The following is a 115,343-nucleotide window of genomic DNA, read 5'->3' as shown; positions in this document are numbered from 1 at the left end:
AATTAACGCGGCAATATAGAGTATTAAGCAAAAAAGATAATGATTTGATTAATCAAGCTATATAATCTAGAGGAAAGCGCTAAAGGCATAACATAATCTTTAGAACTTTATATGTTAAAACTATTAAAACAGATGCTAATTGAAAATTCTATGTTAAAATCCGTTAGTTTACTTTTGATTTTGTCACTTTTGAATTTTGCAACAATTTGCTACGCAGATTCCAATAATTCTGCTTCTACAAAGCAAAGCATTGCTAAAGAAGAAAAATTGCCGACTAAGGATGAGGTACTTGCGATAGATGAAAATGACATCATAATTGGTGATGTTGATGCTCCTGTTACTGTATTTGAGTATTCTTCTTTAGCCTGTCCGCATTGCGCTACTTTTCATAAAGAAAATTTTGAAAAATTAAAAGCTGAGTATATAGACAAAAAAATAGTGCGTTATGTGCATAGAGACTTTCCAAATACAAGGCCAGCACTAATGGGCTCTGTGCTTGCAAGATGTAGCGGGCAATACGAAAAATATATCAATATTCTATTTAACTCACAAATGCACTGGGCATACTCTCAAGACTATCAAGAAAGGCTGCGTGGCATAGCTAAACTCGGCGGGATGGATAATAAGCAAATTGATAATTGCTTATCAGATAATCAGATATCAGAAAGAATTCTTCGCAGTAACTTATATGCCTCTAGAGTGTTGAACATCAATGGAACGCCCGCTTTCGTTATAAATGGCGAAGTATTAGAGGGTTCTAAATATAGTAAGATCAAAGCGGCTATTGATAAAGCTTTTGATGCTTCTAAAGCAAGTCCAGCAAGTCAGCCATAGAATGGTAAAAGTTTTAGGGATAGACCCTGGTCTTAGAAGAACTGGATGGGGCGTAATTGAAATACCACAAAAAGGACAGTTATGTTTTGCTGGAATGGGAGTAGTTAATACTTCAACTTGCGACACACTTCCAAAAAGATTGACGCAAATCTTTCATGGCATCCAAAAAATAATTACTGAGCACTCGCCATTACATGTGGCAATTGAAGAGACATATGTCAACACAAATTATCAAACGTCACTACAACTTGCTCATGCAAGGGCTGCCGCTATTGTTGCTGCATCTCAACTTGAGCTGACTCCTATATGCTATAAGGCAACCGTAGTTAAAAAAGCAATAACACATAGCGGCAACGCTAATAAAGAACAAATATTCAAAATGTTAAAGCTTTGGCTCAAAGATTTTGATGATAATAACAAACATTTTGATGCATCTGACGCTTTAGCTATTTGTGTATGCCATGCAAGAAGCATAGGTCTTTAAGCTGAAACTACGAGAATATTGCAAAGCTTATAAGTCTATCCGCAAAATTTTATTTCCTCAGCAAATCAATTTTTGATGGATAGACTGGTGAATAGAGCTTACGCAAAATTAAACAATTCCCTTCAGTATTTCAGGAGAAACACCTAGTTTTTTCATTTCTTCTGACATAAAGATATCAGCATTTTGTTTTGCGCTATTAAAAGCTGCAACGATTAAATCTTCTAAAATCTCAACTTCATCCTGTACAATTAAGCTTTTATCTATCTTCACTCTCTTTACATCACCTTTGCCTGATGTAGTTATGCTTACAAGACCACCGCCTGCTACTCCAACTACTTCCGATTCAGCTAGTTTTTGCTGAATTTCAGTCATCTTTTTCTGTAAATCCTGTGCTTGCTTCATTACTTGTTGAATATTCATCATTCACACTACCTAATATTTTTATAATCTATAAAGCGCGTACTAGCGCAAGTAACACAAACCTCAAGAAACTCTACAAAGCAGAAATTAGACAAATGAGCTCAAAAAGTAAAACTTGCACCTTATTAAAGCAGCACACCACTCCTTATCTTGAACTAGCTCTCAAATTTTCTAAATAACAAACTCACATTTGCACCACCAAAACCGAAAGAGTTAGAAAGAACAATTCTAACATCACATTTTTTTGCACTATGCGGAACAAGAGAAAATCCGTAACTTTCTTCAGGGTCATCCAAATTCAGAGTAGGAGGCACTACAGAGTTTCCAATTGCAAGCACAGAAAATATAGCTTCAATACCACCAGCCGCACCTAATGTATGCCCTGTGGATGACTTAGTAGATGAAATTGAAACTCGACTCTTATCTATGCCAGTGAATAATCTATCTATAGCTTGAAGCTCAACCATATCACCTATAGGAGTTGATGTGCCATGCGCATTGATGTAATCTAACTCTCCAGCTGAAATTCCAGCTTTATCAAGCGCGATTTGCATTGCTCTATAACCTCCATCACCACCTGGTTCAGGAGCTGTTATGTGATATGCATCACCGGTTGCTCCATAACCTATCAGTTCAGCGTATATCTTAGCTCCTCTATTTATAGCATGAGACAACTCTTCAAGCACAACAACACCGGCTCCTTCAGCTATAACAAATCCGTCTCTACTTTTATCCCATGGTCTAGATGCCTTTTCTGGAAAATCATTAAAACCTGTAGAAAGTGCTCTAGCAGCTGCAAAACCAGCGATACCAAGTGGAGAGATAGGAGCTTCAGCACCGCCACATACCATAACATCTGCGTCTCCACTACTTATTATTCTGGCACCATCTGCTATCGAGTGTGCTCCTGTTGCACATGCAGAAACAACAGAATAATTAGGACCTTTAAAGCCATATTTTATAGCAACATGGCCAGGTATTAAATTAATCAAGCTTGCTGGAACAAAAAATGGACTGATCTTCTTTGCACCATGATTACTTAATATTAGAGCATTCTGCTCTATAGTAGTCAAACCACCTATACCAGACCCAACCAAGATGCCAGTCCTACACTTCGCTAATTCATCTTCTGGCAACCAACCTGAATCTTCAATCGCTTGCACAGATGCAGCAATACCTAGATGGATAAATCTATCCATTCTTTTTGCCTCTTTCTGTGGAATATATGAAGCAATGCAAAAACCTAGAGGGTCATTGGGCAATTCAGAATCTGGAATGAAGCCACATACTTTACTTGGTAACTGACTCGTATCCACTAAAGAGTCAGGTATAAGCTTGATCCCTGATTTTCCGTCGATCAAGTTTCTCCATGATGACTCTATACTAGAGCCTAGTGGAGATACAACACCTACCCCTGTTACTACAACACGCTTCATATGAACAGCAATGATTGATTATTTTTTTAGAACACCGGTATTAACCGTTACGAAGAGCAGCTTTAATATAATGCATAACATCACCAACAGTTTTCATTTTTGCAGCATCTTCATCAGGAATCTCAACATTAAACTCCTCTTCCAGAGACATTACAAGTTCAACAGAATCAAGGCTATCAAAACCTAAATCACTGCCAAGCCCAGATTCTGGCTTAATTACTTTTGCTGCATCATCTACGTGTTTAGCAATTACTCCAGCAACTCTCTTTTCTACATCAGCGCTCTCAGCAATTTCTACAGATGCTTCGTTCTCCGCAACTCTAATTTCTTTCTTTAGATTGAGATCTGTCATAATAATCCTTAAGTTGTTAATCAGTACTACGATATGAAGAGACTAAATATCATAATTATAACCTTTGTCAAAGAATTTCTTTGCAAAGCTACACATTGTAACTTCGAAATTCCTGGATTTTACGCCGCCTATATCAATATACGATATAAGTAAAGTACGTATACTTAATATATAACTTGGTTAAATAATTATAATACTTACCTCTTAACTATCGCACTATCAAACCAAATTTTTGATTTGATTTGTAAAACAGAATATTCGAAAAGAACAGCACATTGCTATAAAGCATAGCAATGAAAAACTTACTGTTTTCTGCACTGCACTTCAAAACCTGATAAATATGCATAACTCTACTTTTGCATAAGTACCTAATGCATATTTTTAAAACATATTTACAGGTCTGAGATAGTAACAGACAACAGCGCACAGAGTCAAGCTAATGGTACTTGATTCATAAGCATTATTGACCAAATTATACTTCTTGCATCATCTGCTGTCAGCTTTTAATTGGTATAAACTCAACACAATTTGTTAAAAATTAATATACAAATCTTTAACACTAGAATAATTACTAAATCAGCAGCTTTAAATGAATATAGAGATAAAGGAAGAGCAGATAACTCGAGTGTATAGCAGGGTTTTCCGACGATACAAAGAGGTATGCGCTGAACACACACACTCAAAACCCTTTCTCGCAGTTAATTTATAAGAGGCTGCGGCATATAGTAAATCAAGTTGAAGTTTGCGCATATATAGATGTGTGTTACACTCAAAGGAAAATGCCATCCTCATACAGCAAAGATTTTCGGAAAAAGTAATAACATATGTATGCTTTGGTTCAATTCTTTAATGCACAAACCTCAACTTAATTTACCATACTATTATATACTAAGGCAGTATAAAAGAGTTATGCTAAACTTTGTCTTTTTGATAAATTTCAAGCCAGCCTCTCGCCTAAAATAGAGTGATATTGCCGATTCCAAGTGAATAAAAATTTATTCTAAATACTAGTTTTCCATGCCTATTTTATAGAGCTTTAGCTATCACTAGTCGCCTACGTCATAACTATAAGAAGTGCAGGATTTATTTTGGCTGTAAGTCATTATGATGCACCGAAAGTCCAGTAGAAAAAGTGGTAAAATTGCCTCAAACTTTATAGATTTTGTATAATATTAGAGAATTGGCACAGGACTGCACTTAAAAGCTAATTTTTGTATATTGAACTTTACGCAAAAATTGCTTTGCGTAAGCAAATAAATTTTTGACTGATAGACTATAAAACAAAGTATCTGCTCACAAATTTCAATAGCTCCAAATATGTATCCCAAGTATGTTAGACTACTGGTAAATATACATTTGAAAATTCATTATTTAGCAATCACACCTGAATTATTAGATAAAATCGCTGCAAGTGATTATTCTTGGCTTACATCTGGTTGAGAATTATATCGATTGCTATATTCACTCTTCTTTAAATATATCTGGAGTGCAACTACAGCAGCAGGCGTAATGCCTTGCACTCTCCTTGCTTCTGCGATAGTAGTAGGCCTAACGTTTGATAATTTAAGACGCACCTCATTTGAAAGTGCTTTTATCATGCTGTAATCTATATTACCAGGAATCTTTATAGCAGATTCCTCTGATAATATCTCGATATCTTTATTTTGGCGATCTTGATATGATGCATAAAGCGCCTCTATTTTTAAAATACCAACCAATTTTTGATCATAAAGCCGAATTTTATCATAAAGGCCGCAAATGATGTTATAGTCTATATTCTGCATGCCAATTATCTCTAAAAGCGTTCTTCTAACGCCATCTTTAGAAATATTTAATCCGAATTTCGCTAGTTGATTAGGCGTAAAAGTAACATTTGATAATTCAGCTTTTAGTCTTTTTAAATTAGCCTGTCTTACCTCATAATCGTTCAACCTATCAATTCCAATTACACCTATTTTAGCAGCATTCTGAGTAAGCCTTGAATCAGCATTATCAGGTCTCAGTAATATTCTAAACTCAGCGCGAGACGTCATCATCCTATACGGCTCAACTGTTCCAAATGTAATTAGATCACTCACCATAACACCTATATATGCATCCGCTCTACCTACTATATATTGCTCATTACAAAGTGAAAGTGCGGCGTTTATACCAGCTAGCACTCCTTGCCCAGCTGCTTCTTCATAGCCTGTTGTCCCATTAATCTGCCCAGCTAAAAATAGTCCACTTATTTTCTTTACCTCAAGTGTTGGTTTTAACTCCCTTGGATCTATATAATCGTATTCTATTGCGTATCCATACCTTGCGATTTTGACATCTTCAAGTCCATGAATAAAACGCAGCATCTTATCTTGCACCTCTTCAGGAAGTGATGTGGAAATTCCATTTGGATATATTAACTCATTATCCAAACCTTCTGGCTCTAAAAAGATTTGATGCCTCTCTTTATCAGCAAAACGTGTAATTTTATCTTCTATTGAAGGGCAGTATCTTGGACCACTACCTGTGATTTGCCCTGAATATATTGAAGAAAGATGTAAATTCTCTCTAATGGTTTCGTGCATATTGTGATTTGTATATGTAATATAGCAATCTATCTGCGGATTTTTCACTTCACTATTTAAATATGAAAATGGAACTGGTGGATTATCACCAGGTTGTTTTTCAAGTAAATCCCACTTTATAGAATCTTTAAACAACCTTGGTGGAGTTCCAGTTTTTAATCTACCAATATTTAGTCCATATGCTTTAAGTCTTTCAGCAAGCATAATTGATGCATTTTCTTGAAAACGCCCAGCGTTTTTTGTTTTATTCCCAACATGAATAACACCACCTAAAAATGTACCAGTAGTCAGCACTACAGACGTTGCTAATATACGCTCAGAGCCACAAACTACGCCTTGTACTTTTCCAGACTCCAATATCAAATCTGTTACTTCCATCTCAAGTATTGTAAGATTTTTATAACAGGATAAAATACTCTGCATAGCAGCTTTATAAAGCTTTCTATCTGCTTGAGCACGCGGGCCCCATACTGCTGGTCCTTTACTACTGTTTAACATTTTATAATGGATGCCAGCCATATCTATAGCAACTCCCATAAGTCCATCTAGAGCATCAACTTCTCTTACGATTATTCCCTTTGCCACACCTCCAATTGAAGGATTACAAGACATTTCTCCTATATTATTGAAACTATATGTAATTAAACAAGTTTTTGCTCCAATTCTTGCGGATGCAGCTGCAGCTTCAACACCAGCATGCCCAGCACCGACTACAACAACGTCAAAATTCATCATAATTGTAATTTTAGCTTAGTTTATATTCGATTCAATTATCAAAACTTAAAGTCTTTCTATAATGCGAGTCGCCAATTATTTTATCTGTCAGTCAAAACTCGATTTTCTGCGCAAATAAATTTTTGCCGCAAGTTAAATGTACAAAAATTAGCTTAAAAACGAGGCTCTGCGCTAATTTTCGGATATATAATTTATCACAGATACTGGCAAATACTACTTTAGGCATTGCCAGCAAAGTATTTATAACCGATATAAATCCAGCACTCCTTAGAGTTATGATGCAACTACTATTTTATAATTGGCGATGCGTCCTGATTATAGCCCTATTAACCAAGTTATTGTATCAGACTTTTTCTGGCCTGATTTTTAAAGTATTACTTCGTTAATTTCCTCGCAAATATATAGTATTGAACTCAGAAATTAACTTGTACTCTAAAAAATCATGACCTTAAAAGCCACGCGCATGCACTGACCTTAAGGCAGCGCCTAATCAGCAACTTAAGATTTATAATACTAAAAGGTCGTTTTATAAGCTAATTTTGCGAAGGAATAAATAGGAAAATACGATGTAATAAATGCACTAACAAATTCTTACATTGATAACTAGTTTTTATTGCCTAAATGACTGTACTGAAAACATTATTTATACCATGCACTTATTACTTTTTATACATGTATATAATCGCCATACTTTTCAAAATTGGTGCCTTTAAAATGCTCTTCATGTATTTTGTGTTGCATTGCCGGTAAAATAGCATTCTAGAAAAAGGTAAATAAAGTGCTAAATCACCATTTAGAGGTATCACTTATGTTGAATGAATTCTATGCTAGCAGTCTGCTTAATAGTATCTGAGATATTTGAATTAAAACTATCAGAAGAACCGACGCGCGATTCATCTAAAAGATCCTTATTCTCTTGCTCTTGAATAACGTCTTCTTGCTCTATTTTAGACTCCTCTTCCACTTTTGATTGCGTACCTGAAGACATACTGTTAAACATCATCTTCCCTATCAAATTTTCAATATTTACTGAGGACTGAGTAAACGTTATATTATTACCATCTTGTAACATTTCATCTTCTCCACCCGGGACCAGAGACACATATTTATCTCCAATCAATCCACTAGATACAATCTCAGCAGAAGTATCTTTTGGGAGAGAAACACTTTCATATATATCCATAGTAATACGAGCTGCATAACTAACTCTATCCAACGACTGCCCAGATACTCTACCAACTTTTATACCGCTAACTCTAACTAAACTACCAACCTCTATACAATCTATCCTATCGAAGTCTGCAGTGATCTTATAAAACTTTTCATTCACCTTATCGATGCTACCTGTGTTATAAGCTTTATAAAGGAATAGCGCTGCTACTACCAGTACCACAGCTCCAACTATTGTTTCAGTCAAGTTCTTATTCATAGTCTATCTACAAATGTTTTATCACATAAATAATAACAGCGCGCTTGTTAGATCCTTTGAAAACTACTAAATCTCACCTTTTGATATTCCATTTTTTATAAAATCAATTTAAATATATCACAACACAAGCACACTAAAATCTTCTAATCTCTCTCAGTCACAACAACATGAAACTTACCATCTGACATCTCAACTCTTAATTTCTTCCCAACTGTAACAGCGTTGCAAGAAGTTAGCAAATTCCCCACATCATCATAAACCAAAGCCAAACCACGCTTTAACAAGCGATCAGTGCCATTACGCTTAATAGCTATATCAATTGTTTCAAGAGCAGCACGCATTTTTTTGAAGTATAACATTAAAGCATCTTCTAGCCTATAATTTAAATACACCAAATCTTTATCAGCACTCTGTATTTTTTGGTCTAATATTGCAATGATATGTCTTATGTGTAAAATACTCTGGACTTCACTGCGTTTTTTGTGAATCAAACTTTGCGCAATATAACTGAATCTTTGATATATCGAAACACGTTTTAGTTTGTTAATATTACAAAAATACTCAAAATTCTTACAAATTGAAATATATAGCTTCTGTAGATTCGTTAAATTCATGCACAAAAGGTCTTCTGTCTCGATGAATGCTCTTGATATAAGAGCTGCTATTCTCTTAATTAGATCATCTCGTACTGGTAAAGCCATCTCAATTGCAGCAGTAGGCGTTGGAGCTCTTAAATCCGCCACTAAGTCACATAGTGTTACATCTGTTTGATGACCAACTGCTGACACTATTGGTATATTCGAAGCATATATAGCACGCACTAATACTTCTTCATTGAAAGGCCAGAGATCTTCTATAGAGCCTCCACCCCTTGCAACAATGACCACATCTATTTTTTTCCCTGCTGTCAAATCGTTCAAATTGTGTATTGCATCAGCAATTTGTGATGCAGCACCCTTACCTTGAACAGCTACATCATAGACCAATACTTCAATTGGAAATCTATCTCTTATTCTATGTAGCATGTCATGCAACACAGCACCCTTTTCCGATGTAACAAGCGCTATAACTTTTGGCAGTAAAGGTAACTTTTTTTTGTGCGCTAGATCAAACAATCCTTCTTCAGTTAGCATCTGCTTGCGCTTTTCAAATAATGCAAGCAGAGCACCTCTACCTGCCATTTCAAGCTTTGACAATATAAGCTGATATGATGATCTGCCGGGATATGCAGTAATGCTTCCTGAACAGACTACCTCCATTCCATCCTCTATATCCATAGGGAAAACGCAAGTGTTCCCCCGCCAACAAACAATATTAAGCAACGAATCATTATCTTTCAGATTAAAATATACATGTCCAGAAGAGGCAACCTTATACCCAGATACCTCACCCTGAACACGCACATAAAAGAAGCTATTTTCTATACATTCCTTAATCAAGCCAGAAAGCGCAGAAACAGTATAAACCAAATCTTCTTTCAAGACATCAACCAGCTTATCATTACTAGCATCTGGAACCATTAGATCAATGTATCCTTGCTTTAAGTCGCTTTTGTTCAAAACCTTCGACATCCTTACTTTAGCATTTCTGCCATAGAAGTTATGGTATCTTGTACACCTTTTACAGAAGCATCAAACATTGCTTTTTCATCACTTGTGAGAGGAATTTCTATAACTTTCTCAACGCCACCTGCTCCTATCACAACTGGTACACCAGTATAAACATCTTTAAAACCATATTCGCCATTTAGATAAGCGGCACAAGGTAATATCCTTTTTCTATTCAACAAGTAAGCTTCCGCCATTTCCATTGCAGATGCCGCTGGAGCATAAAAAGCAGAACCTTTCTGTAATAACTGTACTATTTCTCCACCACCATTCTTGGTCCGCGTTACTATATCATTAACTTTTGCTTCAGTAATCAGGCCCATCTTGATTATATCTGATAGTGCAATGCCCCAAACCGTAGTATATCTAATAAGTGGCACCATAGAGTCTCCATGCCCACCAAGTACAAACGCTGAGACATCCTGAACTGATACATTTAGCTCTCTTGCCAGGAACAACCTAAAGCGCGCAGTATCAAGTACACCAGCCATTCCAACAACCTTTTTACTGGAAAGTTCGCTAAACTTCTTAAACGCATAAACCATGGAATCCAGAGGATTCGTCACGATTATGACAAAAGCATTCGGAGCATAACGCTTTACTCCATCAGCTGCTATTTTCATTACCTCAACATTTGTAGAAAGTAAATCATCTCTACTCATACCAGGCTTGCGCGCAACACCTGCAGTTATTATAACTACATTTGCGCCTTCTAAGTCTTTATAATCTGCTGTACCAGTAATCGCAGCATCACAACTTTCAACAGTGAGACTTTGTGCTATATCAAGAGCTTTACCTTTTGCAAAATCTTCTGTCTTATCCAATATTACTATATCACCAAGACACTTCATGCTTGCAAGATGCGCAAGCGTTCCTCCTATATTACCGCCACCTATTAGCGCTATCTTGTTCACATTTTGCATAAGCAACCCCCCGTAATGGATAAATAATTTGATGTTAAATATTCTTCACGCTTTTATCAATCACTCTTTTTAGCAAAAACCTGAGATTTTCTAACTTTAATCTTTACTTGTGCAACGGCTTCGTAACCAAAATAGCTATTTACTCTTGAGATGATTGTCTGCTGGCAAGATTGCATCTCAAGAGCAAACCCTGGATTCGAAATTTCAATCGTTAATGTGCCACGAGCTCTACTTTCTCCGTTAAACGTGATATCACTTGGATAGCTAATACTCGCAAGACCTCGCCCAACTATATCTATCCAGTTTGCTCCTATCTTTTGTGCAACTGCATCACAACTACTGAGAATATTGCCAAGCACAGTATTTGTTACAATATTGAGGCTTTTGAAGCCAGCTTTTAATCGACTATTCCTTAACATGTTATGTACCTATCTAAATGGTATCACAAGATCCATTTATACCCCCTATCAAATAACTTGGCAATTGAACAATAAGACATCGCTGTTTTTAATACATTGCTTATTTCGTTAACATTCTATATATAAAATAGCAATATTCATAAAAAGCCTTTATATACGACCGAAAACTAGATTTATCAATATCATCCCAATAACAGCACAAGTAATATCAATCTCATCAACAGAAATTACATATTGAATCAATCATTATGTTATTGCATTATAAAATTCACGACAATACATAACTCACAGCATTTGCTAACTTTATAGGTTTTGTTGCAATAAGTGTGCAAAGGTTAAGCAGCTTTGGTAAATCCAAAGAACCAACCAGTTGATGTTTTCCGCATTTTGCTATATCTTCTGTCTTCTTATGTGTATATTATGTCAAACTTCAAGTTCTGTTGAATAAATATACTATTTACCGGCCTTACTTCCAAATAGAACCACATGCATAATTATCAACGGCACCACAGCACGCTTCGTAAGCTTAACAAATCTATTATAACTTCCCAACTTCGGAAATTCTGATGTATAGTACATACTTAGACATTCTTGATAAAAATCTTTAAACATGCGATGATGATTCAAATGAAAAGCCACAAGTATTGTAATTATTTCTAATAAGCTCATCATATATCACATTCTCCTCAGCATTCTCTCGCTACATAACACACGTCTCTTCAGGTTCAATTCCAATAGCTTGCAAAGGTAATCTATATAATAGTATATCCATAATAATGGAATCATAGTATGTTCCTCAGAACGTAGTGGTTTTAGAGGAATTCTAATGACTCCCCCTTCTTCTTATTCCGATACTTTCATTCCTTAGGTCGAGCTGAGGTTAAATATTTATGCATCTGTAAGATTGGTTGCAGCAAAAGTCTCAAAATTCCGTCCAGAAGACTCAATTTCTTTTCGTACTGCTGCATTTCTTGCTTTAACAAACGCTGGATTGCTATAATCTACCATGTTCTCACCACTTCTTTTTTGATATTATAGAGGTGTGCAATATGCAACAGCTTCTTCGATATTGCACTCATAATTCCTTAATAAATTATAAAGCATTATATTGTAAATATGGTCGATTATTAAAATCACATTTGCATGATAAATAATTAGTGTGGAGTATAGTATCAAAATAAGCATGCAAATCTCTACTGCTATATACCTATTTGTATCGTTGAAAATCGCCATACACTCAGGTTATATACTTTACAATCTATGCTTTGAAGATATATAAGTTCATTAGACCTCTTGCATAACCATATAAATTGATTAAAATCCTTGATTTTATCAAGGATAACATGAAGTTTGAAAACATCAAAGATGAATACGCAGAAGAGTTTCGCAGGCTTACTGGCATTAAACGAGGAACGTTTGAAGTTATACTAAGTATATTAAAAGAAGCTGAAGCTATTTTAAAGTCTCAAGGTGGAAAACCCAATAAATTGGCTTTAGAAGATCGATTACTCATGACGCTTGAGTACTTGCGTGAATACAGGACATATTTTCATATTTCCCGCAGTTATGGAATAAGTGAAAGTGCCTGTTATCGTAATATACGTTGGATTGAAGATACTCTAATTAAAGATAAACGATTTTCACTACCTGGACGTAAAGCATTACTAAAAAGCGATTCTGAATACGAACTTGTGTTAATTGATGCTACTGAAACACCGATAGAACGACCTAAAAAAAACAGAAGCACTTTTATTCGGGAAAAAAGAGGCGACATACTCTAAAAACTCAGCTTATTGTGGATAAAAGGAAAAAAGAAATCATTTGCACTAATTTTTCTAATGGCAAGCGTCATGATTTCAGGTTATTTAAAGAATCCGGAGTTCACATCCACCCTGAGATTAAAGTTCTTACAGATACTGGTTATCAAGGCATTGATAAGTTGCATTATAATTCAGAGTTACCAAAGAAAAAGACAAAAAAGCGACCACTAAGCAGGAAAGATAAAAAGAAAAATCGTCAATTGTCTAGTGAACGTGTTTTAAATGAAAACGTCATAGGCATGATCAAACGATTTAAAATTATCGCTGATCGTTATAGGAACAGAAGAAAACGATTCGGTTTAAGGTTTAATTTACTTGCTGGTATCTATAACTTTGAGCTTTAAATAGGTTATGCAAGAGGTCTATTATATGAAGCAAATTGATATAAAAAAGGGTTTAGCAGCATTAGATAATGCTATATGCTCTGCGCCTGAAACACCTGGTGTTTATAAGATGCTGGATAGCGCAGGTGTTGTGATATATATAGGCAAAGCAAAAAATATCAGGAAGAGACTGTCTCAGTATAAGCGAATCGATAAAATGCCAAATAGACTGAGATTGATGATTACACTACTTCATGCAATTGATACTCTGGTGACGGATAATGAATCAGATGCACTGATTCTGGAAGCAAATCTTATCAAATCTTTTGATCCAAGATTCAATATCGCGCTCAGAGATGATAAATCATTTCCATATATTGCGATTTATTTCAATCATGAATTTCCTAGAATAGCTAAACATAGAGGTGCCAAAAACATACAAACAAGATATTACGGACCGTTCTCCAGTGTTGAAAACCTAGAAGCCACAATCAATGAGTTGCAAAAGATTTTTATGATTAGGTCATGTACAGATAATTATTTCACAGCCAGGCGATCCCAAATGAGGCCATGTTTACTATATCAAATAAAAAGATGCAGTGCCCCTTGTGTAAACAAAATTACACAAAAAGACTATGCACAATCAATAGATCAAGTCATCGACTTTCTTTCGGGTAATAGCAAAAATGTACAAAATGAATTGATAGATCTGATGAATACAGCAAGTACAAAGCTGGATTTTGAGAGAGCAGCTGTCTTGCGAGATAGAATTGCTTTACTAACACAAATGCAGAAAAAGCGAATAATGCTGGATTATAAGAATGATGCGGAAATCCACATTTTTGCTCATTATAGAAACGCATTGAATGCATGCTTACACTTAATTTTTATGCGTAATGGAAAGAATTATCAGAATCAACAATATTTCCTAAAAGATGTAGATACTCGTGACTATCATAATTCTATTAACATATTCATTTTGCAATTATATGAAGATATAGAGATGCCCCAGGAAATCTGGATTAACACAGAAGAGGCTGAGGCCACTATTTTACAAAATGCACTTATTTCACTAGCAAAGAGAAAAAATAAAGGAAATATATATTATCCAAAAGTTGTAATACCAAAGCTAGCATCTTTAGAACATAATATAATGGAATTTGCTACAAAGAATGCAAGACACGCTTTGATTAATCAAATGCAAAAGTACTCTAAACAACATGCTATGCTCCAAAGAATGCAAGAGGTATTTGTATTGCAAAGGATTCCAGAAAGGATTGAAGTGTATGATAACAGTCATATTTTTGGAAAATTTTCATTTGGATGTATGATTGTTGCAACTCCAGATGGCTTTGACAAAAGAGAGTATAGAAAATTTAAAATAGAGCATGACACTAATTCGGATGATTATTATATTTTAAACCAAACATTAAGCAGAAGATTAAAACATTTACAAAGTGCTGCTTGTCCTGATGTTATTTTGATAGATGGTGGTGCTGGACATTTAGCAGTTGCTATCAAAATACTGGAATTAAACAAGCTAGATCAAGAGATAGATGTTATATCTATAGCAAAAGGAGAAAAAAGAAATGCTGGTGAAGAATGGTTCTTTACTCCAAAGAAAGGCAAGTTTCAATTAGAAAAAAATGATCCGTTGTTATTCTATTTGCAAAATCTTAGAGATGAGGCTCATAGATTTGCAATCAGCACACATAGAAAGGCGAGAACCAAAGCAACGCTAAAATCTCTAATATCAGATGTCCCAGGCGTTGGAGAAAAAAGAATGAAGACTTTGCTGACTATATTTGGTTCATACGAGAGAATCACCAGCGCGTCAATAGAAGAACTATCGTGTATAAAAGCGATCGGCAAAAAGACTGCTGAAAAAATAGTAAATATTTGTAAGCAGCGTAATCTTTAGGCACTGCCTTCATAACTAGTACGCGCGTGGATTTGAAAGGCATGATTTTTAGAGGACCAGTTAGTCCATCCCTTAAACATCATTTCATGCTTCTTCTGAGACTCTTGGCGCGCGTACTAGCAAATCAATTTGCGGCTGATGGACTTACTATACCAGATTTAGTGTTTTGTTTTTTAATACGAAAGATCTGTCTGCAATTTTTGCAAGATCTGAATTGTGTGTTACAAGTACAACAGATGCTCCTCTTTCTTTAGCTTCATTAAAGAGCAAATCTGCTACAATCTTTGAATTAGTTTCATCGAGATTGCCTGTAGGTTCGTCAGCTAGAATAATTTTTGGGAAATTTACAAGTGCTCTTGCAACTGCTATTCTTTGTTGTTCCCCACCAGATAATCGTGAAGCCAAGGAATGTCGCCTATCCCAAAGCTGAAGTTTTTTTAGAAGCAGTTCGGCATTTTGTTTCGCACTGGATGACGAAGCGCCAGATATGAGTTGTGTTATAGTAAGATTTTCCAGTACAGTAAACTCAAGTAATAGATAATGAAATTGGTATACAAAACCTATAAGCTTCCTGCGAGCTTCTGCTTTTAGGCGATCAGACGCCTTTGAATAGCAATGCCCTGATATAAAAATATCGCCACATGACGGCGTATCAAGTAGCCCCATAATGTGCAATAATGTGCTCTTTCCAGAGCCTGAGCGCCCGATAATAGAGACAGAATCTCCATCAGCTAACTTGAGGTTGACATCCTCAAGAACTCGCGTGTTGGAGTTATATTCATTGTAATCCTTAGTAATGCTACTTAGTTCTATAGACATCAAACACGTCCTATACGTTGCATATAGTGCACGATATTAAAACAAAAGCTGTACACACTACTAATAAATCTAACTGCTGAGCTTCTTTTCTTCAAATAGTACATGCTTTCTAACAATCGGATCATACTTGCGAAAGCTCAATTTTTTTGTGAGTTTCTTCGGATTTTTTTTCTTTACTAGAAAGTAACCAGTTCCAGCGGAGCTAGCTAACTTTATTGACACAGTATTTTTCTTAGCCATTGATATTTTCCATCTATAAGTAATACGTAAAGTAACTACACTACACAAACCTTGAAAGTAGCAGCTCAAACCACAAAATTCAGGTCAAATAAAATGTGCAATTTAAAGTCGAAGTAACTAACCAAAAAAGCTTCACTCAAGTTAATTCACTGCAAGTAAGTCTTTGTATATACCTTCCAAGAATTTAAAGTAACAAGAGTGGTATGTCCCACACTGTAAAGAATATACAAAATCCAGAGCTAGAAGCAAGTAAACTAAAAAAACACAGCTAGAGCTTTTGCGCTATGATAAACAAAGCTGCTTTTCGAAATTTTTACACCTCTTATTCTTTTTATAAAAGATAATGTCAAAAATACCCAACTCCAATCAGCAAGTGAGTAGTATATCAGGCATGTGAGAGCCATCTTGGGGAATAACATAGAGCATCCTCATGCCATACCACTTAAACTGCACAGATTTTATTATCTATATTCAATGTTGTCAATTGTTATAGGTAATTTTGAAATACATAGTCTATCCATTCAAAAGCGATTTGCTTGTGCAAATAAATTTTTGGTGGAGAAGTTAAATGTATCAAAATTAGCTTTTAGGCGCGGCAATGCGCTAATTTTAGGATGTATAATTTATCCTGTACTTAGCAGGCGCTTTGCCTGTAGTACCTCATAAAATCCATAAGGTTTGAGGCAATTTTGTCACTTTCTCTGCCATACTTTCAGTGCTTCATAATCACTTATGACCAAGATAAATCCTGTCCTTCGAAAGTTATGACACATGCAACTTGATAAACTATATCATCAGGATTCTTGTGCTTTGAAGTTCTTTAGTGGATGCGTATACACAAATCTCTAACATCCAAGCCTGACTTAAAGGTCATATTGCTCAGTTATCTGTTGTTCTAGCATATCGTCAAGTAACATTTTCATTCCTATAATTTCTCCATTTTCGTCGAAGTCGACAAATGAGTGATAGTCTGCACATGTAATTTTCAATACATTACTTGTGTAATCTCCTACAACATGCTCAGGGTTTGATGCTTTGCATTCCATTTCTATTTGAGTTTTCGCAGAAATTCGCTTTACTCCTATCGCTTTGCAAAGATCAATCGTAGGGTTGGCAACTGCTCCAGGCGCATCATGCATATTCAGAACCCTGTATTCTCCTCCTATATCACATACAGTGATATCTTCTTGAAGAGACTTCATATCTATTTTGAGCCTTTCTATTATATCTTTCTTTAGAAAATTGATGCAAGGCTCCAGATCATTAATTTTTTGTTCATCACTTAGCATTTTGCACTGCAAAGTATCCTGCCCACGCAATAGGTAAGCTATAACACTTATATCTATATATTTTTTTCCATTCTTTGCTGTTTTAAATATTTTACCAGTAGAAACAGTATCTTTTTCTGTATTCACACTGAGCAAGCTAATTTTTTGATGATATGTTTCATATCCTGCTGTATAAGCCTTATAAACCCTTTTACTTGAGTCAATGTGATATATGTTATATAAAGATTTTGGTGAATTTATATCAATTATAGCTTCATATACGTTTGTAAAAACAAAACCCTCGATTTGCTGATGTATACCATTGTCTCTCTCAAATATCCCAACAAAACGAAAGTTACTGACGTCAAATGAGTGCTGAGCAGCTTTTTCTAATATATCATCATATGCAAGATAGTAACTTGGATTTATTGGATTCAAGAAATTGCTGCTCCAAGACATTAGAAATGCTAATATCTCATTAGATCCTAGTGTAGCCGATGTATTCGTGAGTTTTAAGCCACCAACATCACATAAACTGCAGTTGTAATATCTTATAATTTGCTCGTATTTCTGCACTGCTGGCGCAATGCGTTGATCTTGGGTATAACTTTGAAGTGTAGACAGCTTAATGTTGCAAATTACTTTGAACATATGAATAATTAGATTATTGTTCTACAAATGAAACATTGATCACAAATAATATTTAAAATGCATCTGCTATATAAAACCTCAAAAGATCAATTGTAATTGGCTTTGAATGCTCTGTACTTAGCATTTATTAGAATAATTTAGCATGTTAATATAGAGATCAAGATATGGCAATGCATAAATACCGATCGAAACGCTAAATCTTAACAAAAGATTCACAAATTAACTTATTTACGTCTATAATCTTGAATTTCTTCGATAAGCCGCTTTGCTCTATACTGTTTGTGATGATAATTATATCTATCTGTGAATTCTCAAGCCTTGCTACAGCTCCAGTTGAGAAAACGGCGTGTGTTGCAATCGCAATTACTTTTTTAGCTCCATTTTCTTTTAAGATATTGCATGCATGGCACATAGTCTTTCCTGTATCAATTATATCATCTATAATGATACAGTTTTTACCATGAACCTCTCCATTCATTCCTAATATCTCGCAATCGTTATCACGACTACGCATTTTATGCATTTTAACAATCGGTAAGTTAATTGCAGCAGCTATTTTATTTGCGTTTGAGGCCCCTCCTTGATCTGGCGCTACAATAGAATAGTTCTGTGCAAAAGGATGTATAGCCTCTAAGAAGAGAGGACTTGGATCTATATTATGAAATTTTATATTAAAAAAACGTATAGAATCAGGAGAATGTATATCCAAAGTCAATAGACCTCTTGCATAACCATATAAATTGATTAAAATCCTTGATTTTATCAAGGATAACATGAAGTTTGAAAACATCAAAGATGAATACGCAGAAGAGTTTCGCAGGCTTACTGGCATTAAACGAGGAACGTTTGAAGTTATACTAAGTATATTAAAAGAAGCTGAAGCTATTTTAAAGTCTCAAGGTGGAAAACCCAATAAATTGGCTTTAGAAGATCGATTACTCATGACGCTTGAGTACTTGCGTGAATACAGGACATATTTTCATATTTCCCGCAGTTATGGAATAAGTGAAAGTGCCTGTTATCGTAATATACGTTGGATTGAAGATACTCTAATTAAAGATAAACGATTTTCACTACCTGGACGTAAAGCATTACTAAAAAGCGATTCTGAATACGAACTTGTGTTAATTGATGCTACTGAAACACCGATAGAACGACCTAAAAAAAACAGAAGCACTTTTATTCGGGAAAAAAGAGGCGACATACTCTAAAAACTCAGCTTATTGTGGATAAAAGGAAAAAAGAAATCATTTGCACTAATTTTTCTAATGGCAAGCGTCATGATTTCAGGTTATTTAAAGAATCCGGAGTTCACATCCACCCTGAGATTAAAGTTCTTACAGATACTGGTTATCAAGGCATTGATAAGTTGCATTATAATTCAGAGTTACCAAAGAAAAAGACAAAAAAGCGACCACTAAGCAGGAAAGATAAAAAGAAAAATCGTCAATTGTCTAGTGAACGTGTTTTAAATGAAAACGTCATAGGCATGATCAAACGATTTAAAATTATCGCTGATCGTTATAGGAACAGAAGAAAACGATTCGGTTTAAGGTTTAATTTACTTGCTGGTATCTATAACTTTGAGCTTTAAATAGGTTATGCAAGAGGTCTAATATATACTAGTCATACTTTGCAAAATTGGTGTGGTTAAAATGCTCTTTATGTATTTTGAATTATGCGCATACGAAGTTAAACTTCAAAAAGAGCTAGGAAGAGCGTGAGGAAGTGTATAATAAATACATAACGGTCGATCTGACGACGCAAATTTTTGAAGTATGATGAGTATATTTTAAATTCTCTAGAGGTTTTGATGCTGGTTTTATTAACTTAAGCTTGCAAAACCGCCTTTTATGATGTAATTAATTAGAACTCGTCATTAATTAATCATTAATTTGATTAATCTATTGTTGCTGTGAGCAATAGACTGATGAAAAATAATAAAATTTTTGCAAATAGATGTGAAGATAGCGCCGCTATTGCTATTTTTTTGCATATATTGGCTTGTCGCTCTTTTTGTCGCTATAATTGCGCAAAATTATAATAATTTACTCTGTAATGCATCTTGGAAAATGAATAAGAAAATACTCAGTATTATAACAATACTAATATGTGTTGCATCACTTCACTGCAATGCTTTTGCAACGCAAGCTACATCTAATACGGGGAATTTATGCTTTGATGGCTGTAATGCTGCGCTATTGTGGTATAGAACTTCTAGTGAAATGCGCGCTGTACATCACCAGATTTATCATTTTGCGACAATGCTGATAAAGCAAAAAGTGACAGATGAAGGTTTGAAACCTGGCACTTGGGGGATAGTTGCTGACCTGGATGCGACTATACTTGACACATCATGGCTAGAACTTAAACGTCATATAGGTGGTAAAAAAAGCCGCAGTACGCCAACTGAGCTTATGGATGCATTGCGCAGTGATAAAACAGAAACAACTGTCGTACCAGGCGCATTATCCTTTTTGAAGGAAGTAGAGAAACTAGGAGGGTATATATCATTTGTTACAAACCGTGATACTAGTGTTAAAATAAGGACAAAATATGCGTTAAAACGCCTAAACATCCCATACAACCAGGTAATGTTCTACCGTAAAGATAATAACAAGACTAAAGAAGAAACAGGTAAACCACGGCATGCTAAAACAAAAGAAGATCGCTTTTTTGCGATAGCAAATGGGGTAATTCCTTATACGCTGCCGCAGCATGACATTCTGATGTTTATAGGTGATAGTATAATAGATTTTCCTGGTATGGCCAAAGAAATCGAGTCAGATAACTTCAATGCTAAAGTCTGGGATAGCCAGATGCATGATAAATTTAGCAAATTCGGAACAGAGTTTATCATTCTCCCAAATCCAACATATGGTGCTTGGATGAAAAATTGCGAGTCAACACCAAACATAAATAATAGCACAAACAGTAAGTAATAATATGTAGCAGCACCAAATTGCCGGTTACAATCCGAAAGACCTCTGTATAATTGTCAACTCATCTGTTGGGTCAATAGATTTTACTTTATAGTAAAATAATACACTTTTTATTAAGTTTTAAATGTCTTGTCTATGCATTGCCAGCAAAATCGCTTGCGCTGACCTTTTTGGCCTGATTTTTAAAGTATTACTTCGTTAATTTCTTCGCATATATATAATATTTGACTCAGAAATTAAACTAGCACTCTAAAAAATCATGCCCTTCAAATCCTCAAAGCGTGCGCTTATAAAGGCAGCGCCATAGCCTCAGGTATTTGCAGTCACTAGCTTCTTAAATACAATGGATTATAGCTTATAACAAATTAGCTATTAATTTGATCGATATATTTCAATCTAAAATTAAAGATTCACTAAAGTAATAAAATGCTTGCAAATATATGTCAAGATGATATAGTCGCCATTATTTTCAATATATGCTAGCTTGCAACCCTTTTTATCGCCATGATGTCACAAAATTATCACAATAATCACATCTATCTCTCTAATACATCTCAAAAAATGAATAAAAAGATATCAAACATTATGATGATGCTAATCTGTATTGCATTACTCTATAGTCATGCTTTTGCAAAAAATACTTCAGAAAATTTGTGCTTTAATGGCTGCAATAGCGCACTCTTATGGTATAGAATTTCTAATGAAATGCGTGCTGTGCATCACCAGATTTATCATTTTGCAACAATGCTGATAAAGCAAAAAATTGCAGATGAAGGTTTGAAACCTGGCACTTGGGGGATAGTTGCGGACCTGGATGCGACTATACTTGACACATCATGGATAAAACTTAAGCGTTATTTGGAAGGGAAACAAGGCAGCGGTACACCAACTGAGCTTATGGATGCATTGCGCAATGATAAAACAGAGACAACTGTTATACCAGGAGCATTATCATTTTTGAAGGAAGTAGAGAAACTAGGAGGATATATATCGTTTGTTACAAATCGTGATACCAGCGTCGAAATAGAAACAAAGCATACGTTAAAACACCTAAGCATTCCATATAACCAGGTCATATTTTATCGCAAAGACAATAACAAAACTCAAGGTGCAACAGATAATCAACAACTTAAAACAAAAGAAGATCGCTTTTTTGCAATAGCAAATGGCATAGTTCCTTCTAAGCTATTACAGCATAATATTCTTATGTTTATAGGTGATAGTATAGTAGATTTTCCTGGTATGGCTCAAGCTGACTCAGATAATTTTAATGCTAGCGCAGTTGATAGCCAGGCGCATGATAAATTTAGCAAATTTGGAACGGAGTTTATCATCCTCCCGAATCCAACATATGGTGTTTGGCGGAAGAATTGTGACTCTGTTTCTAAGATTAGTGATAATACAAGCTGTAAGTAATCCTATGAAGTCGCTTGCGTCATAACTATGAGGAACATAGGATTTATCTTGGCTTGCAAACAATTATGATGCACTGAAAGCCCAGCAGAAAAAGCGGCAAGATTGTCCAAAACCTTATGGAGTCTATGGCATTGTTGCATAATGCGTAGAGCATATCCTTAAGTTTATCTGCTAAATAGCGCGAGTTGCCAATGAATTGATTGCTGTATGATAGATTTTTAGGGAGCTATATGTTGCTTTAGGGTTTTGCAAGTGAACAAAAATAATATGTGGAAAAGGTTTTTGCATCAATGTACTGTTTTTTGATGATTTTATGAAAGATCTATTTATCTGCATTACCTGCAATTAGTAGCTTAGATGCTTAATTTTTAATTGGCAACTCGCGCTAAATAGATAGCTAAATAAACTAACAAAGCTGGTATTTCAATGGCAGATAAACTTCTTGAAGTGAGAAGTTTTAGGATTTTTATGTACTGATAATGAAATACCCTCATTATGCAACAAAGCCAGTCTATCCGCCAAAAATTTATTTGCGCAAGCAAATCAATTTTTGTGGAGAAGTGAAATATGCAAAAATTGGCCCAGGATTCAGCCATGTGTAATTTTTGATATATTAATTGGTCCTGCACCTAAAAACACTACTTTCATACAATCCGTAAGGTTTTTGCATTTATTATAATATTTTCTTGCGGATTTAAAATACTATTTTGACACTATAAACAGCATTTCATGCGCGCTTCCGAGACTTTTGGCGTGCGTACCTTGAGAGAGTTGCAGGCGATATTATCTTCTAAACATCCAAGTTGCTCACTTTTAATGCATTATTCTGTATAAACTCTCTCCTTGGCTCAACTACATCGCCCATCAAAGTAGAAAAAGTATTTTCTGCCGCAGCGCAGTCTTCAACCTTTACCTGCAGCAACGTTCTTGTCTCTGGATTCAGAGTAGTATCCCATAATTGATCTGCATTCATCTCACCCAGCCCCTTAAATCTTTGTATATAAAGACCACGTCTTGCTGCATTGAAAGCATTTAAAATTAGCTCAGAAGGCATATGGCAGATAAACTTATTCTCTTTTACTAAGAGAGTGGATTGTTCTATAAATAGATCAGCAAAAGGCCTGAGTACTTCACAAAGACTAAGCAACACCTTTGAGGAAAATATATCAACTGGAATCTGAAATAAAGTTGTAATACTGCGTTCTAAACGCTCTAGAGTAAAATCATCTCTGAAACTCCAGGTAACTCCTTGAATTGGTTCCATACTAATCATTTTCTTTAATATAGCCTCACTAAGGATGGACCAAGAAGATTCATTGCACCCAAATTGGCAAAACACAATTGCAGCAACTTCCAGAATTTTTTTATCAAAAGATACAGGAGCTTTCTCCAATATTTGACAAAATTTGCTCATAGCTCTAATGACATAACATAATTTATCTGTAGTATATAATATCTCACCAGATTCAAGTTTTGAGTTATCAGATATAGAATTAATTAAATGTTCTTGTAGAGCCTCTTCATTTTTTAAATATACGCTGTGCTGCCCACGTTTTACCTTATAAAGTGGAGGTTGGGCTATATAAAGATAGCCTCTATCTATAAGATCTGGCATATATCTATAGAAAAAAGTAAGTAATAATGTTCTGATATGCGCGCCATCTATATCTGCATCGGCCATCAGAATCACTTTATGATATCTTAATTTTTCCATATCAAACTTTTTATCGCCAATGCCAGTTCCCATAGCTGTAATTAATGTTCCTATCTCTGCGGAACTTAGCATTTTGTCGAACCTTGCACGCTCAACATTTAAAATTTTACCCTTTAGTGGCAGTATAGCTTGAGTTTTTCTATCTCTCGCTTGTTTTGCAGTACCACCAGCTGAGTCTCCCTCAACCAAAAATAACTCACATAAAGCAGGATCTTTTTCCTGACAATTAGCAAGCTTACCTGGAAGATTAGAAATTTCTAAGTCACTTTTTTTCCTTGTGAGTTCTCTAGCTCTTCTGGCAGCATCTCTAGCAGCAGCTGCTTCAATTATCTTTGTAGCAATTATCTTTGCTTCATTCGGATTTTCTTCAAGCCAAGCCCCAACCTTAATAGCAACGACTGATTCCACAGCCGGCCTCACTTCGCTGCTCACAAGCTTATCTTTTGTTTGCGAAGAAAATTTTGGATCTGGAACCTTAACAGAAATAATACAAGTTAAACCTTCTCTTATATCATCTGGTGCTATTGCAACTTTTTGCTTCTTAGCAAGACCTGAGATCTCAAAATAATTATTTATACTTCTTGTAATTGCAGCTCTAAACCCTGCAAGGTGAGTGCCACCATCGATTTGCCTTATGTTATTTGTGAAGCATACGGTATTCTCATGATAACTATCATTCCACTGCAAAGCAATGTCAACTGCTATGCTATTATCCTCTCCACTTATTCTAAGCGGCTTATGGAGTGCTCTCTTTGATCTATCTAAATGCTCTAAAAACGATAGCACACCGCCTTCGTAATGAAATTCTGCTTTTTTCCCATGCTCTTCTCTCAAATCCTCAAGTAAAATTCTCACTCCAGAGTTTAAAAAAGCCAGTTCTCTCAGCCTATTTTCTAGTATCGAAAAATGAAACTGCGTTGATGAGAATATCTCATCAGATGGAAGAAATGTAACTTCTGTTCCATGCTTGCCGTCTGCGTCACCAACTACTTTTAAATGTTCAAGCGCGACTCCATCAACAAAACGCATCCCGTATTCTTTGTTATTTCTCCATATTTTCAACTCTAGCCATTTCGAAAGCGCATTCACTACAGAAACGCCGACGCCATGCAATCCACCAGAAACCTTATAGGAATTGTTATCAAATTTGCCACCAGCATGCAGCTGTGTCATTATAACCTCTGCAGCAGACACACCCTCTTCAGGATGTATATCAACTGGGATACCTCTCCCATTATCACGCACAACAACAGAACCATCTTTATTAATTGCAACATAAACAAGTGTACAGAACCCAGCAAGCGCCTCATCTATTGCATTATCCACCACTTCATTAACCATATGATGTAAGCCAGAACCATCATCTGTATCTCCTATATACATACCAGGGCGCTTCCTAACTGCATCAAGACCCTTTAATACTTTGATTGAAGAAGATCCGTAATTCTCAGCGGCTATTGCTGTTCTTGAGATTTTTTCCATTGATTTTTAATCAAATATTACTATTTCAATATGTTATACTAATTCCCGAATTTAACTTCTCAAATTTAAAGCGTATATAAATGTTGCCTCATCAATTACTGCAATAACTATTCTATCTATCGTTATTGTTATCAACATATTATGCTGCAAAACATCAATCGTACAAATAAATTCCCAATTTTAATTCAGGAATTAATATTATACTCAATTTATTTTACAATTCTTCTCCTCTAAGACGAATACCACATTACAAGGATTATGGGAAAGTACACTAATGTGTTGTCATATCTCATAGAAACTATCATTCTCTTGTGGATAAAAGAGCAAAGCTCATAAGTAGTTATCACTCATACATTAAGAGTCTGATATTGCATTATCAAATCATGAGTCAATATCGCACATAATCACTTTGTGATGTTCACCTTGTAGCACTAAATCTCTGATTTTACAAGTTACTTACGAAAGCTCAAAGCCCCAATTACAAGCTTATACCAGAAACTTGTACTTTTAGATTTCATTTTCTGCCGTGTATATTTGCATAGTTTTGCGATATTAAGCGCTGCCAACAACAACCAATTTAAAATATGGCGAGTATATACCGCATGGAAATGAAGAGTTAGGATTGAACTTTTAATATATACGAAGTTAGACTTCAAAAAGAGCTAGGAAGAGTGCTGTGGGCATGTATATAATCAATAGACCTCTTGCATAACCTATTTAAAGCTCAAAGTTATAGATACCAGCAAGTAAATTAAACCTTAAACCGAATCGTTTTCTTCTGTTCCTATAACGATCAGCGATAATTTTAAATCGTTTGATCATGCCTATGACGTTTTCATTTAAAACACGTTCACTAGACAATTGACGATTTTTCTTTTTATCTTTCCTGCTTAGTGGTCGCTTTTTTGTCTTTTTCTTTGGTAACTCTGAATTATAATGCAACTTATCAATGCCTTGATAACCAGTATCTGTAAGAACTTTAATCTCAGGGTGGATGTGAACTCCGGATTCTTTAAATAACCTGAAATCATGACGCTTGCCATTAGAAAAATTAGTGCAAATGATTTCTTTTTTCCTTTTATCCACAATAAGCTGAGTTTTTAGAGTATGTCGCCTCTTTTTTCCCGAATAAAAGTGCTTCTGTTTTTTTTAGGTCGTTCTATCGGTGTTTCAGTAGCATCAATTAACACAAGTTCGTATTCAGAATCGCTTTTTAGTAATGCTTTACGTCCAGGTAGTGAAAATCGTTTATCTTTAATTAGAGTATCTTCAATCCAACGTATATTACGATAACAGGCACTTTCACTTATTCCATAACTGCGGGAAATATGAAAATATGTCCTGTATTCACGCAAGTACTCAAGCGTCATGAGTAATCGATCTTCTAAAGCCAATTTATTGGGTTTTCCACCTTGAGACTTTAAAATAGCTTCAGCTTCTTTTAATATACTTAGTATAACTTCAAACGTTCCTCGTTTAATGCCAGTAAGCCTGCGAAACTCTTCTGCGTATTCATCTTTGATGTTTTCAAACTTCATGTTATCCTTGATAAAATCAAGGATTTTAATCAATTTATATGGTTATGCAAGAGGTCTAATGCATGTACAAGTCCATATCATATATTTTTCGTTTAAAATTCAGCATTTTGCAATTCAAAGCATCTTGTCCACGCAATAAGTACGCTATAATACTTGTATACACATATTTTCTTCCATCCTCCGTTGTTTGAAATATTGTATCAGCGAAAACAATATCTTTTCTTGCATCTGCGCTGATGAAGTGAGTCTTTTGATGATATGTTTCATATCCTGTTGTATAAGCCATATGAGCTCTTGGACTTGAGCTCGTGTTGTATACCTCATACATAGATTTCGGTGAATTTACATCTATTATGGCTTCATATATTTGCGTAAAAACAGTTTCACCAACTCGTTGATCTACAATTATGTCTTTCTCAAATATCCCAATAAATCGCAAGTTACTTACATCGAATGAGTGATTTGCAGCTTCTTCTAATATATCGTGATATGTAGAATGGTAATTTATGTTGGCTGGATTTAATAGACCTCTTGCATAACCTATTTAAAGCTCAAAGTTATAGATACCAGCAAGTAAATTAAACCTTAAACCGAATCGTTTTCTTCTGTTCCTATAACGATCAGCGATAATTTTAAATCGTTTGATCATGCCTATGACGTTTTCATTTAAAACACGTTCACTAGACAATTGACGATTTTTCTTTTTATCTTTCCTGCTTAGTGGTCGCTTTTTTGTCTTTTTCTTTGGTAACTCTGAATTATAATGCAACTTATCAATGCCTTGATAACCAGTATCTGTAAGAACTTTAATCTCAGGGTGGATGTGAACTCCGGATTCTTTAAATAACCTGAAATCATGACGCTTGCCATTAGAAAAATTAGTGCAAATGATTTCTTTTTTCCTTTTATCCACAATAAGCTGAGTTTTTAGAGTATGTCGCCTCTTTTTTCCCGAATAAAAGTGCTTCTGTTTTTTTTAGGTCGTTCTATCGGTGTTTCAGTAGCATCAATTAACACAAGTTCGTATTCAGAATCGCTTTTTAGTAATGCTTTACGTCCAGGTAGTGAAAATCGTTTATCTTTAATTAGAGTATCTTCAATCCAACGTATATTACGATAACAGGCACTTTCACTTATTCCATAACTGCGGGAAATATGAAAATATGTCCTGTATTCACGCAAGTACTCAAGCGTCATGAGTAATCGATCTTCTAAAGCCAATTTATTGGGTTTTCCACCTTGAGACTTTAAAATAGCTTCAGCTTCTTTTAATATACTTAGTATAACTTCAAACGTTCCTCGTTTAATGCCAGTAAGCCTGCGAAACTCTTCTGCGTATTCATCTTTGATGTTTTCAAACTTCATGTTATCCTTGATAAAATCAAGGATTTTAATCAATTTATATGGTTATGCAAGAGGTCTAATACATAATGAGCGCTTTGACGATGCCAATTTTGAAAAGTGTGAGGAGTATTCCACTATTCGTCCCTTGATATATTATTACTGCACTGAAAAGATATTAATAAACAAATGAGCGCCAAGAAGCTTTATTTACAATGCACTGGCTCTTATATTTATCTAGTACTTGCCATGCATCAATTAGACTTTCAGCCTATAAAAGGTCCAGATTTTGTTCCTTTTGCATAATCCAATAGCGCTTTATAATGCATTATATTATCTACTTGCTGCTTGACATATTCTGCCGCACTATTACTCTGCAAACAGCAACTTCTTATGTATTTCAGCGACGATACTACACTTTCTGCCAACCTCTTTTGCTCTTGAAAATGCTCAAGTATCTCGCGATAAATATCTTCAATCGCCTTATCATGCTCTTGTGTACTTGGTAGCAATGTATACTTCAAGAAAAATGCACCACCTTCAGGACTATTTGCAAATGCTCTAACTATCTGTGCCAAAGCAGCTTCAAGTTTTGCTGTATCAAAGCTCTGATTATTTCCCTTATTCATAATAGAATCTATATTGTGTTAGAAAGAATCTAATACTTATATCTTGCGACCTATAGGCTCCTGTTTTTCAGGCGCAACCTTAAAAAACTTCTCTGAGGCTGCATTCCCAAACTGCTTGCTTGCGGAATAGATATTTTTCACTGTCACCGCATACATCGACTCAATTGCTGAGAACACTTTATCAGCAACATTAACAGTCCTATTAAATCCAGCATTCAAGATAGCTCTTCTAAATCGCATATCACCAGCAGATTTTATAAGATCATACTTATCTCTTAGCAAATCTGATACACCACTTGCTTCGACTAATGACTTATTCATGTCACTGTATGCAGCCTTATAAGTGTTGTATGTTTCTGTTATCTCATTCCAAAATCCTAGTGCAACTTTATTATTTTCTCCACATTTAATTTCTATATTATTATTTGTTTTTTCTACTTCGAATTGTTCTACATTATCTTTTGAGCTGGAAATACCATCAAAAAACCCAATAGTAGCTGTTACCGCAACAGATAAAAATAACTTAGCACAAACATACGGAGCATAAATTACCTGTTTTGTTGCCCAAATAATATAGTGAAAAGATTGTTTTGCGACAGCATGCGCTGCAACAAAATAACCAACATCCTCTTTCTTGCTCATGCCTATAGCAGAACTAAGTATCGGCTGCATAAAGGTCCCTATAGTTTGCCCGATACACACAGCTTGTCTTATAATAGAGACTTTGCCAGTGGTGAAGAAAGCATCTGCCATGTTGGTATATTCAAGCAGTTTTTTTGCTCTTACATCCCCTTGCTCAAGAAGCTTTGCACGCAGTAAGTCTTCTGCACTTGCAATAGCAGCGCCTTTATTTTTGATGATTTCTTTCTCAACTGCCCCAATTTTTGAGAGTGCCTCATCATCTTGCATGAGTTTTTCAAACCTAGCATTGTATATATTTGTGAGATCTTCTTTTACCTTATTAAACACACCATGGTTTGAATTTTGCTGCACTTTACTCATCAACATACCAACTTCTTCTTTATTAAATACTTCATCTTTATTTGCTTTAGAGTCAGAATTTGATTGTGTAATCCCATCTATGATTCCTATATAAAGTGCATCAATAAATGTACTAATACTTGAAAGAGAGAAAACTACACCTTTATATCCTTGTATTGCTAAGTAAAGCGCAGCAAATGCACAAAGACATGTCATGTGTGGAGTTTGTTGTTCCTCTTTCGGCTGAGAATCTATTTTAATATCTTGGTGCTGTTCCATTATAGAGTTCATACAACGCAAAACATTTTCTCTTTTAAATGTTGTGTCGCTTGTATCTGTCATATAACACTCTCAAATCTGTTAAGTAGTAAATTTATCTTGTTTAATCATAAAAGTATTAGAATCATATAGCACGCTACATGGATATCACAGGTAAATAAAGAGTTTGTATTTAACTTACGTACATACGAAGTTAGACTTTAAAAAGAGCTAGAAAGAATGGCTACGCAAGTTTTAACAAAAACACATAAGGAGCATTCTGACAACAGCCAATTTTGAAAAGTATAATTAATAGATATCAATAGCATACCTTCATAAGACTATATCTAATATCTATTTCATCTAACTAAATATCTATGTATATCGTACCACACTAGACTTCTTCAAACGCTTGTTCTGGTAAGGCAAGTACATTGAGCATCACAATGAAGGCTAAAGGATGCGACAAAGCAATTGGCCGCTAAAGCAAACGTTCGAAGAAGAAGTCTACTTATATATTGCGATACACTGTAGCATTATTACTCAGATTTAGCACAAAAACTTCAAGTTAATTTCTGAGCTTATTATGATCACATAAAAATCGCACCCTCAAGGTACAGGTATATTTCCAATACCAACAAGCTATTTTTATATACTCATGCTTCTATTATGCATATGGCACTATTACGATTGCTAAAAACTTTGCACATCCACTAAAAAAGTATTGAAGCGGAGAAATTCTAAGCAATTTAGCCTCATATTAATACATGAACCATCTAACAAAACATCAACCAACTTAATTAATACTTTGTGAATTTCATTTCCACATAATATCTTTAGTAAAGCATTCGCAAATGAATTAGGTCAAGCCATTTTATTGCAAATATATTACACACATTGCGTAAATAATGAACGCATGTTCAACTAATACATAATACATTTTAAAATTACAAATTAGATAGCATAAAAACGCTAAAAAACAAGCAATAACCCAACAATAACTGCTTCTATATACGGTAGCAAATATATCATTTGAAGAAGATTTCTATATACTCATCATCTTTAACAAAAGTGTAAATAATATGATTATAAGTACATATGCATTATCATGCTATTATCATGCTATTATCATGCTATTATCAAGATATTTAAAAGAAATTATCTTGGCCATCAAAAATATAATAATAAGAAAATTTTTTATTTACTTGCCACTAGACTGTTTTCTCTTCATGCGCTATTGTCACATCGCAGTTTTATTTTTCAGCTATATATTTATAATAATAAGTCCAACATCTGTTTTGTTTGATACAAATGTCAATAGTATAGATAAATCAGAGATTATTCTTTTTGTTATTTATCAACAGCAGATTTTGCGAAGAATTCCTACATATTACATATAAATGTATAAATGCTCAAGAAATCGCAAAGCCGGAAAAATTCATGTGATCTTCCAGCACTTTATGCGCTATTCTTTAACTCAATAAAAACCAAGATCACTGAGTTAAAAATGCATGCTTTATATATAGAGAGATTTGACGCTTAGTAAATGTATGCCTGCTGTCTTATATCCACTAAACAGTAAGATTGTTTTATAAATTTTTTGTCTAAGTTTTTATATAACAATGGCACTGCCTTCATATTGCATGTTACGTTTTTAGCATTTTTTAAACTGCTTCGCTTTCAGTGAATGCTGATGTATAGAAATTTTTAAGAGACCAAAAGTGAATATTTTTGATGTATGTCATATATGTGAACTTAATATTCTATGCTTTCTTAATGAATTTGAAGCTACTTATAAACGCGTGTAAGTTTTTGTATGCACGTCAATTTTTATAGATATTACATTTTTTATAGAATTATGTGAAATTGTGCATTAACGTATGGAGGTGCAATGATGAATAGGAAGATAAAACATAACGAGGATTTTTCTTCATATTTTTGCAAAAACAAGAGAACAGCGCCAAATTTTCTAGGAACTATCCGCGCCTTCTGCGAAAAAATCGCAATTGTTGCTGCCATTTTCACTTCTTCCATAAGAATCTCCGCTGCGCTACTGGTATTTGGAGCGCTAACATGGCATATAATTGGCTGGATTGCAGGAATGATACTCATTGCGCAGATCATACACAAAATCCTACAGAATAAAATATCAAGAATAGTAATAAGGTTTATAATGACTCCTATATCTTTAATTCTGGATATTGTTGGTTATCTTATAGCAAAAAGTACCAGGAAAACACACTATTACAGACCAATAACACAGCAAATATGGAGACAATCTGTTATTAACAATATATATCAGCTGGAAGTAGAAGAACTATCATATATCATGCGATCCACAACAAGGCGTCTTTGTGGAAGCAATTGTTGTACTTATGACTATAATTGCAGCAGAGATCTAGATTTATATTTCTTAAATTTGCAAAATACAATCAATGAGATGTTACAACAAAGCATTAAAAATAAATCGCAGTAAAAATAAAAAAGATGAGTGAAAATGGAAAAACCTAATTCTTCAATAAAGTCTGCAATATATCCAGGCACTTTTGATCCAATTACATTTGGTCACATTGATATTATAAAACGAGCTTCTAATCTGTTTGATAGATTGATTGTTGCAGTAGCCTACGATGCCTGTAAGAACACGCTATTCTCGCTAGAGGAAAGAGTCTCAATAGCGAATGCAGAAATATTAGCACTAAACATTAAAAATGTAGAAGTAATGCAATTTCATGGCCTTTTGGTTGAGTTTGCCTCTTCACAAAATGCGACAGTCATAGTGCGTGGGCTCAGAGCACTTGCAGATTTTGAGTACGAATTTCGCATGTCATACATAAACCACAAACTTCACTCAAAGGTAGAAACCATATTCCTGCCAGCTACAGAGCAAGGACATTTTATTTCTGCCACTTTCGTAAAGGAAATAGCTAGATTGAAAGGAAATCTTACAGGTCTTGTATCAGATTATGTCGCTAAAAAACTCAGACGCCACTATGATCAAGTATAAATTAAACTTTTTAGACTTCTATGCAAATCTAACGACTTAAGAATAAATATGTTGCTACATAGTCTATTCGCCAAAAATTTATTTGCATAGCGAATCAATTTTTGCGGAGAAGTTAAATATGCAAAGATTAGCTCAGGACTTAGCCCTGTGTTATGTATTACTCATATGTATAAGCAAACACTGCTTTCGCAAAATCCGTAAGGTATTATAACATTTTCTTACGGATTTAAAGCGCTATTTTGACACTTCTGGCACCATTGCATGCTTGTTTCAAGATTTTTGGGCGCGCGTGCTATATAGTTGCTTCTTCTTTGCTAAGTAATCCAAACCTTAGCGATAAACTATGCATGACATATGCTATACAAAATGTAGTAGCACAAGCAAAAATTATATCACTCAAGAAATGTCTTCCTGATATTATGCGAATAAAGCCTATGCTAGATCCTAGTAATACACTGAGAAGTATCAAATATTTTTTGTACTTCCTATTGGTAATAAAAGCAAAAGCTATAAATGCAAACCCTACAGATGCGTGTCCCGAAACAAAAGAACAATTCGTTTTACATTGATGACTGACAATAAATGGTGCAGAAAAAACTTTGTTCCCACCAAAATTAGATATTTGATCTGGTCTTGCCCTTCCAAATAAATTATTCTTGAATAACGCATTGATTATAAGGACCACACCGATAAGAAATACAGCTATAATATAGATTATCTTTGTGTAGTATCGTATGTTTAACGATTTATTTTTTTTCCACTCTATAACAAACATAGTAAATAGAATAACAAATGTACAACATATCAGTATCAATGGACTATGCCTGTTAACAAATTCCACTATTGGCAAATTTTTTAGAGCAAAACCACTATCGCCATAATAAAACATAGAGGAGAATTTTATATCTATCCATGGAAATACCAAAAAAATGAATGCTAAAATTACTGTCATTATAGAAAACAGTAACGGCAATCTTGTAGTTATCATTATGTTAGTACCCTCTCTACTTCGTAATTTCTAGAACTGTTTTGACTATATCCGTAACTTGTGGCAACGCTAATTTCTCGAGGTTTGCTGCGTAGGGTAATGGCACATCTTTAGCAGATACTCTGTAGACTGGCGCATCTAAATAATCAAATGCTTTTTCCATTATTTGTGCGCTAATTTCTGCTCCAATGCCTGAAAACGGCCAACCCTCCTCAATCGTTAATACTCTATTCGTCTTTTGTACTGAGCTTAGTATAGTTTCTATATCAAGCGGTCTTATTGTCCTAAGGTCAATGACTTCTGCTGAGATATTATACTCTTTCTGTAAAATTTCTGCAGCGGCAAGAGCGTTTCCAACTTGTATTGAAAATGCTGTTAATGTTACATCATGCCCTTCTCGTACAATATGAGCTTTTCCTATTTCAACAATATGTTCAGAGTCAGGTACTTCTCCGCTCACTCCATACAATAGTTCATTCTCTAAAAATATAACTGGATTAGGATCTCTAATAGCGCTTTTTAACAATCCTTTATGATCTGCTGCGGAATATGGTGAAATTACCTTCAGCCCTGGTACGTTTGCATACCAGTTTGCGTAACACTGTGAGTGTTGCGCAGCAACTCTTGCAGCCGCTCCGTTTGGACCTCTAAAAACTATCTGACAGCGCATTTGTCCACCGGACATATATGGAGTTTTCGCGGCAGAATTGATAATCTGATCGATTGCTTGCATTGCAAAATTAAACGTCATAAACTCAACGATTGGCTTCAATCCAGCAAGTCCAGCACCAATTGCAACTCCAGTAAATCCATGTTCAGTGATTGGAGTATCTATTACACGTTTTTCTCCAAACTCCTGCAATAGCCCTTGAGTCACTTTGTATGCTCCTTGATACTCAGAAACTTCTTCTCCCATGATGAAAACATCTTGATCACGGTGCATCTCTTCTTTTATAGCATCACGCAACGCTTCTCTAATCGTAACTACCGGCATAAACGCTCCAACAAAAATAACCTTTTAAAATTTTGACAAATACCATAAATAGTATAGCACTCACGCAGATAATCGCATGAGAAACATTATGTCAATGTTAGTCAAGTCATTATTTACTTTGTTAATTTTATTGCAAATATGTAAAAGTATCTTATGCAAAAATTAACTGGTACTTTAGACCTCTTGCATAACCATATAAATTGATTAAAATCCTTGATTTTATCAAGGATAACATGAAGTTTGAAAACATCAAAGATGAATACGCAGAAGAGTTTCGCAGGCTTACTGGCATTAAACGAGGAACGTTTGAAGTTATACTAAGTATATTAAAAGAAGCTGAAGCTATTTTAAAGTCTCAAGGTGGAAAACCCAATAAATTGGCTTTAGAAGATCGATTACTCATGACGCTTGAGTACTTGCGTGAATACAGGACATATTTTCATATTTCCCGCAGTTATGGAATAAGTGAAAGTGCCTGTTATCGTAATATACGTTGGATTGAAGATACTCTAATTAAAGATAAACGATTTTCACTACCTGGACGTAAAGCATTACTAAAAAGCGATTCTGAATACGAACTTGTGTTAATTGATGCTACTGAAACACCGATAGAACGACCTAAAAAAAACAGAAGCACTTTTATTCGGGAAAAAAGAGGCGACATACTCTAAAAACTCAGCTTATTGTGGATAAAAGGAAAAAAGAAATCATTTGCACTAATTTTTCTAATGGCAAGCGTCATGATTTCAGGTTATTTAAAGAATCCGGAGTTCACATCCACCCTGAGATTAAAGTTCTTACAGATACTGGTTATCAAGGCATTGATAAGTTGCATTATAATTCAGAGTTACCAAAGAAAAAGACAAAAAAGCGACCACTAAGCAGGAAAGATAAAAAGAAAAATCGTCAATTGTCTAGTGAACGTGTTTTAAATGAAAACGTCATAGGCATGATCAAACGATTTAAAATTATCGCTGATCGTTATAGGAACAGAAGAAAACGATTCGGTTTAAGGTTTAATTTACTTGCTGGTATCTATAACTTTGAGCTTTAAATAGGTTATGCAAGAGGTCTTTTTAAAAAATCATGCTCAAAAACCTAGCACAGAGCACTTTACTAACAGTGCATACCAAATTTACAAGCATTTAGCTGCAAAATATCTGTCTCTTAACCAGAAAGAAACGTACGCATAAGGCATATATAACAGTTTCAAATCACCTTTGCAATTTTTGCTTATCAATTTTATTTCCATGATGAAGAGTGCATGTAACATTAATTAAGTTAAAGCAGCTCACTTGCTCTGAATGAGAAATGCTTATTTTTTGCGATGATCAAATGATCATGTAATAAGACATTAACGTGCATCAGTGCTGACATTATTGTTTTTGTAATTGCAATATCTTCTTCAGATGGTGATGGATCTCCGCTTGGGTGATTGTGCACCAAAATTACGGCAGCAGCGTTATAAAAAACAGATTTTTTTACTATCTCTCTTGGATATATTGCAATCTTATCTATAGTACCATGATCAAATAGCTCATCTGCAAGAAGAAGATTTTTTTTATTTAGAAAAAGTACTCTAAAATTCTCTGTCTGTTTAAAGCCCATAGTAAGGCTACAGTAGTTTATCACAGCATGCCAACTATTCAAAATGTTGACACTCATAGGTTTTGTGTCCAAGTGTAATCTTGAAAAAAGGTCATATAATAGTTTGATATAGATGATAGTGGAATGACCAATTTCGGGGATCGTTATAATATCCATTGGATCTGCAGAAATTACAGCACTGAGAGTGCCAAAACGTTCTAATAGTGCTTTTGCAATGGTTTTGGTATTTTTGCGTGGAATTGCATAATATAGCAAAATTTCGAGTATTTCGTAGTCTGGTAATGTTCTAATATCGCACTTTGCGAATCGCTGGCGCAGTCTCTGTCTGTGGCCGGCACCAAGCGAATGCTTTTTTTTCGTGTTTTGGTTTGCTGAATTTTGAAGCTGCAGTGCTAACTCTGTTTCTGAAGTCTTTGCAAGATCTTTTGTGTCATAATCCTGAGTTATAGTGTTGCAGCTTTGTTTTGTAATCAGAGTGTTTGCTGCAAGAGAAGTGTGTACTTCTACATTAACACCTTCAGCGATTAGATTATCAATCGCAACCTCTTCATTCTTTTTCACTTTCTGATTTTTTTACACTGTTTTTTTCTCTTTGGGTCTGCAGGCCTTTGACAAATATTTCAGCAGCTCCTTGTATCATATGCAAGAAATTTTCATTCTGTTGCTGAAAAAAATTCATGTTTTGCATCCAAAGATCCATTGAAGAGCTATTATTCATAGCAGCATTGATGAAATTTTCGATATACTGCTGATTTTTTTGAAAATAATCCATAGAAAGGGACAAGTATCCTGTAAGAACACTACCTAAAGAATTCCCCTGTAGTTTTATCACTTGTCTTAGGCAGTTAATAGGCAGAATCTGATCCGCATGTCCTTGGTATTCAAGTATCACATTTATCAGTGTGACATGAGTAATATCTCTGCCAGTTTTAGCATCAATAACTAAAATATCGCGATCTTCTCTTACTAAAGAAGCAAGATCATCTAAAGTAATATACGTACTACTAGTGGTATTGTATAGCCGTCTATTAGGATACTTTTTTATTGTCACAGTGGAATTATTATTCAATTTTATATACCTCTTAAGAAAGCTTGATTTTTAATCAAAAGCTATGATGTTTTAGTCTTGTTACTAAACATCAGATTGCTTCAAAGATTTTCTCTTTTAAAGATAGTTTATGTCTTTTAGCAAAAGTGTTACTTAAGACTTTATAGTTAAGTAGCTAAAGACAGTATTTCAGCTCTTATAAGAGATAGAAGAAGTCTGATATTTGCTGTAATGAATACTAAGTTGTTAGAAGATAATTTTGTAAAATATTCATCTTCATGTCCATTTAAGTCATATAGAAATTATAAGTAAATAATAGCACTGAGTTTGACATCACTAGTGGTTTCTAGAGCTCGTGCTAGAATTTGTGCCATTCTCTACGCTTTTCAAGATATATAACACATAACACACACTGTAAAAATCGATTTGTTAATAGTACACACCTGGTAGTTTACTTTAAAAATCATTATAATCAAATGAATGTATTTCAGTGCATATATTAACTCCAGTTACAAGGTGATAGTACGAGTGTATTGTAGATTTTTCGGCAATGTCTTTGATAAATGAAGAGTTGGGATTTAACTTGTATATATACGAAGTTAAACTTCAAAAATAGCTAGGCAGAATGCGAGCGGGCAAATACATAAGGAGCATTTTAAAGACACCAATTTTGAAAAGTATGACAAGTATACAGGTTCTTTGGTTTCACTTTCCATATTACTGCGTTAATTTCCTTGCAAATATGTAAAAGTATTAGGCGCAGAAATTAATACCCACTCATACAAAATAACGGCATATTATTTGCTGCCCTGCGGGGCTTTCGGTGCATTATCATAACACTTTGCTTCTTAGAGTTATGACGCAAGTGATTATATAAATTATCAGCTATACATAATACTGTTTTAAATATTGTATTGGTGCCTGCATAGACTTTGGTTCTATATCAGCTTTTATTTGTCCAGATTTAAGTAACACTATTCTATCTGCAATCTTTGTTAGGAAATCTAGGTCGTGTGATGCTATCACCATTGCAACTCCTGTACTGCTTACTGACATTAATAGATTTATAACATCTGAAATGGTTGCTACATCCAAGCCCGAAGTTGGTTCATCACACAATAAAATGTCAGGATTCATTATAAGACTTCTTGCAAGAGCTACTCTTTGTTTTTGCCCTCCAGATAACATAGAAATACTGTGGTTTGCCTTATCTAATATGCCTAAATTCTCCAGCAACTGCATTGCATCTTTCTTGTGATCTGCATTCTTATTATGAATTGACGGAGCATATATTATGTTTTGCAGCACACTCATGTGTGGGAATAACTGAAAATCTTGAAACATAAAACCTATTTTGCCGCCAAGCTTTATAAAACCAGATGTGATTGTTTCAAGACCCTGCATGCAGCGCAGCAGAGTTGACTTTCCACTTCCTGATGGCCCTGCAAGTCCTAAAACTATGGATTGTTTAATCTCTAAGCTTACATCACTTAGTACAGTTGCACCTGCATATTCTTTATGTACGTTTATAATTTTTAACATAAAAATCTGATATGATACTCTATTTTTTTAATTTTCCTAAAGTATTGGCATTGTAGCAGATGAAATAAAAACCATCTATTTATAATTCTTGCTTATGATTAATCTGTTATATCGCAGTGAAATGAAGAGTTGACATTTTAGATTTTGATATGAAGTTATAAAAAAGCGCTAGAAAGAAGTAAAGTGGCATGTGTATATTCAATAGACCTCTTGCATAACCATATAAATTGATTAAAATCCTTGATTTTATCAAGGATAACATGAAGTTTGAAAACATCAAAGATGAATACGCAGAAGAGTTTCGCAGGCTTACTGGCATTAAACGAGGAACGTTTGAAGTTATACTAAGTATATTAAAAGAAGCTGAAGCTATTTTAAAGTCTCAAGGTGGAAAACCCAATAAATTGGCTTTAGAAGATCGATTACTCATGACGCTTGAGTACTTGCGTGAATACAGGACATATTTTCATATTTCCCGCAGTTATGGAATAAGTGAAAGTGCCTGTTATCGTAATATACGTTGGATTGAAGATACTCTAATTAAAGATAAACGATTTTCACTACCTGGACGTAAAGCATTACTAAAAAGCGATTCTGAATACGAACTTGTGTTAATTGATGCTACTGAAACACCGATAGAACGACCTAAAAAAAACAGAAGCACTTTTATTCGGGAAAAAAGAGGCGACATACTCTAAAAACTCAGCTTATTGTGGATAAAAGGAAAAAAGAAATCATTTGCACTAATTTTTCTAATGGCAAGCGTCATGATTTCAGGTTATTTAAAGAATCCGGAGTTCACATCCACCCTGAGATTAAAGTTCTTACAGATACTGGTTATCAAGGCATTGATAAGTTGCATTATAATTCAGAGTTACCAAAGAAAAAGACAAAAAAGCGACCACTAAGCAGGAAAGATAAAAAGAAAAATCGTCAATTGTCTAGTGAACGTGTTTTAAATGAAAACGTCATAGGCATGATCAAACGATTTAAAATTATCGCTGATCGTTATAGGAACAGAAGAAAACGATTCGGTTTAAGGTTTAATTTACTTGCTGGTATCTATAACTTTGAGCTTTAAATAGGTTATGCAAGAGGTCTAATACATAATGAATGGTCTCACAAAAAATGTACCAAGTGTGCGCGCCAAAAGCCTCAGAAGAGGCATAAAATAGCGCTTAGAGCGCCAAAATGGTGTTAAATCCATAAGAAAATGTTATAATAAATGCAAAAAAACTTACGGATTTTGTGAAAGTAGCATTTGCAGCATAGGGCCAATTATATATCCGAAAATTAGCGCAGGGCCGAATCGGCATTGTTGCATGATGCGTAGAAAAGACAGAGATAACGCCACAAACATTAACTGGTTACCATTCTTGGTCTACCAGCATTTAAAGATTTCAACGAATCTATTAGCTATATGAAAAGGCATGATGACAAAAAAGAAGGCTTAAAGCTTTGGAAAAAAAGATACAGGCTATTTACAAGCGCTCAAGAATAGAGGCTTTTTAAGTGGGCTTTTGGCAGATATTTTGTTGCCAAATGCGATATTAAAAGGCAAATTGAGATGATTATTAAGGTAAACACTCTAAATCTCTTGAAAAAAGACTTCATTCTTATATCTTCTAAAGCTTCTTGAAGTGAGAAGCTTTAGGATTTTATATGTACTGATAATGAAATAGTCTCATTATGCAACAATGCCAGACGCTCCATAGATACTTTTTGCACATTTAACGTCTACACAAAAATTTATTTGCGTAGCAAATCGAGTTTTGACATACGAACAAGAAAATATATTATGCATGAGCTAACCTCTAGCTTTCAGATTCTAAATCCACAGCAGGATGATGAACATTAGAATCTATTAAAACTAAGTCACCCTTTTTTCCACACCCTTGTAGTAACAATGGGAGTAGTATTGCTACAAAAAAATATATTGGAACTTTCATTTGCATAATTTCTTAATAAAACTTCCAGTTTTTACTATAGAGCTAAGTTCTGCTCGCAAAAAACTAATAGTGTCTATATATTCAACAGATTCGTCATTCTGCCAAAATAAAATTGCATTCAGAGCCGCATAACTTAATAAGCAGCGTTTTGTATAAAAGTTGAAGTCCAATGATTCATCATTCAATAATTCATACCAAACATTATCTGTACAGCGCCAAAGTGTTTTTATACCAAATGCCGTATTCCAAGGGAGCATAAAAAATGATAACATTTTAGAGATAGCAAGTTTATTTGGGGCAAGTGTACGCAAACAGATTGTAAAGAACTCGACTATTATATCCTGTATACGGCTACTTCTGGCAGCAGAAGTAAAATACTCAGAATATGCTGCTTTATATACATTGTTTATAAAATACTCTATGACATTTCTTATATCGCCATTAAAAAGGAGAGCTCCCATTCCAGAATCAACCCCTGCTTTCGCGCTTGCTTTCTCAAGGATTTGATTATTCCATCCTTCTTTGCTTGCAAGTGTTAAAGCCAGTTTAGTAATTTCACGTTTTATTGCCTCAACTTCATTCATCTTGGATATCCTTGTCATCAATCTTACAGTACTGGCAGCGTCGTTAAACAGCACTTGTATGCAGATTAACCTATAAAAAGAATTATCGGAACATAAAATTGCATCCATAGCTTATACCAAACGCATATCAATTCAGTAATGTTTATACTTTTGCATCAATTTAATATGTACTGCGCTCAAGTAAGTGCACACTCGAAGATTTGAGTAGCATGATTTTTTAGAGTATTAGTGAATTTCTAAGTCAAATTATTACAGCTAAAACAGTATAAAAGAGTCGCGATATATGTTATGATGTTAGGTAATACTTAAAGGAATGAAGCATAGTATGTCCTATTCAATTTAGGAAAAAGATATTAAAAATGATAAGAAGTTGATGAAATATTTATAAAGTTGTCTGAACGATTTAAAAACTTGATATAACTCTTTTATACTGCTTTGGCCATGCATATTTGCGAAGAAGTTAACGAAGTAATACTTTAAAAATTAGGCAAAAAAGGTCTGCACAATTGACTTTGCCGGCGATGCCATGTAACAAACTTAAAAAAGCTACACAATATACAAATCAAAGTAGCTAATTTATGCCATTACCAAACTGTACATTTAGTGATATAATTTGGCCTATTATTTTGAAGATACAACAACACCTGGCACAGTTTATGCTTACTATTTACCTCTCTCTATATGTTTACTAGAGCATGATATATTAACATACAACATACTGGAGCATATGTTTGAAGTAATGCAAAGTATAAGTATACCATAGGTAAATAAGGAGTTTGTATTTGATTATAGCAATGATCACAAAGTGCACGCACGAGGATTGTTATGGCATGATTTTTTAATTTCTGTGCTTAATGCTTTTACATATTTGCGTAGAGATTAACAAAGTAATACTTAAAAATCAGGCCAAAAAGTCCTACATAATAACTTGATGAACATGGCCATGTACACACGGAGTTAGACTTCAAAAAGAGCTAGGAAGAATGCTGGTGCATGTGTATAACAAAATACATAAGGAGTATTCTAAAAAGCGCTAATTTAGAAAAGTATGACGAGTATATAGCTGATTTAAACATATTTAAGAAAAATACAGTGAAATCTGAAAAACAAAATATTATAATACACTCTAAAGAGGATTTTGAAGGCATGCGCAAAGCTGGAAAGCTAGCATCTCAAGTCCTAGATTATATAGCTGATTTTGTGGAACCTGGAGTAACTACAGACCATCTCAATACGTTGTGCCATGACATGATAATACAGAAAGGTGCTGTTCCAGCGCCTTTAAACTATAAAGGCTTCCCAAAATCAATTTGTACTTCTGTAAATCATGTTGTCTGTCACGGAATTCCTAGTAACAAGAAGCTGGAGAATGGTGATATCCTCAATATAGATGTGACTGTGATAGTTGATGGATGGCATGGTGATACCAGCAGAATGTATTCTGTTGGTGACAATGTTAGTATCAAAGCAAAACGCTTAATACAGATTACTTACGATGCTATGATGCTTGGAATAGAAGCTGTAAAACCTGGTGTAAAACTCAATACCATAGGCAAGGTAATACAAGAATATGCAGAGAAACATGGATATTCTGTAGTACGTGACTATTGTGGTCATGGTCTTGGTAAAATATTTCATGCACCGCCTCAAGTATTGCATTACTATGATGAGGAATTAGATGTTGTACTCACAGAAGGAATGTTTTTTACGATAGAGCCAATGGTTAATGTTGGTGGGTATAAGACTAAATTGCTGAGAGATGGTTGGACTGCCGTGACTCAGGATAGATCACTTTCTGCTCAATTTGAACATTCTTTAGGCGTAACAAGTAACGGCTTTGAGATTTTCACTGTATCAAAATAGATCTTTTATTTATGACAAAATATTTCTCATATAAAAAACTGGCAATTACATTTATAATTATCGCTACATTTCTAGGATTGTGTTTTATTCTACTTTTGGAAAAAAACAATCAACTCCCTAAAATAGCAATAGCAAGTTATGGACCTCATGCTTCGCTAGACGATACAATTAGAGGGATTGTAGATGGCTTGCAACAACATGGATTGCAAGATTCAAGAGATATAAAATTTGACAAAATGGATGTCAACTTCGATCAAAATATGATTATGCAGGTACTAACTAGACTTAGAGCTAGGCAACCTGATGTATTTGTAACACTTTCCACTCCTGTTTCACAGGCTGCTAAGAAAGCTATTATAGACGTTCCAATATTGTTCGTGAATGTTACAGACCCAGAAGCAGCAAACTTAGTACATCAAGGAGAATATAGTTCTGGAAACATCACTGGTCTATCTGATAGACAAAATTTAGCAGCATTCCTTGATTTTGTAACAAGTATTATGCCAGAAGCTAAAAAGATCGGAATGCTATATTCTACATCTGAAGTGAATGATATATCTTTACTTGATATGATGAAAGAAGCTGCTAAGGTCTATGATATGGAAGTAATTGCAGTACCGATAGATAGTCAGAGAGATATTCCGCTAAGAATGCAAAGATTTAGTAGCGATCCTGTGGATCTTATATATGTTGGGACGAGCGGATATATACAACCCTCACTTCCTGCAATTGTTGCGCAAGCAGACAGGTTAAAGATTCCAGTTTTTAATGCAGATGAGAACGCTGTTAAAGAGAATCTTGTTGTGGCTAGTTTTGGAGTATCGCATTACAAAATTGGTCTTGCCGCATCTAATATAATAGTTCAACTACTTGATGGTGTAAATCCAGCTTCCATACCGATTATATATCCTCAATTATCTGACCATGTTTGTTTTATAAACAAGAAAAAAGCTGCTGCTTTCAATATTAAAATTCCTGAGAATTTAGATAATGTGACGGTGGTTGATTAAGTGCTGCATATAAAAAATGTCTATAAATCCTTTCCTGGTGTATTTAAGACAGCACTTGATGATCTAAGTTTTAGTTTGAACAAAGGTGAGTTTTGTGTATGCATAGGTAGTAATGGTTCAGGTAAGTCAACTCTGATTAAGACTATAGTAGGTGAACATAAAATTGATAAAGGATCTATAGTAATAGATGAAGAAGACTTCACAAACCTTTCACTACAGCAAAGGTCAAAATCTATAACATATGTTACCCAGAATATTACGAATGGCACATTTCAAGAAATGACTTTGCTAGAAAACTTGGCACTTGCAAGAATGCGAGTAACCAGCCCAAAACTCAAGCACTATATGTATAATATTGATAGAATAAAAGAAGAAGTAATATCTTTGAACTTAGGACTCGATAAATTCTTTAACTCAAAAGTTGGTAATCTCTCAGGTGGACAACAACAAATGATAGCAGTCGTAATGGCCACTCTTTTCCATACAAAACTATTGTTGCTTGATGAACACTGCTGTGCACTTGATCCAAAGATGCAGCGACAACTTATGTACTATACTGCAGCCTGTATAGTGAAAAATGATATTACATCACTTATGGTGACACATAACATGCAAGACGCAATTATGTATGGCGATAGGATTATTATGTTATCAGAAGGACGTATTGTACTTGATATAAACAAAGAAAAGAAATCAAAAATGAAACTAGAAGAATTACTTCAGCTATTCCATCAACATGAGGATATAGAGCATTTTAACTAATGGACTGGCAAAAAATTGAGAATTGTGACGATGCTAATTTTGAAAAATATAGCAGAATTATATTGCACGCTAATGCTATAACATGGGTAATTCACAGAGAAATGCGTAGTTATCAATATAGAAAAAGAGAATATAAAAAAGTCTTCTAACAAGATTTTAGCCTACTTTAAGTTATGCGCACTGTTTATTTATCTTATTTGAAAGTGCAAAAATTTATATTATTCATTTGAATTTTTATGTACGATATCTTAGATGACAACAATACACATGAAGAGGTGTGTATGAGCAGGTTACTTGGTGGTTGGAGCATGTCTCTAACACGTTATCCATTTAATGAGTTTGATTACATAATGTATGGTATGGTCACCAATCTTGATGGACTCACAACAGGAGACATAAACACACCGGGCTGGAGTCCAGAAAATGAATCAAAGCCAGATATGAATCCTTGTTTTCAAGGGAAAGGACTTTGGGTGTATGGAGGAGGAGGTTGTGCTCCTGAAGGGAAGCCATCTAGTACGTATGAGGTATCAAGAATCATCTCGGCAACACTAAATAAAAATTGGGACGGTGTTGATTTTGATGATGAGTGCAATATGAATATCACACTCATTATTGAAGCAATGAAAAAACTCAAAGAAAATGGTAAAGAAACAAGCTTTGGTTTTATTGCAGGTTATTCTTATAACCACCCAAATACGGAAGCAGGAAAGAAGTTAATGGATAAAGTGAATATGATCATAAAATCAGAGCAATGTAATCGACTAGTTCATTATTGTTATGGTTCTGCAATGTGGAATAAAGATGATATTGTGAATAACGTTAAACAAGCATTAGAAAAAAGTATCTCTTATGGCATGGATAAAGATAAAATTATTTTAGCACTAACTACTAAAGGTCTTACAGACTGGAACCTCAATTATTTTCTTGATCAAATTATTAATTTGAATTTAGGTGGTTTGTTCATATGGAGATATGATGAAATCACTCCACGCCATCTTCAAATCATTAAGGAACGTTTAAATAAATAGCCCTGAAGATATATAAATTCTGATATAACATAATCTCATCCACCAAAAGCCTAAATCAGCGGCATTACTAATCACTCATGTATGGAATTTTTAGTATAGCTAAATTTTTGAATGGTTTGTATAAAATAGGCATTATACAGCTTGTCCACTCTTGAAAAAGTACTCAAACGCTTTTCAAATTGCAAGTGCATATTCAAAAACGTAAATGTAATGCTTGCTATAAAAATCCGTAAGTTTTTTGCGCTTATTATAACATTTTCTTACGGATTTAAAATAATATTTTAACACTCTAAACAGCATTTTATGCCGTTTCTGAGACCTCTGGCGTATATAAAAGAGTCAATCCGCCACAAATTGATTGGGTCTTTCTCATTGATTGTGTAAATTTTTTAGAGCCATTAAAATCTCCCATCAAATTTGATTATAAAATGAGCCATAGCTTCATTCCAGTTAGAGATAGGCATGGTCCATTTTTTGGTAATATAATCAATCGTTAGGTATAAAACCTTGAATACCGAATCATCATTTGGGAAAACACGCTTATTTCTTGTAACTTTTCTCAACTGACTATTCAGCGATTCTATAGCATTTGTAGTGTAAATTATCTTACGGATACTCTCTGGATATTGCAGAAATATTACAAGATTCTCCCAATTATTATACCAGGATTTTGCTATATGTGGATATCGTTTACTCCATTTCTTATCAAAAGATTCTAGGGCAAGATGCGCTTCATCTTCAGTAGCAGAGCTATAAATAAGCTTTAAATCTGATGCCAATAATTTTCTGTCTTTATATGATACATACTTCAGGCTATTTCTAATTTGATGTACTATACAAAGCTGATGCTCAGTTTTGGGATAACTTGCGCATATAGCTTCAGACATACCAGTCAGGTTATCACTACAGGCAATTAATATATCTTTTAATCCTCGATTCTTCAATTCAGTAAAATTACTAAGCCAGAATTTAGATCCTTCATTCTCACTTATCCATAATCCTAAAATATCTTTCCGGCCCTGTAAATCTATACCCAGCGCAACATATACTGATTTATTAATTATCTGTTTATCTTGCCTTACCTTAACTATTAAACAATCAAAATATACTATAGGATATAATGGTTCAAGAGGTCTACTCTGCCAAATTCTAACCTCATCAATTACATCATCTGTAACCCTACTAATTAAACTCTCACTAACTTCTGCTCCATATAATTCTTGTAATTGGATCTTGATATCAGACAAACTCATCCCCTTGGCATACAGAGATATTATCTTTTGATCTAAACCATCTATTCTTGTTTGATTCTTGGAGACAATTACAGGTGCAAATTTACCTTCTCTATCTCGCGGAATATTTAACTCGATACTGCCATTCTCAGTAATCAAATTCTTATTATAATGACCATTCCTGCAATTCTCAGTTTCAGACCTATCATATTTGTTATAACCTAAGTGTTCAGACATTTCTGCCTGCAAGGCTCTCTCCAAAATACTCTTCGTTAATTCCTTAATCAATCCATCCTGCTTCAGTACTGTCTTTAAATCCGCTCCTCCTTCTATCAGTAAATCTATCGCTTCATTTATTTTCTTATTCTTTTCTGTCTTCATTCTAATTACCTATATTCTTTATTAATTCCAAATATAGGCTCTACTATAATTTACACAATCTTTGATAAAGACTCAATTGATTTTTAACGAACAGACTACTAAATCTCCATAATTTTGCGCATCTCCTCTGCATTTGCTTCTCTTATAGCTCCTGTTTGTAGATCTCCAAGATTGAAAGGTCCATAGTGAGTTCTGATAAGTCTACTAACTTCCATGCCAAAATGCTCAAATATCTTGCGGATTTCTCTGTTTTTTCCTTCTGCTAGCGATATTTCAATCCATGAATTTGAAGTAGAATTCTTTGCTAAATGGTTGATGCTATTTTTAGCCTTTTTTTTAGGCCACATCAACTTACTCTTACTATCTGTATAAGTATGTTTTCTCTCAGGTATGCTTACTGCAATGCTCTTATATGATATTCCATCGATGGTAATGCCATCACTCAGAGCTTTCATTTGTGTATCGTTTATAGAGCCAAATATTCTGCATCTATATCTGCGTGTTAATTGATTCGCGGGAAGTTCAAGTTTTCTTGCTAGACTTCCGCTATTGGTGAGTAATAACAAACCTTCGGTGTTATAATCAAGCCTGCCTACTGAAATAACTCTTGGCAGATACTCTGGGAGAGATTCAAAAACTGTTTTTCTGCCCTTGGTATCTTTGTGTGAAGTAATGAGCCCTCTTGGCTTGTTATATAGCCATATTCTTGCTTTTGGAATTGCGCCTAGCTTTTTTCCATCAACTGTAATAGATTCCTGACCTGATACAAGAGTGGCAGGATGTAGTACAGGCTGACAGTTTAGCTTTACTTTTCCCTCTAATATTAATTTTTCTGCATCACGCCTAGAGCAGTAACCAGAGCTTGCTATAAATTTTGCTATGCGTTGATTTTTGTTTGTCATATTGGCTCACAATTAGCTTCTAGTAACTTTTTTAGTCCAAGTTTCTGAAATAGTATTTCATCAGCGCTCAGTGTATTATTCTCAGTAGTCAGCAATTTATCTCCAGCAAATATAGAATTAGCACCAGCAAACAAGCAAAGTGCTTGTAATTCTTCAGACATGCTTACTCTGCCAGCAGAAAGTCTTATGTAAGATCTTGGCATCATCACTCTTGCAAGCGCAACTAGCCTAACAAATTCAAATGGCTCAACGTCGAATTCAGCTTCAAGCGGTGTTCCTGGGATTTTTACAAGTAGATTAAGAGGTACAGATTCAGGTGGCTTGTCTAAATTAGCCAAAACCATTAGCATTTTTATTCTGTCGCTCAGTGATTCCCCCATTCCTATTATACCGCCGCAACAAACGCTCATACCAGCTTCTCGCACGCACTTTATAGTGTCGAGTCTATCCTGAAATGTTCTTGTAGTAATAACATTTGGATAAAAATCTTCAGACGTATCAATGTTATGATTATAATAATCAAGACCTGCTTCTTTAAGTAGCGAAGCTTGACTAGAATTTAGTAGACCAAATGTAGCGCATGTCTCCATACCAAGAGATTTGACGCCTTTTATCATCTCTATAGTTTGCATTAAGTCTTTCGAACTTGGAGAGCGCCATGCGGCCCCCATACAAAACCTTGTTGCTCCAGATTCCTTTGCAGATCTGGCTGCATTCATCACAGACTCCAAATCAGAAAGCGGTTCTTTCTTTAATTCGGTTTTATAATGTGCAGATTGTGAACAATACTTACAATTTTCAGGGCAGCCACCAGTCTTTATGTTAAGCAAGGTACTTACCTGTACAGTATTTTGGTCAAAATGTTCTTTAAGAACAGTATGAGCGCTATATATCAAGTCGAAAAATGGCTGATTGAACAAGGCATTCGCCTCTTCAAGTGACCAACGCTTTATCGAGTTCGTCATTAATTTATCAAAAATATACTATGAGAAATAACAGAATACATTAGACCTCTTGCATAACCTGTTCAAAACTATGATTTTATTGTCACCAATACATAAAAATACTCACGGAGATCATTGTTGCGACGTTTTGCAAAAAATTTCTAGCTCAGAATGAGGTTATGCAAGAGGTCTATTATATAAATGGTGCGGCCGAAAAGACTCGAACTTTCACCTCTCGCGAGACAACGCCCTCAACGTTGCGTGTCTACCAATTCCACCACGGCCGCACATAAGATAATTCTACGAATTACATGACAAGTATTGATTAGCTCAAAACCAGAACTATAGTTCAGCAGAATAACATAAACCTCAAATTCGATACAATGTTTTCTTTAGCTAAACTTTACGTAATATAGTTTTACTAAAATTACAAGAGAACAAGATCTAAAAAAAGAAAAGATGACTGATATAAGCAAATATCTACTTCTTGTAGATGAAGAATTGATATTTTACTTGCATACATATGAAGTTAGACTTCAAAAAGAGCTATGAAGAGTGCTGTGGGCATGTATATAATCAATAGACCTCTTGCATAACCTATTTAAAGCTCAAAGTTATAGATACCAGCAAGTAAATTAAACCTTAAACCGAATCGTTTTCTTCTGTTCCTATAACGATCAGCGATAATTTTAAATCGTTTGATCATGCCTATGACGTTTTCATTTAAAACACGTTCACTAGACAATTGACGATTTTTCTTTTTATCTTTCCTGCTTAGTGGTCGCTTTTTTGTCTTTTTCTTTGGTAACTCTGAATTATAATGCAACTTATCAATGCCTTGATAACCAGTATCTGTAAGAACTTTAATCTCAGGGTGGATGTGAACTCCGGATTCTTTAAATAACCTGAAATCATGACGCTTGCCATTAGAAAAATTAGTGCAAATGATTTCTTTTTTCCTTTTATCCACAATAAGCTGAGTTTTTAGAGTATGTCGCCTCTTTTTTCCCGAATAAAAGTGCTTCTGTTTTTTTTAGGTCGTTCTATCGGTGTTTCAGTAGCATCAATTAACACAAGTTCGTATTCAGAATCGCTTTTTAGTAATGCTTTACGTCCAGGTAGTGAAAATCGTTTATCTTTAATTAGAGTATCTTCAATCCAACGTATATTACGATAACAGGCACTTTCACTTATTCCATAACTGCGGGAAATATGAAAATATGTCCTGTATTCACGCAAGTACTCAAGCGTCATGAGTAATCGATCTTCTAAAGCCAATTTATTGGGTTTTCCACCTTGAGACTTTAAAATAGCTTCAGCTTCTTTTAATATACTTAGTATAACTTCAAACGTTCCTCGTTTAATGCCAGTAAGCCTGCGAAACTCTTCTGCGTATTCATCTTTGATGTTTTCAAACTTCATGTTATCCTTGATAAAATCAAGGATTTTAATCAATTTATATGGTTATGCAAGAGGTCTAATATATAACGAGCGATCTTTCAGGCGCCAACTTTTGAAGTGTGACGAGTATACTGCATCGAAATAATTAATACACAGCCGAACTCCTCTCTTCGGGACTAATGTATAGCATTTTATCTTCTATATTACAAGTCTCTGTATAAATAAGCAGTTCAAGTATCAATAAATATAGACATAGTGCAGAAAATCTATTTAGATACATTATCTAGAAAAGCGCAGAGTATCGCAAGATTTCAGGATTGCAGCTTATTTTTGAAGAGAGTAAATTTATGAAAAAGGTGTGTGCAATTAATTGTTTTTGCGTTATATTTAGTATATTGGCGACTATAAATCGCAAATACAATGCAAATTCTAAAAAATTAATGCAGAAAGCGGCAAAATCCATGTCATTTGCCACACATGCTTATGTAATATTTAAGCTTCGATATCTACATTTATTCTTAATACGTATGAATATATTAGCTATTATAACTACTAATAGTATAAAAGTTCATTTTGCAACGTAGTGATAATAAGTATAAAACATATAGAGCGGACATCAAATAAACAGAGTTAATTGATTATGAATGATAAGAGGAATATTGCTATCAATTTTGGGCCTCAACATCCTGCGGCACATGGTGTACTGCGCTTAATTCTTGAAATGGATGGGGAAGTTATAACTCGTGCTGATCCACATATTGGGCTGTTGCATAGAGGTACTGAAAAATTGATAGAATATAAAACATACCTACAAGCCGTACCTTATTTCGATAGGCTTGATTATGTCTCTCCAATGGCACAAGAACACTGTTTTGCTCTTGCGGTCGAAAAGCTACTTCAATGCGAAATACCAATACGTGCTAAGTATATAAGAGTTCTTTTTTGTGAAATTACCAGAATTTTGAATCATTTGCTTAGCATTACTACTCATGCTTTGGATATAGGAGCGATGACACCACTGCTTTGGATGTTTGAAGAACGCGAGAAGATGATGGAATTTTATGAGCGCGCTAGCGGAGCTAGAATGCATGCTTCTTATATTAGGCCAGGAGGAGTTGCAAGCGATCTGCCAAAAGGACTTCTGAAGGATATAGAGCACTTCATCAAATCATTCCATGATAAGATAGATGATATAGAGACTGTTTTAACGGAAAATAGGATATTCAAGCAGCGGTTAGTTGGAATAGGTGTAGTCACTCCAAAAGAAGCGCTGGACTATGGCTTTTCTGGCCCTATGATCCGTGCATCAGGTGTCGCTTGGGATTTGCGCCGTTCTCAGCCGTATGAAATATATAACGAATTAGACTTTAAAATTCCAGTTGGAAAAAACGGAGATTGTTATGATAGATATCTAGTGCGTATGGAGGAAATGAGACAGTCTATAAAGATTATAGAACAATGTTTAGATAAGATGCCAGAAGGTGAAATTAAAACTCAAGATCCTAAGATATCGCCACCTAAGCGCAGTGAAATGAAAAAGTCTATGGAGGCTTTAATTAATCATTTTAAGCTTTATACGGAGGGTTATACTGTACCAGCAGGAGAAACTTATGTTGCAGTCGAATCCCCAAAGGGAGAGTTTGGCGTCTATCTAGTATCGGATGGAAGTAATAGGCCATACAGATGTCATATTAGAGCGCCTGGTTTCGCTCATTTGCAAGGTTTGGATTTTATGAGTAGGGGGCATATGCTGGCTGATGTTGTGACGAATATTGGAACATTAGATATAGTCTTTGGTGAGGTAGATAGATAACTGATATGCATAATACAATAAAAAATTTCTCACAGCATGGAACTTTTAGCTTTACACCAGAAAATCTCAAGCGTGCTGAAGAAGTTCTGGCCAAATATCCAAAAGATAAAAAGCGCAGTGCTGTTATGCCATTGCTATATTTAGTACAAGAACAGCACGATAATTGGATATCGATAGATGCAATGGATTATATAGCAAAGATGCTTGAGATTCCATCTATGTATGTTTATGAAGTTGCACATTTCTATACGATGTATAACAAAGAACCAGTTGGTAAGTATTTATTTCAAGTATGCAGAACAACTCCTTGTTGGCTCAGAGGCTCAGATGAAATTCTTGTGAGTTGTAAAAAACATCTTGGAATAGGTGTTGGTCAAACATCAGAAGATGGAAAGTTTTCTCTAGTTGAGGTTGAATGTCTTGGGGCGTGTATTAATGCGCCGATTGTGCAGATAAACAATGATTATTATGAGCATCTAACTCCAGAAGCAACAATAGAGTTGATAGAATCGCTTAAGATAAAGAAATAAATGGTAAGATAATTACTATCTTGAGCAATATACTAGCCATATTTTTCAAAAATTAGCGTCCTCTAAGCAGTATATCCGTTAAAAATTGCTTTGCTATGCAAATAAATTTTTGTGGAGAAGTTAAATGTACAAAAAGTAGTACATGATTTGGCCCTGTGCTAATTTTTGGATACGTTATTACTCATGTGCCGCGCGCAAACACTGCTTTCACAAAATCAGTAAGGTTTTTGCGTTTATTGTAACATTTTCTTACGGATTTAAAGCGCTATTTTGACACTCAGAGCAGTATTTCATGCGCACTTTCGAGACTTTTGGTGCGCGTACTAATAACTCAATTTTTGGCGGATAGACTATTTATTATGTGATACAAGTGCATAGCAGAGTTTTTCAGCAATACAAAGAAGCGCATATATAAGTTTCGCCACTTTTTCTGCAGGACTTTCGGCGTCTCATCATTGCTTGCGTGCCAATGTAAACCTTTAGCTTCTTAAGAGTATGATGCAAGATGACTAGCAATTTTATTTAGTGCAGCTCATATGGATCTATTATACCCAACTTAATCAAAATTTTAATCTCTAATGCTTCCATAATCTCTCTATCAACATCAAGTATATGATCAAAGCCTAATAGATGTAGAATACCGTGCACAATGAGATGAGCAAAATGCGCCTGAAACTCTTTTCCTTGAGAAACAGCCTCTCTTTCAATAACACCAAATGCAAACGCTAAATCTCCTAAGAAAATATCCCGCTCTTTGAACTGACTACTCAATACATGTTCTTCATAAGGAAAAGATAGAACATTAGTAGGGAGATTTTTATTTCTATGCTTAAGATTCAGTTCTTGCATAGTATAATCGCTTGCCAAAAGTATAGATATTGTAATACTTTTTAATTCAGTAAACTGCTCAAAATGAGTCAAAGTGCATTTTGCGATACTTCTTATATATTGCTTGATTTGTCTTAAACTTCGCCAATCACTACAACAAAATCTAATCTCACAATTTATTTTCATATAGAATCTCTGGTTTTAGATGACTGAGCATTCCATAGAGTACGATATAAGCCATCTGTATCAATTAGCTGATCGTGTGAACCATCCTGCACTATAGAGCCAGATTGCAATACTATAATTCTATCCATAGAACGCAGTGTAGAAAGACGGTGTGCAATAACTATAGTAGTTGTCTTTCTTTGGCTAAGTACCTCATGTATAGATTCTTGTATCAATGTCTCTGTATGTGTATCTAGTGCAGAAGTCGCTTCATCCAAAATCAGTATAGGAGTATTTTTCAATATCGCTCTTGCAATTGCTATTCTCTGCCGTTGACCACCGCTTACTTTTATCCCCCTCTCTCCTACAATGGAATGATAACCATTTGGCATGTTTTTTATCTCATTATGTATACGTGCCTTCTTAGCAGCAGCATAAATCTCTTCTGTAGATGCTTCATATTTTGCAATCTGTAAATTTTCCAAAATACTTCTATGAAAAAGGGTAATATCCTGCGGTATCACAGCAATCTGTTTTCTAAGTACTTCTTGTGTTATATTTTTGATGTTATGTCCATCTATTAAAATACTGCCCTTAGAAATATCAAAGTACCTTAACAAAGATTTAATTAAGGTAGTTTTGCCAGCACCAGAAGCGCCAACAATCCCAACATGCTCTCCTGCTTTAATATGCAAGTTTAAATCACTAAATACCACTCGTCTAGCGTTGCTTTCTTTGTCATATATTACATCCCCAAATCTTTCAATATCGTCGTATGAAAATGTTACATTCTCAAATTTTATATCACCACTAACCCTTGGAATGAGTGTGACATTTTTTGGGTCTTTAACATCTAACTTGGAATTTATGAATTTATAAGAAGATTTTATAATTGCAATTTTTGGGTTTATAGAAAATAGCATATTCTCTAGTAAACTATCCAACTCTCTATGTATGTTCAAAGTAACCATTGCGATAAATGCGAAGCTTCCTGCTGTAATTTGTGCAGTCTGATAAAGGTATATCAAAACACTCATCTGGATCCCACCCATTAATATCACTATGATAGTATCTGCCATATCTACATAATAAGCATCATACTTTCTTGCAACTCTATCCGCATTACGCCATCTATTTAATGATGGAATGAGCTTGAGACGAAGATCAGACATTACACTACCTATTATCTTTATACTGAATATGTTTGAAATGGAGTCATTTATTATTCCAATAGACTCCTGCCTCGCTCTTGTATATAATTCTTGCAAATGCATCTGCTTCCTTAACAGAACAAATAAAACAGGAGCGTACAGCGCAACAAATGATATTAGAACTAAAGCTGTGATATAATTGACAACAAAGAGAAAAACTATACCTATTATTATAGATGAAATGTTGATAAGCGATCTGTAAAAAAGACTTATAAGCGCGATTATGCTCTCTTGCAGGTCAGTAACTTTTGCAGCTATTTCACCAGACAAATGAGACTCAAACCAGTGCAACGAGTGCTGCATGGTTTTAACACAAGCCTCTTCAACAACTGTAATCAATATCTGTGGTTTATACTTTATATCAAAAAGTCTACCGATGAAAAATATACTATGATGCCCAACTTTGAATAGCACAAACATACATAACATAAACTCTGCACTTTTGCTGTGATAAAGTGCGTGCCCAAACGTTAGGTTCTCTCTGTTATTACTGATGCCATCTATTATCTCTTTAATCTGATAATTTACAAATACACTAAACAGTGCAGCACTGACTGCCAACAAAGACAGACTTAATAAATACACCCTATATCTTATAACAAAAGAGCATAGATAACTTGATAAGTCTTGGTTCATTTTAGCAACTTTTTATTTTCTATTCTAACACCTTAGATGCAGCACTTTAACAATACCATACTTTTTTGTTAAAATATCAATAACCAACAGCTGTATATAGAGCAAGTTGCCAATTAACTGATTGGTTGCATGGTAGATTGTTAGGGAGTTATATGTTATTTTAAAATTTTTTAACACATAAAAATAACCTATGAAAAAGGATTGTACTGAAATGTACTGTTTTGTCGATGATGTTATGCAAGATCTATATTGCAAATTGCCTGCAATTAATAATTGCAAATCTAAACCTGGAATGAAGAATTATTTGTCTAGCAGCGAAGTATTAACCATACTAATTTGTTACTATGAATCTTGTTGTGATTGTTTTAAGCACTATTATGAGACAATTATAATGCAAGGATCATGCAGATGATTTTAAGCTTGTTAGCTATGTACACTTCACAAAATTAATTAGTAGAAATTTTCAGTATTTTATTATGTTACTGCTTGCATTTATTAAAGGATTGCACAGGTATTTCTTTTGTAGACTCAACCAGCATTAGAGTCTGCAAAAATTATAGGATTTATTCTCATAAAGTTTTTAATGAATCAGCAAACCGAAGTCACACTACTAAAGGTTGGTTTTTTGGTTTGAAGCTTCATTTGGTAATAGATCCATGAGGTAATTTGATAAAAGTATCTTTTAGTAGTGGAAATCAAGATGATAGAAAGGCTTTAAGGCAGATGATTACAGGTCTTTTTGGGAAAATGTTTTGAGATCATGGATATGTATCAAAAGAATTATTTGAAGATCTGTATTCTCAAGGTATTCAGCTTATCACAATGGTGAAAAAAGGCATGAAAAATATATGAATGCCAATGATAGATAAGGTGATGTTGCTAAAAAGAGCTTTAATTGAGACTGTCATAGGAAAGCTTAAATTTCTCGGCAAGTTTGAGCATTGTTTTTCTGATAAAAAGATGATGAAGCGAAGAAGTGCAATTGAGCCTATAATCGGAGATTTGAAGCATTTTGGTCGCCTTGGACGTAATTATCTGCGAGGGATAATATGAGACATAATAAACCCATTTATATCAGCCATAGGTATGAATCTGAATGCTATAGGACGCACACTATGGTAAATTAAGTTGAGGTTTACGTATTAAAGAATTGAACCAAAGCATACATATGTTATTACTTTTTCCGAAAATCTTCGCTGTATGAGGATGGCATTTTCCTTTGAGTGTAACACACATCTATATATATGCGTAAACTTCAACTTAATTTACTATATCTGGCTAATCACCTTAATTTAAGCAGATAAAAATCAAATGCCACAAAGTGGCAATAGAGGATACATGCTTAAAACACAGCATTTTGCACGCCTTGCAGACATTTTTCTCATTCTGCCATAAAAAATCACAGCAAATTGACACAGATACCGTCAGCTGAGCAACAAAACATATAATAAACAATACACAGTTGTACCAAGGTATTTCAAAAGCTATAATGCATACTTTTACCGGATGGACAAACTAACAAAGTCTACATATGGCTTGCTGTTGATATGGAGAGAAATAAAGTTGTTGATTTTGAAGTGAGCATACCAGGGATTTTGCATCCTATCTTCCAATGGCTATGCGATTACAAATTAGCTACAAGATAGAGATATCATGCAGTGACCATTATGATGTTTATAAAAAATTTATGATTGCTAAAAGATTGCTAAAAAGCACTATTCTACTAAGGCATAAACGTCTTTAGTGGAATCATTCAACTCATTAATATTGCGCTATTTAACCAGGTTTCGTCGTAAAACCAAAGGTGACAGCAAGGCTATGGATATGATCTTCAATTCAATCTTAATGCTTTTTAATAAAAACTTGCTGACATCTATCTTTAGTTAGCAATGCCATAAACACCATTTGATACAGCTTCTGAGACTTTTGGCGCGCGTACTAGCTCTTTAATCCACCATTCCTATGTCTCTATTACACTGCAGATTCTGCTTTCAAATATATAATACATTCAACTTTCTTGACTTATCATATCCTATCGCAATAGAAGTATTCTATGCAAATAGAAAAATTACCATTATATCGAGTTGAGATTATTTGTGATATAAAGTTAAATTTATGATATTTTTTAAAAAGCTTAATGGAAAGAATAGAGAGTATCAGATGCTTCATAATAAATAAGCCCTGCTCTCAGAGCTTGGCAACATCCTACTCTCTCATGTCTTAAGACATAATACCATCGGCGATAGAGCTTTTCACTTCTGAGTTCGGAATGGGATCAGGTGTTTCATCTCTTCTATAACCACCAAGCCACAAGAACAGGGCTTTAAAATGTGAAGCAAACCAAAATGCTCTAATAAGAATAATCAGAGCACAACAAAAAAATAGCAAAAGCTACAAATTTAGTACTGCATGCAACAAACAGTCATTAAACATTAAATCAATCGTGCTATTAGTACTGGTTAGCTACACAGATTGCTCTGCTTACACACCCAGCCTATCAACGTGATAGTCTTTCACGGCACTAATTGGGAAAACTAGTTTTGAAGTGGGTTTCCCGCTTAGATGCATTCAGCGGTTATCCCTTCCATACATAGCTACCCAGCGCTGCTCCTGGCGGAACAACTGGTACACCAGTGGTATGTCCAACTCGGTCCTCTCGTACTAAAGTCAGATCTTCTCAATTTTCCTTACACCCACGGCAGATAGGGACCGAACTGTCTCACGACGTTCTGAACCCAACTCACGTACCACTTTAATCGGCGAACAGCCGAACCCTTGGGACCTTCTACAGCCCCAGGATGTGATGAGTCGACATCGAGGTGCCAAACGAGCTCGTCGATATGGGCTCTTGGAGCTCATCAGCCTGTTATCCCCGGAGTACCTTTTATTCGTTGAGTGATGGCCCTTCCACGCGGGACCACCAGATCACTATGACCGACTTTCGTCTCTGCTCGACTTGTCAGTCTCGCAGTCAGGCAAGCTTATGCCATTGCACTCTTACAGCTGATTTCCGACCAGCCTGAGCTTACCTTCGCACGCCTCCGTTACTCTTTGGGAGGCGACCGCCCCAGTCAAACTACCCACCATGCACTGTCTCAGACCTGGATTCACAGGTCGTGGTTAGATGTCAAAAATTAAAAGGGTGGTATTTCAAGGATGACTCCACAAAAGCTGGCGCCTCTGCTTCATAGTCTCCCACCTATCCTACACATTTAATTCCTAACACCAATGCAAAGCTATAGTAAAGGTTCACGGGGTCTTTCCGTCTAACCGCGGGCACTCCGCATCTTCACGGAGAATTCAATTTCGCTGAGGTAATATTGGAGACAATGGGGAAGTCGTTACGCCATTCATGCAGGTCGGAACTTACCCGACAAGGAATTTCGCTACCTTAGGACCGTCATAGTTACGGCCGCCGTTTACTGGGGCTTCAGATCAGAGCTTGCACTCCTCACCTTAACCTTCCAGCACCGGGCAGGCGTCAGACCCTATACTTCCTCTTTACGAGTTTGCAGAGCCCTGTGTTTTTGATAAACAGTCGCCACCCCCTAGTTTGTGCCACCTCATCTTAGTTGCCTAAGTGAGGCCACCCTTTTCCCGAAGTTACAGGTGCAATTTGTCTAGTTCCTTCAATATCATTCACTCCACGCCTTGGTATACTCTACCTGTCCACCAGTGTCGGTTTGGGGTACGGTCTATATGCCAGAGCTATTTCCTGGAAAGCTAAAACTGCGCTCAGAATCCATTAACTTCACACAATTCTTTACTTTCGTCACTACTGGCAGGCTCACGAATATTAACGTGATTCCCATCGACTACGCCTTTCAGCCTCGTCTTAGGAGCCGGCTAACCCTACGCAGATTAACTTTACGTAGGAAACCTTGGACTTTCGGCGGGGATGTTTCTCACATCCCTTTACGCTACTTATGTCAGCATTCTCACTTGTGATATCTCCAGCATGCCTTACGACACACCTTCACAGACTTACACAACGCTCCGCTACCGCTCATATGTTGTTACACACATGAACCCGCGTCTTCGGTATATAGTTTAAGCCCCGATACATTTTCGGCGCAAGATCGCTATTAGACTAGTGAGCTATTACGCTTTCTTTAAAAGATGGCTGCTTCTAAGCCAACTTCCTAGTTGTTTTGGCGTTCCCACATCCTTTCACACTTAACTATAACTTGGGGACCTTAGACGGCGGTCTGGGCTCTTTCCCTTTCGACTATGGATCTTAGCACCCACAGTCTGCCTGCTGTTTTATACTCGTCGGTATTCGGAGTTTAGTTAGGTTTGGTAAGGCTTTGGGCCCCCCTAGCCTATCCAGTGCTCTACCCCCGACGGTAACCAAACAACGCTCTACCTAAATAGATTTCGCGGAGAACCAGCTATTTCCGAGTTTGATTGGCCTTTCACCCCTAGCCACAAGTCATCTCACACTTTTGCAACAGTGACGAGTTCGGCCCTCCATTAAGTCTTACCTTAACTTCAGCCTGCTCATGGCTAGATCACCCGGTTTCGGGTCTAATGCATCTGACTAAGCGCCCTATTCAGACTCGCTTTCGCTACGGCTACACCTAACGGCTTAACCTTGCCAGATACACTAACTCGCTGACCCATTATACAAGAGGTACGCCGTCACAGCACCAATCCATAAATGGACTGGACTGCTCCGACTGCTTGTAAGCATTTGATTTCAGATTCTATTTCACTCCCCTAATCGGGGTTCTTTTCACCTTTCCCTCACGGTACTTGTTCACTATCGGTCGGTAGGGAGTACTTAGGCTTGGAGGGTGGTCCCCCCATATTCAGACAAGGTTTCACGTGCCTCGCCTTACTCAAATTCCTTACTGCTTTTTACTTATACAGGGCTATCACCTACTATGGCTCTCTTTTCCAAGAGATTCTAATTATTACAGCAAGAACATTGGCCTAGTCCGCGTTCGCTCGTCACTACTAACGGAGTCTCGTTTGATTTCTTTTCCTCTAGGTACTTAGATATTTCAGTTCCCTAGGTTTGCTTTCTAAGACTATTGATTCATCTTAGAATGCCGAGTAAACTCGGCGGGTTTCCCCATTCGGAAATCTGCGGATCAAAGGTTATTGGCACCTCCCCACAGCTTATCGCAGCCTGTTACGTCCTTCATCGCCTCCTACCACCAAGGCATCCATCAAATGCTCTTCTCATATTTAAAGCTTACTGACTGCTTTTATTGCTTACAGAACTAAATTTGTAATTCAGCTTTATTGATACGGTTATCATTATTTTTTCATTTGGTTTACATTCACAATTTCAAAGACAACAAGTCATCAACAGAAACAGGTTATAGAGGATTACACACAAATAGTCAACACTCATTTTACATTTTTTTATTCTACTGACAAATCAAATATGCTTGACAAGCTGCATTTGCGTCAAATATCCACCACTCTATTACACAAAATACCACTCTTATGAGCGCAAAACCTATATACCACTCAAGGAGAAATAATGCCTCACATATATGTGTTGCTTATTACTTAGCATTCTGTCAAAATCCTTAACGTTTTTACGTAAGCATAATGAACATGTTTAATAGGCCTTCGATCTAAAACATATATGCAGTAGAAAGTTGCTGCTTCGCAAGACTCATGTACTGCTGATAAACGAAGTTAAACTTAAAAAAGAGCAAGCCAGAATGGAAGTGCACGTATCGCACTGCATGCATAAGCGCACTAAACAAAGATTTTTAAGAGCTAAATTTTTAGAGTACATTATTTACAAAGAAATTAACGAAGTAATACTTAAAAATCAGGCCAAAAAGGTCTACGCAAGTGGCTTGGTTAACAAAGGCATATACAAAAATACATAAGAAGCTTTTTGTAAGACGCTGATTTCAAAAAATATGACGAGTATGCCGCTTCATTGCCTTTTTTGTATACACTAATCTAGTATTCAACACCGCAAAGCCAAATCTAAAGAAAGAGAAATAATGCTTTTTATGTATACATTTTAAGCATTATTTTGCCATAAACTTAACTAAAACTTGCGTAAAAACTCATGTTTGTTATTTATAAACAAACGCATTATGAATTGAAATTAAATTATTTTATTCATTTTTATATGTGTAGGAGATAAAAAATGGCGGCAACAAATTCTAGCTATAGAAAAGGCGTAGGAATAATGCTTGTTAATAAAAATGGTCTAATACTTGCGGGACAACGTATAGATTGTGAAATCCCAGCATGGCAAATGCCACAAGGCGGCATGCATGAAGGAGAAGCACCTCTACAAGCCGCATTTCGAGAACTATATGAAGAAGTCATGGTACCAAAAGAAAGTGTCGAACTGATAGCGGAAAGCAAACAATGGCTTAAGTATGATCTACCAAAGGAAATGATTAATGAACTCTGGGATGGAATGTATATAGGACAAATTCAAAAATGGTTTCTAATGCGTTTCTTAGCTAATGACTCTGACATTAAAGTTGATACAGCAAATCAAGAATTCAAGAGTTGGCAATGGGTCACTCAGGACTTATTAATAGATAGCATAATAGATTTTAAAAAAGAGTTATATTTATCGATTATTGCAGAGCTATACTGTAAAATCTAAATTATACAGCTATTTTAGTGCTGCATCATAACACTTGTGAAATACGCATTCTGACATAATAGAAAGCTCTACAAGCAACCAGCAGCAACTAATTTTTAATTTTGTGTTACAATGAAGCTTGCTTAAGTATAGAGCTGCCAAAATGCAGACTCTGTTTTGATTATTAAACAATATTTAGGGAGAATGTGTATATGGATTTTGATGGCGCAATGGGCTCTTTCGCTTCATCTATGTCACGTGGCATATCAAACGGAGCATCAATAGGTGCATCCAATGGAGCCACTATATTCAACGATATGGATCTCTCACTCGAAAGGATACCAAAAAAAACTTCATCTATCGCTTTTGACTTTATGGATAGATTTTTCCTTGCTTTTCAAGGTATGGCAAATTCTATGAGTTTGGCAAATATCGCAAGTAGTATAACACCGCCACCAATACTGGGGTCATCAAAAATGCCAAGCGTAATCAGCTTTGGAAGAGGGAAGTAACTAGTCTGCACGTCAAAAATTTATTTGCTTGCGCACAGCAATTTTTGCGTAAAGTTAAATATACAAAAATTAGCTTTTAGAACTGCCATGCGCTAATTTTAGGATATATAAATTTGTCCTGTACTTAGCAAATACTACTTATATACTACGAGCAAAGCCACTTGCAGAGACCTTTTTAGCCTGATTTCTAAGTATTACTTTATTAATTTCTTCGCAAATATATAAGTATTTGATTCAGAAATTAACTGGCCATCTAAAAAATCATGCCTTTCAAATCCGTGCGCATGCCCTGATTTAAGACAGCACCTAACAAAATCCATGAGGTTTTTGGCAATTTTGCCACTTTTTCTGTTGGACTTTCAGCGCATTATAATCGTTTACAACCAACATTAATCCTGCACTTCTTAGAGTTATGGCGCAGGCAGATAACTAACTTATGATAAGATAACAAATGAATAAAGCTAATTTCTTAGACCTAGAATTTAATAGAGCAAAGGATCTACTACTCGATATGCAACAAGAACCTTTCCGAACAATGCAAATTTGGGACTGGGTGTATCGCAAGGGAGTTGAACATTTTGATAATATGTCCAACTTGCCACGTGAATTACGTCTCACAATAGATGAGCAATGCGAGATACAATATCCTCAAATCGCAACGCAACAAACAGCACAAGATGAAGTAGTAAAGTGGCTACTAAAAATGCAAGACGACAATACTATAGAAACAGTTTTCATTCCAGAAATAGAAAGAGGAACTCTTTGCATTTCATCACAGGTAGGATGTACACTTACATGCAAGTTCTGCCATACAGGAACACAAAAACTTGTGCGAAACCTCAAGGCTGGGGAGATTATAGGGCAAGTCATGCTAGCTAAAAAATTCTTAGAACAAGAAAAAAATAACACAACTGAACAACATATATTAAAGAACAAACAACAGTTTCAGAAACGCATAACAAATATCGTACTTATGGGTATGGGAGAACCGCTCTTAAACTATGAAAATGTATCAATCGCAGTCAAAAATATGATGCATAAAAATGGCCTAAATATATCTAAAAATCGCATTACATTATCAACATCTGGAATAATACCTCAAATAGTACGTTGCGCCGAGGAACTGGGAATAAATCTTGCAGTCTCTCTGCACGCCACGCGCGATTCACTCCGTGATAAGTTAGTTCCTATAAATAAGAAGTATAAAATTCAAGAACTGATAGAAGCCTGCCGCGAGTACTCTGCAATTACCGGAAATAAACGCATCACTTTTGAATATGTGATGCTAGACGGCATCAATGATAGCATTGAGGAAGCAAAAGAGTTGGTGAAATTGCTTGCTTCCCTCCCGGCCAAAGTAAATCTAATACCATTTAATCCATGGCCTGGAACTGAATTTCGTACTTCTTCCAATACACAAATCAGGAAATTTGCAAAAATTCTCGAAGATAATGGATACCCATCACCAATACGAAAGAATAGAGGACAAGATATTATGGCAGCTTGTGGACAGCTAAAATCGAATTCTATCAGAAGCAAAACAAAAAACTGTGAGACTACTTCATGAATGCAGTGTATGATTGATTATTGATTTTACCGTCATCATAATTTGATGTTTATTTTTAAAATTGAAATTTTTTAAAGATAATGTTTGTATCATTAAATAACTTTTCGTACGATAAATTATGATTGGTTATTTATGCTACTACTTGCAAAGTGCACGCGCGAGGATTTTGATGGCATAGTTTTTTTAGAGCGTAAGTTAATTTCTGTATCAAATATTTTCACATATTTACGAAGAAATTAACGAAGCAATACTTAAAAATCAGGCCAAAAATACTTTCACAATGACTTTGCCAGCAATGTTGAAACAAAATACATAAGGAGCATTTTAAAGGCACCCATTTTGAAAAATATGATAAGTTATACTGCAGGGAAATAAAGAGTTGGTATTTTCGTATTTTGATACGAAGCTATGGCCCTGCCAGCGGTGCCATATTTCAAAAAGAGATAGCAAGAACTAAGATAGCATGCGTATAATCAATACATAACGAGCAGTCTTTAAGATGCATCAATTTGTGAAATATAACGAGTATATATATTGCTTTATATCAACTTCAGAATCCAAGCGTTGCATATATGAGGATTTTTAAACTAGAGCTGAAGAAAAAGGCAGTCATAAAAAGAGTTTTGAAATGTATTCACATCTTGATAACAGTATAAATTCAAAGATTTATCAATAAAATGTGAAGCATTGTAAAATTAGAAGCATATCAAATTTGAGCTGTAATAATTACAAATTCTATATATAATATGCGCCTAATTTTTGCACTATATCTCTAAATTAGTAAACACAATGGGAAATTTACAAGATTTTTTATCTATTACACAATACGATATATTTATAATATGCCTTGAGCTTTTCTATGTTATTTCTCTAATAGTTTTATTCCTCAAAAGCTCAAATATATTGTTCGACATAGATTTGCCGCGCCTTAAAGCAGAACAATATAACATGTACGTATACTCTGTGATTTGTATCATCACAGTATCTTTTCTTTTAGTTTCTGGAGTAATATCACGTGAAGCACAAGAGTCTCCGCTGGGAGAACTCATCAATCTAGTATCATATTCTGTGCTTGGTCTATCATCTCTATTAATCAGAAGGGCAATAAATAGCTCTGGAAGATATGGATCACAAATCACAAATCAACTATACAATGGCAACATTGCAGCGTTTATTTATCATACCTCACAAATTTTCTGCACTTCTCTGGTGGCAAGCTTTAGTATCAGGTCATTTTATGGAGAAAATATGGCATATATTATGTTCATAATAGTAGCGGCAGAAATAGTAGTCAGCTCCATAATGCAAGTTTATAATACAATATTTTATAGACAATATGGACTCTTAATCGAACAAGCAGTGAGCAAAAAAGATTGGCACGTAGCGTTACAAACTACTACATTTAGATTACTTGCATCTACTTCCATCTGTATATCTTCAATGCTAGTACTAATAGCACAAAATATGTTTCTATTATCACTCTGCATATTGCTGCTTACAAGCATTATTATCATGATCCTCATATTGGGATTGGTTACAATTTCATGGAAGCTTTTCTTGAAAAAAGACACATCTATGCACTTAATAGACCCATCACAAAATGGTGTATATTGTATACAGCATTTTTTGCTTTATATGACAATCTGCATATTTATAACTTTTATTATAACATGAAGTATATCCATCAAAAATTGATCATAGAAAATGCCGGTTGCATCTACTTTTCTTACCTCCTTATTCGCCAGATTTAAATCCTATTGAGACTCATTTGAGCTAATTTTAAGGCTAAAGTTAAATCCATAGACGCGCGCCAAAAGTCTCTAAGCAGGCATGAAATAGTGCTTGGAGCGCCAAAATAGCGCTTTAAATCCGTAAGGAAATGTTATAATAAAATGTTATAAGTCAGCGCAAAAATCTTATAGATTTTGTGAAAATAGTGTTTGCGCGGCACAGGACAAATTAATATATCCAAAAATTAGCACATGGCCGATCTAAGGGCTAATTTTTGCACATTTCACTTCTCCACAAAAATTTATTTGTTTGCGTATATCAATTTTGTGGATGGACTACATCACTTATAAACTCTACAACAAGCTGCCGATTAGCTTTTTAATATTTAACTTGCATATATACGAAGTTAGATTGCATATGGCATAATTCCAAACACCCAACTCTTCATTTTACCTGTGGTACACCTATAGACACGGCAAATATGGCTTTAGGTATTGACCTGTAATACTGTTTGGATTTCTTGCAATATCCTCAGGAGTTCCAGTTGCAACAATAGTGCCACCTTTATTCCCACCATAAGGCCCTATATCGATAATATAATCTGAAGTCTTGATCACATCTAGATTATGCTCAATTACAGTAACAGTATTGTCACCATCAACTAGCTTATGCAAAACAGCCAGCAGTTTTTTAATGTCATGTATATGCAATCCAGTTGTTGGCTCATCTAATATGTAAAGAGTTCTACCTGTAGATTTTTTTGATAACTCTTTAGCAAGCTTCACACGCTGAGCTTCTCCACCAGAAAGTGTTGTGGCTGATTGTCCAAGACGCATATAACCCAAACCAACTTCCTGAAGTGCCGTTAATTTCTCATAAATTAATGGAATATTTTCAAAAAACGCAGCTGCATCATCAATAGTGAGCGTCAAAACATCTGCTATAGAATGCCCCTTATACTTGACTTCTAATGTCTCTCGATTATAACGAGCCCCTTTACATTCTTCGCACTGTACATATATATCAGGTAAAAAATGCATCTCTATCTTGATTACTCCATCTCCCTCACATGCTTCACATCTTCCACCTTTTACGTTAAAGGAAAATCTACCAGGGCTATACCCTCTTGCCTTGGATTCTGGAAGCCCTGTAAACCAATCTCTTATATGCGTAAACGCACTAGTATAAGTCGCAGGATTTGACCTTGGTGTTCTGCCTATTGGAGATTGATCAATTTGTATTATCTTATCTATATATTCAAGACCAAGTATTTTATCATGCTGACCAGGCACAACCTTGGTGTTATGTAATTTCTTTATAGCAGCTTTATAAAGCGTATTAATCACAAAGCTAGATTTTCCACTACCAGATACACCTGTAACTGATATAAAGCTGCCAATCGGGAAGTGAGCAGAAATATTCTTTAAGTTGTTTGATCTTGCTCCAATAATTTCGATTTTCTTGTTTGGGTCTGTCTGCCTTCTTTCTTTTGGAACATCTATATTTAGCTCTTTTGCAAGATATTTTCCAGTAATGCTACTCGAATCTTTGGTCACTTCTGCAGGGGTTCCTTGTGATATTATGTTGCCTCCATGCACTCCAGCACCAGGCCCAACATCAATTAAGTAGTCAGCTTCAACCATAGTATCCATGTCATGTTCTACTACGATCACAGTATTACCAAGATCCCTTAAATTCTTGAGTGTGGTCAGAAGTCTCATGTTATCACACTGGTGTAAACCTATTGAAGGTTCGTCAAGCACATATAACACTCCACTCAGACCAGAACCTATTTGTGAGGCAAGCCTTATCCGCTGACTTTCTCCGCCAGAAAGAGTGGTAGATTTTCTGTTTAAAGTCAGATAATCAAGACCAACATCTTTTAAAAAACATATGCGTTTCTTTATTTCCTTCAGCAATCTCTCACCAATTTGTTTATGTGTGTTGCTTAGTTTTGACTCAAGGCCATCGATCCAATCTATCGCCTCAAGTACTGTCATTGCACAGACTTCTCCTATATGTTTCTCTGCAATTTTTACACATAGCGATTCTTGTTTTAGTCCATATCCTAAACAAGCCTGACAACTCTTCGCACTTTGATAATTTGAGAGCTCTTCTATCACACCATTACTTTCTGTTTTCTGTAGCTTTCTCTCAAGATATGGAATCACACCTTCAAATCGCCCCTTAACATTAGAACGTCTTAAACCATCATCATATGAAAACGTGATTTCTTCATTGCCAGAACCGTATAATATTATATTTTGTATTTTTTCAGGTAAAGAAGCAAACGGCGCTAACAAACTAAAGTTGTAGTGCTTAGCAAGTGCAGCAATAGTTTGATCATAAAATTTTAACTGCGATACAACAGAACAAGCAGCTTTACTCCATGGCAAAATTGCACCATCTTTTAGGCCAATACTATGATTTGGAACTATCAAATCCGCATCAAAATACACTTCTGTACCAAGCCCACTGCACTTAGGACATGCTCCATAAGGGCTATTGAATGAGAAAATTCTTGGTTCTATTTCAGTAAGCGTAAATCCTGATATATAGCAAGCAAATTTCTCAGAATATACAAGAACATCCTCCGGCTTATACTGATTACCATTTTCTGGATCTACACTTTCTTCAGGAATTGAAATTATCTCAATGAATAAGATTCCATCGCTGAGTTTTAGGGCAGTCTCAACACTATCTGCTAGTCTATTACCAAGATTTTCCTCTAAAACTATCCTATCTACAACAGCCGCAATATCATGCTTCTTATTCTTATCAAGCATTGGTAGATCATCAAGATCGTAAAAGAGACCATCTATCTTTACTTTTTCGTAACCTTGCTTCCGCAAAATTAGAAGTTCTTTCCTATGCTCTCCCTTTTGCCCTTTAATTATAGGAGACATTACATATAGTTTTGTACCCATAGGCAAAGAAAGGATATCATCAACCATTTGAGTAACAGTTTGTCTTTCGATAGGCAGTCCAGTTGCTGGTGAATATGGGACCCCTATTCTTGCATACAAAACTCTAAGGTAATCATATATTTCTGTCGCTGTTGCAACAGTTGATCTCGGATTTCTAGAGGTAGTCTTTTGATCAATTGCAATTGCAGGAGAAAGACCTGTAATAGATTCTACATCTGGTTTTGCTTGTGCTTCCAAGAATTGCCTTGCATATGCAGATAAACTCTCAACATATCTTCGTCTTCCCTCTGCATATATAGTATCAAAAGCTAGAGAGGACTTTCCAGAACCGCTTAATCCAGTTATTACTACTAACTTTTCCTTTGGAATATCTACATTAATATTTTTTAGATTATGCTCTCTTGCGCCCCTTACTCTGATAAATCCGTTATTCATTTTATTTATCTTCTCTTTTAATTATTATTAGTATCAAGCAGCGCATCTGTGATGTGACATCATGTTATAAATTTACAATGCATACATTGTTCATATAGTCTGCAAGAAATTAAGATGTTTTAAGAATTTATCGATTACACAGAATTTTAAATCAACACAGTACGCAGATTGTATCACTACATTGCTTACTTTTTATAAAACAATACAGTACAAAGCAGTATAAATGACCAACTTATTAGGTGTAACACACGATGATGATCATATAATTATCTCTTGTTTTGTAACGCATCACCTATCATCTTATTACATTTTGTAATACTGAAGTTATACTGCTATAATAACCACAGTTCAATAACCAGCGAAGCGCATGATAATATAGCAATGTTACGTCAGCATATCATGTTTTGCGGCTCGTTATTTTTCTGTTTAATGCATATCTGATATTGCAAGCAGAGCCGCTAACAAAAAGCAGAGAAAAAGACAAGCACCAAAATTTTATAATAGAGAATTAATAGTCACCTTGACGGCATTTTGATTTTAATGAAGATAAACTAGGTGTTAGTCTCTGGATGTCATTTTTAATCAAGTACTATCATCTCACGCAAAAGGAATTCTATCTGAATGATAATAGAAGATAAAGGGATTATTTTAAGAATGACTCATTTTCAAGAGTCAAGGTTTATTGTAAAGTGTTTTCTTAACCAAAATGGGGTTGTTAAAGGCCTTTATAGACCCAACAAACTTTCATGCACTCTTGCTCCTTGCAATATTGTACAAGCAAGATGGTCTGGAAAGCTTGGAAGTTTGGGGTACTATAATTTTGAACCTGTTTTGCATACTTTTGCGCTAGTTGCAAGTTCCTACCATAAAATGTTGATTATAAATAGCGTAATACAGCTGCTTGATTCCTTCTTGCAAGAAGGAGATGCGCAAGGTGTTACTTTTGAAACCACAGAAAGATTTTTCCGTAAAGTTATTGCATATAAAATAAGCTCTGAGGTAGATTCTTTAAATCTTATTGCTGCGGAGTATTTATTGTTCGAACTTGCAATATTAAAAGAAAGCGGTTTTGGATTAGATCTTACAAAATGCGTAGTCAGTGGGAAAAATCACAACTTAAAATTTATCTCACCAAAATCTGGATGCGCTGTCTCAGCTGAATGCGCAGGTCCATATGAATCAAAGTTGTTTAGACTACCGCAATTTTTTTTATATCAAACAGAACAGATTAAACGCGAAGAAATATTGCAAGGTTTTACAATTATTAATCACTTCATGTGCAAACATTTACTTCACGAGGTTATAATGAAAAAGCCTATGTATAGAGATAAACTGCTTAGTTTATTTATAAGTTAATTCATTAGTCTATCCTGATTGCTGCGTGATAGATTTTAGGGAGTTATAGGTTATTTTGGCCGATGGACTGCGTAGCTTGAAGTTTAAAATCTAACATCAGAGCTTACAATTATAGCCTCTTCAACTTCTTTTGCTATGACTGCTATTTCATGCGAAAAGCTGACTTCAAATTTATCAAAAAGACAAAGTTTAGCATAACTTTTTTATGCTGCCTTAGCTATATCATTTAGCTTATCATTCAAATAAAATTTATGTTTATGATGCTGCGGGCATATTATCTTGTTAACAGCGCAATAAGAAATTACAAAAAATTTAGCGCTTGTTTTTCTGAAGATTATTCATATTGTTAATATTTATGCAATAAAATGGTGATTTTATACTGCTTCCTCTGTATTCTTCATATTCTATCATTTGAATATTAATGCATTTAGTATTATAATTCACTTTACAATTTCGCATTGGGATCGCGATTTTTGCTTATTAAAAAGATTTCTCCACAAACTTAAGGCTAAAGCTCTCAGTATTTATCAGATAAATCGATAAAAAGAGTGGATGGCGATGCCTGGCAAAAAAGCTGGCGGCGAATTTTGATTTAATTGGCAATTTTTGCAGCAAAATATAGCATGCGCTTCGTTTAATTTAAAATTAGATGTGTAGTAAGTCTATTACCAGGGCAATGTTTGTATTATCAATCTATAGAATTATAGAGCAGCCAATAGTAGTATTAATAAATAAAATTTAGAGAAGTATATGTTTAGCTATAATGGTGGCATTCTTCAAGAGAGCCGGAGAGAGCAATGCTACGATAACGATAACGAAACAAATAGCGATTCAGCTAGCAGCGTTAAAGATGCAGAAGAGTTTAAGCAACAATACAGCGATGATCATAGAAAAAGCGATAAAATTACAAGTAATTCTGTACAAAAAGAATTTTCAACTCAACATAACACTAAAAAAGAGAATATAGACATGAAAAACGAAGTAGGTTTACCTAGTTGCAATGGACAAACAGCAAATTTCCCACTCTCTTCACATTGCAAAACTAATTTAATGCAAGAAGCTGAAGCAAGCGTTGAAGAGTCTTTATCAAAGATTGTGTAAATTATAGTAGAGCCTATATTTGGAATTAATAAAGAATATAGGTAATTAGAATGAAGACAGAAAAGAATAAGAAAATAAATGAAGCGATAGACTTACTGATAGAAGGAGGAGCGGATTTAAAGACAGTACTGAAGCAGGATGGATTGATTAAGGAATTAACGAAGAGTATTTTGGAGAGAGCCTTGCAGGCAGAGATGTCTGAACATTTAGGTTATAACAAATATGATAGGTCTGAAACTGAGAATTGCAGGAATGGCAATTATAATAAGCATTTGATTACTGAGAATGGTAGTATCGAGTTAAATATTCCGCGAGATAGAGAAGGTAAATTTGCACCTGTAATTGTATCCAAGAATCAAACAAGAATAGATGGTTTAGATCAAAAGATAATATCTCTGTATGCCAAGGGGATGAGTTTGTCTGATATCAAGATTCAATTACATGAATTATATGGTGCAGAAGTTAGTGAGAGTTTAATTAGTAGGGTTACAGATGATATAATTGATGAGGTTAGAATTTGGCAGAGTAGACCTCTTGAACCATTATATCCTATAGTATATTTTGATTGTTTAATAGTTAAGGTAAGGCAAGATAAACAGATAATTAATAAATCAGTATATGTTGCGCTGGGTATAGATTTACAGGGCCGGAAAGATATTTTAGGATTATGGATAAGTGAGAATGAAGGATCTAAATTCTGGCTTAGTAATTTTACTGAATTGAAGAATCGAGGATTAAAAGATATATTAATTGCCTGTAGTGATAACCTGACTGGTATGTCTGAAGCTATATGCGCAAGTTATCCCAAAACTGAGCATCAGCTTTGTATAGTACATCAAATTAGAAATAGCCTGAAGTATGTATCATATAAAGACAGAAAATTATTGGCATCAGATTTAAAGCTTATTTATAGCTCTGCTACTGAAGATGAAGCGCATCTTGCCCTAGAATCTTTTGATAAGAAATGGAGTAAACGATATCCACATATAGCAAAATCCTGGTATAATAATTGGGAGAATCTTGTAATATTTCTGCAATATCCAGAGAGTATCCGTAAGATAATTTACACTACAAATGCTATAGAATCGCTGAATAGTCAGTTGAGAAAAGTTACAAGAAATAAGCGTGTTTTCCCAAATGATGATTCGGTATTCAAGGTTTTATACCTAACGATTGATTATATTACCAAAAAATGGACCATGCCTATCTCTAACTGGAATGAAGCTATGGCTCATTTTATAATCAAATTTGATGGGAGATTTTAATGGCTCTAAAAAATTTACACAATCAATGAGAAAGACCCAAACCATCTATTCTTGTTTGATTCTTGGAGACAATTACAGGTGCAAATTTACCTTCTCTATCTCGCGGAATATTTAACTCGATACTGCCATTCTCAGTAATCAAATTCTTATTATAATGACCATTCCTGCAATTCTCAGTTTCAGACCTATCATATTTGTTATAACCTAAGTGTTCAGACATTTCTGCCTGCAAGGCTCTCTCCAAAATACTCTTCGTTAATTCCTTAATCAATCCATCCTGCTTCAGTACTGTCTTTAAATCCGCTCCTCCTTCTATCAGTAAATCTATCGCTTCATTTATTTTCTTATTCTTTTCTGTCTTCATTCTAATTACCTATATTCTTTATTAATTCCAAATATAGGCTCTACTATAATTTACACAATCTTTGATAAAGACTCCTCTCGGTATACCAAAAACTTTTTCCTGCACTTTATCAAAGAAGTCTTGAATAGCAGTGATAAATTTATCAAAATCTCTTAGAACAAACTGACATGCTTCTTTTATCTTACTCAAAGCATTTTGGGCTTTTTGTGGGTCTTTTTCTTCTCCAGCAATATCTGCGATGAGTTGGTCAAACACCTTGTCTAATTTTAGTAATGCATGATTCAATCTATCAACACATAGAGAGACTTGCTTAAAACTCATATGCTCATCTTTGTAATACGTTTTATCAAACTCGCTGAACTTTTCTAAGCTTCCTGTAATAAAACTCTGAATATCAGGAGCTATCTTCTGTTTCAAATTATTTTCGGTATTCGCAAGCAAATGCTTTGTCTGCACATGAAGTGGAATATAAGTGAGTATCCTCATATATTAGACCTCTTGCATAACCATATAAATTGATTAAAATCCTTGATTTTATCAAGGATAACATGAAGTTTGAAAACATCAAAGATGAATACGCAGAAGAGTTTCGCAGGCTTACTGGCATTAAACGAGGAACGTTTGAAGTTATACTAAGTATATTAAAAGAAGCTGAAGCTATTTTAAAGTCTCAAGGTGGAAAACCCAATAAATTGGCTTTAGAAGATCGATTACTCATGACGCTTGAGTACTTGCGTGAATACAGGACATATTTTCATATTTCCCGCAGTTATGGAATAAGTGAAAGTGCCTGTTATCGTAATATACGTTGGATTGAAGATACTCTAATTAAAGATAAACGATTTTCACTACCTGGACGTAAAGCATTACTAAAAAGCGATTCTGAATACGAACTTGTGTTAATTGATGCTACTGAAACACCGATAGAACGACCTAAAAAAAACAGAAGCACTTTTATTCGGGAAAAAAGAGGCGACATACTCTAAAAACTCAGCTTATTGTGGATAAAAGGAAAAAAGAAATCATTTGCACTAATTTTTCTAATGGCAAGCGTCATGATTTCAGGTTATTTAAAGAATCCGGAGTTCACATCCACCCTGAGATTAAAGTTCTTACAGATACTGGTTATCAAGGCATTGATAAGTTGCATTATAATTCAGAGTTACCAAAGAAAAAGACAAAAAAGCGACCACTAAGCAGGAAAGATAAAAAGAAAAATCGTCAATTGTCTAGTGAACGTGTTTTAAATGAAAACGTCATAGGCATGATCAAACGATTTAAAATTATCGCTGATCGTTATAGGAACAGAAGAAAACGATTCGGTTTAAGGTTTAATTTACTTGCTGGTATCTATAACTTTGAGCTTTAAATAGGTTATGCAAGAGGTCTATTGATCAACTGCCTGAATGTATGCTCTCCTTGCATCATCTTGATCTCTATCATTTGTTATATGCATCTTCTCTAATACTTCCTTGATATCTTGCAGCTCTTTAACGGCAGCATCAGATTTTTTCGTGATCTCCTCATGAAACAAGTTGATATATTTCATAATTTTCTGGCTATATTCCATATTATTACCCTTCATACCTTCCCCCAATGCATGATTAATTAATATATTGCATTTCTTAGTCTAATATCATATCAGAGCGATGCAATATATTTTTAATATACCGCGATGCAATAAAACAATATTGCTGCGATTCAATTAAATCATGAGGCCGCAAATGAATAACAATAAAAATTTCGCGAGCAGTTTCAATATAAGCTGTATCTTTTAACTTCTGCCTTTATTTACAAAATTAGTAAACTGATGCTATGCATTCTAACCTCTCTGAATTTGTGTACTATTACTTGCTTTCCGCTCCTCCTCATTCTTAACATGCCCATCTGCTTTTTGTTTGACTTGCGCTGTATACTTAGCTTTACCTTCACTTATTACCTCATCTGCTACAAAATTATTCTTAACATCAAGATTTTTATGTTCCTCCTCCAAACGCGCTCTTGGTACGCCAAAAACTTTTTCCTGCACTTTGTCAAAGAAGTCTTGAATAGCAGCGATAAATTTATCAAAATCCCTTAGAAAAAACTGACATGCTTCTTTAATTTTATTTAACATACCTTGTGCCTTTTTCTGGTCTAGTTCTTTTCCAGTAGCAGCATAGTCAATAAACTTTTCAAATGCTTTTTGTACATTAACAAGTGACTGCTCATAACTCTTGACAGATTTAGCGATCTCCTCAAGATTCTTGAGCTCAGCTTGAGAATGCTTGGTTTGAAATGTCGAAAACTCTTCTGATAAGTTTCGCATCAAATGCTCAATACCAGGAACATTATCCCTTAAGTAATACATAATATCTTCGCCGGGAGTATATTGGACATTCAATGCAGGAGAGTCAAACTTTGTATACATCTTATTTTGTCGGTTGTATAAATTTGGTGTAATAGTTCGTATACATTCATCAATTTTCTCGATGTACTTTGTTGCATGCTCTTTGTTAGGCGCATTTTCTAGCAATTTCTTGGTATCTTCCAAGTTTGCAATAGCGGCATTAGATTTTTCTTTAATCTCCTCTTCAAAAGCATTAAAATACTCTATAAATTTTGCGCGGTATGTATTATTATTCTCCCTCATCCCTTCCCCCAATGCATGATTAATTAATATATTGCATTTCTTAGTCTAATATCATATCAGAGCGATGCAATATATTTTTAATATACCAGGCGTCATGATGTTATTGTATGAACATTTTGCTGACGTGCGCGATTAACTTGCAACTGACTTTGCTTTATCTAAGCATATTGCTTGTAGAAGTAGGCTAGGAATATAGCATATAGCTTTAAAAACTATATGAATAAAAGCGGAAGCTTCACACGATAAAACTTAACCAGTACAAGCATTTGGGCAAAAAAGACTTGCACTATTTGCAAAACATGATATCTATATCTTGCTTACTTTGTTTTCGGCCCCTTCGTCTAGCGGTTAGGACGTCACCCTTTCACGGTGAAAACGCGGGTTCGATTCCCGCAGGGGTCACCATTTTGCCGGATTTTCTTTAAGGTAGGCTCTTGCCCAGATAGCTCAGTCGGTAGAGCAAAGGACTGAAAATCCTTGTGTCGGTGGTTCGATTCCGCCTCTGGGCACCACTCCATTCTAGTTTCATCAAACTATTGTTGCATTCTTCACTGTATCCGATATAAAATTATTACATTCAAAAACACTTTAAAGCGCAGTCCAGAATGAATAACCTCACAATAAGGAACATTGTCGCGATAAAAATTTCACTTCTGATTCTTTGTTTTCTCCTCTCACATGCTGCGTCTTGTATTGCCGCCAATAAACCATTAGATATTCTAGGCAACGTTCAGGCATACATTAATTCCATATCAACAATGCAAGCTAATTTTGAAGAGAGAGACTTGCAAAAAGGGATAATACGGAATGGGATGTTATATATCTCAAGGCCTGGAAAAATTAAATGGGAATATGAATCTCCAGATAAAAGACTAGTAATAGCATCAGGTGATAAGGTGATATATTATGATTATGCACTTGAGGAGTTAAGCACGCTGCCTGTAAAATCTAATATACTAAAAGTATTGAGCAAAACACCAATTGATTTACACTCTGATTGCCAAGTAATTTCCGTATATGAAGATACAAATGGAAACTATGTCGATGTAGCGCTTACAGATAAAACTCAACAAGAGATAGAAAATATATTAATACTGAAATTTGCAGTAAAGCCAAAAATATCTCTATCACACATAGGCCTCATGGGACCTAATGGAGAAGCACTTACAGAGATATCGATTACTAATTTGCAGTATGGAATGAAATTTGGAAAAGATATGTTTTCGTTTAAGGACCCTAAATTCTTTGAGTTAGAGCGCTAGTTTTATAAGAAGTTTAGTTGATCCATCCGTGTCATAATTCAAACTAGAATGCGCCGGATGGACAATTGTGATAGGAGAAATACTATATAAGTCAGAAGCGGATTTTCTCAACGTTCAAAAATATCAAATTCAATGATTGTTTCAGAGTAGATATATTGCAGCAGTAAATCTTTGATTGAGTATTTTGCAAGTTTTAGGCGGAATTTACCTGAAACTCTTCGATAATATAACAGACTGCGATTTATTCATATGCTAAGCTGTCAAGTAAAGCTGTTTCATAGAACTATAGCTAAAGTAGTATAAAACAGGCATGATAAACGAGTACTTTAGAATAAATTTTTATTTGTTGAGAGCCTGGAATATAACTATCTTTCAGGCAAGAGAGTGATGAAAATTTTCAAAAAGACAAAGTGTAGCGCGCTTGTTTTATACTACTTTAGCTGTAATATCGCATTGTATACCTCTTAATAAATGGAGAGTTAATTATACACATACGACATTAGACTTCAAAAAAAACTAGGAAGAACACGAGGAGGTGTATAATCAATACATAACAAGCGATCTGACGACGCAAATTTTTGAAGCATGACGAGTATATATATGATTTTAATAACCAGGCCTAAACACTTAGCAGAATTAACTGCAGCTAAGCTTGCAAAATTGCATTTAAGATCGATTATTGTACCATTTCTAGATGTAGAGTATCTCAATGTAACATTTAATAACGATAAACTGGATAATTACCAAGCACTGATAATTACCAGTCAAAATGCAGTGAGCATACTGCAAAATCAAAACCTTATTAATAAAAAAATCCTAGTATATACTATAGGAAGTAAATCTAAGGCTGCATTATATAGCATTGGATTTAAAAATGTTATTTCGCTCGGAGAAAATGTGGGAGCTTTAATAAGATTTTTTCACAAGCAATCATCATATAATAAGAAAATGCTATACTTGAGAGGAGAAGAGATTTCTCTTGATATTAAAGGTAATTTGGAAAAAGTTGGATATATTGTAGATGAAATTATTGTGTATAAATCCAAGCCTATTAATAGATTAAGCCGCAATATAGTAAGTATTATAGAATCTGATGTGACTAGTACCCTTTTATACTCAAGTAGGACGGCGCAACATTTTCGCACTATTGCATTGCAATACAAAACAAGCCTTCGAAATATTAGAGCAGTTTGTATTAGTAAAAAAGTTTCATCACAGATACTTGATCTAGAATGGCACTGTGTTGAAGTTTCCAACTTTCCTAATGAAGATCAAATGCTGCGTCTGTTAACAACCTCACCTCGATATAAGATTTAGTCTGTTCGTCAAAAATCAACTTGCTACGCAAATAAATTTTTGCGGAGAAGTTAAATGTACAAAAATTAGCCCAGGATTCTGCGGCTTTGTTGCATAATAAGACTATTTCATTATCGGTACTATAAAATGCTAAAGCTTCTCACTTCAAGAAGCTTTAGAAGATATAAGAATGAAGTCTTTTTTCAAGAGATTTAGAGTGCTTACCTTAATAATCATCTCAATTTGCTTTTTTAATATCGCATTTGGCAACAAAATATCTGCCAAAAGCCCGCTTAAAACTGGCAAAATAAGCTCTATTCTTAAGCGCCTGTAATAGCCTGTATCTTTTTTCCAAAGCTTTAAGCCTTCTTTTTTGTCATCATGCCTTTTCATATAGCTAATAGATTCGTTGAAATCTTTAAATGCGGGTAGACCAAGACAATGGTAACCAAACGTTAATGTTGGTGGCGTTATCACTTCTTTATAGCTCTCTGATGTGCAGTGCTGTGCACCGACATTTTGCAATAAGCACAATCACCAATAAAAGTGCCTATGGAACTCGTTTCATTATCTTTTAACATTTCTAATATGCACTACGCATTATCCAACAAAGCCATTCCGCCCTGTACTAATTTTTGGATATATAGTAAATTAAGTTGAAGTTTGCGCAATACATATGTGTGTGTTATACTCAAAGGAAAATGCCATCCTCATACAGCGAAGATTTTCGGAAAAAAGTAATCACATATGTAGAAAGAGGTAATAGCTGCGAAAGCGCCTCGATAAAATTTGAAATAGCATCAAACACGGTGAGGAATTGGTATAAAAGATATAATAGACCTCTTGCATAACCATATAAATTGATTAAAATCCTTGATTTTATCAAGGATAACATGAAGTTTGAAAACATCAAAGATGAATACGCAGAAGAGTTTCGCAGGCTTACTGGCATTAAACGAGGAACGTTTGAAGTTATACTAAGTATATTAAAAGAAGCTGAAGCTATTTTAAAGTCTCAAGGTGGAAAACCCAATAAATTGGCTTTAGAAGATCGATTACTCATGACGCTTGAGTACTTGCGTGAATACAGGACATATTTTCATATTTCCCGCAGTTATGGAATAAGTGAAAGTGCCTGTTATCGTAATATACGTTGGATTGAAGATACTCTAATTAAAGATAAACGATTTTCACTACCTGGACGTAAAGCATTACTAAAAAGCGATTCTGAATACGAACTTGTGTTAATTGATGCTACTGAAACACCGATAGAACGACCTAAAAAAAACAGAAGCACTTTTATTCGGGAAAAAAGAGGCGACATACTCTAAAAACTCAGCTTATTGTGGATAAAAGGAAAAAAGAAATCATTTGCACTAATTTTTCTAATGGCAAGCGTCATGATTTCAGGTTATTTAAAGAATCCGGAGTTCACATCCACCCTGAGATTAAAGTTCTTACAGATACTGGTTATCAAGGCATTGATAAGTTGCATTATAATTCAGAGTTACCAAAGAAAAAGACAAAAAAGCGACCACTAAGCAGGAAAGATAAAAAGAAAAATCGTCAATTGTCTAGTGAACGTGTTTTAAATGAAAACGTCATAGGCATGATCAAACGATTTAAAATTATCGCTGATCGTTATAGGAACAGAAGAAAACGATTCGGTTTAAGGTTTAATTTACTTGCTGGTATCTATAACTTTGAGCTTTAAATAGGTTATGCAAGAGGTCTAATGCAGAAGGAAGCTATTCGTCAAGAAAGGTCGGTGGTAAAAAAGGAAGAATAAATGTGGAAGAAGTTGCAATATACGTAAATAGCAAGGCTGATTTTATTTTATCCAAAATGGGAGCACATTTTGGTATGAGTGCATCAGGTGCATTATATTGGCTTCGTAAGCTAGGCTACAGTTATAAAAAAACCTACACGTATGTGGAAGCAAGTGAAGAAAAGCGCAAGTCCTACCAAGAAGTCATAAAAGGGATGCCGCCTCAAAATCTTGTATATATAGATGAAAGTGGCATTGATATGAATATTTGCCAAGACAGAGGATGGTGCAAGAAAGGAGAAAAGCTCGTTTGTAAGAAGAGTGGTAAATAATTACGAAAGAACTAATATTATATCTGGATTGGTCAATAATAGACCGATAGCGCCTGGAATTTAATGGCTCTTGTAATACAAAATTATTTGAAGCTTGGGTTGAAGAGTTTTTGATAAAAGAACTAAAACCTGGACAAGTTGTAGTAATGGATAACGCTACATTCCATCGTTCACAAAAAACTAAGGATCTAATTGAATCTGTTAGTTGCAGAGTAATTTTTCTGCCACCTTACTCTCCTGATTTGAATCCTATAGAGAAATTTTGGGCTAATATGAAACGATGGATCAAACGTAAAACTAACACAGTTGATAAATTATATAATGCTTTGGTTCAATTCTTTAATACGCAAACCTCAACTTAATTTACCATAACTTAACAAAACCCATAAGGTTTTTGGTTTTTGGCAATTTTACCACTTTTCCTGCAGGATTTATGTGCATCATCACTACTTACAATCAAGATAAATCCTATGTTCTTTAGAGTTAGTCAGGCGATAAGATTCATATAACTAAAATTTGCGCTGTTGGATTGTATGCTACTTTGAAGAGAGCTTGGCAAAATCTAACTTAGCAAGACTACCCATATAATTGTGCATCTGAAATATTGCAAGGACCAGATCTCTCTCCGCCTTTTTCATACTTGCTTTTGCTTTTGCAAGGCTAATCTCTGCAGTAAGAACATCAAGGGTAGTTTTTGCACCAGCCTTATATTCTTCATCAGCACTCGCAGCTGCATCCTGCGCCGCCTCTAAAGCTTCTATATTTGAGACTATGCTATACTTTGCAACCTGATACCCTGTCCAAATTTTGACTATATTTTCATTCACGTTGCCACGCGTATAATCAAAATCAAATTCCGCCTTACGTTTTGTATATCTCTTTTCACGTATATCAGTTACAGTCAAGCCTTTATCAAAAATTGGAATGCTCACAATAAGCGCAACATTTGAACCGTCCTTGTTCTCAAGACTCCTGGCCGCATTGCTCTTCGTTAAAGATCCTTGAAGCTCTACTCTTGGCAATAGCTTACCTGTAGATTCTGCTACAGCGTACTCCGAAGCCTCAAGATTCTTTTTAGCAATAAGCAAATTTGGATTTGCATTATTTACTACAGCGGCAAATTCATCCATAGAGCTTGGGACATCTAATATAGATGCATTGATAGATCTTAAATCCTCATCTGGCAGAAGTCCTATCGTATAGGCAAATACTGATTCAGCAGATAACATCTCGCCACGCATCTTTTCCTTTTCTGCGACTGCTTCTGCAACATTATACTTAGCAGTTGAAACGTCCGTCCTTGTAAGCTCTCCAACAGAAAACTTGAGCTCGGCAGTTTGCAAGTGTTTCCGCATTGCTTCTTCTTTGCTAATGGCTATTTGATACAATTGCCTTGTAAGGATTACATTCTCATAAGCTTCTATAGCCTTATATATAATGTTATCTCTAGTACTGATAAATTTTGCCTCTACAGATTCAATTATACTGTTTGTTTTATGAACTGAAGAAAGTGTTGTTCCTCCAGAAAATAATTCCTGAGAAGCGACCAACTGACCTTGCTGACTTGAGCCATAATTAGCAAGTGGATTATTATTGTATTTCATTTCGGAAAGTGTGCCCTGTGCGTACACTTGTGGCAAGAACCCAGACATAGCTTTCAACTTATCAAGCTTACGAGCCTTAAGCTCTTGCTCAGCGGCTAAAAGCGCATTATTATTTTTCTGCGCAGCTATCACAATATCAAATACATTTTGCGTTGCATTAGCATCTCGCACAGCAGTACATAGCAAAAAAATCATTGTTACTATGAGTAATCTAGTACTATACATCGTAAATCTTTAAAAAATTAGCATACTTAACAAAATCACAGCGAAGAAAGCTTAGCTGGCAAGCTTCTTGCCCAGGATGTTATATCTCCTGCACCAAGAAACACAACCAAATCTCCGTAAGAACACAACCTCTCTATTATATAAGGTAAGTTTTCATGCTTATCAAGATATTCTACTCTTGTTTCTAGCCTAATTTTTAATGATTCTATTAATTTTTTTGTATTAAATATCTCATCATATGGTTCACCAGCAGAATATACATCAGATATCAGAACATGATCGGCATAATCAAATGAGATTAAAAACTCATCAAATAATGCTCTGAGCCTGCTATACTTATGTGGTTGAAATATTACACAAAGTCTCCCGCCACGGATATCGGCTATCTTCCTTGCTAGTTTTAATGTTGCTTGAATTTCTTCTGGATGGTGAGCATAATCATCTATGATTTTTAACCCGCTAAGATCTGCAACCTCAGTAAATCTCCGCTGCACTCCTTTAAAACTTGCTATGGCTTTCCTTATTATTTCAATAGGTATTTTCAGTATCAAGCCTACTGCAATAACAGCAAGGCAGTTCTGCACATTATGCTCACCAAGCACAGAAAGCTTTAAGTCACTTATCATCACACCAGCTTTCATACTACACATCTTAGAAAATCTTTCGCTGAGGGAAACATCGAAAACTGACCCTGTCTCTAAAACATTTATAGAAGAAGCAGACAAATCAAATTCTCCTTCTCCTATACCATAACTGATAATATTCGCATTATTTAGAGAGTATGAAATTTCCTTTAGATTTTCATTGTCATGACATAGCACAGCAAAGCCATCACTTGGAACTGATACAATAAACTCTTTGTATGCAGCCTTTAAATTGTCAAAACCACCGTGGTAATCTAGGTGTTCTTTGTCAATATTTGTCACAACCTTTATTTGCGCAGCAGTCTTCAAAAAACTACCATCGGATTCATCTGCCTCAAAGACTGCTATATCTCCACCGCCTTGAACAACATTACTAGCAAAGCCATTCATAATACCACCGTTCACTATTAGAGGAGTTTGCCCTGCCTCTACAAGCATATTGCCTATCAGTGCTGTAGTAGTTGTCTTGCCATGAGTACCGGAAACTGCTATTGAATAATAATTTTTGACTATCATAGCAAGCATATCTGCACGAGAGATAACTGGAATTCCAGCAGACTTTGCAGCAACCACTTCTGGATTTTGATCTATAATCGCAGTTGATCTTACAACCAGATTAACACCAGTTATATTACTCGCAACATGTTCATAAAAAACCTTGATTCCATCGTTTTCCATGTCTTGAGTCAAGTGACTGCGCTTTGCTTCAGAACCTTGAACAGAGCACTTTAAGCTATTTAAAATATTCGCTATGGCACTCATGCCTATTCCACCGATACCTATCAAATGGACTTTATTAACACCTTCTGGTAGTTTTATTTTGCGCTGCATAAATAACAAAATTAGAGAGTTTTCACATAAAGATAGATAAGGTTTGTTCTTGATATTGTGTAAATATTTGTGGTGTTGTAAGAGCGCACCAAAGCTTGATGGATCCGTAGACCATTGACTCCTTCTTTGAAACGATCTTAGTACGCCGTGTCATTCTGCCTAAATGATGTCGCGTGTTACTATTATCTCTCTCGATAGATACTGTGCCAGACTTGCCAATCGTATGACGCTTTTTTGGTAAAACTTTAGAAAAAGCATTCCAATCATCCGTATAAAAATGACATTCTTTCAGATGACTCACTTTGTCGTAGAGCTTTTGGAATGTTGCAGTATCACGATTGCCTGTAACCCATGCAACAGTTCTCCTTGTGCTACGATCAACCGCCTTGATGATCCAAAGCTTGTTTTTTTTGAACCAATAAAATGCCACATCTCGTCAAATTCCATCTCCATAATATCCGAAGAGATGATTGGCTCCTGAGTCTTGTTCATCGCCTCTACTAACCAGCGATAAATTATGGACGGTGAGTGTCCTAATATCCTGCCTAACATAGAAAAAGAGGCCTTGCCAAGGCTATATAGCATAACACATAGTGCTTTCTTAACGGCTGTTTGAGGCTTTTTGCGCAGATCGCCCTCAACAAAATTTAGAAGGCATGATCTGCACTTATAACGCTGTACACCCCTCACAATGCCGTTTTTTATAAAGCTATCGGAACCACATCCCTTACAACAAACCATAAAACCACCATTTAGTTCTTAAAACAGTGATCATATCATATCTCTATCTAATTGTGAAAACTCTCCAAAATTATTGCTTTACAAGCTATGCTTCTCCACTTACTATTGCCTCTTGAGATAACATTTCTTTTGTTTTCAGCAAGATGGTACAAGAAAATAGCGCTGTTGTCGATCTCAATTTATTGAAACCTGCATATCGCGATATGCTGCTACTGCGCAGGTTTGAGGAGAGAGCTGCACAACTTTATGGCATGGGTTTAATAGGCGGGTTTTGTCACCTTTATATAGGAGAAGAAGCCGTCGCCGTTGGCATAAAAAGTACTCTTCAGGAAGGTGATGCCATGATAACAAGCTATAGAGATCATGGTGTGATGCTAGCAACTGGAAGTGATCCAAGTTGGATAATGGCTGAATTATTGGGAAGAGCTGGTGGCTGTTCAAAAGGAAAAGGCGGCTCTATGCATATGTTTGATACTAAAAACGCATTTTATGGTGGGCATGGAATAGTAGGCGCCCAAGTTCCACTTGGAACAGGTCTAGGTTTTGCTTTCAAATACAGAGAACAAAACAACATTGCAGTTACAATGTTTGGAGATGGAGCGGCGAATCAGGGGCAGGTATATGAGTCATTTAATATGGCAAAACTTTGGAATTTACCTGTTTTATACGTAATAGAGAACAACGAATATGCAATGGGAACTTCTGTCGCAAGGGGGTGTAGTACTGTAGAACTCTATAAGCGTGGAGAATCTTTTGGCATTCCAGGCATGCAAGTTGATGGTATGTCATTCCTTGCTGTACATGAAGCATTTACCAAAGCCTGTGAGCATGTTAGAAGTGGCAAAGGACCTATCATAGTTGAAACAAAAACCTATAGGTATAGAGGGCATTCTATGTCTGACCCCGCAACTTATAGAACAAAAGCGGAAGTAGAAGAATATAAAGAACATAAAGATCCTATTGTTGCTCTAAAAACTTACATGCTCAGCAATAGATTAGTTAAAGACGACTTTTTTAAGGAAGCAGAGAAACAAATAAAAACAATAGTAGATAAAGCAATAGAATTTGCAAAAAACAGTCCTGAACCAGATGAGAGTGAACTTTATACGGATGTTTATTTTGAATCTAAGCATTCAAATAAAAATTTCTAGCCCTCTAAAAAAGAGCCAATAGCAGAAAAGTGTTGCCTTCAAATGGCGATTTAGTGAATGACTTGCAGTACTATTTTCCATACAAAAAGCGTTGAATGTTACATTTTGAAAACTTTAGGAAAAACTCTTCTGGCTCAATTTTCTCATGCATTGAGATGGATTGCAAATTATAAAATAATTGGTAATTTGTGTTACTAAAAATCAATTTCTGATACCTTTCTTAAAATTAAAAAGTATGATGTCTCTACAAAACGTGATTAGTTTTTTGCATACATCATAAGAGTATGCTAATAGAAGTAGCAATATACATATACCGCAGGTAAATAAAGAGTTGATATTTATTAGACTTCTTCTTCAAACGCTTGTTCTAGTTATGCGAGGTGCAAGTAGCATACGAGCGCGCGGGGAGGCAACAAGTGTACAAGAAGTACATGAGTATTAGAATAAAGGCTAAAGATGCGACAAAGCAATGGGCCCCTGGAACAAATGTTTGCAGAAGGAGTTTATTGAATCTAGCAATTATATTCAGTTGATTTATGCGTGAAGTAATCAATTTAGTTAAACAGTCTGCATTTGTATGTTTTAATAATATGAAGGCTGTAATTACAGTGCAGTTGCTAGATCTTCTGCGCAGTGTTTTATACATTTATCTGTTACTACAATTTACAGATTCCACTATCAATATGGAAGAGTCGGCTGATCTTGCAGATTTGGTTCATGCAAATAGCAAAACTCAGCCTTTAATTCTAATAGTACTTGTTTTCTTGGAAGCATTCGTTGCAGCTATTGTGCGCTCTTTGCAAACTGGAGTGATAGTATTAGATAATAAAGATCCACTTTTTATACAAAAACTACTTAACTTCGTCAAAACCAATTTATTTAATCTAGCACAGCTATACTTTGTTATATCTTTATTCTATGGCATAGGAATATTTATATTCCCACCTATCACTATATTCGTAGCAACAGCATGTGTGTTTAGTGATTTCTTCGTAATATTTAATAAATCTTCTGTATTTCATTCCATATATTGCAGCTTTCATTTTGTCAGGCAGCATCTCGCCTTTATCTTAAAATTTGGTTTATTATTCTTTGTATCAATTTTGTGCGTGCAGTTTTTTTTATTTTCTAAAATACTTGTTTTGATTATAATGCACATGATTTACATTGTAACCAGAACAGCGCTCATGTTGTTCTTCTTAAAAAACGTATCCAAGTAACTGTTGTATGTCTTTTCCTATATCCATTATTCCAAGTAAACTAAACGTGGATTTTGTGGGGAAAAAACACTATGCGTTTATATTTAGCATATTGCTAAGCGCTTGTGTAATATTCCTTTTATTTTTCAACAGCCTGAACCTCGGTATAGACTTCACCGGAGGAATGATTTTTGATATAAGGTCTGACAAAAAAATTGATATAGATTCGCTCAGAAAAACTCTTACATTAAATAAATATGAAAATAGTACTATACAAGAAAGTGGCAATAAATCTGTAATAATCAGATTGCGTATCGATAAAAATAGACAGCTTGAAGATGTTACATCTTTCAAAGATCTGATTACTCAAAATATAGAAAATGCAGAGTTTAACAAGATAGATTATGTTGGTCCTAAGGTCGGAGAAGCTCTGGTCCATAAAGCGACTTTAGCTGTACTATTCTCATTACTTGGTATAATGATTTATATAGCACTGCGCTTTGACTTGCGTTTTGCAGTTGGCATTACAGTTGCGTTGTTTCATGATGCACTCGCAACTCTTGGATTTTATATGATGACCCGATATGAATTTGATCTAACATCCATAGCAGCTATACTTACGGTTGTTGGATATTCTGTTAACGACAGTGTAGTTATATATGATAGGATTAGAGAAAACTTGAACAAGCATAATGGAAAAACCCTAATAGAGGTCATTAATAGAAGCATAAATGAGACGCTATCTAGAACAATCATGACAGTTTTGACTACACTTCTTGTGTGTCTTGCTTTGATATTGCTCGGTGGCTATCATCTTAGGGGCTTTAGTATGGCAATGTTTTTCGGAATTGCATTTGGAACATATTCATCCATCTATATTTCTGCGCCTATCCTAATCATGATTAATAATTTTTATGGATTGAAGAATACAAAGAAAGTTTGATGGTTTTATGTGTTAATCATATGAAAAATTTCATATGATTAGGCGCTGCCGGCAAAGTCACTTGCGCAGATTTCTAGCCTGATTTTCAAGTATTACTTCGTTAATTTCTTTGCAAGTATATATAAGTATTTGACTCAGAAATTAACTGGTATTCTAAAAAATCATGCAATTTAAATCCTAAAAAAGCGTGCACTGACCTTAAGCGCAGTGCCTATATACCGCACGTAAATAAAGACTTGGTATTTATTATGTACATATGAAATTAGACTTTAAAAAGAGCTATTAAGAGTAAGGGTCATTTTGACACCGGCTAATTTTGAAAAGTATGACGAATATAAATGATAGGTATCCATAAGTATTGGAGGTGAATTAACAAGTGCGTATTTTAATTCTTGCAGGTGGGCTAGGAGCAGAGCATGATATTTCTATAATGTCTGCTGCAAGTGTAAAGACTGTTCTCGAAAACATGAAATATGATGTTCTGCAGATAGATCCAGGACAAAATTTGCCTGCCGAGATTATTGCTCAAAGGCCAGATGTCGTCTTTAATTGCTTGCATGGTACATACGGGGAAGATGGCTCTATTCCTGGACTCCTTGAGGTGATGCAAATTCCATACACACACTCAGGAGTTATGGCATCTGCCGTTGCAATGAATAAAGGAATGACCAGAAGGATAGCCCAATCTCTTGGTATAAAAATGCCAGAACATGTAATGATCAGAAGTACAGATCTCTTTAAAATGCTAAGCAAAAAAGAGCATCCTATGACATTCCCTTACATAATTAAACCAGTTGAGCAAGGATCTACAATAGGCGTATTTTTAGTAAAAGATCATAATTCCCATCTACCAATTGCTGAGGATTGGCATTATGGAGATGAAATATTAATTGAAAGATATATTCCAGGGCAAGAAATAAGTGCAGCTGTAGTTTCCGGCACTGCGCTTGGCGCTCTTGAACTGAGGCCAAAATCAGGATTTTATGATTATCAATCAAAGTATACAGATGGAGCTGCAAGTCATATATATCCAGCTGAAATTCCAGAAAATGCTTATAAAGAAGCGCTAAATGCCGCTGAAGTGATGCATAATGTTCTTGGCTGCCGAACAATTAGCAGAAGTGATTTTAGATATAACCCAGAGGAAGGGGACAACGGGCTTTATTTCCTTGAACTCAATACACATCCAGGATTTACCACTCTCTCGATTTTGCCAGAAATAGCTGCTCACAATGAGATCTCGTTTGAAATGTTAGTGATGCAATTACTAAATGATGCAATATGCGAAAAAAGGCCATAAAACCACGTATTCGTAGTGCTAGACGCACCTTGAATCCAAAGATTTCAAGCAGGAAAAAAAAGAGTTATAATTACATACCAAGTATAATCAAACTTTTAAAGCATTGTATCACCATATCTGCTGCGCTATTTGCTATAAATTCCGTTATTCCGCTGCGCACCTTATATTTTGATATGATAGGCTTCTCTCGCTTTTTATATTGCGACTACTTTACTGTGAAAAATATTGAGATTCGAGGCAACCTAAGACTATCTAATAAACAAATCTTGGATCACATCAACTTATCTTTAGCTGACCTTTCTCAGAATATCCCGTATACTCATAATGAAGCAGGAGAAGAAAAAAGTGATTGCAACTTTAAGTGCGGTCGAAATAATAAGATCTGGAATATATCGCCATATCATATCAAATCTTCTTTGGAAGAATTCAACGTAGTGAAAAGTGTAAAAGTACGTATTATATTACCTAGCACAATTGATATTGAAATTAATGAAAGGATCCCAAAAGCAATTTGGTGGCATGGTGGCAAATTCTTTCTAATAGACGTAGATGGCAACGTCTTGCAAGAACAGTTTATCCCACTACCAACTGATTATATAATTGTTGTTGGTGATGAAGCAAATGCTACTTTCATTCAGGCGCTAAAGATAATTGATGAAACACAATTTAAGGATCAGATTTCTTCTCTACAATTTATAGGAAAACGTAGATGGAATATTCTTTTAAAAAATGGTCTTATGGTTAAATTACCAGAAAATGATATAAAAAAAGCTGCATCTCTTTTCGATTCGAAATTAAAGGATTATATATTAAAACGTGGAGATGTGAAATGTCTTGACCTTAGGCTTGCACCTGAAAGAATATTTTTAAAATTTAATAAAGTTAAATCTGTTGGGAATTAGTGTTATATGAAGAAAATGGCACAATACATATGTTCTATAGAAAATGCGGACTGCAATAGAAAAACCGTTTTGGTACGTGTTGATCTAAACATATCGATGCATGAAGGTTTGGCCTGCGACTTAAGTCGATTGTTGCAAATCAAAGAAACTGTACTTTCTTTAATCAAAAAGGAAGCAAAAGTTATATTGATCAGCCATTTTGGCAGACCAAAACAATATTTATCACTATCTGAACAACATTCTGAAATACCAGATACAATTTCTGACATGTCACTTGCAAAGGTATTACCATATTTATCTGAGGTTCTGGAATGTGATGTTAAGTTCGCTAGCTCATGTATAGGAGAAATTGCTAAAAAAGCGGTAAATGAGCTAGATTTTGGACAAGTTTTATTACTGGAAAATCTTAGATTTTTCCATGAAGAAGAAGCTTGCGATCTGAATTTTGCTAAGATGCTGGCAGATCTAGCTGATTGCTATGTAAACGAAGCATTTTCCTGTTCGCATAGGAAACATGCTTCAATAGTTGGTGTATGTCGCTTTTTACCCTCTTACTCAGGAATTGCTTTTAAAAAAGAATTAGCATTCTTACAAAATTTGATTGATGTGGAGCAAAAACCTAGCATGCTTATAGTTGGTGGTAAAAAAGTTTCCACAAAACTAAAAGTATTAAACAGTATTATTCCTAAGTTTGAGAGAGTTTTCATAGCAGGCGGCATGGCAAATACTTTCTTAAAAGCTTCAGGTTTTGACATAAAAGATTCTTTTTTTGAACCTGAAATGCTAGTTCACGCTCAAAAAATACTGGCAACCTATGATGATAAGATCATATTACCTTCAGATTTTGTTGTTCAAACTTCAGATAATACAATAGAAATATGCTGCTTATCAAACATACCGACAGGCGCAGCAATAATGGATATAGGCCCTCAAAGTCTGATAAAAATCAGTCATACCATTGAAGGAATGGAACAAATTTTATGGAATGGACCACTTGGCATATTTGAAAATCCGTATTTTGACAACAGTACAAAATTCATTGCCAGATACATTGCATCTTTGACTATGCTTGGTGGTGTAATTAGTATAGCAGGTGGTGGTGATACTATGGCTGCCATCAACTCTGCCGGTGTATTAAAAAGCTTTTCATATGTTTCTACTGCAGGCGGAGCATTCTTAGAATTCTTGGAGAATGCAACACTACCAGGTATTTTGGCACTTATTTCAAAGAATTATAGTATTGAAGATGCTTAAGCCAGATAGCACCTCCGCCAGAAGCCTCAGAAGCAGTATAAAATGACGCCCCGAGTGTCAAAATGGTGTTTTAAGTTCGTAAGAAAATGTTATAATAAGCCCAAAAATCTTACGGATTTTGTGAAAGTAAATTGCAGCATAAGGCCAATTAATATATCCGAAAATTAGTGCAGGACAGTTCTCAAGGCGAATTTTTGTACATTTAACTTTCTCTGCAAAAGTTTATTTGCGCAGCAAATAATTTTTTGCTGATGGACTATATACGTTTAAGCTTCAGAGATTAAATTCGGGAACTGCATGATTAAACGACGAAAAGAATGTCGAAGAGGTGACATGGTGGGACCTGCAGGATTCGAACCTGCGACAACACCGTTATGAGCGGTGCGTTCTAACCTCTGAACTAAGGTCCCATATAGCAGAATAAATCAAAGCCAGGCTTCAATAAAACAAAATAGAACGAGCCAACAGAAGAGGGATCAGTGGAAGTTTATATCAATAAATACATCTCATGTCTACTAATTTAATCAGCTCATGTCTGAATTCAGAAAAGAGCTTGTGAAAAGGGCCTGTGTATAATGATGTAACTTCTCATACAGAAACAGGAAATTTTATTTATAGCTAAAGTGCTATAAAATATATATGATACGCGAGTATTTTAGAAAATTTTTATTTATAGATAAGACAGTAAAAATGAGTGTTATAAACGAGTATTTTATACTGCTTTAGATATATCGCATTATTAATCTATAGTTTGAGCTATAAATGTCGTACAAAAATACAGTAGCAAAAAACTTTGATATAGGTTCTTATAACTATGACAATATAGCACATGTGCAAAATCGTGCTGCTCAAGAGCTGGTGCAAAAGATAAAAGATTTTTGCATACTTAAAAACTGCGCTTCCGTACTTGATATCGGAACAGGAACTGGAACAGCATCTCAATTATTATGTGATATTTTGCCAAACGCTACTTATTATTTGAATGATATCTCAGTAGAAATGCTAAAAGTTGCAACTTCTAAGTTCAAAACCCTTGGTGTTAAATTTGAAGTTGTATATGGAGATGCGGAAATGATGCATTTTCATATGGTAGATTTGGTTATATCAAACTTTGCAATGCAATGGTTTTATGATATCGAAAGTACACTTTTAAATTTGTCAAAAATAGGAAATATCATAGCGTTTTCTATGCCGATACGAGGTAGCTTTCAGCATTTAGAAGATTTTTATAAACAGTATAACGTACCTTCAAATATTTCAAACTATCAATCATTTGACGAAATTGTAAAAATTTGTTTAAGTTTAAAACCTCTACACTATCAATTTGATAAAATTAGATATAATGTGTCCCACCCTACTCCTCTGCATTTCATGCGGCATTTAAAAAGTCTCGGAGCAGGAACAACAAAGTATGACGTGCCAAAGAAAGTATTATATCAATTTGCTAGAAATAAAGAGTCTTTTATTGCGAATTATGATGTGTTTTTTGGAATTTTATTATGCAATCATCTAAGATAAAGTTTTTATCGGAAAAAGCTATTAATCAGATAGCAGCAGGAGAAGTAGTAGAGCGGCCTATATCAGTCGTGAAAGAATTAGTTGAAAATTCTTTAGATTCTGGCGCCACCTCAATCAAAGTCGAAATTATAAGTGGCGGCAGAAACTTAATTAGAGTTTCGGATAATGGATATGGAATTATAAAAGATGATCTACATAGAGCAATTAAGCGTCATGCAACATCTAAACTAGATGAAGAAGACATAAGCAATATAACAAATCTTGGATTTAGAGGAGAAGCTCTGCCATCAATTGCATCTGTCAGTAAAATGCGCATTACCAGCCGTCATAAAGATGCAAATGAAGCTTGGGAAATTTACATAGAAGGTAGTAGCGAGTCTGATGTTAAGCCAGCGGCAAGACAATCCGGAACCACAGTCGAGGTAAGAGATCTATTCTGTTTTACTCCTGCTAGATTAAAATTTTTAAAATCTGAGAATCATGAAACATCTGCATGTGTAGATCTGATAAATAGATTTGCTATATCTTTTTATCACGTATCATTTGAACTCATCATAGATGGAAAAAGATATATAGAAGCCTGCGGTACTGATGGATGTATATCAAGTGATAGCAGTAAATTATTATCAATTCTAGGCAAGGAGTTTGTAGATAATTCTGTATTTTTCGAATTTTCAGAAAGTGGTCACAGAGTTTTTGGATATACCTCAATTCCAACTTATAATCACGCGACATCAAATAAACAATTTATATATGTTAACAATAGAGTTATCAAAGATAAATTAGTTGTATACATCATTCGAAATGCATATAGAGATCTAATCCCAAGCGGCAGATATCCATCTATTATCCTTTTTATAGAACTTCCATTCTCTGAAGTAGATGTGAATGCCCATCCTACAAAAACTGAAGTGCGTTTTAAAAACGAGAAATTATTGCATAGCTGTATCACAAAAGCGATAAGAAGTGCTATAGCTGCAAGTGGTCCACGTTCTTCGACTGTAATTGAAGAGAAGGCCATATCCTATATAAAAGCTCAAAATTCAGAGATTCTGCAAGATAATATTAAGCTTACTGCTAGTGATATTTTTACAAAAAAAGAGTTAAAACAGAGTGAAAATGAGATAGACAACTTAAGTGCCGCAAAGCAAATACCGAACACTGGAAAAATGCACGATATTTTAAGTGAAGATAGCAGACTAAAGCGCTTTACTAACCTGCCGCAACCCAGTAGTAACAAAGTAGTCACTTCTAAAGACCTTGAGATATCTCAAGGCAGCATTCCATTTAGAGATAGTATGCGAATGCCTGAAGTACACATTAAATCTCAAGATATTTTAGACGCACATGATAGCACAGCGCCCGTGAAAAGCAGCGTCAAAATTTCAACAAGCAACGAAACATTAGACAAAAAGCAATTTCTAGGTTTTGCAAAGTGTCAAATTAATAACATGTATATAATCGCTGAAAATTATGAAGGCATTATCATAGTTGATCAGCATGCTGCGCATGAGAGAATAACGCTACAAAAATTGCGAGCTCAAATCAAAAATGGTTGCTTGGAAATGCAGTTAATGCTTGTGCCAGAGGTTGTAGAACTTAGACCAGCTCTTGTGAATCAAATACTAGCTAAAAAATCTGAGCTTGAGAGATTTGGTTTTTTTATAGATCGTAACGGTGCTGCTCAAATTGCTGTGACTCGCGTTCCCGCAATTTTACCAGAGAGTGTAGACCTCAAAGGCTTAATGGTCGATTTAGCAGAGCATATAGATGAGTTTGATGATATTGCAGTAGTAGATGCAAAGATAGAAAAAATATTGACTACTATAGCTTGTCATAACAGCGTTAGAGCTGGTAGAAAGTTGAGTATTGATGAGATGAACGCTGTGCTTAGAGAGATGGAAACAGTGGCATTTAGTGGACAATGCAATCATGGTCGCCCAACATATACAAAATTCGCACTAAAGGATTTGGAAAAAATATTTGAACGCATGTAGTAGGATATAATGGCCCCAAGAAACGAACCAGAAAAAATAAAACAACCGATTTTTTGATAGTAAAATGAATCAAAAATAGGATTAAGTTAGTAGTATGAGTAAAAAGAAAAATTATACGGCTGAATTTAAGGCAAAAGTGGCTCTAGATTATACTGCACCCTTAATTCAAACCATTTGTTTTAAATGCTCCGATTTTTTAGCAAAAAATTAGCTTAAATATATAGAAGCTGGTGTTCTATATTTTAAAGCTTGATGTAACCTTTTGTTGTTATACCAAGGTACAAATTCTTCTATCCTTTTTTCCAAGCTGCCTATATCATCAGGTCTATAATAATAGATCACTTCTTGCTTTAAAGTTCTCCAAAGTCTTTCTACATATATATTATCAAAACACCTGCCAACATGATCCATACTGATGCTTACATTTTTTAGTTGTAATTTTTGTATAAATTCACTGCTGGTATATTGCGAACCTTGATCAGTATTAAATATCTCTGGAACTCTTGTTGCCAATGCCCTTTCTAATAATGCTATGCAAAATCCTGCTTCCAGAGAATATGATAAATCATAGCCTATAATATATCTACTGTGTAAATCAATAATAGCCGTGAAATACATGAACTTGCCATTAATTTTTATATATGTAATATCACTTGCCCATACTTGATTTATCCTATTGATTTCAATTCCTGATAGTAAATAAGGATAAATTTTATGTTCAGGATTCTTTATAGTAGTATTTCTATAGCTCTTAGGATATAAGCCTTCTATCTCCATTTCTTGCATTATTCTCAGTACCTTTTTAGCATTGATGATCTTACCTTGGTTATGCAAATCAGCTGTTATCTTGCGATACCCGTATCTACAATCTGATAATAAATAAATTTCCCTAATGAGATTTGCAATCTCACTTTCATCACTTATCACTGGCTTGTAATACAACTTAGTTCTAGGAATATTCAGCAACTCAGCTTGTCTTCTTATAGAAATATCAGCACAAATTTCTAACATATTTTTTCTCTCTTCATAATTTATTTCTGCAATTTTTTTTTGAGAAAATTATTTTCAATGCTTATCTCGCCAATAATTTTATGCAATTTTTCTATTTCTTGCTCAGAGAGTTTTTGCTTTTTTGTATACTCACTTTCTGGAATAAAAAGCTGATACAAATCCCTGATAGCCTTATCTTTCCAGTCATATAAATTAGTTGCAGGAATTTTGTATTCACTACATATTTCAGCTTTCCCCTTTTGACTTTGTATGGCATCTATAATGGCCCCAAGAAACGAACCAGAAAAAATAAAACAACCGATTTTTTGATAGTAAAATGAATCAAAAATAGGATTAAGTTAGTAGTATGAGTAAAAAGAAAAATTATACGGCTGAATTTAAGGCAAAAGTGGCTCTAGATGCCATACAAAGTCAAAAGGGGAAAGCTGAAATATGTAGTGAATACAAAATTCCTGCAACTAATTTATATGACTGGAAAGATAAGGCTATCAGGGATTTGTATCAGCTTTTTATTCCAGAAAGTGAGTATACAAAAAAGCAAAAACTCTCTGAGCAAGAAATAGAAAAATTGCATAAAATTATTGGCGAGATAAGCATTGAAAATAATTTTCTCAAAAAAAAATTGCAGAAATAAATTATGAAGAGAGAAAAAATATGTTAGAAATTTGTGCTGATATTTCTATAAGAAGACAAGCTGAGTTGCTGAATATTCCTAGAACTAAGTTGTATTACAAGCCAGTGATAAGTGATGAAAGTGAGATTGCAAATCTCATTAGGGAAATTTATTTATTATCAGATTGTAGATACGGGTATCGCAAGATAACAGCTGATTTGCATAACCAAGGTAAGATCATCAATGCTAAAAAGGTACTGAGAATAATGCAAGAAATGGAGATAGAAGGCTTATATCCTAAGAGCTATAGAAATACTACTATAAAGAATCCTGAACATAAAATTTATCCTTATTTACTATCAGGAATTGAAATCAATAGGATAAATCAAGTATGGGCAAGTGATATTACATATATAAAAATTAATGGCAAGTTCATGTATTTCACGGCTATTATTGATTTACACAGTAGATATATTATAGGCTATGATTTATCATATTCTCTGGAAGCAGGATTTTGCATAGCATTATTAGAAAGGGCATTGGCAACAAGAGTTCCAGAGATATTTAATACTGATCAAGGTTCGCAATATACCAGCAGTGAATTTATACAAAAATTACAACTAAAAAATGTAAGCATCAGTATGGATCATGTTGGCAGGTGTTTTGATAATATATATGTAGAAAGACTTTGGAGAACTTTAAAGCAAGAAGTGATCTATTATTATAGACCTGATGATATAGGCAGCTTGGAAAAAAGGATAGAAGAATTTGTACCTTGGTATAACAACAAAAGGTTACATCAAGCTTTAAAATATAGAACACCAGCTTCTATATATTTAAGCTAATTTTTTGCTAAAAAATCGGAGCATTTAAAACAAATGGTTTGAATTAAGGGTGCAGTATAGGACACGAAATTGTACGTACTGCTTTGGTAAAAGCGTTATGCAGTCTGTCCGTCAAAAATCGATTTGTGTGCGCAAATAAATTTTTGTGGATAAGTAAAATGTGCAAAAATCATCACAGGACTCAGCACTGCACTAATTTTTGTATATATTATTACTCATGTGCTACGCACAAACACTGATTTCACAAAATCCGTAAATTTTTGCGCTTATTATAATATTTCCTTACGGATTTAACACACTATTTTCTAACTCTAAACACCATTTAATACAGCTTTTGAGACTTTTGATGCGTATAAGTGAGATATCAACTCTTCATTTACCTGCGAAACATACATAGATGATTACTTACTATTTTGATAAGTTGATAGAGAGAGTATTTAGTATTTCACCGCGCATATCGCAAAAACCTTCCACAGATTTACTTGATGAGAGCAAGACATTTGGCTTTATGAATGCTTCGTTTTCTATAGATTTGAGGATTTGCTCCTGTGTGTTTTTTACTGCTGTTTGAGATATGCGGTCACATTTTGTCAGCACAATCTGGGTAATTGTTCCGCACTCTCTAAGAGTTTCTATTATCTCAGCATCTTTTTTTGTAATCCCAAGTTTTGAATCTATTAACAACATTATTTGCTTTAACTGTGCTCTGAGCAGACAATATTCAACCATTAATCGTTGCCAGTTTTTTATTATTGACTTAGAAGCTGATGCATATCCATAACCAGGCAAATCAACAAGTATGAAAGTGTTTCGCACCAAAAAAAAGTTTATCTGCCTTGTGCAGCCAGGTGATCTAGAAACACGCGCCATTTTCTTGTTCCCAGTAATAAGATTAATCATGCTAGATTTACCAACATTTGAGCGTCCAACAAATGCTATTTCTGGGTATATTGGAATATTCAATCCATTAAGTGTTGTTGTGCCTGCAATAAACTTTGTATACTGAAAAAATCCCTTTAGTAAACCATCATCTCTAAGCATTTGTCTCCATATTTCACTTATAAAATATCCATAGCACTGATAATAAAGTGCTTAGGTACTGCCTTCATAAGTCACCTGCGCTGACCTTTTTGGCCTGATTTTTAAGTATTACTTCGTTAATTTCTTCGCAAATAATATATAGTACGCGCCTTGCATTCTAAAACTAAGTGCACCAATCTATCGTACAGCCTGGAGAATATCTTCTCTAGGCTTTCTGAAATTAAGAATTTTCCTTGGTGTATTATTTAGATTTTTGCATATTAAGTCAATGTCTGCCTGCGTAAGTTTTGGGCATTGCTAACTAAAGATAGATATCAGCAAGTCTTTATTAAAAAGCATTAGGATAGAGTTATAGATCATATCTATGGCCTTACTGTAACGTTTGGTTTTACGATGAAACCTGGCTAAATAGTGCCGTATTAATGAGTTGAATGATTCCACTAAAGACGTTTCTGCCTTAGTAGAATAGTGCTTTTTAGCAATCCTAAATTTTTCATAAACGTCGTAATGGTACATGATATCTCTATCTCGTAGCTACTTTGTAATCACATGGCCATCGGAAGATAGGATGGACTATTTATATATGTATTGGCTTTGAGAATGCAGCAAGCGCAGCCTCTTTTACTGCCTCACTGAAGCCAGGGTGAGAATGGCTTGTTCTAGCAATATCTTCAGATGCGGCTTTAAACTCTATTCCAAGAGAAATTTCTGTGATCAGCTCACCAGCACACGGTCCTATTATATGGGCACCTAACACTTCATCAGTTTTTTTACACGCTATTATTTTTACGAAGCCTTCCGTTTCAGCAGTTGTTCGAGCTCTACTATTTGCCACAAATGGGAATTTCCCTATATTATATTCAACTCCTTGTGCTTTTAATTGATCTTCTGTTGCTCCAACGCTTGCGATTTCTGGATGTGTATAAATGACGCTTGGTATGGCGCTGTAGTTTACGTGCCCATGTTGTCCTGCAATTATTTCTGCGACTGCAATGCCCTCTTCTGAAGCTTTATGAGCAAGCATAGAGCCTGATATTACATCTCCAATGGCAAATATGTTCTCGCGTGATGTCTTGAAAGAGCTATCAACTGGAATTTTGCCATATTTATCTAAAACAATTCCTACATTTTCAAGCGCAAGTCCCTCTACATAGGCTTTTCTTCCTACAGCAACCAGTATAACATCAGCTTTTTTTGTCTCTATATTGCCATTGATCTCTATGTTAAGTGACACAACATTATCATTAATACTTGCTGAAATAGCTTTGGTTTTCAGTAAGAAATTGATACCTTGCTTTTCAAGTATTTTTTGAGCTTCTTTAGCTATTTCTGTATCAGAATTTCCCATTATTTTTTCTGCGTACTCTATAATAGTCACTTTTGCTCCTAGTCTTGACCAAATTGAGCCCATTTCAAGACCTATTACTCCGCCACCAAGTATTATCATCTCACCTGGTACAGAAGGTAATGCAAGAGCCCCAGTGGAAGAAAATATAAATTTCTCATCTATTGCTATGTTTGGTAATGAAATTGGCTGAGAGCCTGTGGATATTATAATGTTTTTGCCTCTTATAGAACTTTCAATGTCATTCTGTTTCTGTGTTATTTTAATTTCATTTGATGATATAAAACTTCCGCGACCTTTAAATAAAGCTACCTTGTTCTTCTTGAAAAGACCTTCTATGCCCTTGCCTAGAGTTGATACTATAGTATCCTTACGTTCCATCATCTTAGATAAGGAGAATTCTACAGAAGTGCAGGATATGCCGTGTTCTTCTAGTTTATGTAAAGTCTCATAATATTTATACGATGAGTTTAAGAGCGTTTTTGATGGAATACAGCCTTGATTTAAACAAGTTCCGCCAAGAAAATTTGATGTATCTATACAAGCAACGCTCTTGCCAAGTTGTGCAGCCTTAATTGCAGCAACGTAACCACCTGGGCCAGCTCCTATTACGATGACATCAAAATCTTGCATAAAACGCTCCATATAAAAATAAGTAATTTATCAGCGGTAGATTTCACTGGCACTTGCAGATCTCAAATGCACTGAAAAGCTTTATGACCTCGCTTGAAGTGTAAATCTATATTTCACGAGATCGATAAGTTTTTAACACAGAGTTTATGTGTAAACAATTGCAACATTCAAATTCTACTATGCATTTTTGTATTTTGTATACAAATTCCCTATTAGAATAAGGCATTCTTATACGCTTTGTGACGATATCCACTACTATCTCGTTAACAGCTCTATAAGTCCAACGACCATGACACTTTGGACAGAGATACTTCAATATTAAGTATAGAATTGCTATAAGAAATACTATAAATGCTGCAACTGCAGAACTTAAAAGAGCAATAAAATAATCAGCTATATATTGAGAGTTTGAGGCAAATATTTTATAGCTAAAAGAGGTAACTATAAAGACAGCAAATAAAAACACGCTTAAGTAAATGCCACGTTTATAAGATTCGTCTCTTATTTTTTCCACTTCTTTGTATTTCATGAATAATTAGTTTTAGACATTAGATATCAATTCTCAAAAAGAACTGTGGTGGTCGTTCTATATAGATGCATAGCTAAGCACTGTAAGCGGTGCTTAGGTACAAGATTAGCACTAAACATAGGTCGACTTTTGGATGGTATCATATAGATAATGCGTTATACATAACTAAATTTCATTGCTTACTTTTTTGTTATTTAATACAACCTATGTATTTTAAAATTATTAAGATTTGCAAAGATATCGCCGTTGTGATATTGCGTATTGACACTGCATGCTACCTTTAGATTTATTTTTAATGAGCATGTAAAATGCTCTGTTTCATAATAATTAGCAGGGTTTATGGATAACAAATTTTCAATTTTCACGATGTAAAGTTTGTGCAAGTAGTTGTAAAGAAATTTGGAGGAACGTCTGTTGGCAATATCGAGAAGATAAAGCGTGTTGCTAACATAATTAGTCGTTCTTTGAAAAGTGGACAAAAAGTGGTCGTTGTCTTATCTGCAATGTCCGGGGTAACAGATTCTTTAATTGAAACAATACGCAAAGTTTCAGATTTGAGTTCTCCTGATACATCTTTTGAATATGACTCTATCCTCTCATCTGGAGAGCAAGTTAGTGCGGGACTACTTGCACTTGCGCTACAGTCTATTGGCTTAAAAGCAAGGTCATATCTTGGCTGGCAACTTCCAATAAAAACTGATGGAAATTTTTCCAGTGGAAATATAGTTGAAATAAATACGGCTCCAATACTTCAGTCTCTCAGCATCGATGAAATCCCTGTAATATGTGGCTTTCAAGGGGTATATGAAGGTAGAATTGTAACATTAGGGCGCGGCGGGTCAGATACAACAGCAGCTGCCATTGCGGCCGCACTTAATGCAGAGCGATGTTATATATACACTGATATATCAGGTGTTTACACATCAGATCCAAAAATTGTAGAAAAAGCAAATCAGATAGAAACGATTGCTTATGCAGAGATGCTTGAGATGTCTATGACGGGTGCAAAAGTTTTGCATCCAAGAGCTGTTGAAATCGCAATGCGCTCGAACCTTAAAATGCAAGTATTATCAACTTTTGATAATGCGCCGGGAACAATACTGGTGAGTGATTATAATACTAGTAGTAAAAATTACATAACTGGTATAGCTGGCCGAAGTGATATAGCGGTTCTAATGTTGCCATGTGGTGACATAGTGGACTCCTTAACACAAAAAATATACAAGCTTTTCGAGTATCATTCTTTATATACGGAAGTATTGCAACTAAGCGCGCAGAGCCTGAGAGCAATGAATTATTTGGTGTTTATAGTCAATAAGTCAGAAATAAACAAAGTACAGCAAGTTTTTGCTTCAGAATCGCAGCTTCGTGGCATGGAATACACATTAAATACGTCGGTCGCAAAAATTGCTATAGTAAATACTAATACAAGCAAGCAAGATTCTATATTACAAAAAATGTTTCAAATCTTATCAGAAAAAGGTATAAATATTTTAGCTACTACCATCTCGAAAGTAAAGGTGGCTGTTTTGGTAGATGATATACATAAAGAATTAGCCATGCGCAGTTTGCATACTGCTTTTGGTTTGGATCGTGAGGAGTGAGCGGTAAACTATGAACAAATTCAATTTTTACATAAAACTTTTGATTATTGTCTCAATGTTATCTCTTGCATCATGCAGGTCAGATCCTTCAGCTTACGATCTGAAAAGCCCTTGTGCGGCAAGTGAAGATGGATTCTACGATAACGCGCCTTGTGTTAGGAAGAGGCCATCTGAAAATTATATAGCATAATCTTGTAGAAAATTTCGTTGTTTTAAGCTATAATTCCATCCCATATGTTTTTTGGCTTATGGTTGGTATGTGCGCTTTATTTATTCATTTTCTATAGAAAGCAGCATCTGGGCACTGCTCACCAAAGTCACTTGCGCAGATTTTTTGCCTGATTTTCAAGTATTACTTCGTTAATTTCTTCGTAGATAGATATATATAAATATTTGCCAAAAATTAACTTGTAGTCTAAAAAATCGTGCCATGAAAATCCTTTGCACGTGTACTTACTTAAGGCAGTGCCTAGTACTTAAGTCTGTAAAGTAGTGTTGTTTTTCAAGCGTTTTTATTTAACGTATGGACAAATTATTCATGATGCAAAACTAATATGTTTGAAATGATGCTGATTTTTGAGTTATGATCATTTTATCTAGAGCATGATCTATTTAAAAAATTAGGTTTTGTGATGAAGCAGAGGCGAAATTGCAAAAAGTAGTTCGGCAGTACCTAGAGCGTTTTTAATGCAAGTAGCATGAGATTTATGCTATAAACGCGGCAGAAACATCAAAAAGTTATTGATTAAAATTAAAATTTTACTAAATCTAATGATAGAACAAACGTTATCCATTATTAAACCTGATGCAATCAGGAAGAATTTAAGATCTGCAATCAATCAAAGATTCTTAGATGTTGGGCTGGAAATTGTCGCTGCAAAAGAATTGCATATGACGCAAAAGCAAGCGGAAGATTTTTATGCTGTGCATAAAGAAAGGCCATTTTTCGGCGAACTTGTTGAGTATATGACTTCTGGACCTGTTGTTGTGCAGGTTCTCTCAGGGCCTGGTGCTGTTGAGAAGAATAGGCATGTTATGGGCGCTACAGATCCAAGTCAGGCTGAGCCAGGAACAATTAGGAGGGATTTCGGAGAAAGTATAGGAATCAATGCAGTACATGGCTCTGATTCAAAAGAAAATGCTATGCAAGAAATCCGATTCTTTTTTGGTGATATTGTGTAATATCCAGCAAATATAAAGTTCATATTCCTTAAAGCGATTTTGACTTTTATTTAACTGATAATCGTATAGGAAAAATGGTCGTGCAAAAGGATATATACCACAGGTAAATGAAGAGTTGGTATTTATTAGATCCTTTCTTCAGACGCTTGTTTCGGCAGCCAGTTGCTTGGCCGCATCCGTGTTTTGGATGCTTATGTATTTCTTGTACACTTGCGCTTCCTCGCGCTTTCGTATGCTTCTTGCGCTTGCCTAAACTGGAAGCGAGTTTTAATAAGAAGTCTGTTATATGTATACGAAGTTAGACTTCAAAAAAGCTAGGAAGAATTTTGGTGCATGTGTATACCAAATACATAGAAGTACTTTGACAGTGCCAGTTTTGAAAAGTATGACTTTGTTACCAAAGGGAAGGATGAATATACGTTATTTATGGGAGAATATATGAAGATTTTAGCTTTTGCCGGTAGCATACGATCTGGTTCTTTGACTGAGCATGTGCTTGATTTTGCTTTAGACAATATACGCAAAAAAGAAGGTTATGCATTAGAGAATTTCAGACTGGCAGATTTTGACATTCCGATGTTTAATGACATAGCGCTTAGCAAGTTGGAGAGAAATGCTGACATACTAAAGCTGCTGGAAATGACGCATTCAGCTGATGCAATCTTGATCGCATGTCCTGAATATAATGGCTCGATACCAGGCTGTTTAAAGAATCTGATAGACTGGTTATCGTTCAACATTTTTCAGGAAGAAGGTTATATTCAACCATTCGTTGGAAAGATTTGTGGAGTTTTAAGTGCAAGTCCTAGCCAATTTGGTGCAGTTAGAGCAGTGCTTCATCTACATGATATTCTGGTGCATCTAAAAAGTGTTGTGATGCCAGAATATCTGTGTTTACCTCGCGCTGCAGTTGGTAAGATTTCTGAGAGTGATATAATGGCGCTGCACTCATATTCCAATAATTTTATAAATTTTATAAGAAAGCATAAATCCTGATATCTTAAAAATGACAAAAAAACTATTTGGCACTGATGGTATACGAGGAAAAGTAAATCAGTATCCTATGACAGCTGAGGTTGCACTCAAGTTTGGTATGGCTGCCGGTGTTTACCTACATCGTGCTGGTTATAGAAATCGTGCATTAATAGCAAAAGACACTAGACTTTCAGGTTATTTAATAGAACCAGCAGTAACAGCAGGTCTAATCTCAGTAGGTGTTGATGTTACTTTAGTCGGTCCGATGCCAACTCCTGCAGTACCAATGTTAATAAAGTCACTAAGAGCAGACTTTGGCATTATGATTTCAGCTTCACACAATCCTTACTATGATAATGGACTTAAATTATTTGGTAATGATGGCTATAAGCTTGGAGAACATTGTGAGGATAAACTGCAGCAGCTAATCATTTGTAATGACTTTGAAGAACACCTTGCGCTGCCAGAGAAATTAGGCAGAGCTAAACGTCTTGATGATGCGCCTGGCAGGTATGTTGAACATGTAAAAAATTCTTTTCCAAAAGATAAGACTTTAAACGGCATGCGCATAGTTTTGGATTGTGCAAATGGAGGAGCTTATAGACTTGCGCCTGCTATACTTTGGGAGCTTGGTGCTGAAGTTATCTCTATCGGATGTGAGCCAAATGGTTTTAATATAAATGAGGGCTGTGGAGCTGTTCATATGGCTTTGCTATCTGCTAAAGTTATAGAGACTAGAGCAGATATAGGGATAGCATTGGATGGTGATGCAGATAGAGTGATTATATGTGATGAGCTTGGGCAAGTTGTACATGTCGATCATGTGATTGCAGCGATTGCGTTATCTCTAAAGGAAAGGGCGCTATTGAATGGAAGCAGTATTGTTGTTACTCATATGTCAAACAGTGCGCTCGACGAATTTCTTGCTCAGAATGGAATTTCTGTGTATCGCTGTAAAGTAGGAGACAAGCATGTTTCAGAGAGGATGAAAAATTCAGGTTGCAATTTTGGCGCTGAACAATCTGGTCACATAGTATTTAGCGATCATAGCACAACTGGAGATGGAATACTTGCTGCACTTCAGATCCTCACACTTCTAATTGAAAAAAATTGCAAAGCAAGCGACATAAGTGATATTTTTAAATTACGTCCTCAGATAAGAAAAGATATAGGGTTTTTGGGATCCAGTCCGCTTGAAGATAAAGAAATTATAGAGAAGTTAAGCAAGATTCAAAATGATAGTTCAGATGTTAGAATCATAGTTCGTCCTTCTGGGACTGAGAAATTGATACGTATTATGGTAGAGGGACAGAATTCCTCTAGGATGGTGGGAGTGCTTGAATCCATTGAAAATATCTTATCGCAAAGCGTATAAGCGCCCTTCGTTTTAAAGCAGCGCAAACAATTTGCTAAGTAACGTCGTCAATTGCTGTATATAGAAAAGTTGTAAGACTGCAGATAAATTTAGAGAGCTTAATTGTTCTATAATTTTATACTATATATGTGTGTGGTCTTCTAAAATTTGCAATATCATTACATATATATATGATTACTAATAGTAGTATTTATATCATAGGTTTAGATTTTAACAATATGGTTGTATCATGAATAATAAAAAGGTTATTTACCTAGAACTTCTTTATCGACACTTTTATTTTATAGCTCTGACAATAAGTGCTGTAGCACTACTCGTTGCATATACAATAGAATTTTTCGGTGGGATGATGCCGTGTAATTTGTGCATATATCAAAGGATTCCTTATTATCTATTAATGTTTCTGACACTTTTTGCTATGCTTATGCACAGTAGGTGGCATTTTCTATATTCCTGGTATGTTGTAATTTGTACCGTTGTAATTTTCTCTGGTTTTTCAATCGCAATATTTCATTTTTGCGTTGAGAGTGGCTTGATATCATATAAGTCTAAGTGCATCAGTGATTTTAGCGACGCACGTTCATTACTAGACATAAAGAATATTATTGAGAATGTTGGCATTGTAACATGCGATGCGAAACAAGGAGTGTTTTTGGGAATTTCTATGGTTGTTTGGCATATTATCTACTCTGCAGTTTCGCTTGCTATATGTTTGCTTGCTTTATCATATCGATTTTGTAGTTTGACGCATTCTTCTAAATATGGTAGACAGGATGCAGTGAAGCTTTGAAAATTTTGTTCTGTTGTTTCATGTGTTTTGCAGGTGCGTGAGAAGCAGTTGTTGTTCTATTATAATTGCGTCGTGTGTTTGCATGGGTGTAGTCTTATATTGCCTTAATTTAGTGTTCTTAAGCCATGTTTTGCTGCATCTGCTTCCTTATGTAACTGCTAGCTCGTGTTATAAGCTCCGCTAATAAATATCAAAAGAGTAGTCTTGATTGATTGCGTGCAATTTTCAGCAGCTGCTTGTATACTGTGTAGGAAGCATATGATACTGATAACAAAGTGCTTAAGTTGATACGGAAATAGCTTGGTGAGCAGTGTCATACCAGCTTTACTTTCAGTTGAAAATGGTGTAGCTGTGCAGCTCTAATTTTGATTAGTTGGTCATATATAATATATTTTGATCTAAAGGGGGTTTATCCTTATGAAGTATGCTGGATCTGGCGTAGCTGGACGCATTAATTGGCTTGTTGCGTTCATTTTAATAGTCTATCCAATTATTCTTGCTTCCATGGCATTTGTGTATTTAAGAAATCGTCAGTTTGGGATATTTGAACTTTCTATGTTGCTGATGGGGCATTACTGCACGAATATATCTGTTGGTGTTGGGCTGCATAGACTTTGGGCACATGGAGCTTTTAAAACAAGCAAATGGGTTGAATGGTTCTTAGCACTTTTTACAGCTGGTGTGCTTCAAGGTCCTGCTTTGATGTGGGCTTCTGATCATCAGAGGCATCATGCATATACTGATACAGAGCTTGATCCACATTCTCCATTAAAATATAAAAATAGATGGCTTGGTTTCTTATGGTCTCATATGGGCTGGATGCTAATACGTAGTGACTTTCATATAGATACTATGACAATGAGGAAGTTAGGAAAGCCTGTTAGTCCGTTGCTTTGGCAGCTGAAGCATTATTATAAGCTCGCTATTTTCATGAATGTTGTGGTGCCGCTAGTGCTTGGTTATTTGCTGACGTTTAGTTTACAAGGTGCTATTGCTGCTTACATCTTTTTAGGTCTTGGTAGAGCATTTCAACAACATATGACATTTTGTGTCAACTCACTTTGTCACTACCTTGGAGCTAGAAAATATACTGATGGAACAGCTGGAGATATTTGGTGGATGTTTTTCCTGCTGCTCGGTGAAAATTGGCATAATTTCCACCATGCATTTGCAAGGGATTATAGGAATGGATGGAAGTGGTATCAATTTGATGTGCATAAGTGGATAATATATGCTATGTCAAAACTTGGTCTTGCTTGGGATCTAATCAAGACACCTGTTGAGAGAATAGAAGCAAAAGAGCAGGAAGCGCAAAGTCGTGCGATGAGCAGGCTCCAAGCTAATCTCAAATTCATTGAAGCTGCGGCTCAGCGTATAGCAGATGGCGCAAGGTCATATGTATTAAATGCTGAGAAATCTGCTCATGAAATTGCTGAGAATGTAAGAGAGAAAATGAAGCTTCTTGAAAGCTCTGCTTTAAATCTAGCGTTGAAGGTTAGAAGTTATGCTGCTGAAATGAATATCAGTGATGAGATTGTAATGAAAGCAAATAAGAAGTTGCGTTCTATAGAGCGTCTTGCTGAGAGTTTTGGCATAGTTATAAGTGGCCTCAAGTAGCGTTACACCTTAAGTTATTTAGGGAAGAGGGCTTGTAGTTCTATTTTAGTGCTGGGGTTTTGAAGGTAAGGAGCCGGCACTTGCTTTTAGGTGTATATTAGCGGTGATATTATTTGTGAAAGTAAATAAAAAGTTGTGTCTCGAGTACTAGAAGCTTGCTAGTCCATCCGCTAAAATTTTTGTGGAGAAGTGAAATGTGTAAAAATTAGCATAGGATTCGGTCTTGCGCTAATTTTTGGATATATTATTACTTATGTGCATAAAAATACTACTTTCACAAAATCCGTAAGTTTCTTGCGCTTATTATAACACTTTCTTACGGATTTAAAGCGCTATTTTTGCGCTCCAAGCGCCATTTCATACTTGCTTCCGAGACTTTTAGCGCGCGTGACTTGCTAGTCTTTATATGGCAGCCTTGTGTCATCACTTATAAGAAGCAGAGGATTTATTTCTGTTGTAAGCAGTTATGATGCGCTGAAAGTCCAGCAGAAAAAATGGCAACACTACCAAAACCCTTGTGGATTTTTGTGAACAGTATCATATCCAAAAATTAGCGCAAGCAAATCGATTTTTGACGGACATACACTATATACTCTGATAAATAATAATTCTTCATTTCTCAGAAAGCGCATATTTGCAAAGAAATGAATAAAGTAATATGTAGAATTAAGCCAAAGAAGCCTGCAAAATAACTTGGTGAGCGGTCCTTATTCTTCCTTACAAAGTTTGCATAGTTGTTTACTAAACCACTCAATCAATATCTAAAAAACAGCGAGTACTGACTTATATATGAAAGCATAATAAAGCTTTTTTGTTACTTGATAATATAGGATGTCAGTTGTATCCTACAGCATATAGTTTATCCTTTTTCTCATGTTTTTTGGAAAGATATGGAAGTCTTATATCAGCTGATTATACCAAATTTAAAGAATATAGTTATTTTGCTTGTGCCACTCATTATATGCGTTGCTTATTTAACGTATGCGGAGCGTAAAATAATAGGGTGGATGCAATTAAGGCTTGGTCCTAATATAGTTGGGCCATTCGGTCTTCTGCAGCCATTGGCTGATGCTTTAAAGCTGATGTTTAAGGAACAGCTTATTCCAAGAAATGCAGATAAAATCTTGTTCCTACTTGCTCCAATCATTACATTTAGCATAGCAATGATAGGGTGGGCTGTGATTCCAATAGGAGATTTTGTAATAGCAGATATTAACGTTGGTGTAATCTATTTGTTGGCGACATCTTCGCTTGGTGTATATGGAATTATAATAGCTGGTTGGGCAAGTAATTCACAGTATGCTTTTCTTGGTGCAATGCGATCAGCAGCTCAGATGATTTCTTATGAACTTGCCATGGGTTGTTGTGTAGTTTGTGTTCTACTTGTAACGCAGTCTTTGAATCTTAGAGAAGTCGTCATAATAAAGTCTAATGCGCCATTTTATCTAGATTTGCTTTTATTACCTGTATTTGTAATATTTTTCATTTCAGTACTTGCTGAAACCAATAGACATCCATTTGACATGCCAGAGGCGGAAGCAGAACTTGTTGCTGGTTATCATGTTGAATATTCCTCTATGGCCTTTGCTCTTTTCTTTCTAGGAGAATATGCGAACATGATACTAATGAGCGCTATTACTGCAATCTTTTTTATGGGGGGATGGCTTCCTCCATTCGGTTTTGATTGGCTGAGTTTCATACCTGGTCCGCTTTGGTTAGTATTGAAAATTTGTTTCTGTTTATTTATGTTCATATGGGTTAGAGCTGCACTGCCGAGGTATCGTTACGATCAGTTGATGAGGCTTGGCTGGAAAGTTTTTCTTCCGCTCACTTTTGTTTGGCTTGTTTTGATTTCATTTGTAATCACCATTAATGGATATACTCCAGTTATATAAGTGTGGAGTGTTGCTAGAGAGTGTATACCGCAGGGTAAATGAAGAGTTGGTATTAACTTTGCGTTGCATATGAAGCTAGACTTCGAAAAGAGCGAGGAAAAACTTGGGAGCCCATGGATGGTGTATACGAATACATAACAATATGAAATATAGCGAGTATACTATGTCAAAACGTATGGCTAAATGCTAAATGTTAATTATAGTAAGTCATAGCAAAATAAGTTAGATCTTCTAATGTCTTTGTTGTATCCTAATAAGCTGGAGCATATCAAAATATCATGATTCTTTGTTTTGTGCGTTTCGGTATGTATTAAAGTGAGTGTAAATACACTATTTTGCAGGCAAAATGTTATGGATGTAGAATTTTCATACTTTATTTAGTGCGAAATATGGCTTTTGCTTGTAAGTATTGCGCTCTAATGTATATATCGAAGCGCACTAGTTTTAACCGCTTTTGTTGTTGTTCTAACGCAGTGTTGTAAGATTTTGAGTGGTACTTTCATAAGTTGTAAAATGAAAGCTGAAAGCTTGTTGATTTCGGTTAAATGGCTTGCATGATTCCCAGCTTAGAAACTCAAAATGTTTGACCATTATACAAAAAAAATGTAATGGTAAAATTTATAGTGATGCGTAACTATTTTATATTACTTCAGGAGTTAATTTTATGAAAATTGCTACAAAATTTTTATTAACCACTTGCTCTCTAGTAGCATTGACAGCTTGCGGTGGGAAGAAGACTGTATCTGATAGCGCAAATGTTGATAGCTCGGGAACTGCTATGCAAACAACTTTACAAGATGAGTTTAATGCAAAAGCTGGAGATAGGGTATTCTTTTCATTTGATAAGTCTAGCTTAGATCAAGTACAGCAAGATACACTAAGAAGACAAGCACGTTTCTTCAAAGAAAATCCTAGTATGACTGCAACAATCGAGGGGCATGCAGATGAAAGAGGAACAAGAGAATACAATCTTGCACTTGGTGAGCGTCGTGCAAATAGCGCTAAGAAGTATCTAAAAGAGCTTGGTGTAGATTGTCAAAGACTCAGCACTGTAAGCTATGGTAAAGAAAGACCAGTGGTTCAAGGTAGTAACGAAGAAGCTTGGGCACAGAATCGTGTTGCTATCACGGTTGTGAGAGACTAATTTCACGTGCATGTACAAGCGCCTAAGCTGTAGATGCTGCTGTAAGGTATGGACTTGCACTTGAGTACTGTGGAAGTTGTTTTGCGTCCAAAATTTGGAAGCATGTTGTCATAAGTGCGCAGGCTTCCAAAGCTTTATACTGCTGGTTGTAAGGTTGAAAGATTTTATAGTTCAGAACTGTTAGTCAAAATAGCAAAAGCACTCTCCAGTGTACTGACTATATGAAAAAAGCCTTGCTTTTTCACAAGCGCTTTTAAACATGTATTAAAGGTGCAAAACAGTATTTGGATATCTAAAATATGATTGCTTGTTATAGCTTACATTTGCTTGAAATCCGTATAAATATCAATCTTTAGAGTTATAAACACTCTATAACACTTTTAACTTCCTTGACTATAAATATGGAAAATGAGACAAACAAGACCTGCACACTGATTTAGTGAGCAGTGCCATATGTAGTAATGTGCTTCGCGGAAGGTTTCAACTAGCTTATGTTATGTGATGATACATTATATGTAGAACAGTTCATAGAGATGTTAGCTGCTGAAAGAGCTGCGTCTGATAATACGCTACTTGCTTATCAAAACGATGCTCTGGAGTTAGTTGCATATATGAATTTCCGCAATATCTCAATTGTGTATGCTTCTAAGTCTGATGTTATAGAATATTTTTCATATCTTCAGGTGAAAAATCTTAGCACAAGGACATTGGCAAGAAAGCTTTCTGTAGCAAGACAGATATTCGACTTTTTAGTTAGTGAAAAAAGGTGTAATCATAACCCTATCATATCAATAAAAAATCCTAAGATATCTAGTTCTCTTCCTAAAGCATTATCTCAAGATAATGTTTTTCTATTAATAGAGGCTGCAAGTAAAGATACATCTAATGAAGGTATTAGAACGTCTGCTATGCTTGAGATGTTATATGCAACTGGAATGAGGATATCTGAGCTTGTAACGCTTAAAATGCAGGTAATTGAAAGGGATTTAAAGAGTAAAGAAGTTGCAAGACATATACTAATTAGAGGAAAGGGTGGCAAAGAGCGTATAGTACTTCTAAACCTGGAAGCGGTCGATATACTAGACAAATATTTAGAAATTAGATCTGTATTCATAAAAGGTAAGCAAAAAACAGATTGGCTCTTTCCATCTGTTGATAAAAAAGGCAATATATCTCATATTACCAGGCAGAGGTTTGGTCAGATATTAAAAAGCTTAGCTATACAATCAGGGGTTCCACTACATCTTGTGTCTCCACATAAGATAAGACATTCGTTCGCAACACACATGTTAGAAAATGGAGCAAATCTTAGGATTTTACAAGAGCTGATGGGTCACTCTGATATATCATCTACACAGATATATACAAAAATTACCAGCAATAGAGCGGCAGAAATAGTTTTTACAAAACATCCTCTTGCTAAATAGTTTAATAGAATTGTGTCTTACGGGAGTTGGTATTATGTGGCACAAAACTTTTGAATTTATATTATGGTGTATATAGCATATACTTAGTACGCACCGTAAGGAAATGTTATAATAAGCGCAAAAAACTTATGGATTTTGTGAAAGTAGCATTTGCAGCATAGGGTCAATTAATATATCCCAAAATTAGCGCATTGCAGAGGCTTCAGGCTAATTTTTGTACATTAGACCTCTTTCGAAACTAGCTTCTGGCAAAAAAGTGGTAGAAGATTTAGATACGGCAAGACAAGAGTATATTTGGTATACATGAGGAGCTGCGAACACAAAATCGACGCACAAATTCTTGTCATAAGTAGAGTTTCGAAAGAGGTCTATTTAACTTTCTGCAAAAATTTATTTGCACAGCAAATCGATTTTTGATGGAAAGACTAAAAGGTGATTTTATAAGAGTAATCTAGATAAATAGGTGATTGTTGCAATTTATAATGCAGTTTTTAAATGAAGGAAGCGGCAGCTTGAGCTCCAAAAAAGTGAAATGCAGAGATCAGTGATTATACGCTATTCATAGCAGCGGTTCACATACTTTTAACATCAAATTCAAATTTTTTTGTGCATATTGTTAGATCAACGTTAATAGTTAGTATAGTCACTTTTGCATCTAGGATAATTGGGTATTTAAGAGACGTTATGATCGCTAGTATCCTAGGTGCAGGGTCTATGAATGATGCTTTTTTGGTAGCATTTAGACTAGCAAACTTATTTCGTAGTTTATTTGGAGAAGGAGCCTTTCACAGTGCATTTATTCCAATATTTGCAGGTATGATAAAACGCAGGAGCATCCACTATGCAAAAGCCTTTGCGTCGAGAGTACAGTCTTTATTATTTCTGTCATTATTTTGTTTTTGTGTGGT

97 protein-coding genes, 4 tRNA genes, 2 rRNA genes and 2 pseudogenes (1 of these 105 only partly in view) are annotated in these 115,343 nt (G+C 35.2%); 57 read left to right on the top strand and 48 right to left on the bottom strand.

Translation table 11 applies throughout. The annotated features are described in order from the left end of the window. Window positions 1-132: 132 nt before the first annotated feature. The gene (locus tag AACL20_RS00970; RefSeq protein ID WP_339052292.1) at window positions 133-834 is read left to right on the top strand and encodes a DsbA family protein; all 702 of its coding nucleotides are present in this window, start codon (window positions 133-135) and stop codon (window positions 832-834) included. Window position 835: 1 nt separating this feature from the next. Next, complete coding sequence (gene ruvC, locus AACL20_RS00965; RefSeq protein ID WP_339052291.1) at window positions 836-1,318, top strand: crossover junction endodeoxyribonuclease RuvC; 483 nt, start codon at window positions 836-838, stop codon at window positions 1,316-1,318. 108 nt (window positions 1,319-1,426) lie between these two features. Here ruvC and AACL20_RS00960 read toward each other — a convergent pair whose 3' ends face one another. From AACL20_RS00960 to AACL20_RS00925, 8 genes are all read right to left on the bottom strand, one after another. Continuing rightward, window positions 1,427-1,741 carry a YbaB/EbfC family nucleoid-associated protein gene (locus AACL20_RS00960; protein ID WP_339052290.1) on the bottom strand — a complete coding sequence of 105 codons (315 nt, stop codon included), beginning with the start codon at window positions 1,739-1,741 and terminating at the stop codon, window positions 1,427-1,429. Window positions 1,742-1,893: 152 nt separating this feature from the next. Continuing rightward, window positions 1,894-3,174, bottom strand: a complete 1,281-nt coding sequence (gene fabF / locus AACL20_RS00955) for a beta-ketoacyl-ACP synthase II (protein WP_339052289.1) — start codon at window positions 3,172-3,174, stop codon at window positions 1,894-1,896. A 40-nt stretch (window positions 3,175-3,214) separates the two neighbouring features. Further along, on the bottom strand, window positions 3,215-3,526 hold the full coding sequence (gene acpP, locus AACL20_RS00950) for an acyl carrier protein (RefSeq protein WP_339040787.1): 312 nt from the start codon (window positions 3,524-3,526) through the stop codon (window positions 3,215-3,217). Between the two features lie 1,415 nt (window positions 3,527-4,941). Next, the gene (mnmG, locus tag AACL20_RS00945; RefSeq protein ID WP_339052288.1) at window positions 4,942-6,825 is read right to left on the bottom strand and encodes a tRNA uridine-5-carboxymethylaminomethyl(34) synthesis enzyme MnmG; all 1,884 of its coding nucleotides are present in this window, start codon (window positions 6,823-6,825) and stop codon (window positions 4,942-4,944) included. A gap of 802 nt (window positions 6,826-7,627) precedes the next feature. Further along, a complete protein-coding gene (gene mlaD / locus AACL20_RS00940) occupies window positions 7,628-8,254 on the bottom strand; it encodes an outer membrane lipid asymmetry maintenance protein MlaD (RefSeq protein WP_339052287.1) in 627 nt (208 codons plus the stop codon). A gap of 143 nt (window positions 8,255-8,397) precedes the next feature. Next, window positions 8,398-9,813 (bottom strand): exodeoxyribonuclease VII large subunit, encoded by a 1,416-nt coding sequence (gene xseA / locus AACL20_RS00935; RefSeq protein ID WP_339052286.1) that lies wholly within the window; start codon window positions 9,811-9,813, stop codon window positions 8,398-8,400. A gap of 14 nt (window positions 9,814-9,827) precedes the next feature. After that, on the bottom strand, window positions 9,828-10,784 hold the full coding sequence (mdh, locus tag AACL20_RS00930; RefSeq protein WP_339052285.1) for a malate dehydrogenase: 957 nt from the start codon (window positions 10,782-10,784) through the stop codon (window positions 9,828-9,830). Between the two features lie 56 nt (window positions 10,785-10,840). Further along, window positions 10,841-11,203 carry a DUF721 domain-containing protein gene (locus tag AACL20_RS00925; protein WP_339052284.1) on the bottom strand — a complete coding sequence of 121 codons (363 nt, stop codon included), beginning with the start codon at window positions 11,201-11,203 and terminating at the stop codon, window positions 10,841-10,843. Between the two features lie 1,343 nt (window positions 11,204-12,546). On the opposite strand from AACL20_RS00925, the gene AACL20_RS00920 reads away from it, so the two are divergent. Further along, window positions 12,547-13,367, top strand: a protein-coding gene (locus AACL20_RS00920) for an IS5 family transposase (protein WP_339051669.1) whose coding sequence is annotated in 2 segments (ribosomal slippage) — window positions 12,547-12,934 and window positions 12,934-13,367 — 822 coding nt in all. Because the reading frame shifts where the segments join, the coding sequence is not laid out codon by codon here. Window positions 13,368-13,374: 7 nt separating this feature from the next. Then, window positions 13,375-15,267, top strand: coding sequence for an excinuclease ABC subunit UvrC (gene uvrC, locus AACL20_RS00915; RefSeq protein WP_339052283.1), 1,893 nt, complete (start codon window positions 13,375-13,377; stop codon window positions 15,265-15,267). A gap of 147 nt (window positions 15,268-15,414) precedes the next feature. Here the strand turns inward: uvrC and AACL20_RS00910 are convergent, their stop codons facing one another. The 4 genes from AACL20_RS00910 to prs form a co-directional block, all read right to left on the bottom strand. Continuing rightward, window positions 15,415-16,086 carry an ABC transporter ATP-binding protein gene (locus AACL20_RS00910; RefSeq protein ID WP_339052282.1) on the bottom strand — a complete coding sequence of 224 codons (672 nt, stop codon included), beginning with the start codon at window positions 16,084-16,086 and terminating at the stop codon, window positions 15,415-15,417. Window positions 16,087-16,155: 69 nt separating this feature from the next. Beyond that, window positions 16,156-16,326: a 50S ribosomal protein L33 gene (rpmG, locus tag AACL20_RS00905; protein ID WP_339040803.1), complete on the bottom strand. Its 171-nt coding sequence runs from the start codon at window positions 16,324-16,326 to the stop codon at window positions 16,156-16,158. A gap of 863 nt (window positions 16,327-17,189) precedes the next feature. Beyond that, window positions 17,190-18,053 carry a hypothetical protein gene (locus AACL20_RS00900; protein ID WP_339052281.1) on the bottom strand — a complete coding sequence of 288 codons (864 nt, stop codon included), beginning with the start codon at window positions 18,051-18,053 and terminating at the stop codon, window positions 17,190-17,192. Between the two features lie 385 nt (window positions 18,054-18,438). Then, complete coding sequence (gene prs / locus AACL20_RS00895) at window positions 18,439-19,020, bottom strand: ribose-phosphate diphosphokinase (protein WP_339052280.1); 582 nt, start codon at window positions 19,018-19,020, stop codon at window positions 18,439-18,441. Between prs and AACL20_RS00890 the strand changes: the two genes are divergently transcribed. The 3 genes from AACL20_RS00890 to AACL20_RS00880 all read left to right on the top strand — a co-directional run bounded on the left by AACL20_RS00890 (window position 19,019) and on the right by AACL20_RS00880 (window position 22,603). After that, a protein-coding gene (locus AACL20_RS00890; protein WP_339051669.1) for an IS5 family transposase occupies window positions 19,019-19,839 on the top strand; the annotation gives its coding sequence in 2 pieces (ribosomal slippage) (window positions 19,019-19,406 and window positions 19,406-19,839; 822 coding nt in all). The two genes, prs and AACL20_RS00890, sit on opposite strands and share 2 nt — an antisense overlap. A gap of 478 nt (window positions 19,840-20,317) precedes the next feature. Next, window positions 20,318-21,187, top strand: coding sequence for an HAD family acid phosphatase (locus AACL20_RS00885; RefSeq protein ID WP_339052279.1), 870 nt, complete (start codon window positions 20,318-20,320; stop codon window positions 21,185-21,187). A gap of 561 nt (window positions 21,188-21,748) precedes the next feature. Beyond that, on the top strand, window positions 21,749-22,603 hold the full coding sequence (locus tag AACL20_RS00880; protein WP_339052278.1) for an HAD family acid phosphatase: 855 nt from the start codon (window positions 21,749-21,751) through the stop codon (window positions 22,601-22,603). 790 nt (window positions 22,604-23,393) lie between these two features. On the opposite strand, the gene gyrB is transcribed toward AACL20_RS00880, so the two are convergent. After that, complete coding sequence (gyrB, locus tag AACL20_RS00875; RefSeq protein ID WP_339052277.1) at window positions 23,394-25,799, bottom strand: DNA topoisomerase (ATP-hydrolyzing) subunit B; 2,406 nt, start codon at window positions 25,797-25,799, stop codon at window positions 23,394-23,396. A gap of 717 nt (window positions 25,800-26,516) precedes the next feature. Then, window positions 26,517-27,337, bottom strand: a protein-coding gene (locus tag AACL20_RS00870) for an IS5 family transposase (RefSeq protein ID WP_339051669.1) whose coding sequence is annotated in 2 segments (ribosomal slippage) — window positions 26,517-26,950 and window positions 26,950-27,337 — 822 coding nt in all. Because the reading frame shifts where the segments join, the coding sequence is not laid out codon by codon here. Here AACL20_RS00870 and AACL20_RS00865 point away from each other — a divergent pair. Beyond that, the gene (locus tag AACL20_RS00865) at window positions 27,336-27,476 is read left to right on the top strand and encodes a hypothetical protein (protein ID WP_339052276.1); all 141 of its coding nucleotides are present in this window, start codon (window positions 27,336-27,338) and stop codon (window positions 27,474-27,476) included. The two genes, AACL20_RS00870 and AACL20_RS00865, sit on opposite strands and share 2 nt — an antisense overlap. Before the next feature lie 405 nt (window positions 27,477-27,881). Here the strand turns inward: AACL20_RS00865 and AACL20_RS00860 are convergent. Further along, window positions 27,882-28,702, bottom strand: a protein-coding gene (locus AACL20_RS00860) for an IS5 family transposase (RefSeq protein ID WP_339051669.1) whose coding sequence is annotated in 2 segments (ribosomal slippage) — window positions 27,882-28,315 and window positions 28,315-28,702 — 822 coding nt in all. Because the reading frame shifts where the segments join, the coding sequence is not laid out codon by codon here. On the opposite strand from AACL20_RS00860, the gene AACL20_RS00855 reads away from it, so the two are divergent. Beyond that, a complete protein-coding gene (locus AACL20_RS00855) occupies window positions 28,701-28,871 on the top strand; it encodes a hypothetical protein (protein ID WP_339052275.1) in 171 nt (56 codons plus the stop codon). The genes AACL20_RS00860 and AACL20_RS00855 overlap by 2 nt on opposite strands. 73 nt (window positions 28,872-28,944) lie before the next feature. On the opposite strand, the gene AACL20_RS00850 is transcribed toward AACL20_RS00855, so the two are convergent. Then, complete coding sequence (locus AACL20_RS00850; protein WP_339052274.1) at window positions 28,945-29,307, bottom strand: hypothetical protein; 363 nt, start codon at window positions 29,305-29,307, stop codon at window positions 28,945-28,947. 36 nt (window positions 29,308-29,343) lie between these two features. Then, window positions 29,344-30,630 carry a hypothetical protein gene (locus tag AACL20_RS00845; protein WP_339052273.1) on the bottom strand — a complete coding sequence of 429 codons (1,287 nt, stop codon included), beginning with the start codon at window positions 30,628-30,630 and terminating at the stop codon, window positions 29,344-29,346. Between the two features lie 1,807 nt (window positions 30,631-32,437). On the opposite strand from AACL20_RS00845, the gene AACL20_RS00840 reads away from it, so the two are divergent. After that, window positions 32,438-33,022 carry a hypothetical protein gene (locus tag AACL20_RS00840; RefSeq protein ID WP_339052272.1) on the top strand — a complete coding sequence of 195 codons (585 nt, stop codon included), beginning with the start codon at window positions 32,438-32,440 and terminating at the stop codon, window positions 33,020-33,022. Between the two features lie 21 nt (window positions 33,023-33,043). Next, a complete protein-coding gene (gene coaD / locus AACL20_RS00835; RefSeq protein WP_339052271.1) occupies window positions 33,044-33,553 on the top strand; it encodes a pantetheine-phosphate adenylyltransferase in 510 nt (169 codons plus the stop codon). Window positions 33,554-33,845: 292 nt separating this feature from the next. Here the strand turns inward: coaD and AACL20_RS00830 are convergent, their stop codons facing one another. Beyond that, window positions 33,846-34,505: a phosphatase PAP2 family protein gene (locus tag AACL20_RS00830; RefSeq protein WP_339052270.1), complete on the bottom strand. Its 660-nt coding sequence runs from the start codon at window positions 34,503-34,505 to the stop codon at window positions 33,846-33,848. Window positions 34,506-34,557: 52 nt separating this feature from the next. Beyond that, window positions 34,558-35,535: a pyruvate dehydrogenase complex E1 component subunit beta gene (locus tag AACL20_RS00825; protein ID WP_339052269.1), complete on the bottom strand. Its 978-nt coding sequence runs from the start codon at window positions 35,533-35,535 to the stop codon at window positions 34,558-34,560. A gap of 233 nt (window positions 35,536-35,768) precedes the next feature. Between AACL20_RS00825 and AACL20_RS00820 the strand changes: the two genes are divergently transcribed. Beyond that, window positions 35,769-36,589, top strand: a protein-coding gene (locus AACL20_RS00820; protein ID WP_339051669.1) for an IS5 family transposase whose coding sequence is annotated in 2 segments (ribosomal slippage) — window positions 35,769-36,156 and window positions 36,156-36,589 — 822 coding nt in all. Because the reading frame shifts where the segments join, the coding sequence is not laid out codon by codon here. A gap of 227 nt (window positions 36,590-36,816) precedes the next feature. Here the strand turns inward: AACL20_RS00820 and radC are convergent. The 4 genes from radC to AACL20_RS00800 all read right to left on the bottom strand — a co-directional run bounded on the left by radC (window position 36,817) and on the right by AACL20_RS00800 (window position 39,995). Next, a complete protein-coding gene (gene radC, locus AACL20_RS00815; RefSeq protein ID WP_339052268.1) occupies window positions 36,817-37,704 on the bottom strand; it encodes a RadC family protein in 888 nt (295 codons plus the stop codon). Continuing rightward, window positions 37,691-38,194 carry a polyhydroxyalkanoate synthesis regulator DNA-binding domain-containing protein gene (locus tag AACL20_RS00810; protein WP_339052267.1) on the bottom strand — a complete coding sequence of 168 codons (504 nt, stop codon included), beginning with the start codon at window positions 38,192-38,194 and terminating at the stop codon, window positions 37,691-37,693. The genes radC and AACL20_RS00810 overlap by 14 nt, the downstream gene beginning before the upstream one ends. Window positions 38,195-39,076: 882 nt before the next feature. Beyond that, the gene (locus tag AACL20_RS00805) at window positions 39,077-39,733 is read right to left on the bottom strand and encodes an amino acid ABC transporter ATP-binding protein (RefSeq protein WP_339052266.1); all 657 of its coding nucleotides are present in this window, start codon (window positions 39,731-39,733) and stop codon (window positions 39,077-39,079) included. 106 nt (window positions 39,734-39,839) lie between these two features. Next, window positions 39,840-39,995, bottom strand: a complete 156-nt coding sequence (locus tag AACL20_RS00800; RefSeq protein WP_339052265.1) for a hypothetical protein — start codon at window positions 39,993-39,995, stop codon at window positions 39,840-39,842. On the opposite strand from AACL20_RS00800, the gene AACL20_RS00795 reads away from it, so the two are divergent. Beyond that, a protein-coding gene (locus AACL20_RS00795; protein WP_339051669.1) for an IS5 family transposase occupies window positions 39,994-40,814 on the top strand; the annotation gives its coding sequence in 2 pieces (ribosomal slippage) (window positions 39,994-40,381 and window positions 40,381-40,814; 822 coding nt in all). The two genes, AACL20_RS00800 and AACL20_RS00795, sit on opposite strands and share 2 nt — an antisense overlap. 864 nt (window positions 40,815-41,678) lie before the next feature. Here AACL20_RS00795 and AACL20_RS00790 read toward each other — a convergent pair. After that, on the bottom strand, window positions 41,679-42,284 hold the full coding sequence (locus tag AACL20_RS00790) for a COQ9 family protein (RefSeq protein WP_339052647.1): 606 nt from the start codon (window positions 42,282-42,284) through the stop codon (window positions 41,679-41,681). Window positions 42,285-43,358: 1,074 nt separating this feature from the next. On the opposite strand from AACL20_RS00790, the gene map reads away from it, so the two are divergent. From map to AACL20_RS00770, 4 genes are all read left to right on the top strand, one after another. Next, on the top strand, window positions 43,359-44,129 hold the full coding sequence (gene map / locus AACL20_RS00785; protein ID WP_339052264.1) for a type I methionyl aminopeptidase: 771 nt from the start codon (window positions 43,359-43,361) through the stop codon (window positions 44,127-44,129). 95 nt (window positions 44,130-44,224) lie between these two features. After that, window positions 44,225-45,139 (top strand): ABC transporter substrate-binding protein, encoded by a 915-nt coding sequence (locus AACL20_RS00780; protein WP_339052263.1) that lies wholly within the window; start codon window positions 44,225-44,227, stop codon window positions 45,137-45,139. Then, window positions 45,140-45,901, top strand: coding sequence for an ABC transporter ATP-binding protein (locus AACL20_RS00775; RefSeq protein WP_339052262.1), 762 nt, complete (start codon window positions 45,140-45,142; stop codon window positions 45,899-45,901). It begins immediately after the preceding gene. Window positions 45,902-46,137: 236 nt separating this feature from the next. Then, complete coding sequence (locus tag AACL20_RS00770) at window positions 46,138-46,932, top strand: hypothetical protein (RefSeq protein WP_339052261.1); 795 nt, start codon at window positions 46,138-46,140, stop codon at window positions 46,930-46,932. A 398-nt stretch (window positions 46,933-47,330) separates the two neighbouring features. Here the strand turns inward: AACL20_RS00770 and AACL20_RS00765 are convergent, their stop codons facing one another. From AACL20_RS00765 to AACL20_RS00745, 5 genes are all read right to left on the bottom strand, one after another. Further along, on the bottom strand, window positions 47,331-48,545 hold the full coding sequence (locus tag AACL20_RS00765) for an IS256 family transposase (RefSeq protein WP_339051785.1): 1,215 nt from the start codon (window positions 48,543-48,545) through the stop codon (window positions 47,331-47,333). A gap of 98 nt (window positions 48,546-48,643) precedes the next feature. Then, complete coding sequence (locus tag AACL20_RS00760) at window positions 48,644-49,447, bottom strand: pseudouridine synthase (RefSeq protein ID WP_339052260.1); 804 nt, start codon at window positions 49,445-49,447, stop codon at window positions 48,644-48,646. Next, window positions 49,444-50,412 carry a biotin synthase BioB gene (bioB, locus tag AACL20_RS00755; protein ID WP_339052259.1) on the bottom strand — a complete coding sequence of 323 codons (969 nt, stop codon included), beginning with the start codon at window positions 50,410-50,412 and terminating at the stop codon, window positions 49,444-49,446. The genes AACL20_RS00760 and bioB overlap by 4 nt, the downstream gene beginning before the upstream one ends. A 181-nt stretch (window positions 50,413-50,593) precedes the next feature. After that, window positions 50,594-50,678 (bottom strand) — tRNA-Leu (locus AACL20_RS00750). 314 nt (window positions 50,679-50,992) lie between these two features. Further along, a protein-coding gene (locus AACL20_RS00745) for an IS5 family transposase (RefSeq protein WP_339051669.1) occupies window positions 50,993-51,813 on the bottom strand; the annotation gives its coding sequence in 2 pieces (ribosomal slippage) (window positions 50,993-51,426 and window positions 51,426-51,813; 822 coding nt in all). Between AACL20_RS00745 and AACL20_RS00740 the strand changes: the two genes are divergently transcribed. From AACL20_RS00740 to nuoE, 3 genes are all read left to right on the top strand, one after another. Beyond that, window positions 51,812-51,937: a hypothetical protein gene (locus AACL20_RS00740; protein ID WP_339052258.1), complete on the top strand. Its 126-nt coding sequence runs from the start codon at window positions 51,812-51,814 to the stop codon at window positions 51,935-51,937. The genes AACL20_RS00745 and AACL20_RS00740 overlap by 2 nt on opposite strands. Window positions 51,938-52,432: 495 nt before the next feature. Next, window positions 52,433-53,605 (top strand): NADH-quinone oxidoreductase subunit D, encoded by a 1,173-nt coding sequence (locus AACL20_RS00735; RefSeq protein ID WP_339052257.1) that lies wholly within the window; start codon window positions 52,433-52,435, stop codon window positions 53,603-53,605. Between the two features lie 5 nt (window positions 53,606-53,610). Continuing rightward, a complete protein-coding gene (gene nuoE, locus AACL20_RS00730; protein WP_339052256.1) occupies window positions 53,611-54,135 on the top strand; it encodes an NADH-quinone oxidoreductase subunit NuoE in 525 nt (174 codons plus the stop codon). A gap of 522 nt (window positions 54,136-54,657) precedes the next feature. Here the strand turns inward: nuoE and ybeY are convergent. Further along, window positions 54,658-55,149 carry an rRNA maturation RNase YbeY gene (gene ybeY / locus AACL20_RS00725; protein ID WP_339052255.1) on the bottom strand — a complete coding sequence of 164 codons (492 nt, stop codon included), beginning with the start codon at window positions 55,147-55,149 and terminating at the stop codon, window positions 54,658-54,660. After that, window positions 55,146-56,903, bottom strand: coding sequence for an ABC transporter ATP-binding protein/permease (locus tag AACL20_RS00720; RefSeq protein ID WP_339052254.1), 1,758 nt, complete (start codon window positions 56,901-56,903; stop codon window positions 55,146-55,148). The genes ybeY and AACL20_RS00720 overlap by 4 nt, the downstream gene beginning before the upstream one ends. Before the next feature lie 558 nt (window positions 56,904-57,461). Between AACL20_RS00720 and AACL20_RS06850 the strand changes: the two are divergent. Further along, window positions 57,462-57,827, top strand: a pseudogene (locus AACL20_RS06850) (transposase). 6 nt (window positions 57,828-57,833) lie between these two features. Continuing rightward, complete coding sequence (locus AACL20_RS00715; RefSeq protein ID WP_339052253.1) at window positions 57,834-58,028, top strand: hypothetical protein; 195 nt, start codon at window positions 57,834-57,836, stop codon at window positions 58,026-58,028. A 1,139-nt stretch (window positions 58,029-59,167) separates the two neighbouring features. Here AACL20_RS00715 and rrf read toward each other — a convergent pair. Together rrf and AACL20_RS00705 are read right to left on the bottom strand one after the other, a co-directional pair. After that, window positions 59,168-59,282, bottom strand: a 5S ribosomal RNA gene (gene rrf / locus AACL20_RS00710). Window positions 59,283-59,403: 121 nt separating this feature from the next. After that, a 23S ribosomal RNA gene (locus AACL20_RS00705) occupies window positions 59,404-62,174 on the bottom strand. Between the two features lie 925 nt (window positions 62,175-63,099). Here AACL20_RS00705 and AACL20_RS00700 point away from each other — a divergent pair. The 5 genes from AACL20_RS00700 to AACL20_RS06845 all read left to right on the top strand — a co-directional run bounded on the left by AACL20_RS00700 (window position 63,100) and on the right by AACL20_RS06845 (window position 67,408). After that, window positions 63,100-63,573, top strand: a complete 474-nt coding sequence (locus AACL20_RS00700; protein ID WP_339052252.1) for an RNA pyrophosphohydrolase — start codon at window positions 63,100-63,102, stop codon at window positions 63,571-63,573. Window positions 63,574-63,764: 191 nt separating this feature from the next. Next, complete coding sequence (locus AACL20_RS00695; RefSeq protein WP_339040903.1) at window positions 63,765-64,064, top strand: hypothetical protein; 300 nt, start codon at window positions 63,765-63,767, stop codon at window positions 64,062-64,064. Window positions 64,065-64,515: 451 nt separating this feature from the next. Beyond that, window positions 64,516-65,631, top strand: a complete 1,116-nt coding sequence (rlmN, locus tag AACL20_RS00690) for a 23S rRNA (adenine(2503)-C(2))-methyltransferase RlmN (protein ID WP_339052251.1) — start codon at window positions 64,516-64,518, stop codon at window positions 65,629-65,631. A gap of 963 nt (window positions 65,632-66,594) precedes the next feature. After that, window positions 66,595-67,305 (top strand): hypothetical protein, encoded by a 711-nt coding sequence (locus AACL20_RS00685; protein ID WP_339052250.1) that lies wholly within the window; start codon window positions 66,595-66,597, stop codon window positions 67,303-67,305. A 16-nt stretch (window positions 67,306-67,321) separates the two neighbouring features. Next, entirely contained in the window at window positions 67,322-67,408 is an 87-nt protein-coding gene (locus AACL20_RS06845) for a transposase (protein ID WP_410519924.1), read from the top strand. A 418-nt stretch (window positions 67,409-67,826) separates the two neighbouring features. Here AACL20_RS06845 and uvrA read toward each other — a convergent pair whose 3' ends face one another. Continuing rightward, a complete protein-coding gene (gene uvrA, locus AACL20_RS00680; protein ID WP_339052249.1) occupies window positions 67,827-70,724 on the bottom strand; it encodes an excinuclease ABC subunit UvrA in 2,898 nt (965 codons plus the stop codon). A 621-nt stretch (window positions 70,725-71,345) separates the two neighbouring features. Here uvrA and recO point away from each other — a divergent pair. The 3 genes from recO (at window position 71,346) to AACL20_RS00665 (ending at window position 74,446) form a co-directional block, all read left to right on the top strand. After that, a complete protein-coding gene (recO, locus tag AACL20_RS00675) occupies window positions 71,346-72,080 on the top strand; it encodes a DNA repair protein RecO (RefSeq protein WP_339052248.1) in 735 nt (244 codons plus the stop codon). A gap of 750 nt (window positions 72,081-72,830) precedes the next feature. Further along, entirely contained in the window at window positions 72,831-73,181 is a 351-nt protein-coding gene (locus AACL20_RS00670; protein ID WP_339052247.1) for a hypothetical protein, read from the top strand. Between the two features lie 50 nt (window positions 73,182-73,231). Beyond that, entirely contained in the window at window positions 73,232-74,446 is a 1,215-nt protein-coding gene (locus AACL20_RS00665) for an IS256 family transposase (RefSeq protein WP_339051699.1), read from the top strand. Between the two features lie 22 nt (window positions 74,447-74,468). Here the strand turns inward: AACL20_RS00665 and AACL20_RS00660 are convergent, their stop codons facing one another. From AACL20_RS00660 to AACL20_RS00650, 3 genes are read right to left on the bottom strand one after another with little or no spacing between them, the layout of a single operon-like run. After that, window positions 74,469-74,810 carry a transposase gene (locus AACL20_RS00660; protein WP_339052246.1) on the bottom strand — a complete coding sequence of 114 codons (342 nt, stop codon included), beginning with the start codon at window positions 74,808-74,810 and terminating at the stop codon, window positions 74,469-74,471. Window positions 74,811-74,831: 21 nt separating this feature from the next. After that, window positions 74,832-75,227, bottom strand: coding sequence for a hypothetical protein (locus AACL20_RS00655; RefSeq protein ID WP_339052245.1), 396 nt, complete (start codon window positions 75,225-75,227; stop codon window positions 74,832-74,834). 1 nt (window position 75,228) lies between these two features. Beyond that, window positions 75,229-75,360 (bottom strand): hypothetical protein, encoded by a 132-nt coding sequence (locus AACL20_RS00650; RefSeq protein WP_339052244.1) that lies wholly within the window; start codon window positions 75,358-75,360, stop codon window positions 75,229-75,231. Here AACL20_RS00650 and AACL20_RS00645 point away from each other — a divergent pair. Beyond that, a protein-coding gene (locus AACL20_RS00645; RefSeq protein ID WP_339051669.1) for an IS5 family transposase occupies window positions 75,359-76,179 on the top strand; the annotation gives its coding sequence in 2 pieces (ribosomal slippage) (window positions 75,359-75,746 and window positions 75,746-76,179; 822 coding nt in all). The two genes, AACL20_RS00650 and AACL20_RS00645, sit on opposite strands and share 2 nt — an antisense overlap. A gap of 18 nt (window positions 76,180-76,197) precedes the next feature. Here the strand turns inward: AACL20_RS00645 and AACL20_RS00640 are convergent. Continuing rightward, complete coding sequence (locus AACL20_RS00640) at window positions 76,198-76,395, bottom strand: hypothetical protein (protein WP_339052243.1); 198 nt, start codon at window positions 76,393-76,395, stop codon at window positions 76,198-76,200. A 237-nt stretch (window positions 76,396-76,632) separates the two neighbouring features. Further along, window positions 76,633-77,442 (bottom strand): hypothetical protein, encoded by an 810-nt coding sequence (locus tag AACL20_RS00635; protein WP_339052242.1) that lies wholly within the window; start codon window positions 77,440-77,442, stop codon window positions 76,633-76,635. A 330-nt stretch (window positions 77,443-77,772) separates the two neighbouring features. On the opposite strand from AACL20_RS00635, the gene AACL20_RS00630 reads away from it, so the two are divergent. The 4 genes from AACL20_RS00630 (at window position 77,773) to AACL20_RS00615 (ending at window position 80,021) form a co-directional block, all read left to right on the top strand. After that, a tRNA-Glu gene (locus AACL20_RS00630) sits at window positions 77,773-77,847 on the top strand. Between the two features lie 31 nt (window positions 77,848-77,878). Continuing rightward, window positions 77,879-77,954: transfer RNA gene (locus AACL20_RS00625), tRNA-Phe, on the top strand. A 93-nt stretch (window positions 77,955-78,047) separates the two neighbouring features. Then, window positions 78,048-78,704: an outer membrane lipoprotein carrier protein LolA gene (locus tag AACL20_RS00620; RefSeq protein ID WP_339052241.1), complete on the top strand. Its 657-nt coding sequence runs from the start codon at window positions 78,048-78,050 to the stop codon at window positions 78,702-78,704. Between the two features lie 600 nt (window positions 78,705-79,304). Beyond that, window positions 79,305-80,021: a uroporphyrinogen-III synthase gene (locus AACL20_RS00615; RefSeq protein ID WP_339052240.1), complete on the top strand. Its 717-nt coding sequence runs from the start codon at window positions 79,305-79,307 to the stop codon at window positions 80,019-80,021. Between the two features lie 144 nt (window positions 80,022-80,165). Here the strand turns inward: AACL20_RS00615 and AACL20_RS00610 are convergent, their stop codons facing one another. Continuing rightward, a complete protein-coding gene (locus AACL20_RS00610; RefSeq protein WP_339052239.1) occupies window positions 80,166-80,393 on the bottom strand; it encodes a hypothetical protein in 228 nt (75 codons plus the stop codon). Between the two features lie 308 nt (window positions 80,394-80,701). On the opposite strand from AACL20_RS00610, the gene AACL20_RS00605 reads away from it, so the two are divergent. The 4 genes and pseudogenes from AACL20_RS00605 (at window position 80,702) to AACL20_RS00590 (ending at window position 82,462) form a co-directional block, all read left to right on the top strand. Continuing rightward, window positions 80,702-80,851, top strand: a complete 150-nt coding sequence (locus AACL20_RS00605; protein ID WP_339052238.1) for a helix-turn-helix domain-containing protein — start codon at window positions 80,702-80,704, stop codon at window positions 80,849-80,851. A 42-nt stretch (window positions 80,852-80,893) separates the two neighbouring features. After that, a protein-coding gene (locus tag AACL20_RS00600) for an IS5 family transposase (protein WP_339051669.1) occupies window positions 80,894-81,714 on the top strand; the annotation gives its coding sequence in 2 pieces (ribosomal slippage) (window positions 80,894-81,281 and window positions 81,281-81,714; 822 coding nt in all). A 50-nt stretch (window positions 81,715-81,764) separates the two neighbouring features. Beyond that, window positions 81,765-82,100 (top strand): annotated as a pseudogene (locus AACL20_RS00595) (IS630 family transposase); the annotation flags it as partial. A gap of 53 nt (window positions 82,101-82,153) precedes the next feature. Next, a complete protein-coding gene (locus AACL20_RS00590; protein ID WP_410519923.1) occupies window positions 82,154-82,462 on the top strand; it encodes a transposase in 309 nt (102 codons plus the stop codon). A 174-nt stretch (window positions 82,463-82,636) separates the two neighbouring features. Here AACL20_RS00590 and AACL20_RS00585 read toward each other — a convergent pair whose 3' ends face one another. The 4 genes from AACL20_RS00585 to AACL20_RS00570 all read right to left on the bottom strand — a co-directional run bounded on the left by AACL20_RS00585 (window position 82,637) and on the right by AACL20_RS00570 (window position 86,145). After that, window positions 82,637-83,899, bottom strand: coding sequence for a TolC family protein (locus AACL20_RS00585; RefSeq protein WP_339052235.1), 1,263 nt, complete (start codon window positions 83,897-83,899; stop codon window positions 82,637-82,639). A 65-nt stretch (window positions 83,900-83,964) separates the two neighbouring features. Continuing rightward, the gene (gene murC / locus AACL20_RS00580) at window positions 83,965-85,404 is read right to left on the bottom strand and encodes a UDP-N-acetylmuramate--L-alanine ligase (protein ID WP_339052234.1); all 1,440 of its coding nucleotides are present in this window, start codon (window positions 85,402-85,404) and stop codon (window positions 83,965-83,967) included. A 22-nt stretch (window positions 85,405-85,426) separates the two neighbouring features. Next, complete coding sequence (locus tag AACL20_RS00575) at window positions 85,427-85,795, bottom strand: IS1 family transposase (protein WP_339052646.1); 369 nt, start codon at window positions 85,793-85,795, stop codon at window positions 85,427-85,429. Beyond that, window positions 85,702-86,145 (bottom strand): hypothetical protein, encoded by a 444-nt coding sequence (locus AACL20_RS00570; protein ID WP_339052233.1) that lies wholly within the window; start codon window positions 86,143-86,145, stop codon window positions 85,702-85,704. The genes AACL20_RS00575 and AACL20_RS00570 overlap by 94 nt, the downstream gene beginning before the upstream one ends. Before the next feature lie 143 nt (window positions 86,146-86,288). Here AACL20_RS00570 and pdhA point away from each other — a divergent pair, with 143 nt between their 5' ends. The 5 genes from pdhA (at window position 86,289) to AACL20_RS00545 (ending at window position 92,894) form a co-directional block, all read left to right on the top strand. Further along, entirely contained in the window at window positions 86,289-87,296 is a 1,008-nt protein-coding gene (gene pdhA / locus AACL20_RS00565) for a pyruvate dehydrogenase (acetyl-transferring) E1 component subunit alpha (protein WP_339052232.1), read from the top strand. Between the two features lie 1,227 nt (window positions 87,297-88,523). Further along, window positions 88,524-89,438: a protein translocase subunit SecF gene (gene secF / locus AACL20_RS00560; RefSeq protein ID WP_339052231.1), complete on the top strand. Its 915-nt coding sequence runs from the start codon at window positions 88,524-88,526 to the stop codon at window positions 89,436-89,438. Between the two features lie 376 nt (window positions 89,439-89,814). Further along, window positions 89,815-90,738: a D-alanine--D-alanine ligase gene (locus AACL20_RS00555; protein WP_339052230.1), complete on the top strand. Its 924-nt coding sequence runs from the start codon at window positions 89,815-89,817 to the stop codon at window positions 90,736-90,738. Further along, window positions 90,720-91,640: a cell division protein FtsQ/DivIB gene (locus tag AACL20_RS00550; RefSeq protein WP_339052229.1), complete on the top strand. Its 921-nt coding sequence runs from the start codon at window positions 90,720-90,722 to the stop codon at window positions 91,638-91,640. Before AACL20_RS00555 ends, AACL20_RS00550 begins: the two co-directional genes overlap by 19 nt. Before the next feature lie 6 nt (window positions 91,641-91,646). Then, on the top strand, window positions 91,647-92,894 hold the full coding sequence (locus tag AACL20_RS00545; RefSeq protein WP_339052228.1) for a phosphoglycerate kinase: 1,248 nt from the start codon (window positions 91,647-91,649) through the stop codon (window positions 92,892-92,894). Window positions 92,895-93,228: 334 nt separating this feature from the next. Here AACL20_RS00545 and AACL20_RS00540 read toward each other — a convergent pair. Further along, a tRNA-Met gene (locus AACL20_RS00540) sits at window positions 93,229-93,304 on the bottom strand. A gap of 352 nt (window positions 93,305-93,656) precedes the next feature. Between AACL20_RS00540 and AACL20_RS00535 the strand changes: the two genes are divergently transcribed. Both AACL20_RS00535 and mutL read left to right on the top strand, forming a co-directional pair. Beyond that, window positions 93,657-94,412, top strand: a complete 756-nt coding sequence (locus AACL20_RS00535; protein ID WP_339052227.1) for a methyltransferase domain-containing protein — start codon at window positions 93,657-93,659, stop codon at window positions 94,410-94,412. Next, the gene (gene mutL, locus AACL20_RS00530) at window positions 94,394-96,409 is read left to right on the top strand and encodes a DNA mismatch repair endonuclease MutL (protein ID WP_339052226.1); all 2,016 of its coding nucleotides are present in this window, start codon (window positions 94,394-94,396) and stop codon (window positions 96,407-96,409) included. The genes AACL20_RS00535 and mutL overlap by 19 nt, the downstream gene beginning before the upstream one ends. 207 nt (window positions 96,410-96,616) lie before the next feature. Here mutL and AACL20_RS00525 read toward each other — a convergent pair. Then, a protein-coding gene (locus AACL20_RS00525; protein WP_339052645.1) for an IS3 family transposase occupies window positions 96,617-97,722 on the bottom strand; the annotation gives its coding sequence in 2 pieces (ribosomal slippage) (window positions 96,617-97,449 and window positions 97,449-97,722; 1,107 coding nt in all). A 44-nt stretch (window positions 97,723-97,766) separates the two neighbouring features. Here AACL20_RS00525 and AACL20_RS00520 point away from each other — a divergent pair. Next, window positions 97,767-98,878 (top strand): IS3 family transposase gene (locus tag AACL20_RS00520; RefSeq protein WP_339051915.1). Its coding sequence is split into 2 segments (ribosomal slippage): window positions 97,767-98,046 and window positions 98,046-98,878, totalling 1,113 coding nucleotides; the frame shifts between segments, so codons are not numbered across the junction. Window positions 98,879-99,286: 408 nt separating this feature from the next. Here AACL20_RS00520 and yihA read toward each other — a convergent pair. Then, window positions 99,287-99,919 (bottom strand): ribosome biogenesis GTP-binding protein YihA/YsxC, encoded by a 633-nt coding sequence (gene yihA, locus AACL20_RS00515; RefSeq protein WP_339052225.1) that lies wholly within the window; start codon window positions 99,917-99,919, stop codon window positions 99,287-99,289. 577 nt (window positions 99,920-100,496) lie between these two features. Further along, on the bottom strand, window positions 100,497-101,897 hold the full coding sequence (gene lpdA, locus AACL20_RS00510; protein ID WP_339052224.1) for a dihydrolipoyl dehydrogenase: 1,401 nt from the start codon (window positions 101,895-101,897) through the stop codon (window positions 100,497-100,499). Between the two features lie 906 nt (window positions 101,898-102,803). On the opposite strand from lpdA, the gene AACL20_RS00505 reads away from it, so the two are divergent. From AACL20_RS00505 to murJ, 10 genes are all read left to right on the top strand, one after another. Further along, window positions 102,804-104,030: an aspartate kinase gene (locus AACL20_RS00505; protein ID WP_339052223.1), complete on the top strand. Its 1,227-nt coding sequence runs from the start codon at window positions 102,804-102,806 to the stop codon at window positions 104,028-104,030. 771 nt (window positions 104,031-104,801) lie between these two features. Then, window positions 104,802-105,212 (top strand): nucleoside-diphosphate kinase, encoded by a 411-nt coding sequence (gene ndk, locus AACL20_RS00500; protein WP_339052644.1) that lies wholly within the window; start codon window positions 104,802-104,804, stop codon window positions 105,210-105,212. 426 nt (window positions 105,213-105,638) lie between these two features. Next, window positions 105,639-106,208, top strand: a complete 570-nt coding sequence (locus tag AACL20_RS00495; protein ID WP_339052222.1) for an NAD(P)H-dependent oxidoreductase — start codon at window positions 105,639-105,641, stop codon at window positions 106,206-106,208. Between the two features lie 10 nt (window positions 106,209-106,218). Beyond that, window positions 106,219-107,562, top strand: a complete 1,344-nt coding sequence (glmM, locus tag AACL20_RS00490; protein WP_339052221.1) for a phosphoglucosamine mutase — start codon at window positions 106,219-106,221, stop codon at window positions 107,560-107,562. A gap of 229 nt (window positions 107,563-107,791) precedes the next feature. Continuing rightward, window positions 107,792-108,352 (top strand): disulfide bond formation protein B, encoded by a 561-nt coding sequence (locus tag AACL20_RS00485; protein ID WP_339052220.1) that lies wholly within the window; start codon window positions 107,792-107,794, stop codon window positions 108,350-108,352. Between the two features lie 417 nt (window positions 108,353-108,769). Next, on the top strand, window positions 108,770-109,969 hold the full coding sequence (locus tag AACL20_RS00480) for an acyl-CoA desaturase (RefSeq protein WP_339052219.1): 1,200 nt from the start codon (window positions 108,770-108,772) through the stop codon (window positions 109,967-109,969). Window positions 109,970-110,859: 890 nt separating this feature from the next. Next, window positions 110,860-111,864, top strand: coding sequence for an NADH-quinone oxidoreductase subunit NuoH (nuoH, locus tag AACL20_RS00475; RefSeq protein ID WP_339052218.1), 1,005 nt, complete (start codon window positions 110,860-110,862; stop codon window positions 111,862-111,864). Window positions 111,865-112,528: 664 nt separating this feature from the next. After that, on the top strand, window positions 112,529-113,008 hold the full coding sequence (gene pal, locus AACL20_RS00470; protein WP_339052217.1) for a peptidoglycan-associated lipoprotein Pal: 480 nt from the start codon (window positions 112,529-112,531) through the stop codon (window positions 113,006-113,008). 491 nt (window positions 113,009-113,499) lie between these two features. Continuing rightward, window positions 113,500-114,435, top strand: coding sequence for a tyrosine recombinase (locus AACL20_RS00465; protein WP_339052216.1), 936 nt, complete (start codon window positions 113,500-113,502; stop codon window positions 114,433-114,435). Between the two features lie 606 nt (window positions 114,436-115,041). After that, a protein-coding gene (gene murJ / locus AACL20_RS00460) for a murein biosynthesis integral membrane protein MurJ (RefSeq protein WP_339052215.1) crosses the window boundary here: on the top strand, window positions 115,042-115,343 show its 5' portion. Its footprint extends 1,234 nt past the window's final position; 302 of the gene's 1,536 nt are visible here — the first part of the coding sequence; the start codon lies at window positions 115,042-115,044; its stop codon lies off the right edge, out of view.

It is taken from the genome of Candidatus Lariskella endosymbiont of Epinotia ramella (assembly GCF_964019805.1).
Classification (GTDB): domain Bacteria; phylum Pseudomonadota; class Alphaproteobacteria; order Rickettsiales; family Midichloriaceae; genus Lariskella.
The sequence above is the reverse complement of the archived record's forward strand: the minus strand, read 5'-3'. Positions and strand labels throughout refer to the sequence as shown.

Excerpts from the sequence above, each read along its gene's own strand:
- rpmG (WP_339040803.1), bottom strand. The coding sequence starts at position 16,326 with ATGGCTAAGAAAAATACTGTGTCAATAAAGTTAGCTAGCTCCGCTGGA.
- AACL20_RS00550 (WP_339052229.1), top strand. The coding sequence starts at position 90,720 with ATGCGAAAAAAGGCCATAAAACCACGTATTCGTAGTGCTAGACGCACC.
- AACL20_RS00620 (WP_339052241.1), top strand. The coding sequence starts at position 78,048 with ATGAATAACCTCACAATAAGGAACATTGTCGCGATAAAAATTTCACTT.
- murC (WP_339052234.1), bottom strand. The coding sequence starts at position 85,404 with ATGCAGCGCAAAATAAAACTACCAGAAGGTGTTAATAAAGTCCATTTG.
- uvrA (WP_339052249.1), bottom strand. The coding sequence starts at position 70,724 with ATGAATAACGGATTTATCAGAGTAAGGGGCGCAAGAGAGCATAATCTA.
- AACL20_RS00960 (WP_339052290.1), bottom strand. The coding sequence starts at position 1,741 with ATGATGAATATTCAACAAGTAATGAAGCAAGCACAGGATTTACAGAAA.
- bioB (WP_339052259.1), bottom strand. The coding sequence starts at position 50,412 with ATGACGAACTCGATAAAGCGTTGGTCACTTGAAGAGGCGAATGCCTTG.
- ruvC (WP_339052291.1), top strand. The coding sequence starts at position 836 with ATGGTAAAAGTTTTAGGGATAGACCCTGGTCTTAGAAGAACTGGATGG.
- AACL20_RS00535 (WP_339052227.1), top strand. The coding sequence starts at position 93,657 with ATGTCGTACAAAAATACAGTAGCAAAAAACTTTGATATAGGTTCTTAT.
- AACL20_RS00880 (WP_339052278.1), top strand. The coding sequence starts at position 21,749 with ATGAATAAAAAGATATCAAACATTATGATGATGCTAATCTGTATTGCA.
- AACL20_RS00740 (WP_339052258.1), top strand. The coding sequence starts at position 51,812 with ATGTTATCCTTGATAAAATCAAGGATTTTAATCAATTTATATGGTTAT.
- AACL20_RS00615 (WP_339052240.1), top strand. The coding sequence starts at position 79,305 with ATGATTTTAATAACCAGGCCTAAACACTTAGCAGAATTAACTGCAGCT.
- lpdA (WP_339052224.1), bottom strand. The coding sequence starts at position 101,897 with ATGCAAGATTTTGATGTCATCGTAATAGGAGCTGGCCCAGGTGGTTAC.
- secF (WP_339052231.1), top strand. The coding sequence starts at position 88,524 with ATGTCTTTTCCTATATCCATTATTCCAAGTAAACTAAACGTGGATTTT.
- AACL20_RS00610 (WP_339052239.1), bottom strand. The coding sequence starts at position 80,393 with ATGAAAAGGCATGATGACAAAAAAGAAGGCTTAAAGCTTTGGAAAAAA.
- ndk (WP_339052644.1), top strand. The coding sequence starts at position 104,802 with ATGATAGAACAAACGTTATCCATTATTAAACCTGATGCAATCAGGAAG.
- ybeY (WP_339052255.1), bottom strand. The coding sequence starts at position 55,149 with ATGAAAATAAATTGTGAGATTAGATTTTGTTGTAGTGATTGGCGAAGT.
- AACL20_RS00900 (WP_339052281.1), bottom strand. The coding sequence starts at position 18,053 with ATGTCTTGGAGCAGCAATTTCTTGAATCCAATAAATCCAAGTTACTAT.
- recO (WP_339052248.1), top strand. The coding sequence starts at position 71,346 with ATGATAATAGAAGATAAAGGGATTATTTTAAGAATGACTCATTTTCAA.
- AACL20_RS00925 (WP_339052284.1), bottom strand. The coding sequence starts at position 11,203 with ATGTTAAGGAATAGTCGATTAAAAGCTGGCTTCAAAAGCCTCAATATT.
- coaD (WP_339052271.1), top strand. The coding sequence starts at position 33,044 with ATGGAAAAACCTAATTCTTCAATAAAGTCTGCAATATATCCAGGCACT.
- AACL20_RS00695 (WP_339040903.1), top strand. The coding sequence starts at position 63,765 with ATGGATTTTGATGGCGCAATGGGCTCTTTCGCTTCATCTATGTCACGT.
- AACL20_RS00970 (WP_339052292.1), top strand. The coding sequence starts at position 133 with ATGCTAATTGAAAATTCTATGTTAAAATCCGTTAGTTTACTTTTGATT.
- mutL (WP_339052226.1), top strand. The coding sequence starts at position 94,394 with ATGCAATCATCTAAGATAAAGTTTTTATCGGAAAAAGCTATTAATCAG.
- AACL20_RS00640 (WP_339052243.1), bottom strand. The coding sequence starts at position 76,395 with ATGAAGGGTAATAATATGGAATATAGCCAGAAAATTATGAAATATATC.
- AACL20_RS00760 (WP_339052260.1), bottom strand. The coding sequence starts at position 49,447 with ATGACAAACAAAAATCAACGCATAGCAAAATTTATAGCAAGCTCTGGT.
- AACL20_RS00670 (WP_339052247.1), top strand. The coding sequence starts at position 72,831 with ATGTTTAGCTATAATGGTGGCATTCTTCAAGAGAGCCGGAGAGAGCAA.
- AACL20_RS00715 (WP_339052253.1), top strand. The coding sequence starts at position 57,834 with ATGATAGATAAGGTGATGTTGCTAAAAAGAGCTTTAATTGAGACTGTC.
- AACL20_RS00700 (WP_339052252.1), top strand. The coding sequence starts at position 63,100 with ATGGCGGCAACAAATTCTAGCTATAGAAAAGGCGTAGGAATAATGCTT.
- gyrB (WP_339052277.1), bottom strand. The coding sequence starts at position 25,799 with ATGGAAAAAATCTCAAGAACAGCAATAGCCGCTGAGAATTACGGATCT.
- AACL20_RS00850 (WP_339052274.1), bottom strand. The coding sequence starts at position 29,307 with ATGAATAAGGGAAATAATCAGAGCTTTGATACAGCAAAACTTGAAGCT.
- mnmG (WP_339052288.1), bottom strand. The coding sequence starts at position 6,825 with ATGATGAATTTTGACGTTGTTGTAGTCGGTGCTGGGCATGCTGGTGTT.
- acpP (WP_339040787.1), bottom strand. The coding sequence starts at position 3,526 with ATGACAGATCTCAATCTAAAGAAAGAAATTAGAGTTGCGGAGAACGAA.
- nuoH (WP_339052218.1), top strand. The coding sequence starts at position 110,860 with ATGGAAGTCTTATATCAGCTGATTATACCAAATTTAAAGAATATAGTT.
- AACL20_RS00800 (WP_339052265.1), bottom strand. The coding sequence starts at position 39,995 with ATGTTATCCTTGATAAAATCAAGGATTTTAATCAATTTATATGGTTAT.
- AACL20_RS00840 (WP_339052272.1), top strand. The coding sequence starts at position 32,438 with ATGATGAATAGGAAGATAAAACATAACGAGGATTTTTCTTCATATTTT.
- mdh (WP_339052285.1), bottom strand. The coding sequence starts at position 10,784 with ATGCAAAATGTGAACAAGATAGCGCTAATAGGTGGCGGTAATATAGGA.
- AACL20_RS00825 (WP_339052269.1), bottom strand. The coding sequence starts at position 35,535 with ATGCCGGTAGTTACGATTAGAGAAGCGTTGCGTGATGCTATAAAAGAA.
- AACL20_RS00605 (WP_339052238.1), top strand. The coding sequence starts at position 80,702 with ATGCCATCCTCATACAGCGAAGATTTTCGGAAAAAAGTAATCACATAT.
- AACL20_RS00495 (WP_339052222.1), top strand. The coding sequence starts at position 105,639 with ATGGGAGAATATATGAAGATTTTAGCTTTTGCCGGTAGCATACGATCT.
- AACL20_RS00735 (WP_339052257.1), top strand. The coding sequence starts at position 52,433 with ATGAATGATAAGAGGAATATTGCTATCAATTTTGGGCCTCAACATCCT.
- AACL20_RS00865 (WP_339052276.1), top strand. The coding sequence starts at position 27,336 with ATGTTATCCTTGATAAAATCAAGGATTTTAATCAATTTATATGGTTAT.
- prs (WP_339052280.1), bottom strand. The coding sequence starts at position 19,020 with ATGTTATCCTTGATAAAATCAAGGATTTTAATCAATTTATATGGTTAT.
- fabF (WP_339052289.1), bottom strand. The coding sequence starts at position 3,174 with ATGAAGCGTGTTGTAGTAACAGGGGTAGGTGTTGTATCTCCACTAGGC.
- AACL20_RS00570 (WP_339052233.1), bottom strand. The coding sequence starts at position 86,145 with ATGGTTTGTTGTAAGGGATGTGGTTCCGATAGCTTTATAAAAAACGGC.
- AACL20_RS00910 (WP_339052282.1), bottom strand. The coding sequence starts at position 16,086 with ATGTCTATAGAACTAAGTAGCATTACTAAGGATTACAATGAATATAAC.
- AACL20_RS00805 (WP_339052266.1), bottom strand. The coding sequence starts at position 39,733 with ATGTTAAAAATTATAAACGTACATAAAGAATATGCAGGTGCAACTGTA.
- rlmN (WP_339052251.1), top strand. The coding sequence starts at position 64,516 with ATGAATAAAGCTAATTTCTTAGACCTAGAATTTAATAGAGCAAAGGAT.
- AACL20_RS00830 (WP_339052270.1), bottom strand. The coding sequence starts at position 34,505 with ATGACAGTAATTTTAGCATTCATTTTTTTGGTATTTCCATGGATAGAT.
- AACL20_RS00650 (WP_339052244.1), bottom strand. The coding sequence starts at position 75,360 with ATGTTATCCTTGATAAAATCAAGGATTTTAATCAATTTATATGGTTAT.
- AACL20_RS00480 (WP_339052219.1), top strand. The coding sequence starts at position 108,770 with ATGAAGTATGCTGGATCTGGCGTAGCTGGACGCATTAATTGGCTTGTT.
- AACL20_RS00765 (WP_339051785.1), bottom strand. The coding sequence starts at position 48,545 with ATGAAGACAGAAAAGAATAAGAAAATAAATGAAGCGATAGATTTACTG.
- uvrC (WP_339052283.1), top strand. The coding sequence starts at position 13,375 with ATGCAAGAGGTCTATTATATGAAGCAAATTGATATAAAAAAGGGTTTA.
- AACL20_RS00665 (WP_339051699.1), top strand. The coding sequence starts at position 73,232 with ATGAAGACAGAAAAGAATAAGAAAATAAATGAAGCGATAGACTTACTG.
- AACL20_RS00545 (WP_339052228.1), top strand. The coding sequence starts at position 91,647 with ATGAAGAAAATGGCACAATACATATGTTCTATAGAAAATGCGGACTGC.
- AACL20_RS00660 (WP_339052246.1), bottom strand. The coding sequence starts at position 74,810 with ATGAAGACAGAAAAGAATAAGAAAATAAATGAAGCGATAGATTTACTG.
- AACL20_RS00845 (WP_339052273.1), bottom strand. The coding sequence starts at position 30,630 with ATGACAGATACAAGCGACACAACATTTAAAAGAGAAAATGTTTTGCGT.
- AACL20_RS00485 (WP_339052220.1), top strand. The coding sequence starts at position 107,792 with ATGAATAATAAAAAGGTTATTTACCTAGAACTTCTTTATCGACACTTT.
- mlaD (WP_339052287.1), bottom strand. The coding sequence starts at position 8,254 with ATGAATAAGAACTTGACTGAAACAATAGTTGGAGCTGTGGTACTGGTA.
- AACL20_RS00855 (WP_339052275.1), top strand. The coding sequence starts at position 28,701 with ATGTTATCCTTGATAAAATCAAGGATTTTAATCAATTTATATGGTTAT.
- nuoE (WP_339052256.1), top strand. The coding sequence starts at position 53,611 with ATGCATAATACAATAAAAAATTTCTCACAGCATGGAACTTTTAGCTTT.
- yihA (WP_339052225.1), bottom strand. The coding sequence starts at position 99,919 with ATGCTTAGAGATGATGGTTTACTAAAGGGATTTTTTCAGTATACAAAG.
- AACL20_RS00790 (WP_339052647.1), bottom strand. The coding sequence starts at position 42,284 with ATGACAAGGATATCCAAGATGAATGAAGTTGAGGCAATAAAACGTGAA.
- AACL20_RS00635 (WP_339052242.1), bottom strand. The coding sequence starts at position 77,442 with ATGAGGGAGAATAATAATACATACCGCGCAAAATTTATAGAGTATTTT.
- pal (WP_339052217.1), top strand. The coding sequence starts at position 112,529 with ATGAAAATTGCTACAAAATTTTTATTAACCACTTGCTCTCTAGTAGCA.
- glmM (WP_339052221.1), top strand. The coding sequence starts at position 106,219 with ATGACAAAAAAACTATTTGGCACTGATGGTATACGAGGAAAAGTAAAT.
- AACL20_RS00465 (WP_339052216.1), top strand. The coding sequence starts at position 113,500 with ATGTTATGTGATGATACATTATATGTAGAACAGTTCATAGAGATGTTA.
- AACL20_RS00885 (WP_339052279.1), top strand. The coding sequence starts at position 20,318 with ATGAATAAGAAAATACTCAGTATTATAACAATACTAATATGTGTTGCA.
- pdhA (WP_339052232.1), top strand. The coding sequence starts at position 86,289 with ATGGTACAAGAAAATAGCGCTGTTGTCGATCTCAATTTATTGAAACCT.
- AACL20_RS00770 (WP_339052261.1), top strand. The coding sequence starts at position 46,138 with ATGTACGATATCTTAGATGACAACAATACACATGAAGAGGTGTGTATG.
- AACL20_RS00585 (WP_339052235.1), bottom strand. The coding sequence starts at position 83,899 with ATGATTTTTTTGCTATGTACTGCTGTGCGAGATGCTAATGCAACGCAA.